We start from the raw sequence: 115343 nt of genomic DNA on the forward strand, positions 1-115343 counted from the left end.
TTTGTATCTGAAGCTTACCCATTTTTCCCGAACAGATATCAACAGCCACAAGCGCTGCATTAATTTAATTGGTCCAACAACGTTCCCGGTATTGCTTTGCATTCATCCAATCTATTTGGACGGTTGACTCTCAATCAATAGAAAGTGACCCGTCACGCCGGGGGTTTAGGTCCACTCTTATTATCATTGTCTGCTTTGTCATGATATCAAAGTCTCGTCTAACGACGAGGCTTTTTTTGTATCTGAAATTTACGTGTTATACCAATCTCATTAAATATCTGGTCAGTTCAGCGTCTCTCAGGTTTTTCAATTCAAGGCGCATTGATGTAGAAATGGTTGTTGCCTTTTTAATCGATGTAACACAGAAGTGGAATAACTGAGAGACTCCATTCTGGCGGGTTTCAAAGTCCTTTATGCTTTGTTAGATGTTTTCAAAATACGACGGCATGGTATATTTTTTTCCATAAAAAATAAGACATCCCCACCATCCATGGCGGTCAGATGCTGGAGGTAGAGTAACGCAGGAGCTTATTACCGAGAATCACTATTCGATTCAATAATCTGCCTTGCCTACAGCACTTTGAACTCCCGCTGAAAGATCACATATTTAATAGGATTGGTATTAACTCCAAATTGATATACATAGCTAAAAGCTGAGTGTTAGTTAAGTTAGATTAAAAGTTTATCGAGATTGTGTACCATTTATTATTGGGTGTGGATTATAGAGATAATAAAATAGTCTTTGTCGTATGGGCCGCTGGTTCATTGTTTATTGCTGTAGTTAGTTTTAGGGAATACTAATTGTTAACTAATTAAGCAGAGGAAAATGTTTGAATACAGACACTTGCTCGGTATTGGTACTGCAGATAACGAATATGATATTAATAGTTATCCGCAGTTATATACCATGCAGGTTACTTTTATCTGCATGGCATGAGTTTGTTAGTAATCGCTTAGACGTTCTACGATAAAGTCGACAAAACCCGTTCGGTTAATATTAAACAGTACTTTTGCATTGTGCGGTTTACCGGTTAATTGATAGCGATCAACCACTGTCATTCCCTGTGTATATTCCCCCTTAGTTTCAACACCTACCCAACAATCAACCGTAGTAAACAGTGATGGATTAAGTAACCATGCGATGGTGCAAGGGTCATGTAGTGGTGCCCCAGTGAATCCCCATTTAGGGTCGCGGTGATAAATCATAAAGAAGTCGAGTAGTTCCGCAACACATTGCGCGATAGGATTATTAATGGCTCTAATTCGCTCAATATCCTCATCCATAATCTGGGCTTGGTGGGTGACATCTAGTCCGCACATTACGATTGGCAAGCCAGATTTGAATACCATATCTGCAGCTTCAGGGTCGACAAAAATATTAAATTCAGCAGCTGGTGTCCAATTGCCCACACCTGCAGCGCCACCCATCAGAACGATACTATCTATGTTGTGATGTAACTCAGGATGAGCAGCTAGAAACAGCGCAATATTAGTTAACGGTCCAGTTGGAACAAGTGTGACGGGTTGCTTACTGTTACGCACTTTTTCGGCCATCAGTTCAATAGCCGTTTGTTCTACAGGTGCAAAGGCTGGATCGGGCAATTTGGGTCCATCCAGACCACTCTCGCCGTGAACATTATCTGCAATGATTAGATCACGAGCTAATGGCTTAGGGGCGCCACTTGCAACGGGTATATCATGACGACCCAATAGTGTTAGTACACGTAAAGCATTGTTTAAGGTTTTGTCTGGTGTTTGGTTGCCTGCACTGGTGGTGACAGCTAATACATCAAGCTTTGTAGAGCTAAGCGCTAAAATAAGTGAGATGGCATCGTCATGACCGGGATCACAGTCGAGAATTACAGGACGTTTCATGGGTAATTTCCTTATTCTATAAGAGGGTATAATGTACCACTATGACTGTTGTGTGCTTAATGCTTAAGAACTAAAAATGTGATCTAATATACAATGGCATAGTGGTTGAAGAAATGCTCGAGAGTAACTTGCCTTAGCTCGGCGACTATTTCAATTATTCTCGATACCAATAATGTAATTAAACATGTCGTTAAGAGTACATTCTTGTAAAATACAGTGCTTTTTATTTAGTGGGTAAAGTTATGGATTGTCGTTTGGGTTGTGGTGCCTGCTGCATTGCGCCTTCTATCACTAGTGCAATACCAGGCATGCCAATGGGGAAACCTGCTGGGGTGCGTTGTATTCAATTAAATGCCGATAATCTGTGTATGATTTTTGGTCAACCAGAACGTCCAGATGTTTGTGCTGAGTTTAGTGCAAGTATTGATGTGTGCGGCACCACAAATGAACAAGCTTTATGGTTGATCACTGATTTAGAGTCTTCAACATGCTAATCTGCGTTTATTACTTACCTTGGATATTTTAGATCATGCAATTAACCCGATATACAGATTTTGGTATTCGCATTTTGATGTATCTTGCGGTGCAATCTGAACGCGAAAGTTTGTTTCGAATAGCTGAAGTGACTAGTGTGTTTGACCTTTCTTCAAACCATGTAGCCAAGATTATCCATCAATTGGGAAAAAAGGGATATTTGCAGACGGTCAGAGGTAAAAGTGGTGGTTTTAGATTAGCAAAAGCTGCTGATGAGGTGTTAATTGGGCAATTGGTCCGTGATTTAGAGCATTCACTATCACCTATTGATTGTGACTCACCTTATTGCCGATTTACGCCAATATGTCAATTAAAAGGCGTGTTGGGTCAGGCTGTTACAGCTTATCTGGCGGTACTTGATCAATATACCTTAGCTGATATTGTATCCAATAAAACGGAAATTTTATCTACACTACCTGACTTATCTATTTCAGTGTTGCAGTTGGATTAGGCAGACTTGCTGTCGTGACATTCATATCATCAAATAATTGAGACGTTGGTACTAATGTGATGTCATTATCGTTCAAACGAGCTAAATTAGCGTTTAAAAATCGAATGGTCTCTGGGTAAGGATGTGCAATAACAACCAGCTTATCTTGCCGTTTGGATTGCGTAATCATCTGCTGAAACTGACGTTCAAGCGCACGTTCACTAATGTCGTTATCTAAAAATATGTGTCTTCTCAGTGATGGTACTCCAAGCTGCATCGCTTTGTTGCTGGCTTTGGTATATTTAGTGGTAAAACTATCGACAAAAAACAACTGCTGCTGTTTTAAACTCTGCATTACCCATAACATCGGTTCATCCATTTGAGTCAGTAAACTCCCCATATGATTATTAGCCCCTTTAGCAAACGGGATATTAGAGAACGCACTTTGTAACTGTTGTTTAATTTGTGTCTCATTCATATCATTGGTTAGCCCTCCAGGTCCTAAAGCTTTGCCATTTAAGGCTTGCATTGGTAGGTGTAACATTATTTCATGACCTTTATGATAACCATCTTGCGCAAGTTTTTGTCCTAGCGGAGTATGGGGCAACACCGATAAAGTGATCGAATTGGGTAATGACAATACTGCTTCGTCAGTTAGGCGATAACCAATATCGTCAATGATAATGGCTAATTTAGTCGCTGTAGCGGGCATGATGCTACATAAGCATAGTAGGAGTAATAGTAGGTTTCGCACGAATTTAGCTTATCTGGTTGTGTGAGTTTTATTGTTCAATGATATCTATATAACGGCGTGATTATAGACACAGTTATGCCCGTTGATATAGTGCTAATTAATCGGGCCGTTAACCGCTTTCTTTGGCAAGGCATAATGCTATACCTTGTAATACGTTGAACCATTGAATATTAGCAGTACGTGTTTTGCTATTAACGACAATAATAGGCTGGGTCGACAGCCTTACCTTTATTACGGATTTCGAAATATAACCCTGGTTCGCTTTGCCCACCTGAACGGCCAACAAGCGCAATAGACTCGCCAGTTTTCACCATATCTCCAGGTTGTCTTAATAGTGTTTGGGCGTGACCGTATAGGCTCATATAACCCTTACCATGATCAATAACTAACACCATACCAAAACCACGTAACCAGTCGGCATAAATAACTTTTCCTGATGCCACTGCATTGATATTTTGTCCTTCAGGTGCGGCAAGTACAGTCCCTTTCCAAACAATTTGTCCAGAACGGTTGCTACCAAATCGTTTACTCACTCTGCCGTTAGTTGGCCATTTTAATTTGGCTTTTTGACTGACTAATCCATCCATGGTTGGATTGGCTTTTGCGGCAAGCATTGCTTGTTGCACTATACGTTTTAAACTTGCCTCTTCTATTTGCAGTTGCTCTAATTCCGCACCTTTACTGGATAAGGTTCTTTGTAGTTGAGTCAATGTTTGTTGGCGTTGGCCTTGCTCTTTGGTTAATTGCAGCGCTTGTTGCTTTTGATCTATCACTAAAGCATTGAGTTTTTGCTTTGCTGTTACTTGCTGTTGCTTAACTTTATTAAGATCAATGCTAGTTTGCTTGAGTTGTTGAATAGCTTTTATGCGGGCATTGTTGAGAAATTGATAATACGCCAGCATGCGCTCAACTGTGGCCGGATTTTGCTGATTCAGCATCATCTTAGTGTAATCATGATTACCTGCCAAATAAGCGCTAGATAACTGTTTTGATAAGGTGTCTTGCTGACTTTTTTTAAGCTTGGCTAAATCTATCTGCTGTTTATCCAAGTTGCTAAGTTTGGCGTTAACTTCAGTCAATGAATTTTGTGATTGATTGACTTTTTTAGCTGCTTTTGCAATCGCTTGCTCGTCACTTTTTAGTAACGCAATAAGCTTCTCGCGTTGCCTTGAGGTGTCTTTGAGCGAATTTTGTTGTTGGTTTATTTGTGCTTGAATAGACTTCAAAGCCGACTGGCGTGAAGACAAATCAGCACTATTTGCCGTAAATGAAAAGATTAGAAAGCCAGCAACAATGCTGGCTTTAATAAATAAACGAGTTATCACGAGTTAATGTTTACTCTTTAAGGTCAATGATACAGCGTCCACTCATTTCTTTCGGGATGCTTTGGCCCATTAAGGTTAACATAGTTGGCGCAATATCGCTCAAGCGTCCACCATCTTTTATCACGGCATCACGACCGACATAAACGAACGGTACCAAGTTACTGGTGTGAGCTGTAAATGCTTGTCCGTTAGAAGGATCTTTCATTTTTTCGGCATTACCATGATCGGCAGTAATCAAGCATTCGCCATCAACTTTAGCTAACGCTTCGACGACACGACCAATACATGCATCAACCGCTTCACACGCTTTAACTGCGGCATCAAAGTTACCGCTATGGCCGACCATATCACCATTTGGATAGTTACAAATGATGACATCATATTTTGTAGATTCTATCGCGGCGACCAATTTATCGGTTAATTCTGTCGAGCTCATTTCAGGTTGCAGATCATACGTTGCGACCTTAGGTGACTGAATTAAAATACGATCTTCACCTTCGAATGGCTCTTCTTTACCACCATTGAAAAAGAAAGTCACATGAGCATATTTTTCAGTTTCCGAAATACGCAGCTGGGTCTTACCCTGGTTTTGCAGGGTTTCGCCTAAAGTATTCACTAAATCACTCGATGGATAGGCTACCGGAGCATTAATGTCTGCAGCGTAGTCAGTTAACATCACAAAGTTGATTTTTGGTGTTTTATTACGTTTAAACCCGTCAAAATCTGGATTCACGAAAGTGCGGGTGATTTGGCGAGCACGATCTGCACGGAAATTCATAAATATCAGTGAATCATTATCGCTTAATACGGCAGCTTCGCCTTGCGCATCAACAATGGCAGATGCAGCAACAAACTCATCGTTTTCATCACGAGCATATGCCGCTTCAAGCGCTTCTGGTGCCGAAGCATAAGCGAACTTACCTTTAGCTTCGGTGATTAATTCGTAGGCTTGCGATACGCGATCCCAACGATTATCACGATCCATAGCAAAATATCGACCAATAATTGAGGCTGTACGGCCATGACCTAATTCAGCAAATAGCTCATCAAAATGGACTAAGCTATTTTGAGCGCTACGAGGTGGCGTATCACGGCCATCTAAAAAGGCATGTAAGTACACTTTTGTTGCGCCGCGTTCAACAGCCATACGACACATCGCTTCAATGTGCTCTTCATGGCTGTGTACACCACCGGCAGACAATAGCCCCATAATGTGCACCGCACCATTTGCGGCAATGGCTTTGTCTACTGCATCGCAAAGTGCTGCGTTTTGTTCAAACTCATGGTCTACAATTGCTTTACTGATGCGGGTGAGTTCTTGATAAACAATTCGGCCAGAACCAATATTGATATGGCCAACTTCAGAGTTACCCATTTGACCATCGGGTAATCCGACGTCAATACCAGAACCTGAAATAAGACTGTGAGGGTATTGTGCATTGAGCTTATCTAAGACAGGAGTGTTTGCATGAAAAACCGCGTTATCTTGCGTGTCTTCACTGTAACCCCAACCATCAAGGATAAGTAATGCGAGTGGACGTTTTTTAGCCATTTGCAAGTACCTTATTAAGTTAAAATAGAAGTGTTATAAAATTTCAATTGTATGAATATTACTACTTATCGATAGTGTGCAAAAGGCATATAGGTTTGAAGATATAACTAAAGCAGCTGATAACGAGGGGCGAGTCACGAATAACTCAGCGTAAACCGTTTATTTTAGGTGTTTCTTTAATGAAAACTGCCGAGCAAAACGATATACTCGAGGCCATCTCATCTTAGTCATCGTCAGAGAAATCAGTAATTATGCAAGAATATATGGAATTTTTTAAAGCGAATCCAATGTTAAGCTTAGCGTGGGTCGGCTTGTTTGTAGCACTTGTTGTTAGTGTCATTAAATCTGGTACATCAAAAGTGAAAAATGTCAGTCATCAAGAGCTAACACTCATGGTGAATAAGCAAGATGCCAAACTCGTTGATGTGCGTGGCAAAGAAGAATTTAAGAAAGGCCATATTGTTGATTCACTCAATGTGACCTTATCAGAAATTAAAAATAATCAAGTCACTAGCCTTGAAAAGTTTAAAACTAGCCCCATTATATTAGTATGTAACTCAGGTATGACATCGTCACAAGCAGCTCAACTTCTTACTAAACAAGGATTTGAAAACGTGTTTAACCTTAAAGGTGGCATGGGCGAATGGCAAGGTGCTAATTTACCAGTAGTTAAAAGCAAGCGTTAATATGGTTGCTTAATGGTATTCGGTGTTAACGAATTTGGGTATGAGTTAACACGGTTTATTATCAAGATCTTGTTCGTTATCATTTATCGAGCTGGATCAACTTTACGGGATAGCACTAATGTTAGATTAATTCTTTATGCATTGAGTGTGAAAGCCCAACACAATTAGCTTCACAGAAAAGCTAAATAACATTGATAGGTAGGAAATTATGGCTGAAGTAGCAAACAACGAAGCACAAGCACCACAGTTCAACATTCAGCGTATTTATACAAAGGATTTGTCTTTTGAAACGCCAAACAGCCCTGCTGTTTTCCAGAAAGAATGGAACCCAGAAGTAAAATTAGATTTAGATACTCGCAGCAACAAATTGTCTGACGACACATACGAAGTAATTTTATCACTGACTGTTACCGCTAAAAATGGCGAAGACACCGCATTTTTATGTGAAGTTCAGCAAGCGGGTATTTTCTCGATTGTGGGTTTAACTGAGCAACAACTTGCCCATTCTTTAGGTGCATATTGCCCTAACGTATTGTTCCCATACGCACGTGAATTAGTTGGCAACTTAGTTGGCCGTGGTACTTTCCCACAACTAAACCTTGCTCCAGTGAATTTTGATGCTCTATTTGCTCAGTACGTTCAACAGCGTCAAGCTGCTGCAACTGAAGAAGCAACTGCGTAATTTATGAATAACGCTGCCGAAATTACGGTATTAGGGGCGGGGTCTTATGGCACCGCCCTTGCTATTTCTTTAGCCAGCAATGGCCATAAGACATTGCTTTGGGGTCACGATCCTAAAAGCATGCAAGTATTAGCGGAAGGCCGCAGTAATGAACGTTTTTTGCCTGGCATTCAGTTTCCTGATTGTTTATCCATCGAAGCTGATTTAGGCAAAGCCTTAGCCGCCAGCAAGAATATTTTGGTTGTTGTACCAAGCCATGTATTTGGTGACGTGCTTAAGCAAGCAAAACCATTATTGCGTGACGACGCACGTATTGTGTGGGCGACCAAGGGCTTAGAGCCTGAAACTGGCCGTTTATTACAAGATGTTGCTCGTGAGCAATTAGGTGAACATTATCCACTAGCTGTGTTATCTGGGCCTACCTTTGCCAAAGAATTAGCCGCTGGTTTACCTACCGCTATTTCGGTTGCGGGTACTTGCCCACAGTTTACCCATGACTTAGTCGAATTGCTTCATAGTCCAAAACGCTTGCGTGTATACGCAAATGACGATTTTATCGGCATACAATTAGGCGGAGCGGTTAAAAACGTGATTGCCATTGGTGCAGGTATGTCCGACGGTATTGGCTTTGGTGCAAATGCGCGTACCGCACTCATTACTCGTGGTTTAGTTGAACTGAGCCGTTTAGGTGAAGCTATCGGCGCCGATGCATCAACCTTCATGGGTATGGCGGGTTTAGGTGACTTAGTATTAACGTGTACCGATAATCAGTCGCGTAATCGTCGTTTTGGTTTGGCTTTAGGTCAAGGCAAAGACGTTATCACCGCGCAAGAAGAAATCGGTCAAGTAGTCGAAGGTTATCGAAATACTAAAGAAGTGTTTACCTTAGCCAAGCGCCTAGGGGTAGAAATGCCGATCACCGAGCAAATTTACCAAGTCTTATACCAAGGTAAAGCACCGGTTGAAGCAGCAAAAGAGTTACTTAGTCGAGACAAGAAATCTGAAACGCTGAAAAAATAGTGCAACAGAGCGGCTAAGTTAACCGTGAATAGATACTAAAAAGGATGCTAAAATAGCATCCTTTTTTGCATTTAATATTTATCAATTAAATACAAAACAACCCATTTAAAGTGTGGAGTAAAACGTGAAACATCATGACGTAATTATTATCGGCGCCGGCGCGGCAGGATTAATGTGTGCTGCTACTGCGGGCTATCGAGGTCGTGATGTATTGGTGCTAGACAATGCCAAACAAGCTGGTAAAAAAATTCTTATCAGTGGTGGCGGGCGTTGTAACTTTACCAACCAAAAAGTTGAGCCACATCAGTTTATTTGTGGCAACCCACACTTTGTCAAATCGGCATTAGCTCGCTATCGTTCAAGTGATTTTATTGAGTTGGTTGAGCGTCATGGTATTGAATACCATGAACGTGAGCATGGGCAGTTATTTTGTAATGACTCAGCCAAAGAGATCGTTACCATGTTAATGACTGAATGCGAGTGGGCCGGCGTTAAGGTAAAGCTGCGTACTGAAATGCTATCTGTTACTAAAACGGATACAGGATTTAATTTAACTACCTCAAATGGTGATTTTAGCTGCGAGTCATTAGTGATAGCGACTGGCGGTTTATCCATGCCCAAATTAGGTGCTACGCCTTATGGCTATAAGCTGGCAGAGCAATTTGGTTTAACGGTGTTATCAACCAGTGCTGGTTTAGTTCCATTTACGTGGCATGCCGAACAAAAAGTGCGCTTTGAGCCGTTATCGGGTATTGCCGTGCCAACAACCATTACCGCCCAAGACGGCACTCAATTTAGCGAGGCCTTGTTGTTTACTCATCGTGGTCTATCAGGCCCAGCAGTACTGCAAATTTCTAATTATTGGCAACCAGGTGAAGCTATTTCTATCAATTTATTACCGGGTGAAAACGCGTTAGATAAAATTGAATTTGCACTGAAACATCATCCAAAGCAAAGCCTACGCAATACCTTAAGCCAGTGGTTACCTAAACGCTTGGTTGAAACACTATTTGACGAGTCTCAACTGGATAAAGCATTAAACCAACTCGGCCACGGCGAGCGAGAAAAACTCGCTAACGACTTAAACGACTGGTCTATTACCATGAATGGCACCGAAGGTTACCGCACCGCAGAAGTCACTTTAGGTGGCGTTGACACCAATGAATTGTCATCTAAAACCATGCAAGCGAATAAGGTCTCTGGATTGTACTTTATTGGTGAAGTAATGGACGTAAGTGGTTGGTTAGGCGGGTTTAATTTTCAGTGGGCTTGGAGCTCAGGTGTTGCTGCAGGATTGGCAGTTTAATTGTGTAGAGACAATAAAGTTTGCCCGTAAGCACTAAAGTTTGCCCGTAAGTGCAAATGACCCGTAGTGGCCAACTCATTTTTTAATGATGCTACATGCTGAATTCAGGACGACGTTAAACGAAAAGCTGATTAAAGGGTTTCCTTATGGGTAAACTCTTTTGTCATTATTTCGATCACTAATATTTTTTATTGTTCTGCACAAGATCTACCGCTCAAAAATTACTTAATATCTTATCCTGTAACATACTTTTTCAACTTAATCGTGTAAGTTAATCGTGTAAATTAATTGTGAACTTTTTATTCTTTAGTCAGTAAACTCTCACAATTGTCGTTAGCTTAATAAGGGAATTGTTGAAAATGTTAAAGTTGAACCTTGTTTCTTATTCCGTGCTATTAGCCTTTTTGGCTAGTTACAGTGCAATTGCCAACGAATCAAACTCTCTCGATCTTAGTCTGCAAGAGTTACTGAATGTCGAAGTCACTTCGGTATCAAAACAAAAGCAGCCTTTATCGAATTCACCTGCTGCAATCTATGTCATCACAAGCGAACATATACGTAATTCTGGTGCTACTTCTATCCCGCAAGTACTTCGAGATGTGCCAGGGCTGCATGTAGGGCAGATTGACTCTCAAAAGTGGGCTATCAGCAGCCGTGGTTTTAATGGGCGCTACAACAACAAATTACTGGTATTGATGGATGGCCGAACCCTTTATTCTCCAATATTTTCAGGTGTCTACTGGGAGGTTCAGGATACGCTGATGGCCGATATTGAACGCATAGAAGTTATACGTGGGCCTAGCGCGGCAATGTGGGGCGCCAATGCAGTAAACGGTGTGATTAATATTATTACCAAACACAGTGCAGATACATCTGGTGGTTATGCAGAATTTGGGGCTGGCGATTATGAGCAAGGATTTGCAGGTTTTCGTTATGGTTCCACATTATCAGATAATGCAACATCAAGAGTGTATGTAAAAGGCCATAGCAGAGACTCGCTTGAGTATAATTCGCAAGATCTCGATAGCGGTCTTGCGGAGCAATTAGCCACTGTTGATAAAGACAACGATTGGATGCATCTTCAAGTGGGAGGCCGCGTTGATATGGAGCTTGATACGGGCACAAGCCTTATGTTGAGCAGTGATGTGTACCGCACTGAAATGCAGCAGACCTCTTATTACCCTTCATTAGTTGGTCCGTCATATCGTGATTTTAATAGTAATGACATCAGCAGCGATGGCTTTAATTTATTATCAAAACTCACCAAAGCGTTATCTCCAACCTCTCAATACAGCCTTCAAGCCTACTACGATTATGCAAAAAGAGATGATGATTGGTATGGTTTTAGTAGTGAAACGGTTGATGTTGATTTTCAGCATCAGCTACTTGTTGGACAAAATCATAATATTATCTGGGGACTCGGTTACCGCTTTATTCAAGATGATTTCGACCAAAGCACTATTATTGTAAGTAGCGAGTCAGAATCAACTCGAACCAATTTGTGGAGCGCATTTATTCGTGATGAAATTACGTTAGTTGATGATGAGTTGTGGTTGACGTTAGCATCACGTTTCGAACACTATGACTACACAGGCTTTGAGGTTCAACCGAATGCTCGCCTGATGTGGCAGTTGAATAAAAAAAATAATCTGTGGGCCTCTGTTGCACGCGCAATCAGAACTCCGTCGCGGATAGAAAATAATCTATCGGTGAACTCACAAATCATACCGCCTTCAGTTCAGTCACCATTGGTTAGTATATGGGTGGCTGGTAACGAGGATTATAAATCTGAAGTCATCATTTCGTATGAGGTAGGTTATCGATTTACGCCCGCTAAAAAATGGTCATTTGATTCAACAATTTTTTATAACGATTATGACCAATTGCGCAATGCTCCAGCCGGTGCAACAGATTTCAGCACATTTCCCAATTACATTTCGCAATACTTAACATTCAGTAATGATCTTGATGGATATAACTATGGATTCGAGCTCTCATCTCAGTGGGCTGCAACTGATACTATCCAATTCAAAGTAAATTATAGTTTTACTCAAAATGAATTTGGTGCCAGTCAAAGTCAAAATACTGATGCCCCAGAGCATATGATATCGACAATGATGGATTGGAGCATTAGCGATAATGTTGATTTTAATCTAGTTTGGCGTGTTATTGATGAAGCTTACGTATTGAATATCAATGACCTTAGTACTAAGGAAATTGATAGCTATAGCGGAGTTGATTTAGGACTGCACTGGAAGGTTAAGCCTGATGTCATGTTATCAGCATTCGGGAAAAATTTACTTCATCCTGCAAACCTTGAGTTTGAAGGAGAAAGTTACCAACTCCCTTATCGTGTGGGACCAAGTTATTATATTAAAGCTACTTTGACCTTTTAGGGTAGCAACATTGAAAAACTCAAATTTAAGTCGACAGTTACTGTATTCATTATTGGTCGTGGGAGCTATTTTGCTTCCGCGAGTCTCTATGGCGCAGAACGCATTCGAGTTAAAAGCGGCATTAACCTATAACTTTGCTAAGTTTACTCAGTGGCCTGAAGCGCGTCTTAATACCTCATCTGCATGGAAAATATGTTTTTTCGGAAATCAATATCACGACAGTTTCATGGGACTTTCCGATAAAACGCTGGGAACTCAGTCTGTGATGGCCATTGAGTTATCTGGAATAAGCCAAATCGATCAGTGCGATGTTGTATTTGTAGACACTAACTCTAGGGAGTTAACCCATAGATTGTTAGTGGCTGTCGATAATAAGGCTATTTTAACGGTTTCGGATATCACAGGTTTTGCAATGCAAGGCGGGATGATTGAAATCGTCGAGCAAGATAAGCGATTATATTTTAAAGTTAATATGCAAGTGGTAGCAAAATCTGGATTAACTATCAGCTCTCAAGTATTGAAATTGGCACTTGAGGTTAAGCGATGAAAGTAATGAATTTGTCATCGAAGTTTATCGTTTAACATAATGCTTAGCGATATTATCGCGAGCAATAATCTATCAGCAATTATGTTTAATCCTTTCGAGGTAGTCAAAAGAGGTTAACTTGCTAATGATATTACTGGATTGGCCGATAGTCATATTTATGTCATCAAAAATTAACAGAAGATTAAAATTGAGATGTTTGACGATTCATTCTTGGTAGGTTGTTGATAAAATGTTAATGGATTTACCGTTAAACATACTTTAAACTTAATCGAATAAGTTGTTTGTGTGATATAGATTTTTTGAAAAATAAATTGGCATTGCTATCTTTGGCTTGGTGAAGGAATTATTGAAAATGTTAAAGCTGAAAATGACTTTTTATTCTGCATTATTTGTTTTTTCTGCGAGTTCTACAGCTATAGCCGCTGATTCTGACTCTTTAGATCTCAGTCTACAAGAGTTAATGAATGTTGAAGTGACTTCTGTATCAAAACAAAAGCAGCCTCTATCCAATTCACCCGCTGCAATCTATGTCGTCACCAGCGAAAGTATTCGTCGCTCTGGGGCAACCTCAATCCCACAAGCACTTCGCGATGTGCCAGGGCTGCATGTTGCGCAGATTGATTCACAAAAATGGGCCATCGGTAGCCGTGGTTTTAACGGCCGCTACAATAACAAACTATTGGTATTGATGGATGGTAGAACCCTTTATTCTCCAGCTTTCTCCGGTGTTTATTGGGAAGTACAAGACACACTCATGGCAGATATTGAACGTATCGAAGTCATCCGTGGTCCAAGTGCTGCTTTGTGGGGCGCCAATGCGGTTAATGGTGTGATTAACATTATTACCAAACACAGTGCCGACACATTAGGAGGCTATGCAGAGCTAGGTGCCGGAGATTATGAACAAGGTTTTGCTGGTTTTCGTTATGGTTCGACATTGTCTGACAAGGTCACGTCGAGAGTATATTTAAAAGGCCATGAAAGAGATTCGTTTGAGCTTGACCCAAATGATCTTGAGAGTGATTTACTGGTACCATTTGCTGATGCTGGCAAAGATAATAGCTGGCAGCATCTGCAATTAGGTGGGCGCATTGATATTCAGCTTGAGACAGACACAAGCCTCACGTTAAGCAGCGACTTTTATACGTCGAAGATGCAGCAAGCACCTAATATTGCATCAACAGACGCGCCGCTATACCGAGAGTATTATACTGACGAAGTCAAAAGTGATGGCTTTAATCTGTTATCAAAGTACACCAAAGCATTATCGGCAACCTCTGAATATAGCGTACAAACCTATTACGATTATGCAAATAGAGATGAAAATTTATATGGTTTAAGCAGTGAAACATTTGATGTTGATTTTCAACATCAGTTAATTGTTGGACAAAATCATAATGTTGTTTGGGGATTAGGATATCGTTATATACAAGATGATCTCGGCTCCAGCCCTATTCTAGAAAGTAGTGAGGCTTTCTCGACAAATACTGATTTGTGGAGTGCATTCATCAGTGACGATATTATGTTAGTTAAAGACGAGTTGTGGCTTACTCTGGCTTCGCGCTTTGAACGTAATGATTACACTGGTTTTGAAGTTCAACCCAATATTCGTCTTAGATGGCAGTTAGATGCAAAAAACAGTGTATGGACTTCTATTGCTCGAGCAGTGCGAACCCCGTCAAGATTAGAAAATAATATATCTGTAAATGGCCTGAATATACCGCCTTCTGACGAGGCCCCACTGGTTAAGGTATGGGTGTCGGGTAACGACAACTTTGAATCCGAAGAAATTATCTCATACGAGATGGGGTATCGTTTTATTCCGGCAAGCCAATGGTCTTTTGATACTACCGTGTTTTATAACGATTATGACAAACTGCGCAGTACTTCAATAGCTGCAACAGATTTCAGTACATTTCCTAATTACATTTCGCAACATTACCTATTTGGAAATAGCTTGGACGGATATAACTATGGGGCTGAGTTATCTTCGTTATGGGCTGCAACGGATGCGCTTCAGTTTAGAGTCAATTACAGCTTTATCCAAAGCGAATTTGGTGACAGTTTAAATCAGAATACCGACGCACCAGAGCATATGTTGTCGACCATAATTGATTGGAATATTACCGATGATGTTGATGTTAACTTCGTATGGCGTTTTGTCGATAGCACTAACTTAATAAGCCAAAACGGCACAAGTATAAAGACAATTTCTAGCTATCATAGTGTTGATATTGGAGTGAGTTGGGACATCACGCCTGAGGCTACACTATCGGCCTACGGGAAAAATTTACTTCACCCAGCCCACCTTGAATATGAAGGAGAAAGCTTACAATTCCCTTATCGGGTAGGGCCAAGTTACTTTGTTAAAATGACTTTAACTTTTTAAGGTCGCGACAATGAAAAAAGCTAATTTGAGTCGACAGATATTGTATTCATTATTGATTGTATTTGTGCTGCTTCCGCGTTCATCAATAGCCCAGGACTCGTTTGATTTAAAAGCGGCGTTTACCTATAACTTTGCTAAATTTACTCAGTGGCCTGAATCGCGTCTCCATGAAAAATCGGCGTGGAAAATATGTTTTTTTGGTAATCAATATCGTGACAGTTTTATTGAATTGGCTAATAAAAAACTGGCCGGTCAATCCATTGCAGTCATTCAACTTTCAGAAACAAGTGCTATCGCACAATGTGATGTGGTCTTCATTGATACCAACTCAAGAGATTTAACCCGTCGTTTGTTTTTGGCTGTCGATAATAAACCTATTTTAACGGTTTCGGATATCTCGGGGTTTGCAGTGCAAGGAGGCATGATTGAAATCATCGAGCAGGATAAACGATTATATTTCAATATTAATAGTAAGGTGTTAGAGGCATCAGGCTTAAACATCAGTTCACAGGTATTGAAATTAGCACTTGAGGTAAAGCGATGAAAATAATAAATTTTGCATCAATCCGAACAAAGTTGATTTTTTCAATGCTAGCGATCGCTATTATTGTCATTGTTATTATTTCTTCATCATTAATCACTAAACAATATGCCGTGACAAAAGAGAAGGCCGAACAAGGCTTGGCGGTGTTAAGTGATATTGTTGCGAGCAATAGCCTGTCAGCGGTTATTTTTAATGACCCAACATCAGCAGAAAAAACCTTATCTGCACTTATTGCTCAACCAGATATTATGCATGCGGCAATATATAACCCTACTGGGAGTCTATTTGCTACTTATCAGGGCAATAAGGCTTATCAAAGTAGTATTGATCAGCAAACGTTATTAAATATTATTTCTTCCAAGAAAAAACTGACGCAGTTTAATCAAGATGGCGTGCATTCATATACCCCACTAGTATTTGAAGGTGAGGTGGTGGGATTACTGCATATTACCGATAATATGAACGAATTCACCAAGCAACTAGACGACTATTTAGTACTTGTTTTATCCACCAGCATTTTTGCCATTTTTGCCAGCTTGTTGGTGATGTTTTGGTTGCAATCGTTATTCACCAAGCCACTTAATACCCTGTTAGAAGTGATAGAACATATCTCAAATAATAAAGACTATACGCAACGCGTAAACCTCAAGTCTAATGATGAATTCTCTCAGTTGGCGCACAGCTTTAATGTGATGATCGGCGAGGTTGATGCCCGAGGTAGACAATTAGAAACCATTAACCATGAATTAGAAAATCGAGTATCAGAGCGCACGTTTGAATTACAACAAACCCTTGAGATTGCCAAAAAAGCCAGCCAGGCCAAATCTGAGTTTTTAGCGGTAATGAGCCATGAAATTAGAACGCCACTCAATGGCATTGTTGGTTTTTCAGATCTACTGACCTCTTTTAAATTAAATAAAAATGTGTCCAACACGGTTCAAATGATCAACGACTCAGCACAAACATTGCTGGTGCTGTTGAATGAAGTGCTCGATTTCTCGAAAGCAGACGCCAATAAAATGGATTTAGACATTAAAGAATTTAATTTGCCCGATCTTGTCACTTCTGCATGCCATTCTCATAAAGTGTCGGCAGAGAAAAAGGGCCTTAATTTTGACGTGTTCATATCGCCATTGATCCACGAAAACTATTTGGGTGACTCCGTCAGAGTGCGACAAATTATTAATAACTTTGTCTCAAACGCTATAAAGTTTACACACCAAGGCGCTATTTCGGTACAGATAAGCGAGCACATGGAGGCTTCAGATACCTTTATTACGTTTACAGTTAAAGATACCGGTATTGGCATTGCGACAGCTAAACTAGAGAGTATTTTTACCCCCTTTATGCAGGCTGATAACTCTATTACCCGCGAGTTTGGCGGAACCGGCCTTGGTTTAGCCATTTGCCAACAACTCGTCGTATTGATGAATGGCCGTTACGGTGTAGAAAGCACCTTAAATGAAGGCAGCAACTTCTGGTTTAGCATTCCACTTGTACCACAAGACAACTCATTCATCGCTTCTCCTGCAGTAGTTGAACCGGATAAGAGTGTTCAGGCAACGTATCGATCAACAACCGTGCTTGTTGCTGAAGATAATGTGGTCAATCAGCTGGTGGTAAAAAGTCTGCTAGCGTCTTTGGGGCATCAGTGTGAAATTGTTAATAATGGCCAAGAAGCCATTGTCCGAGCGAGCGAGAAAAAGTTTGATTTAATCTTTATGGATTACCATATGCCAATAGCTGATGGAATAGTTGCAACTAAAGCAATCACTGAGTTAGGTCAGAATTGTATTAATAATGAAACCCCTATCATCGCACTTACTGCAGATATCCAACCAAGTGTTAAAAGGCTATTCCGTAATGCTGGCGCTAAAGACACGTTGTTAAAACCTTTTACCCGCCAGAACCTATCTGAATGTATGAATAAATGGGTGTTTGAACCTGCGAGTCTTTCCGAGGTTGTCGAAGATACTCAGGACGAGGCGTCGTTAGTATTTGTTGATGGACCGCTTGATGACATTCAACAAATTTCGCCAGATGACTCGTACGATCTTGTTAACAGCATAGTGGATTTGTACTTACAAAATGCACCTGAGTTAATTAAAAATATTATAGAAGGCGTAGTCGACAATAATGCCGACCAAGTCTTTAAATCTGCACACTCTTTAAAGTCCAGTTCGGCCAATGTCGGGGCGATAAAAATTCAAATGTTAGCGAGCCAAATAGAGTTGTTTGCACGTTGTGGTGACTTGAGCGATGCCAATCATCTCGCAGACACATTATTGCCCGTGTTTGAACAAACGAAAGAGGCAATATTGCTAAAGTTAGCGAGGTTTGTTTAATGTTATTAAATACACTTCAAGATGTGGTGCTAATCGTTGATGATGACCCTGTCATTCGGATTCTGATGCGTCGAGCATTAAACCAGTCAGTGGGTAGTATTATTGAGGCGAGTAGTGGTGAAGAGGCGATACAGCTTTTTTCTGAGCACTCTCCAGATTTAATATTACTCGATGTGTCGATGGATAACATGGATGGTTTTGAATGCTGTTCAATGATCCGTTCATTACCTGAAGGGGATAATGTCGCCATTATTATGGTGACAGCACTGGATCAGCCGCAAGATATTCAAAAGGCCTTTGATGTAGGTGCAACAGACTTCATGACTAAACCGGTTAAGTGGCCGCTGCTGAGTCACCGCATTCACTATGTGCTGAAAGCTAATAAAACAATCAAAGAGTTAACTAAGAGTAAAAACAAACTCGCCAGAGCACAAAGTATTGCTCACTTGGGCTCGTGGGAATGGGACTTCAAATCCAGTAAGTTAGACTGCTCTGATGAGGTGTATCGCATGCTGGGTATGCAACCTCAAGAGATTGATATTACGTTCTCCAAATTGTTAGAAATCATCCACCCAGATGACCGAGAATTCTTAAAGCTAACCGTTAAAACAGCCTTAAAAACCAGGCAGTCGTATGATATTGAATATCGTGTGTTACATGGTAGTGGAGAGGTGATTACCCTGCATGATAGAACCGATATCACTTACGATTTTGGTGAACCACGGATTAATGGCACTTTGCATGATATTTCTAGTCGGAAAAAGTCAGAGCAAGAAATCGCGTATTATGCCTATTACGATACCTTAACGGACCTGCCGAACAGACGTAAGTTTTTGTTGCAGTTGGACTCTGCGATTGCTCTAGCTAAGCGTCACACAACCAAATTAGCATTGTTGTTTATTGATTTAGATCATTTCAAAAGAATAAACGATACGTTGGGGCATAAAGCGGGAGATGAATTGTTATGCGAAGCAGCCACACGTATTAAAAACTCGGTACGCATGTCAGATGAGCTCAGTGTGGGGAGTCGGGGAGATTATGAAAATGAACACCTTGCCCGTTTGGGCGGGGACGAATTCACCCTACTTTTATGTGAACTAGAAGTGTTCGATAATGTAGCGGTTATTGCTCAGCGAGTGCTAGATGCACTCTCTAAGCCCTATATTATTCAGGGACAGCAAACGTTTATTTCGGCCAGCATAGGTATTTCGTTTTATCCTGATGACGGCGCTACCGGCGATATTTTGTTGCAGCATGCAGACACAGCCATGTACGAAGTGAAAAATAACGGCAAAAACGGTTATCAATTGTTTTCTCATGATATGCATAAGTCGTTAATGGATCGGCTTCAAATAGAAGCTGAACTACGTGAAGCAGTAAGATTAGGCAATCAACTTATGTTGTATTATCAGCCACAAGTTGACTCTGTGAATGGCAATATTATTGGGTACGAAGCATTGCTACGTTGGAATCATCCAGCAAGAGGCTTGTTAGCGCCGATAGATTTTCTCGCGATTGCTGAAAGTAGCGGCTTGATTATCCCTATTGGAGAATGGGCTTTGCTTGAAGCTTGTAACAAAGCGAAGAAAATACACATTGCAGATGCGAATTTTCAGCGCATGGCTGTTAATCTATCGGCATTGCAATTCAACCATGCAAATATTTTTGACCACGTTAAAAGTGCACTTGTTGAAACCGGCTTACCACCAAGCTTACTCGAGCTTGAAATTACAGAATCAGCCATCATCAGTAACGTCGATGAGGCAATTGCTTTGCTGTTTATGTTAAAAAAACTAGGTGTGAAGTTAGCCATTGATGATTTTGGAACCGGCTACTCTTCATTAAATTACTTAAAGAGCTTTCCCATTGATACATTGAAAATAGATAAATCGTTTGTAGATGGCATTGTGAGTAATCAAAAAGATGCCGCTATTGCTCGCACAATTGTGCAGTTAGCACTTAATTTAGAGCTCAGTACGATAGCTGAAGGAGTCGAATTCATAGAGCAGCATGAGTTACTTAAGGCTATGGGGTGTACTAATTTACAAGGTTATTTGTATAGTAAACCCTTACCTTCGGAAATGGTTTGATTGTTATGTAATAGGCTCTCCAAATTGACCATTAACGTAAATTGGTGGCAGTAAAAAGGGCATATTTAAATGAGCGCGCCAAGACGCTTTTAATATCATTAATCCTTTAAGCCGATCAATTCATATTGAGTCGGTTTTTTTGTATCTCTACTTGTATATATAAATAATCATATATACACTTAGTCGTATGTTTCTACTTCTTGTTTATCCGTTATGAAAAAGAAAACTGTGTTGTTTCTATGTACTGGCAATTCGGCGCGTTCGCAAATGGCTGAGGCGTTGTTACGCAATAAAGCGGCTGATCAATTTGATGTGTTCAGTGCCGGGACATCGCCAGAGCAAGTCGATGTTCGAACTATTGAGGCTATTACTCGCTTTGGTATTGATGCGGGTGATTTAGTGCCTAAGCACTTGCAGACTTTTGCTGGCAAAGACTTCGATTATGTCATTACCCTTTGCGAAAAAGCTAATACTGAATGTCGTAGTTACCCTGGTGCAGGTAAACAATTGGCATGGGATTTCCCTGATCCTAAAACCCGTACAGGTAATCATCCATTTTCAAGCACCATGACCGAGCTTAACAATCGTTTGTCGATGTTTTTGCTGGTGGAAAATAAAGTTACTTCCAAGGCCTCGAATGAGATTGCCATAGAGACAAAAATCGAAGATCACAATCAATCTGTCCCAGAACGATTAACCGATTTCGATCCCATTACATTTTATAAATGCCTTACCGATGATATTCGCTTAAAAACCTTAATGTTGACCCATTATCATGGTGAGCTGTGTGTATGCGAGTTAATGGCAGCGCTCAGTGAAGATAGCCAGCCTAAGGTGTCGCGTAATTTAGCCCTGTTAAAAAAGGCTGCGATCATTACCGACAGAAAAAATGGCCAGTGGGTGTTTTATCGCATCAATCCTAACTTACCTTTATGGGTAAAATCAGTAATAGCAGAAACCACTGAAAACAACCTTGGGTTGATTATGTCGTCATTACAGCAATTAGACATTATGCAAAATAGGCCAAACAAGGTGAGCTTTTGTCGTTAGTTTGATGTTGTAAAAGTTTTCATTAATATTTTGAGTTTCCCCTGTTGTTTGGAGTCTTGCTATGGGAATGTTTGAACGATTTTTATCGGTATGGGTTGGCTTAAGTATGTTGGCCGGAGTGCTGTTAGGTTTATGGCAGCCCGAGGTCTTTCAGGTTATCGCTAACGTTGAAATCGCCCACGTTAACTTGGTTGTTGCGGTATTTATCTGGGTGATGATTTATCCCATGATGGTCCAAATTGATTTTTCGGCAATGAAAGATGTAGGTAAAAACCCTAAGGGATTACTGCTAACCATTGTCATCAATTGGTTAATTAAACCCTTTACCATGGCGGCATTAGGATGGCTGTTTTTTAAGGTTTTGTTTGCCGATTTGGTCGACCCTGCATCTGCACAAGAGTATATCGCAGGGATGATTTTATTAGGTGTTGCGCCATGTACTGCGATGGTTTTTGTGTGGTCACAACTAACCAAAGGAGATGCTAATTACACCTTGGTGCAAGTGTCGGTTAATGATGTGATTATGATTTTTGCCTTTGCGCCAATTACCGCATTATTACTGGGCGTGAGCGATATTCAGGTGCCATGGGAAACCTTGCTTATTTCGGTACTACTGTATGTGTTGTTACCGCTATTGGCCGGAGTGACAACACGTTACTTGCTTAATCGCCGCCATGGATTAGCCGCAGTTAACTCATTTTTGGCCACCTTAAAACCATGGTCGATTATCGGCTTACTGGCCACTGTGGTGTTGTTGTTTGGTTTTCAAGCTGAAGTCATTGTGTCTGATCCGCAAACCATTGGCTTGATAGCTGTGCCTTTGATTATTCAAACTTACGGTATTTTTATTATTGCGTATATAGCAGCTAAATGGCTGAAATTATCCCATAACATTGCCGCTCCAGCTTGTTTAATTGGCACCTCTAACTTTTTTGAACTGGCGGTGGCCGTGGCGATATCGCTATTTGGGCTGCACTCAGGAGCCGCGTTGGCTACAGTGGTTGGGGTATTAGTTGAAGTGCCGGTGATGTTATCGCTAGTAGCCATTATTAATCGAACTCAACATTGGTTTAATCACTGATTTAGTCGCTTTGTGAGTTCAGTTTTATGAGCCAATTTGTTGAAAGCGTTTTTTAAGTTACTTTTTGGAGTTAACCATGCAACCTCATCCTTATGATGTTTTAACGTTAGATAATGGCGCCAAACTGATTTTTACTCCGTGCCCTGGTACCAAAGATGAAGCTGTATCTGCGTCAGTTGCTACATTGAAGGCGGCAGGTACAAAAATGCTAGTCACCTTGATGTTCGATGATGAAATCGTACGCAATGCAGCAGAATATTTACCTGCAGAATGTACCAAACAAGCCATTACATGGGTGCAATTGCCCATTGCTGACGATGCCGCCCCAGGGCAAGAGTTTGAAACCCAGTGGTTAGCCCATAAAACCCAGATTATTGAATTGTTAAATAACCAAGGCATTATTGCAGTGCATTGCAAAGGCGGTTCGGGCCGCACTGGATTGGTGATTGGTCTGATATTAGTCAGCTTAGGCTGGCCTAAAGATAAAGTCATTAATGCAGTACAAGCATTGCGGCCCAAGGCGCTAGTTAATCCGGTTCAGCGTGAATATTTTGATGCATTTAATGGTTAGCATGTAGTGATTAACCTTTGAAACGATAACTTAACAATGAGAGCAAGCTTAGGACACCATTATGACGATAAAAATAGGTATTAACGGTTTTGGCCGTATGGGACGTTTATCAATGCGCGCGGCATATGATTGGGACGATGTTGAAATTGTGCATATTAACGATCCTGCTGGTGATGCAGCCACGCTGGCGCACTTAATGACCTTTGATTCAGTCCATGGTCGTTGGCATCATGAGGCGACCCATAATGGTGATGCCATTGTGATTAACGGTAAAGCCATTCCTTGCAGCCGTAATGTCGCTACCCAAGACACTGACTGGTCAAAATGTGATGTGGTGATTGAGGCCTCTGGCAAGATAAAAACCAAAGCCTTGCTACAAGCTTACTTAGATCAAGGTGTAAAACGGGTTGTGGTGACTGCGCCAGTAAAAGAAGACGGCGTGCTCAATATTGTGATGGGCGTTAACGATGATTTATACGACAAAGCCATCCATCCCATCGTTACGGCAGCATCGTGTACCACCAACTGTTTAGCGCCAGTGGTAAAAGTGATTCATGAAAAGATAGGTATTAAGCATGGCTCAATGACTACGATCCACGATATTACCAATACTCAAACTATTCTAGATGCCCCCCACAAAGACTTACGTCGTGCCCGTGCGTGTGGCATTAGTTTGATACCCACTACGACGGGTTCGGCTACCGCAATTACTCATATATTCCCAGAGCTAAAAGGTAAGTTAAATGGTCATGCGATACGGGTACCGTTAGCCAATGCGTCACTCACCGATTGCGTATTTGAAGTGACTCGTGGAACAACGGTTGAAGAAGTAAACCAACTATTGAAGCAAGCAGCTGATACTGAACTGCAGGGCATCATGGGTTATGAAGAACGCCCATTAGTGTCGGTAGATTATAAAACCGACCCACGCTCAAGCATTATCGATGCGTTGTCGACCATGGTGGTGAATGATACCCAAGTGAAACTGTATGTGTGGTACGACAACGAGTGGGGATACGCTAATCGTACCGCTGAGCTCGCCCGCAAAGTCGGCTTAGCAGACAAGGAATAAGCTTCATGGGGCTGGATACATTGCGTACCTTATCACCATCGATAAAACAGTACTTATTGATTACCGGTAATTACTGGGCATTTACCTTAACCGATGGCGCTTTGCGTATGCTGGTGGTGTTGTATTTCCACCAATTGGGTTACAGCCCGTTAAATATTGCGATGTTGTTTTTGTTTTATGAGATTTTTGGTGTCGTGACTAATCTTGTTGGTGGTTGGTTAGGCGCACGGCTTGGCCTAAATAACACTATGAATATTGGCTTAGGCCTACAAATAGTGGCACTAGTTATGCTAACTGTATCTGCTGACATGCTAACCGTCATGTACGTTATGGCTGCTCAGGCGCTGTCGGGCATCGCCAAAGATTTGAATAAAATGAGCGCCAAAAGCGCCATTAAAACCTTAGTGCCCGCAGATGCAGAAGGTAAGCTTTACCAATGGGTTGCGTTGTTAACGGGCTCTAAAAATGCCTTAAAAGGAGTGGGATTTTTTTTAGGTGGTGTGTTACTCACAAGCCTAGGGTTTAGAGGCGCCATTATTTTAATGGCCACGTTATTAGGCATTGTATGGTTATGTAGTTTAGTGACCTTAAAAGATGATTTAGGCAAAGCGAAAAACAAACCCAAATTCAAAGACATTTTTTCTAAAAGTCAGGCAATTAATTTATTGTCGGCGGCGCGGATGTTTTTGTTTGGCGCAAGAGATGTATGGTTTGTGGTGGCATTACCGGTATTTTTAGCCACAACTTTTGGCTGGGATCATTGGTGGGTTGGTAGCTTTATGGCTAGCTGGGTGATTGGTTATGGTGTGGTGCAATCCATTGCACCTTATTTCACCGGTAAACGACAGGGAAAAGTGCCGAGCGGCCGAGCTGCTTTTACATGGGCAACTTATTTACTACTCATTCCTGCCGCGATTGCAGTCGCACTACATGCCGATTTTTATGTGCTAGAAAGTGTCGTCATCGGTTTATTAATGTTTGGCGCGGTGTTTGCGATTAACTCATCACTGCATAGCTACTTAATTGTTAGCTATGCTGGCAGTGATGGCGTGTCACTGGATGTGGGCTTTTACTATATGGCCAATGCCATGGGAAGGTTGATTGGAACGATACTGTCAGGTTGGGTCTATCAAGCCTATGGCTTAGAAGCTTGTTTATGGATATCGAGTGGTTTTATAGCTCTTGCTGCCTTAATTTCACTTAAGTTGCCTCATAAAAGGTAAGCCATTACAGCCGCTAGATGCATTTTTGTTTACACATCGATATTTCGTTATCTAACCGTGATAGCCTGAAACTCTTACCGTATCATCGGTAAAAATTGCCTGCTCATCTATGGCTTTTTCATTACTGATTTTCTTGCTTTAAATTTTAAAATCATAAAAATCATAGTCTTATGGCTTTTTTTAAAAGTTGGCATGATGCTAGCTTTAACTAATACATAGTCGTGGTGTGAATCGTTAATTTTTACGATAGAGATAAGATATTTGTTTCAATCGTCAGCGTAAATTCAACGCACATCACAATGTAAACCGTACACCAAGGAGGTTTTTATGTTGGGCTGGACATTAATGTTTTTAGTGATAGCCGTTATAGCGGGTCTATTGGGGTTTACTGGTATTGCTGGTGCAGCAGCAGGTATCGCGAAAATTATTTTCTTTATTTTTATTGTGTTGCTAGTGATTTCGTTAGTAGCCAATGCGATTAGAGGCAAAGCTCCCCGAGGATAGTATTAACCCCTTACCTTAATCTAAGTTGAGGCTGCTTAAACAAGTTTATACGATTACAACCATCATCTAGGAGATGAATATGAATTTATTAAAACTACTGACAATGGCAAGTTTAATGGTGTTGTTAACGGCCGGTTTATCAGCATGTTCAGATAACAAAGCTGAAAATGCAGGTGAGAAAGTGGATGAAATGATCCAAGATGCCGGTAATGCAGTTGAAGATACATGTGAAGATGTTAAAGAAGGTATGAAAGCAGAAGATCCAGACTGCTAAGCATTATACCAATCACATTAACTATTTTATTTGTTTAAGTCGTTAAGTTTTACAACTCAAAATGCATTGTTCTAGGTAGAGTAACTCCATTTAAACCAATGTAAGTCGAAGTTGAATGTTTGACTGACGGCGACGTAATGACCAGATAGTTATTAAGATAAGTATTAGCCTAAGCAGCACACATGTGCTGCTTTTTTTACAACAGGAGGACCACAATGCTAACCCGTATTCATATTAAATATTACTATACTGTTGGCGCATTATTGGCTTTGTGCTTATGTGTGGCGCTTCCTTATGTGTTACTTAAGGTTATTTTTGCTTGGATTGCATTCTCTTTAGGGCTGGTGAGTTCAGCTTATTGGTTTAATAGCGCAGGCATTTTCCGAAAAAGCCAAGATGGCAGCATTCCTTGGTATATCAGTTGGAGTTTTGTTCCCTTTTTAATGGGGTGCCAGCTGTATAACGCCTGGGCAAGAAAGCACGACAAAGTGCCCGTAATCCAAAAAATAGATAAGCAGTTGTATTTAGCCTGCCGATTGTTTCCCAGTGATATTGACCGACTTAAGCATGAAAAAATTGATGCAATTTTGGATGTTACTGCCGAATTTGACGCATTAGAGTGGACCTTGTTTGATGAAAATATTGGCTATTTAAATATTCCCATATTAGATCACAGCGTACCGACTGTCGCGCAGTTAAATCAAGCCATTAATTGGTTACACACTCAAGTCAGTAATGGTAAAAATGTAGTAGTGCATTGCGCGCTAGGCCGGGGGCGTTCGGTGTTGGTATTAGCGGCTTATTTAGTCTGTCGTGAGAGAAATCGTAATGTTAATGATGTGCTTAAATCCATCAATAGTATCCGCCAAACGGCACGGTTAAATAAATGGCAGTTGGCCGCTATAGAAAAAATGCATAGTCGGCAACAAATTAATATTCACAAACGTGCTTGGTTGATTGTTAACCCAGTGTCTGGTGGTGGTAAATGGCATGATGAAGCAGACCATATTACCCAAACCTTGACGGATTACTTTCAGCTTGAAGTGCTGTATACCGCCAAAGATAAGTCTGCAGTGCAATTAGCCAAACAAGCTAAACAAAAGGGCGCAGATATTATAGTTGCCTGTGGTGGCGATGGTACGGTTAACGAGGTGGCATCAGTGATTGTTGATACCGATATTTTCTTAGGTATTATTCCGATGGGAACCACCAATGCACTAAGTCATACTTTGTTTGGCGCCGCCAGTAAATTGGTGCCGGTATCGCAAGCGCTTGATATTTTGATTCAAGGTTATTCACAACGTGTTGATACTGCTACATGTAATGATGAGTTGATGTTGTTGCTGGTGGGGCTAGGCTTTGAACAAAAAATGATAGCGAAGGCTGACCGTGACCAAAAAGATGCCCTAGGACAATTAGCCTACCTTAATGGTTTGTGGGAGGCGGTAGGCGAAAACCAGCCATTGTCGATAAGAGTGCAGATCGATGGTGGCGATATTAAAGTGATTAACACCACTAGCCTAGTGATAGCCAATGCTGCGCCATTTACTAGCTTGTTAGCGCTAGGTAATGGCGAGCCCAATATTACCGATGGCTTGTTAGATATTACCTGGATTGAATCGAGTGAGACATCGCCACAACAGTTATTGAGTATGACCGAGTTGCTATTTGCAGGCTTAACTGGAGAACGTGAAGATAATCAACAGAGTCAAATTCATCATGAGCAAGCAAAAAAAATCTACTTAAACACAGATTCGTCTTGCCAATATGTGATCGATGGTGAGTTATTTGAATCAGAAGATTTGTGTATTAAAGTCAAACCCAGGTCATTAAATGTGCTTGTGCCAGAAGCGAGCAAACACGTTTAATGAATGGGCGTTTAATGACGCTATGGTTCGTCTGAACCGGTTTGGTCTTCGTATTTACTGAGTTTGTTGTAAAGGGTTTTGACGCTAATACCTAGCTGTTTGGCAGTATCATTTTTATTGCCCAATGAGTTGTCGAGCGCTTGATAAATAGCTACTTTTTCAAGTTCATCTAAGCGCATACCAGCAGGTATTTGTACGTCGTCAGCTAAAGGCTCAGTTGATGGTTCCAGAGGTGTCACCGTGATATGACTCGGTAAAATAGTATCTTCTGCCAAAATATATGCACGTTCTATTGCGTGTTTTAGTTCGCGAACATTTCCGGGCCATTTTTGTTGTTGGATAAGTTTAATCGCATCATCTGAAAAGGTTTTAGTCAGTTTTTCAGCAGTATTTCGGTAGGCTAAAAAATGTTGTGCTAGGCCACTGATGTCATTGCTACGATCGCGTAATGGTGGCACTAGGATAGGGAAATGCGCTAAACGAAAATATAAATCTTCGCGGAAACGCCCAGCATCAATAGCGTCAGCTGGATCGCGATTGGTGGCAGCAACAATGCGAACATTGGCTTTTTTAAGCTGTTGTGAGCCGACAGAGCGATATTCATTGTTTTCGAGTACGCGTAACAATTTTACTTGATGTTCTAGCGGCATTTCGGTGACTTCATCAAGAAATAAGGTACCGCCTTCTGCTTGCTCGAATACACCACGGTGATCACGATGAGCACCGGTAAAAGCGCCTTTTACATGGCCAAACAGCTCACTGTCGACCAGTTCAGGGCTTAATGCACCACAGTTAATGGCGATAAATGGTTGGTTGATTCGGTGACTGGCCAGGTGAATGGTGTTGGCTACAAGCTCTTTACCCGCACCGCTTTCACCGACAATAAGTACGTTGCTTTCGGTTACGGCAACTTTACGAATAGTACGATACAACTTGTGCATTGCCCGCGATGAACCAACCAACAAACCGTATTGGTCTAGTTCACTAGAAAATGGCTGTTGTTGTTTTGTCGATTGTGACTGCAAGTCTTGGGCAAAGTCTTCTAAGGTGTCGTTGATTGCGTCGGCATCGTAAGGCTGACGAAAATGATAACCAGCGCTTTTTGACATTAAGTAATCTAAGTTAGGATTCGGTTTACCTTCGCTTAAGAAGATGAACTCAATATCAGACATTAACGCACTGTCAGTTAACTCTGCGTATTCTAGTTGGCTTAATTGCGATAATTCAATGATCGCAACATCTATCGAGTTACTGTGCAGTTGGTCTAACCAGGGCTGGTCAACTGAACTAGCAATCTTATTAAAGTGTTGGCAACTCGGTAAGGCAAGGAGTCGTGCTTCACCTTCTTGACGACGGTGTAGATGATAAAAAAGTGTTGGACGTGGCATACCGATTCACTCCCTGTGGTGTTAAGTCTAATGTTTACCAGTGATGTCGTGTTGACAATCACCAGTGATCATTCCGTGTAATTAGGTAATTAACTCAGACCCGGACAAATTATAATAACTTTAACTATTAGAAGGTTAATTAATTTTTGCCCATGTACATGGGGTGTTCATGGTTTAGTTTTTGCTTAATAAGGTGTGCTGTACCCGTATATGTTACACAACCCATCCAACAAAGTGCCAGTAAAATTATCGAATGCAGGAGGATTTACATTGAAATCATTTACTCGAGACGAACAGGCTGAGTCCGATGTATGGCTATTGCATGAGGCTATTGATTTATGCCAGGAAGGACAACAATTTTATGTCCAAGCCACATTGGGGACCGACGATTACAACATCAAACGAATTTTTATCCACATGGCCGACATTCGAAAATGCATGCTGGATCGTTTAACACCATTGTTTAGCGTGGTGCGTTCAAGCCAAGCAAGGCCAATAGACAGTCAAACTTACCATCAACAATCCTCACATCGACACTATGCTAAGGCTGAGCAGGTTATACAGCATAAGCCGTTACCCCAAGCGATAGCGGTATTGGTTGAAACCGAACAACAGGTCTTGGCTCATTTAAAGCAAACGGCTAGAAAAACTAAAAACCAGCGTGTTGCTAGCCAACTTGCCGAAGGTATTGCTTGGCTGCAAATGAGCTGTGACACCATGAAAAACCTCTCTTTTGCTCATACTTAGCCATCGGCGACACAGAAAGCGTGTTTTAATGGATGTTAATTTGTGGCTAGCGTGTGTTTACCTGACTGACAGCATAATAGTACGGCATTAGTCATCTGTTCATTCTCTGGAGGGGTCATTTAATGCTAGAGCAGGCTATTCCGCGAATGCAATTGAGAGTCATTAATTCTCATCGCAACGATGAAAAATTTACCTAGCGTCGGTAAAAAAGTCCGATATTGTCATCTATCAGTAAGATGAAAATAACCATGAATACTTGTTAATTCATTATTAACAGATACTTATAACAATTGGCATGGTTCACGCATTGTATTCCTTGAGATTAACAACGGAGGAAAACTTTATGAACAAGACCACATTATCTGTAGTAATGAGCATTATGTTAGGTTCAATGGCATTCGGTGCAAATGCAGCACAAGATTGGCAAGATGATGCAAAAGATGCGTGGATCGATGGTAAAGCTGAAACCACACTTTTGTTAAATGCAAATCTGAACTCATTTGATATTAATACCGACGTGCATGATGGCAACGTGACCCTAACAGGTAAAGTTAACAGCAGTGTTGATAAGTCACTTGCTGGAGAGTTAATTAGAAGCTTAGATGGCGTGAAAGACGTTAACAATGAGCTTTCGGTGATGAAGCAGTACAGTGATGAAGACAGCAAGGATTTAAGTGACTCACTCACAGATTCGAAAGTTGCTACTGTAGTGAAAACCCGATTATTATTCTCTGCTGACGTGTCAGGTTCCGATATTAACGTCGATGTCGCTAATGGCGTAGTGACATTAAAAGGCACAGTGTCGAGTGATGCAGAACGTGATTTAGCCTTAGCCATCGCTAGAAACACCGATGACGTAAAAGATGTAGTCGATGAGTTACGTGTAACAGGATAATCTATTCGGTTATACTCAAACCAGCCTTTGGGCTGGTTTTTTTATGCCTAAAAAGCATGTGTAGCACTTAATACCAATCTCATTAAATATCTGATCAGTTCAGAGTCTCTCAGGTTTTTTAATTCAAGGCGCATTGATGTAGAAATGGCTGTTCCCTTTTAAATCGATGCAACACAGAAGTGGAATACCTGAGAGACTCCATTCTGGCGGGTTTCAAAGTACTTTATGCTGCGTTAGATGTTTTCAAAATAGAATCACTATTCGCTTCAATCATCTGCCTTTCCTACAGTACTTTGAACTCCCGCTGAAAGATCACATATTTAATAGGATTGGTATAACTTATGGATGCATTTTTCTGTGACAAACCATGTGATAAAACCGCTGTTAAATGTCATGCCGTGGTTGGCTTTGGCTAGTGTTGTGTTACTGCTATCCGGCTGTGGTAATGTGTTGTGCCAAGCGCAAACCGATAAAGAAGTGGATCCCCTCAAGCAATATGAAGCCCAAAAGCGTTGTGAACAGTTGGTAGATAAGCATATGGACAATAGCTATCGTGATGGACGTGATGACAATATGCCGTTATTACAAGAGTCGATAGCCAATAATACCTATAGTGATTAATGCTGTTTCATTCAGAATGGTTCAAGCAATTTCTTACCTATCTATTGACGGTCTTATTCGTTCTACTTTGCGTAGGCTTTTTTCTTATCAGAAACCTGACTGATGTTAATTACCTTTATGTTGAACACCTCTGTAGAGAAAGCTGGGTTTAACGCAGTCGTATTAATAGATAATTGTTTGTTTCAAGGCCCGCTTACTGAGCTTAAGTCTTGTCGTAAACATGTTTAGGTTGTGTATATAGATGATGGGTTGATACGGAAATTGATCATTAAATAATTAATTTAGTAGAACAATTTATAGGTAAAAGCACATGTTTTTGTTTGTTCGCAACTAAAGTTAGCCGACTGGTCTATTCTTAGTTATCCTATCACTAAAAAGGGAGGCTAAATGAATAAAAGTGCAGCGAGTAGACAGTCAATATGCGTCGTAGGTGAAAAGCTTTTTGCGTTACACGGTTATAGTGCTGTGGGGATTAAATTGATTCTCGACGAAGTGGGTATTCCTAAAGGTTCTTTTTATCATTACTTTGCCAGTAAAGAAGCATTTGCCGCAGCCGTGGCCGAACATTATTTCCAGCAACGTATTCAACCTATCGCTATCGATTCAAGCGTAAACTTTAAAACCAATTTATCTACTGTGCTAAATGGATATCATCAACTCATTGACGAGCTGTTTAGTGGCAGTGAACCACGCGGCTGCTTGATGGGTAACTTGATGGTAGAGGTCAGTAGTCAGTCGCCGCAACTGCATCAAACCTTGAATCAGCTTTATGATCAATGGATCGGCCTATTGAGTGCACTTATTCAACAAGGGCAGCAACAAGGGCATATTCGTGCGGACTTACCGGCATCAACGTTAGCGAGTGTTTTTTGGTCAAATTGGCAAGGAACTATGCTACGCTGCCAAATTAAAATCGATAAAATGGCAGCTAAACGGGCTTTAGTGCATTGCATACAAATGATGACTCGTTAACGCTAAGCGGTGCGGCGGTTATTTTTATTGTGTATTGCGGCAAAAATATTTATATTTCGGATGATTTTTCGGGGTTTGGAGTGGGTTGAATTGGCTAAAAGATTATTGTTTAGTTGTTTAGTGCTGTTGTTATCTGCATGTGCGTCTTCGCCTGCTGTGGTTATCGCGTCTAAGCCCGTGGTGGTTCCTCCCATGCTTAAGCCAGAACCACCTAAGTGGAGTGAGTCAAACCTACTGAGTTTTCATAATCAATGGAAAGGCACTCCATATCGTTTAGGTGGCCTGAGTAGAAATGGCGTAGATTGTTCAGGGTTTGTGTATTTGGCCTACTTGAATATTGTTGGCGACAAGTTACCTCGTACCGTGAACTCGCAACGTATTTTAGGTAAAGAAATACCGCGTAATCAGTTAAAAACTGGCGATCTCGTTTTTTTCAAAACCACCCGAACCGTTCGTCATGTCGGTATTTACATGGGCAATGACCGTTTTTTACATGCCTCGACTAAAAAAGGGGTAAAAATTTCGAGTTTGAATAATATCTATTGGAAACCTCGTTTTTGGTTTGCAAAACGCTTAAAAAACCCAACTGTTGAGCAAAATATGTCGATCGCTAGTCTTGTTGATCATGTTCAGCAGCAAGACGATTTATAATTTGGCAGCAGTTTAACTAGCTGGTGCCGTTTTTCGCTTAAACGCTAGGCTTGTATCTGAAATGCAGATTTGATTTTCTACCGCCTAGCGTCAGTATATTCATGTTATTTATAGCTATTTTAGGCTAACGCCACGACATAAACGGACCCACTATGCCAGACTCCAAGCATTGGACCTTAAAAAGTATTGCCAAAGAATTAGGTGTGTCGAATGCGACGGTATCTAATGCGTTTAATCGTCCAGATCAGTTGTCGGAAAAACGTCGAATAGACATTCTAGCTGCCTGTAACGAGCTCGGATATTTTGGACCGAATAAAGCAGCGCAATCTTTAAGGCGTGGCAAATTTGATACGGTAGCATTAGTGTTGTCGGACAGTATTGAATACATGGTGTCTGATCCCGTGGCCAGTAAGTTTATGAAAGGCGTTGCGGCAGTTTTTGAGCAACATAAAATTAATTTACTGTTGTTTTCTGGCAGTTCTGACAATGTGAATGGCGTAAATGATTTTGTCGATGGTTTTATTTGTTATGGCCGTCCTCGCAACCGTTTATTGGCCGAGCAATTAAAAAAAATCCGTAAAAAAGTGGTGACGGTCGACTTTAATATTCATCGTAGTGCTTCGGTGAGTATCGATAATAAAGCCGGTGCCTATGAAGTGGCTAAATTGGCAATTCAATCTGAGCAAGATCAGGTCGCAATTCTTGGATTACGCTTGCTCGACACTCACTTAACCTGCCGCGTGTATGATATTCATTCTATGGAAATCGACACTTCAGTAGCACATCAGCGTTTGCAAGGCTATTTGGATGCCATTGGTGATACTGGGGTTAAGCTTGGTGATGATCGCATTTGGAATATTCCTGAAAGTAATGCCGACTTTGCTGCTATAGCAGCCAAAGAAGCGCTTAATTGTGTACCGCGTCCGAATGTATTTTTGTGCATGAGTGACCTAATAGCCTTGAGTTTAATGCGCGAGGCAATCCAACAAGGTTTGCGGATCCCTGAAGATATTCGTGTGGTGGGTTTTGATGGTATTGATGAAGGCTCACGAGCTATCCCGCCGCTGACAACCGTGTTCCAGCATTCAGAGCAAAAAGGCCGTAAAGCCGCAGAAATGTTTATTGCTGATGCCCATCATGCTGAAGTGTTAGGTTATGAACTTTCTCGTGGTGGCAGTTGTTGATGTAATATTGATGACCGGACGATTCTTGATACAAACAGTTTGATACAAATATATCGAGACAATCAGATCGAGACAATCAGATCGAGACAATCAGATCGATACCAACAAGGCGCCTAATTAGGCGCCTTGTTTACGTTTAAGCTTAAAACACACGTAGATTATCCGCGGTGTTTAACCAGTAAATCAGTCAGTACCATATGAGTCGATTGCAGGGCTTCAACGATGTTGATATGGGCTTCTTTGCTGGCAAAATTAACGCTTAACTTGGCTGAACTGTCGCCATGCACCCAACAAAGATCTAACTGATTAGCCTGGTTTGTCATGGTGAACTCACCATTAAAGGCATCGACGTTATTACGTAGAGTAATCAGCTCACATAGCGCTTTAACAACCGGTTTTTGCATGGCGGTTTGAATGTCGCTTACCTGTAGATAAGGGCGGTTAATGTCACGACCTACCTGAGTTTGATTCAGCAATTCCATGGCATTAGGCACAGCCAATAAACCGGTGTAATACACCTGCGGAATACCTGGAGCAAAAAATTGCACGCTTCGAGCGATTAAATAATCAATGTCATTTTGGCCAAGCGCATCGTAGTAGGTGCAATTAACTTGATATAGATCGACATTGCTGGCTGCCGCGCCCGTTGCTTGTAAGCTTTCACCTTTGCTATTGCTATGGATGCGGTTAACTAAGTTATCAATTTCTGCCGCTGTTAATAAACCTGCTTTATTGCCGACCGGGCCAGCGTCAATAATGCCAATGCCGTCATGAGTATCTAATACCGTGACACAGTTGCGTGGGGCAATGGATAGCCAATGGCTTAATGCACTGACATCTTGGCTAAATAAGCTGTGGAGAATCAATGGTGGCAGCGCAAAGTCGTACACCATGTCTACGCGCTTAGCGATATCGAGCTGGGTCATGTAATGCGAGTGAATTTCGGCAAGGGTGGTCATGCCTAGGCTGTTGGCTTTTTTGGCTAACTCATCGACAAATTCAAATGATTCTTCAATCATAAAACAGCTAGTGCCTGGTTTTTTAATGGCATAACCCGCAGCGTCAAGACGAATAAGATCGACTTTGCTTTCATGAAAACGCGTTAGCACCTTGTTTAAATGTGCCTGACCTGCAGCGGTATGCACATTAATATCAATTTGATTTGAGGTAAAGGTCGTCCAAAACTCGGCTTGTGTACCGTCGGCGAGTTTATAGGTGGTGAAACAACTCCCCGGACGTGGGCGATAAATTTTAGCTTGGTTTTCTGCGCTTAAACCGTCTGGAAATACACTATCTTTGGTTAAAAATAAATCCCAATAAACAGAGTTTTTGCCGTTGGCAAGCACGTCTTGAAACTCGGTAGACTCTGCTGACATGTGGTTAACGATTAAGTCGGCCATGATGTCGTATTGTTTGCCAATCTGCTTTACGTCATTCCAATCACCAAGACGTTCATCTACTTTTGCATGGTCTATAGGGTCAAAGCCAGCATCGCTGCCGTCAATCGGATAATAAAAAGGTAACAGATGTACGCCACCAAAGAGATCATGCAGTTCTGTGTCGAGAACCTGTTTGAGTCCTTTTAAGTCTGAGTGCGCTATACGATCTACGTAAGTGATCAGCTGAACATTATTTTTCATGTTGGTGACTCTTAAAGTAAGTATTTAAAAAAACTTAATCGATTAAGTTGTATATTTAACCAATATGAAACATTATTCAAGGGCTTTGTTTAAATATTGAATTCGTTTTCTGTGGGAGAAGACGAATGTGTCGCCATAAATAGACTGTGTGACCACAAAGAAAACATATAACAATAAGGTGGGAAGTATGGTTAACCATATGAAGGATAATGAGAATAGCGGTAATACTAGGATAAGAATACTCACGTATTTAATGTTTTTTATGTTCGCGATGACTTCTGATGCGGTGGGAGTGATTATTCCTGAGCTGATTAACACATTTGATTTATCGATGTCTCAAGCGAGCGCATTTCATTACATGCCAATGCTATTTATCGCATTAAGTGGGCTATTTTTGGGTTTTCTGGCGGATAAGTTAGGCCGAAAAATAACAATTTTAATTGGCTTACTGCTGTTTGCGCTAGCCAGTTTTATGTTCGCATTAGGTGAGTCATTTTATTATTTTCTGTGTTTGTTAGCGTTAGTGGGTATTGCTATTGGGGTGTTCAAAACGGGTGCGCTAGGATTAATTGGTGATATTTCAACAAACTCAAAACAACACTCAAGTACCATGAATACTGTCGAAGGCTTTTTCGGTGTGGGTGCCATGGTCGGCCCGGCGATTGTCAGCTATTTATTGATAACAGGGGTGTCGTGGAAGTATCTGTATTTTGGTGCAGGGGTGTTTTGTTTAATATTATGTTGGTTAGCTTATAAGGCTGAATACCCGCAACTTAAGCGCTCATCTACTCAAGATATTAATCTAGCCAGTACGTTTAGCATGATGAGAAACCCTTATGCATTGGGCTACTCTTTAGCGATTGGGCTTTATGTTGCTACTGAAGTGGCCATTTATGTATGGATGCCGACGCTATTACTCAACTATGAAGGTGAGTTGGCATTAATCGCGACGTATGCATTAACAATCTTTTTCACATTACGGGCACTGGGACGTTTCTTAGGTGGCTGGATCCTCAATCGATATAGTTGGCAGCAAGTGATGTTTTGGTTCAGCCTAGCAATTAGCCTATGTTATTTAGGTGCAATGATGTTTGGCATTTCTGCGGCGGTTATTTTATTGCCTTTATCAGGCTTGTTTATGTCAATGATGTATCCAACATTAAACTCTAAAGGGATCAGTTGTTTCCCTGTTGACCAGCACGGTTCGGTTGCTGGGGTTATTTTATTCTTTACTGCGCTTTCTGCTGCATTAGGTCCATTGTTGATGGGAGTGGTAGGCGACATATTTGGTCATGTTAAATACGGGTTTTATTTAGCAACTGGCTTTGCATTTATGTTGTGCTTATTAGCAGCCTACAATCTGCTTCGTGATCCGTCAGGGCATTTGTTGACCGCTGACGCTAAATAATGAACCTCTGCGATAATAAATATTTAATCTAATAAACATCTACTTAGGCAATTTTTTAATCCTGTTAACGATAATTGAACATAAATTGTACTTGCAATTTACCATTTAGTTGCTAACTTGTAACTTAATCGATTAAGTAGGGGGCTTGAATTTAACTTTAACCTTAACCTTTTGACTCGCTACTGAGCTAGTTTGGGGGCTTAGTTCGATTGATGAATATATTACTGATGTTGTTATGGGGAGATAAGACAACATCAATACACTCTATGTGGGGACATAAAAATGATAATAAGCACATCTAAAAAATTTGTATTGAGTACGCTAGCGGTGATGGTCAGTTCGAGCTTGTGGGCTGCTGAAGCAGATACTGCGGAAACCAAGAAAGACGCCATTGGCCTTGAGCGCATTGTGGTAACGGGTGTAGCCCGTGGTACACGTGTAATGGACTCGAGCGTGTCGGTGAGCAGTGTGTCGCCAGAAGATTTAGCGATTAGCTCACCTCGTTCATCAGCCGAAGCGTTCCGTATTATTCCGGGCATGAAGGTTGAATCGACTGGTGGTGAAGGTAACGCCAACATTGCGGTACGTGGTTTACCTGTTGCCTCTGGTGGAGCTAAATTCTTGCAAATTCAAGAAGATGGCTTACCTATTTTACAGTTTGGTGATATTGCATTTGGTAATGCGGATATTTTCTTACGTATTGATTCTACAACACAAACTATTGAATCAATCCGTGGCGGTTCAGCATCAACAGCTGCCAGTAATGCACCAGGCGGTATTATTAACGTCATCAGTAAAACCGGTACCAGTGATGCTGGCAGTATTTCATCTACTGTGGGTCTAGATTACGATACTTTGCGTACTGATTTTGAATACGGCACCAGCATTAATGACTCGATGCGTTTTCACATCGGTGGCTTTGTGCGCACCGGTGATGGTCCGCGTGACCCTGGTTACACCGCAAACAAGGGTGGCCAAATTAAAGCTAACTTAACCAAAGAGTTTGATTCTGGTTATGTGCGTTTATATGTAAAGCACTTAAATGATAAAAGCATTGGTTATTTGCCGATGCCAATGTATTCCGATGGCAGCTCAATACCTGGATTTGATGCTCAATCTGATACGGTTCATTCAGCTAACATGTTATCAACCCTACGCTTGGATGCTAACGGCAATATTAGCCGTGGTGATATGCGTGATGGTATGAATCCGATTGTTAACTCGGTGGGACTAGAAGCCTCATTTGATTTAGGTGACGATTGGTTAGTAGAAAACCGTTTCCGTATCTCTGATGTTAGCGGTAATTTTATGTCGTTAATGCCAGCAGAAGTGGACAACAGCTCAAGTATTGCTAGCAGTATTGGCGGCGCAGGTTCGACACTTATTTATGCTAACGGCGCTAAAGCAGGTCAAGCATTTGACAGTGATTTAGCCATGCGGGTGCACAGTTTTGATGTGACCATGAATGACTTTGGCTCTATCGTCAATGACATGAAATTAACCAAGACCTTTGACGATTCTAACGTCACTTTTGGTTTTTATACTGCCACTCAAAATATCAATATGACGTGGATGTGGAACTCTTACTTAATGGAAGTGCAAGGTGATAATGCCGCACTTTTAGATGTGGTTGCCGCAGATGGTACATCTTACTCTGATAATGGTTTATATGCTTATGGCGTGCCTTATTGGGGCAATTGTTGCCAACGTAATTACGATTCGGACTACACCATTAAAGCACCGTATATTGCTGCGTCATCTAAGTTTGGCGATTTATCGTTAGACGGTAGCGTGCGCTATGACTCTGGCGATGCCAGTGGTTACTATGCGGGTAATGTGCAATCACAAGTGGACATGAACCGTGATGGGGTGATTTCTCAGCCTGAGTTAAGTGTGTCGTCAATTGATAATGCTAACCCACAGTTAGTGAATTATGACTGGGGATACTTATCTTACTCATTAGGTGCTAACTACCAAGTGTCTGAAGATTTAGCTGCATTTGGTCGTATCAGTCATGGTGGCCGCGCTAATGCTGACCGTTTATTATTTGGTAAGGTGAGTCCTGATGGTTCAGTTTCTGACGAAGACTCAGTGGATGAAGTAGACCAGTACGAAGTGGGTGTGAAGTATCGTTACGATAATATGTCGGTATTTGCGACAGCATTTTACTCTGAAACCGAAGAGCAAAACTTTGAAGCCACGAGCCAAATATTCTTTGACCGTAAATATGAAGCCAAAGGGATTGAGCTAGAAGGTGCTTACTACGTTGGCGATTTCGACTTCCGCGGTAACGTAACCTGGACCGATGCTGAAATTGTTAAAGATGCCCTTAACCCAGGCGTAATCGGCAACACACCACGTCGCCAAGCAGATTTTATTTACTCTCTAATGGGCCGTTATAACTTTGATAAAGGCTCTGTTGGGGTCAATTTGATTGGTACCACTGAGTCTTATGCTCAAGATAACAATGACCTAAGTTTTGATGGTTACACTCAAGTCAATGCGTTTGCGTCGTACCAGCTAACCGATATGTTATCGGTCGCGCTTAACGTCAATAACTTGTTTGATACTGTTGGTATTACCGAAGCAGAAGAAGGTTCGGTACCCGACAACAATATTATTCGTGCCAGAACCATTAACGGTCGTACAACCAGCGCCACGGTTAAGTACGAGTTTTAATCGTTTATTGTCATTGCCTTAGTTGTAATCAGCTAGTTTTAGTCAGCTAGTTGTAGTCATCTTATTTGCAATGGTATTAGTTGCATTAGTTTTAGAAATCCCTGTTAACAAGCCCATGCAAATGGGCTTTTTTTTGGACGTTTTATATGAGTACATTATTGAGTTTTGGTGAAGTATTAATTGATTTACTGCCAGTGGGCCATTCTGGTTTGGTTCACGAGCCTATCCCTGGCGGCGCGCCAGCCAATGTGGCCGTGGGGTACGCAAAATTAGGCGGTAAGAGCCATTTTGCTGGTGGCATTAGTGCTGACCATTATGGCGTGATGTTGCAAGATGCCTTGGCAGCACAAGGTGTGGATGTCAGTTGTTTAACAGTAGTGCCAGATGCTGCTACTGCCACCGTGTTAGTCAGTTTAGATGCTCAAGGGGAACGGTCGTTTAGCTTTAATCGGCAAAACACTGCCGACATGCTATACCGTGAAGCTGATTTTGATGCTATCGATTGGTCTCAAATTGATATTTTTCATCTTTGTTCAAATACATTTACTGAAAAGGCCATTTTCACTGCGAGTCTCTATGGTGCTAAAAAAGCGCATAAAGAACAAACGTTAGTCAGTTTTGATGTCAATTTGCGCTTGTCACTATGGCAAGACACTCGGCTGCTATCAGCTCGAGTGGAGCAATGTTTTGGTTACACACACCTGTTGAAAATGAGTAAAGAAGAAGCACTCTATTTGGCTCTGGAGCGTGGGGTATCATTTGACGATTATTTAGCATTCTGTATTGCGCAAGGGGTGAGGTTAATTTTGGTCACCAATGGTGCTGAGTCCGTTTTATGCCACAGTGCCGAGTTTTCCTTTGAGTTGCCGGTGCCTAAAATTGTGGCCATAGATACTACTGCCGCCGGAGATAGCTTTGTTGCGGGGTTCTTATTTGAACTCGGCCGTGATGAAGGATATTTTACTCCTGGGCCTTTAGTACAAAAATTGCTTAATCGAGTGAACGTTCAAACTGCTGCCGAGTTTGCGATTAAGTGTGGTGCGATAACGTGTACGACAAAAGGCGCTTTTCCTGCGCTGCCCGTTTTGGAACAAGTGCAATCGTGAATCAAATTTGTGTAAATGAGTTATTTCGCAATAAAAAAGAGGTCACCTTAGGTGACCTCTTTTTTTGTTATCACTGAATCAATAACGTGGTTAATCGTGCGTTATGGCCGATTCGGCGAGCTCGGTTTTATTTTTCCCACGTTTTGCTAGGGCATAATAAAACAGTGGCGTTAAGATAAGGCCAAAAATAGTCACCCCAATCATGCCTGAGAATACTGCAACACCCATTGCTTGACGCATTTCTGAACCAGGTCCGCTAGAAAACACCATCGGTACCACACCCATAATGAAGGCTATCGAGGTCATTAAAATAGGCCGTAAACGTAAGCGACCGGCTTCAAGTATGGCCTCTAATGGTTCCATGCCATCATCTTGTAACTCTTTAGCAAACTCAACAATTAGAATGGCATTTTTGGTTGCCAGCCCCACCAGTACAATTAACCCAATCTGGGTAAAGATATTGTTATCTCCACCGTAAATTAGTACCCCTGTTAATGCCGATAACAGCGTCATTGGGATAATCAGAATAATGGCTATTGGTAAGCTTAAACTTTCATATTGCGCGGCTAATACCATAAACACTAACAAGATAATTAATGGGTAAATATAGGCGCCCGCATTGCCTGCCAAAATTTGTTGGTAGGTGATCTCAGTCCACTCGTAGGTCATACCGTTAGGTAAGGTTTCAGCTAAAATCTTTTCAATTGCAGCTTGCGCCTCACCGCTACTAAATCCAGGTGCAGCACCACCATTTAATTCCGCAGTGGTAAAACCGTTGTAATGCATGACTCGGTCTGGACCAGATGAATTGGTGACATTAATAAATGAACCAATAGGCACCATTTCACCTTGGTTGTTACGTACTTTTAGTTGGGCGATTTGTTCAGGGGTTTGTCTAAACTGCTCATCTGCTTGTACGTTCACTTGATAAGTTCGGCCAAACTGGTTGAAGTCGTTGGCGTAAACCGAACCCATATAACCCTGCAGGGTGGAGAACAATTCGTCTAACGACACCGATTGCTGCTTGGCTTTAGTACGATCGATGTTTACTTCAAGTTGTGGCACATTGACTTGATAACTCGAGAATACTCCCGCTAGCTCTGGCGTTGCCCATGCTTTTTGCATCACTTGCATGGTCACTTTATACAACTCTTCGTAACCGTAGTTAGCACGATCTTGAATTTGTAGTCTAAAGCCACCAATGGTGCCTAAGCCTTGCACTGGCGGTGGCGGGAAAATCGCAATAAATGCGCCATTAATCGAGGCGAATTTTTGATTTAACGCGGCAGCAATAGCACCTGCTGATAATGATGGATCTTTGCGATCGGCAAAGTCATCCAGCGGGGTAAACAAAATGGCGCTGTTAGTACTATTGGTAAAGCCATTAATGCTTAAACCTGGGAAGGCTACAGCATGGGCGACACCAGGTTGCTCAAGTGCAATACGTGACATTTCTTTCACGATAGCTTCAGTGCGATCTAATGATGCAGCATCAGGTAGTTGGGCAAAGGCAATAAGATATTGTTTATCTTGGCCAGGCACATAACCTGTTGGGGTATTGGCAAACTGTAAGCCTGTTAGGCCGACTAAACCGATATACAAAATACCAATGACAGCACCAAAACGAATGATTTTCTTCACTAACCAGCCGTAACCGTTAGACATACGCGCAAACATGCGGTTAAACGGATTAAATAACCAGCCTCCGAGCAGTTTATCCATACCACGGGTCAGCATATCTTTTTTCTCGTGATGACCTTTAAGCAATAATGCCGATAAAGCAGGGCTAAGGGTTAACGAGTTAATTGCCGAAATAAAAGTGGAGATGGTAATGGTTAGCGCGAACTGCTTATAAAATTGCCCGGTTAAGCCAGACATAAATGCCGTTGGAATAAATACCGCCGCCAGTACCAAGGTGGTGGCAATAATCGGACCGGTCACTTCTTTCATTGCCTTTTGAGTGGCAGCAACGGGCGATAATCCGTCTGAGATATTTCGCTCAACGTTTTCAACCACAACAATCGCATCATCGACCACGATACCAATCGCGAGCACTAAGCCAAACAGTGATAAGGCATTCAGCGAAAAGCCCATTAGGTGCATAAAGGCGAATGTACCCACAAGTGATACTGGAACCGCCACTAATGGAATAATGGATGCGCGCCACGTTTGTAAAAACAGCACTACCACTAATACAACCAGCAATAATGCTTCAACCAGTGTTTGTACCACAGCTTTAATTGAGCCACGCACGAACACGGTTGGATCGTAGACGATGTCGTAGGTTAAGCCTTCTGGAAATGACTTAGACAACTCAGCCATTTTAGAACGGACATCATCAGATATTTGAATCGCGTTAGAGCCCGAGGCCTGGAACACAGGTAATGCAGCCGCGTCTTTATTGTCTAACATTGAGCGTAGGGCGTAAGTCGATGCACCTAATTCAACCCGGGCAACATCTTTTAAACGAGTGATCTGACCTTGATCACCCACTTTAACAATAATGTCTTCGAACTCTTCAACGTTGGATAAACGGCCTTTAACGTTAATCAGTAATTGGAAATCACTGTCGCCGCTAGGCTGCGCGCCTAAACTGCCGGCTGCGGCTTGTTGGTTTTGCTCACGAATAGCGGCAACAATATTGCTCGGTGATAATCCGATTGCCGCTACTTTGTTAGGGTCTAGCCACACACGCATGCTGTAGTCGCCAGCGCCAAACACACGTACAGCACCCACACCGGTAATACGGGCTAATTCATCTTTTACTTTTAATACAGCATAGTTAGACAGATACAACATGTCATAACGATCGTCGGGCGAGGTTAAATGAACCACCATGGTTAAGCTAGGTGATGACTTTTCGGTGACTATGCCTAAGCGTTGTACTTCTTCTGGTAAACGAGGTTTTGCTCGTTCGACCCGGCTTTGGACTTGGGTTTGAGCTAAATCAACATCAGTACCAATCGCAAAGGTGATGGTTAGCGTCATGCGCCCATCAGACGTGGCTTGCGAAGACATGTACAACATGTTTTCTACGCCGTTAATCTCTTGCTCTAGCGGTGATGCAACGGTTTCAGCAATGATTTTAGGGTTAGCACCTGGGTAGTTTGCCGTAACAACTACCGTTGGCGGCACCACTTCAGGGTATTCGGTAATGGGTAATTGCCATACTGCTAGCGCGCCTGAAATAAAGAACAGCAGCGACAGAACAGCGGCAAAAATTGGTCTTTTAATAAAGAATTGAGACAACATTATGTGGTTTCCTTAACCCTGACTTGCGTCATCAGCAACACTTGCTGTTAATGGCTGGTTATCGAGGAGGCGTTGTGCTTGATGTAATGCTTCTAATTTGTCGCTATCGGCCATGTCGGTGAGATTTGGCTCAATAGTGACGTTAGGGCGTACTTTCTGCAGACTGTTTACCACGATGGTATCGTTAGGGGATAAACCGGCAGTAATAATACGTAAACCGTGAAGCTTCTCACCTAGGCTAACGCTACGATACTCAAGGATGTTTTTGTCATTTACTACCAGAACAAACTTGTTATTTAAGTCAGTAAAAATGGCTTTGTCGTCAATTAAAATGCTGTCGTATGACTCGCTACCCGCAATGCTGATGCGGGCAAATAAGCCGGGTAATAATTGATTATCTTGGTTGGCAAAGTTTGCTCGAACGCGGATAGTACCTGTTTGTTGATCAACCGAATTATCGACAAAGTCGATCACACCCTGGTGGTTAAAACTGGTTTCATTTGCCAGAGCCATCACCACAGCATTGTTGCCCAAACGTGGATTTTGACGTTTGTTCTCGAACGATAACGCGGAATATTTTAAATACGTTTGCTCATCGATATCAAAATAAGCGTACATATGCGACGTAGAGACTAAGCTGGTGAGATGCGTTTGTCCTGCGGTGACATAATTACCTGCCGTTTCGTTGGCATACGACACTCGACCAGTGATTGGGGCGGTAACATGGGTATATTCAACGTTAAGTTGGGCGCTAGTTAATGCTGCTTTAACTGATGCTACAGCAGCGGCAGTTTGATGCATATTAGAGCGACGAGTATCAATGAGCTCTTCTGAAACCGCTTTTTGATGGAACAGCTTATTGGCTCGTTCATAGTCATTTTCAGCAAGTTGGTTAGCTGATATCGCACTGGTTAATTCTGCTTTAAGGCGTTCATATTCAGCCGTAAATACACTCGAGTCGATGGTAAATAACACATCGCCTTTTTGCACTAGCGCGCCTTCTTTAAAGTTAATCGATTCAATATAACCTGACACGCGAGGTACCAAAGTAACCTTTTCTGGTGCTTGTAAGCGTCCAGTAAATTGATCCCATTCAGTAATGCGTTCATAAAGTACGTTGGCAACATCCACCTTAGGCGCTGCGGGTGTATTCGCTTGTTGTGCTGGTTGCTTTCCGCACGCCACTAATAGCAATGCCGTTAGGCTTACTAACAAAGTGATTTTAATTGATTTTAACGTCTTCATGGTGCTGTCCTCTAATCCATAGCATTTACGTTATTTAACAAGCTATTGGGTGCGTTACTTTTGTCTTTGGCTATGTTTTTATACCAATCGGTACAAATTGTTCTGTACCGCATGGTAATATATAGATTAAAATACAACTGTCAATTAGTTTTGTACCGATTGGTATTAAATTATTATGACAAGGTGATTAATAATCAGCATGATGAAATAGCTTCACGGCATATAACGTGGAGAGTGACGATGAAATAGCGTTAATCAATACTTGAAAAAGATGAAAAAAAGCGCTTAATCTGCTTATTATTAACCCTTTCTATGATTTAGCGTTGTGCTAAGATGTACGAATTATCTATCGTAAATTAGTCAGTTAACGTGATGATAAATAATGATTCGTTAATATAAGAGGTACTATTGATGACAATAACTAAAGCAGCTTGCGTCGGCCGCCCTCGTGGGTTTGATATCGACTTTGCATTAGAGCAAGCGCTACATGTTTTTTGGCGTAATGGCTATGAAGGTACCTCTATAAGCGAATTAACTGAGGTGATGGGAATTAAAAAACCCAGCCTATATGCTGCATTTGGTAATAAAGAGCAGTTGTTCTTAAAAGCCATTGAACTTTATGAAAATCGCCCAGATTCACTATTTAATACCGCCTTTAAACATGAGCATATTGCCGATGTTATTCGAGCTTTATTAGTGGGCGCAGCAGCGCAGTTCACCGATTGTAGCCACCCGCAAGGTTGTGCGCTAATCAATAGTGCGTTGTCATGCAATGAAGCAAGCGAAGGGATTAAAGAAGCGGTTCATCTGCTGCAAACTAAACATCAATCTGAATTAATTGATCAGTTTGCTGAGGCTAAACAAAGAGGCGAATTAGCTGATGATTGTCAGCCGAAAGTGTTAGCAACCTTGATCGTGACATTGTTTAAAGGCATGTCTATCCAAGCTGCTGATGGCGCGACACATGATGATTTACGCCATGTTGCTGAAATGGCAGTTACGGGAATTTTAGCCCAACATGTCATAGGGTATTCAGCCGTGAAATAAGCGTCTTTAAAAGACGCTGTCTGACAGTGTTTTTATAACAGGAAGCGTCATCTTTTTTTATTGATGTTAGCGGCCAAGTTCAAACCAAACCAATTTATGTCTAGCTTATACAATTAACAGCCTGTGGTGGTTAGGGCATAAACTATTGGATCGGCCGGCTTAGTGCCATCGACAAAGTAACGCAAGCTGCAGTTGCCATTAATGTCATATCCCTTAGGGAAAATATACACGTTACCTCCTGACACATCAAAGAGTCCCCAGTCAGCGGTAATAGTATCATTTGCATTCGTCATCACTTCAAAAGAACCGTCAATCGACACCGCGACATTTGCACTCAGAGAGGTTATGTACCCCACAGTAGTACTAATCGTTGTGCCGTTGACCGTCACTGAACCGGGGTCTAGCTTTTCTTGACCCGACAATACCGCTTTTGAATAAACCAAGGTATTGGCTGACTTTAATGCCCCCTGGAATCCCTTCAAACTGGCAATAAGCGCATCACTTTTCAGATTAATAAACTTAGGCGCTGCAACTACGGCTAAAATGCCTAAAATAATAATGACTACCACCAATTCAATAAGGGTGAAACCCGCGCTGTTTGCTTGTATGCATAGAACTCACTCACTTTATGTTGTTACGCTATACCGATTGTTATTAGGTAATACATTATGACGAATCTAATGGTATTCATCGCTTATCGCTGGGCATATTAAATAGCTGCCAAACCAAAACATTAACCCGTATTACTCAGTTCAATTATTTCAGTATGAATACCCCACAGACAGAAGTCATTGTTTGCCTTGGTCAATGGAATCCTAAATCGGTGATCTATCTATCAGTTTAACATTTTGTGAATGTCGATTTTTTTGGTAGATTGTCGGCATATATTTGCATTACTGCTTTTACCCCACATAAGGGAAAGATAACCATGAGCAAAGCTAAAATAGGCATCGTTACCGTTAGCGATCGTGCCAGTGCTGGCATATATGAAGATCTGTCTGGTAAGGCGATTATTGATGTATTGAATGAGTATTTAACCTCTGAATGGGAACCTGTTTATAAGGTGATCCCCGATGAGCGTGACGTTATTGAAGCCACATTGATTGATTTAGCTGATAATCAAGACTGCTGTTTAATCGTGACCACTGGTGGCACGGGGCCGGCCAAACGCGACGTAACGCCAGAAGCTACCGAAGCAGTGTGCGATAGAATGATGCCTGGTTTTGGTGAACTAATGCGCGCCGAATCATTAAAGTTTGTACCAACCGCTATTTTGTCTCGTCAAACAGCGGGTCTTCGTGCCGACTCGTTGATTGTTAACCTACCCGGTAAACCTAAGTCTATCCGTGAATGTTTAGACGCTGTATTCCCTGCAATTCCTTATTGCATCGATTTAATGGACGGACCGTTTTTAGTCTGTGATGAAGCGGTGATAAAGCCGTTTAGACCTAAAGCGAAGTAACTGTGACTGAGCAGTTGCTAGAGAATAAATAACTGCAAAGTCAGTATTTAATAAATAATGCCGTCCAGCTGTGACGGCATTTTTATGATTCCATATCGACGAAAATTTATAGCGGCCCCCATAACAGATTCGGTGTTACAAATGTTTAAACTGCTGCTTTAAATCAAAATCACTGTCAGTTACTAACTTCTCTAATACTTGTATCCGTTCAATCAATGCTTGGTTTTGGGCCTGTAGATCGCTAACACAGCCCGTGTCAGTTTGCTGCTTATGCTTCATATAATACTTAAACATTTCAGATGCAGTGGTGCCAACCACAATAATGAAGACCAACGCGATAATGGCGATATCATTTTCCATAATGACTCCTTATTAATGCTCTTTTGTTAATAGATTTTTGACTTTCTTATCTGACTTACTCTTATTAAAAGCGCTAGCTAATCTCTCTTGCTAATTACCTCAGCCTTATCTCTACTCGTTAAGGCTGAGGCTCGTCGTTATAAGCTAACGGTTATAAACCAAAGACGACTTTTTCACTTTTAAGCGACTTTTCTAAGCCCGCGGCTAATGCAATGGCAATGATCAGTGTGGTCACAGATGAAATAATTAATTGCATCATTGGAATCTCACGACCTTTAATAAAGTCCATTAATGCTTGTTGCTGGCCAGATACGGGTAACCACTGCAATACGTCTGGGGCGATGTTGTAACTGGCCGCCATTGACAGTGCTAGTGGTACAAATAACACCATGGTTAAGTATGATTGCGCCTCTTTAAAGGTTTTAGCCATAAACGATACATACAGTTGTAAGGTTGCGGCCATCAAGGCGACTGGAATGCCCACAAGGAACATTAAGCCCATAAAGTCTGGAGTGATATTGACGGTAAAGCCAATTTCTTGCCACGGTACAAAGGGGTAAGCCACTTTTGATACCAGTAAAATCAAGATTAAGCCGAGCAAAGCAAAACAGGTTACGGCAATAATTTTACCGATGACTAATTCGCGGGTGCTCATTGGGTGGCTTAACAATAGTGCTAGTGAGTTACGCTCACGCTCACCCGCACTGGTGTCGATCGCGAGGTTCATACCGGAAATAAATACCGAGTACATCATGGTGAAAATAGCGATACCTAAAATCATCCCACCTTTAGAGTCTGGTGTGGCTTTGTCTTCGATATTGACCTTTAATGGCTGAGTTATCCGGGGATTAATACCGCGGGCAATTAAGCGAATGCTGCCCATTTCTGCACTATATGCTTGCAGTTGACGCTCTAGTCGACGAATTGATTTTTGCAGCTTCTCATCTGAATTGTCGGCTATTAATATCACTTCAGCTTGTTTAGCTTTGGCCATATTGGCGGCGTAATCGTCACTAATGGTTAAGATGATTTTATTCGCTTGTTCATCTTCACCGTGGTTAATGCCGTTATTACTTAAGTAGCGCACTAAATCTGGAGCGTTATCGGCATTGTTGATATTGATGTTTAAATCTTCTGGACTAGACAGCTGGCCAATTAACACCATAAACATGCCGCACATAATCAGCGGCGTACCAATGGCATAATATAAACCTGCCATAACCGATCGTTTATCTCGTGCGGCGTCGATGAGTTCTTTGCGCACCATTGCGAGTATCATTTTCATTATGCTGCAATCCCTTCGTCGGTACCGATAAGTTCGATAAATGCATCTTCTAGTGAGTCTTTACCTGTTTGCTGACACAGTTCGTCAGGGCTACCGATGGCAACCACTTTTCCATTAGCCATCACGATAACGCGATCACACAAGGCGGCGACTTCTTGCATCACGTGGCTTGAAAACAGCACGCAATGACCTTGGTCTTTGAGCTGCAATAAAATATCGCGCAACAAACGGGTACTCATTACATCAAGCCCGCGAGTAGGTTCGTCTAAAATGATGTTACTTGGCTTATGAACAATGGCTTGTGCTAATGCCGTTTTCATCCGCTGACCTTGAGAAAAACCTTTGCAGCGACGGTCACAAATGTCTTCCAGCTTGAGTTGTGCAATCACATCAGCGGTGGCTTTTTTAGCTTGTTTGCGCGACATACCGCTGAGTTCGGCAAAGAAGCTAATGTATTCACGCGGACTAAGGCGTTCATATAAACCAAAAGGGTCGGGGAATAAGCCTAACTGCTTTTTGGCGCCAATTGGATCAACTGCAACATCTATGTTATCAACGGTAGCTGTGCCTGAGTCTGGCTTAAGTAAACCAAATAAGGTGCGTAAACAGGTGGTTTTACCGGCACCATTTGGGCCAAGTAAACCGGTAATTTGGCCATTCTCAGCGCTAAAGCTTAAGTTATCTAAGGCCTGCACATCGCCAATTTTTTTGGTTAAGTTTGCAACAGTAATCATGACTATTCCTTATCCGCAGCGGTATTCGCTGGCGCTGTTGTTTCTATGTCAGTGGGCGTGTCGATAACCGGTAGCGCTTCAACGGTATTGGCATTAAGGTAAAAGCTACGACGGACATCTTTTTGTAAGCATTCACCGTTGATGTCTTTTACTGAACCTTGGTCAACTAACTGGGCGACGAGGTCATTGCCACAGCTTTGGCCTGCCACGCCATGGGTTGCGTAAGGTGCAATGAAGTGCTTTGATTTTGTCAGTTTTTCTTGTGCCATTGCGCCCCAGTTTGGCGGTGTTGCCGGGTCGAGTTCGCCAGATAACAGTAAGGTGGGTATATCACTGAGAATTGGCTCACTAAAGTTGTCATCTACTTGTGGTATCGGCCAGGCTTGGCAGGTTTTTTCTAATCCTTCTAACATATTACCGCTGATGTACGACTCTTTTGCATCTTTACGCATTTGATCAGTAATGCGGTGAATGTCTTCGCCACACACCACGGATGCATGCATGCCCATGGCAATACCTGTGCTGTCAGCTGTTAAAGCGTAAATACCTAATATTGGTTGGTAATTACCTTGTGACGCTTGATGAATAGCATGCGGGATAAGTGCACGGATGTTTGCCATGTACATCGCCATTCTAATAGCGCCGCTAAACTTGCCGCGGGTGAGTAAAAACTCGCTGAGTTCATCTGTTTGTGGGTCACGTACTTGTTGGCTTATCGGAGCGGTGGCGAGCAGTTGGTCGACTTTATTGTATTCGTCAGCCAAGTCAGGAAATTGTTGCTGGCAAGCAGGAGTACTTATACAGTCGCGCCATAATACATTTAAACCACGTTCTATTGAGTCACCAATCGCCACGACACTTTGTTGCATTGGCACCACGCCATCCAGTGTCACGGTTAATAAGGCTTCTGGGTAATGGCGCATATAAAGCTGTGCCATACGTGTTCCGTAGGAAATACCGTATAAATGCAGTTTTTGGTAATCCAAATATTCGCGTACTGCTTCGAAGTCTGTTAACGCGGTATTACTACCGTATTGGCTTACATCGGCATCAATTTGACCTAGGCATTTTTCTGTCATGGCAATGATATCAAGATCGTCATCATTCATACTGAGTAATTCAGTGGTGTCATCGTCGCAAGATAAAATGTTCGATTTACCGGTACCACGCTGATCAATCAGTAAAATATCGCGTTGCTGACGAACTTTGGTCAACATGCGATTAAAGAAAGCGGCATTTTCAATGGCTGACTGGCCTGGTCCGCCTGCGATTGCCAGTAATGCTTCATTTGGGTGAGTGTTTTTAATTGCTGGCAAAATAGCAAAATGAATGTCGATTTGCTTACCGTCAGGTAGTTGAGGGTTTTCTGAGACAGTTATTTTACCGCACTGTAATTGCTCGTCTAAACCGTCTAAGTAACAAGCACTGGTTTTAGCGGGTACAGCCACATTGGTTTGCGATGAGTCAGCATGACTATTGTTGGCGAGTAAAATAGCAATAGCGACCGCGAGCCATCGGCTAGTACGTGTTGCCGATTGGCATAACCCAGAGCGGGTTGACCGCTTGGCTAAGACTGTGTTGATAAACTTCCTGTTGATCATCGGAACGTTTCCTTTTTGCATTTCATGACGATTATGATACCTTAGCACTTAGTGTATGAGTGTATCAATGTATTAATACAGTTGTTAAAGGCTAATGTTAGAATTAATAAATGTCAACCCCAGCAGTGGTGAACCCATCTATCGACAGTTGCACGATCAAATCGTGCGCTTAATTGTCGGCGGGCAATTGCACCCTGAAGATGTTCTGCCTTCGGTGCGCCAACTTGCCGAGCATTTAGCGGTAAACCCGATGACGGTATCACGTGCTATGCAGCAACTTGTCGACCAAGGTTGGGTTGAGCGCCGTCGTGGTCAGCCGTCACGCGTAGCTGCTAGAACTGCGGCCAATAATGATTCAGGCAGCAGTTTGTTGGCACCACAATTAACTGCATTAGTTGAGCAGGCACGGCAGCTAGGGGTCGATTATGACCAGTTACAAGTATTGTTGGAACAATTTTGGAATAAAGAATAGCCACAGTTGAGCTAATTTTTAAGGACATTATCTAGGAAGTCGAAAATGGAATCCGAACAACAGCCCGTTTTACGCTTTAATCATGTGAGCAAAACCTTTGCTGCAAAACACAAGTCTGCAGCAGGTCATGCGGTGTTGGTCGATCTATCGATGACACTCTATCCAGGTATGGTGGTCGGGTTATTAGGCCAAAATGGTGCGGGTAAATCGACGTTAATGCGTTGTGCATTAGGCATTGTGGGCATCGAACAAGGTGATATTTCAACCCTTGGCGAACCGCCTAGCGCTTTATCTATTCAAGCAAAAGAACGTATTGGTTACGTACCCCAGCAGCCTTTTGGTTATGAAGGCTTTACCATTGATAAAGCATTGGAGTTGCACCGTAGCTTCTATCCAAACTGGGATATGACACTCGAGCAAGATTGGCTTAAACGTTTTGATTTAGATGTTACGCAAGCGGTGCAAAAATTATCAGTGGGCCAGCGTCAATCATTAGCATTGATAATGGCTATGGCGTATCGGCCAACCTTATTATTACTCGACGAACCCGTTGCCAGCTTAGATCCCATTGCCAGGCGTCAGTTTATGAGCGACTTGTTCGATCTCGCGCTCGATTCAGGTTCTGCAGTGTTATTTTCATCGCATATCACCTCAGATTTAGAACGCGTTGCCAGCCATGTTGCCCTGATTAAAAAAGGCCAACTGATACTGTTTAAAGAAATCGACGCCTTGCGTGAAGAGGTTAAATTACTCAACTTAGCTGACAATGTGCAGTTACCGTCACATTATAAAATACTGAGCCAAACCGGACAAAGTGTGCTGGTGGATACTCAAGGTAACCCATCGAATATTGCGGGTGTGCAGAGTGAAAAATCACTCAACCTAGAACAGTTATTTATGGAGCTGCATCGATGAATCAGTCGCTGCAAAACAGTCAACTTTCAGCATGGCGTAAACCTTACCGTGGCATGCTGCGGTTGTGGTTGTTTGACTTAGGCAGTGTCAGTTTTATTGGTACCGCAGGATTAGGCCTAGTGTTAGGGCTGCTGTGTTTTATCAGCGGTAAAACCGAGGTTGTTAGCCTCGTTTTTTCCATGGCAACACTGTCTACTGCTGCGGCAATTGCTTGGCAGTTAAATCGCTTAGCAGCAGCTGAGATGACCGGTCTAATACCTCGTTATCAAAAGCACGTGCTCATACAGGCGGCGACCATCGCAGTCGGTATGTTATTGATACAACTATTCGCCTGTATTGGTTTTGCTGCTTACGATGTCATCCCCAGACTACTGCTAGCCATTGTGGTCAGTTTGCTATTTGTATGGGCCTGTTTATGGCGCAGTAACAGTTTTCATTTATCGTTTTTATTATTCATAACAGTGCCATTTTTAGATAAATTAGCGCTCACGATACCGACGTGGATGATGCTAATACTGATTGCTGGGCTATTGTCTTGGGTGATCCATTTATGTCGCCAACTTAGCTGGAATAACGAGGCGCGTGTGGTGTACCTCAACGCCGTGCAAATGGGCTGGATGTGGCTGCCGAGCATAAAAGGATTCACCTGGATTACTCGTGTTGAGCGGTTGTTTCATCCGATGAACTTTTTTATCGGCCCAGTGCTAACGATGATGCTGCTTTGTTTACCGTTGATCACCCTTGGTTTAATACTGCTGTCGTGGCTATTTGATATTGATGTACCAGTATTATTTTTATTGGTGCAATTTACCGTGATCAGTTGTGCCATTGTTCATTGGAGCCGAATTCAGCGTTGGCGCGCGGCAGAAACGCTGTTTTTATTGCCTTGTTATAGCGGCTTGAGTGGATTGCGCGATGCATTTTACCGCAGCCAGTATCGTTTCATCGCTGTGCTAGTGGCTATGGTCAGCGTGCTAGGTTTTACCAATAGCTTGATTGATCCTCAATACGGTGGGCTTTTTGTACTGCATTTAGGCCTAAGTACTTTTTGGGGCTGTGCAATTATGCTGGGAATGGGTGCGGCAAGCCGTAATAGCCTGCAAGCCACAGCCGCAATGCTAATAGTGTTACTCCATTCGATATTGGTGTCGTTGAGCTTTGCAGCAGTGCGTGACGGTGACAGCTTATGGGTATGGTTGCTTATTGATGTACCGCTAATTATTGTTGGTGTTGGCGCATTAATTTGGGGTAAAAAACGTTTGTGGCAACATGGCGTTTTGGCCCCGTAAATCATCGAGCATAACTGACAAACGTGACCGTAAGCTCAAAAATAGAGCAAAAGCTCTTATGGTTTTTAGCGACTTCAGGTAGAATGCAAAAAGCGGAACACTTGTAAGCTAAAAGGCCACTATCATATGTCATTAGATCAATACCACGTAGTTCGACTCCTGCAACAGCAAGGTCAGTCATTAGGCAATAACATTGCCCTTGAAGGCTTTGACATGCCAGCTCCTTGGCATACCGTGACATGGGGCGCATTTGATACGGTTACAGACTCAGTCGCACAGTTGTTAATTGAGTTTGGCTTACAAGTGCAAGACAAAGTGGTGATTTTAGCGCAAAACTGTCCACAGTGGACCTGTGCAGATATTGGCGCCCTTAAGGCTCGTAATGTTGTGGTACCGGTATATCCAACCAGCACCATAGAGCAAGCGGTATTCATTGTTAACGACTCTCAAGCTAAATTAATTTTTGCGGGTAACCAACAGCAATACGACATGGCTTGCACAGTGGCAGCCCAAGCTGAGTGCGTGCAACACATTGTAGTCTTTGATGCTAACGTTACCCTTAATGCCGATAATCATGTGTATTTTGATCAGATATTAGCGGCGCAATTTAATCCGCTGATTACCAATGAGCTCAATACTAGACTCGCCAATAGCAACCTAGACGACTTATTCACGCTTATTTATACCTCTGGCACCACCGGCAATCCTAAAGGTGTAATGCTCGACTACCGTAATTTTGCCTCGATGATTAACCAGCATGACAGTGAGTTGCCATTTACTGCGGGTGATGTGTCGTTGGCATTTTTACCGCTGAGCCATGTGTTCGAGCGTGGTTGGAGTATGTATGTATTATGTCGTGGCGGCCACAATGTGTATTTAAACGACACTAATCGCATTAAAGAAGCCCTTATTGCGGTTAAACCACATACCTTGTGTGCCGTGCCGCGATTTTTAGAAAAAATTTACAGCGCAGTGCACGATAAAGTCGGCCAAGCGCCTAAAGCGAGACAAACATTATTTGCTTGGGCGATGCGAGTAGGTAAACGCCAATTTGAAGTTAGCCAAGGTCGTACTTCAGGAAGTTTGTGGTTAAGTGCACAGTGGAGGCTGGCTAACAAGCTGGTTTACAGCAAGTTACAGCAAGTGTTGGGTGGCCGGTTAAAGTTCATGCCCGTGGGCGGTGCCGCGCTCGATATTAATGTGGCCAGCTTTTTTCACAGTATAGGTGTACCGGTATTGTGTGGTTATGGCATGACAGAAACCTGCGCTACGGTAACCTGTAATACTTTAGATAATCGTGTACCAGGTTCAAACGGTAAGCCGCTAGAGGCTATGCAAATCAAGCTTGGCAACGACGATGAAATCTTAGTGCGTGGCGACACTGTGATGCGCGGTTATTACAACCGCCCACAAGATACCGCAGACGCCTTTGAAGACGGTTGGTTAAAAACGGGTGATGCAGGACGTATCGATGAGCAAGGTAACTTGTATATTACCGATCGCATTAAAGAGTTAATGAAAACTTCAAACGGTAAATACATTGCACCACAGCGGGTTGAAGGTAAGGTAGCTTGTTGCCCGTTTATCGAACAAGTCGCCATAGTTGCCGATGCACGCAATTATGTATCAGCCCTAATCGTGCCAGCATTTGAAGCATTAAATACTTGGGCTAAAGCGCAAGGTATTCATGTTGAAAACCCAATTGAGTTGTTACGTCACTCACAAGTGGTGGCTCATTTCGAGCAGCGATTAATCGAGTTGCAACATGAGTTAGCTGGGTTTGAAAAAATCAAAAAATTCACCTTATTACATGAAGCATTTTCGATGGAATCTGGACTCATTACGCCGACATTAAAGCTACGTCGTAAAATGATTTACAGCAAATATCACAGTGAAATTAATGCCATGTATGGCAAGTAATTAACCATCAATCTTTATACCAAAGGACGCATTAGCGTCCTTTTTCGTAATACTTAGTGATAATTGCCTGTATTTTCAGTAGCGGTACAATACTCCATTTTAAAATTAGGCAACATAGAGGGAACTATGGAAATTATCACGGTAAATGGAAAGCCTGTTTTTAGATCTAGCACTCAGTCGTTTTATGACAATCAATTTAGCCAAAAAGTGCTAGCTAGTGGTATTTTTGAAGGGATGAGTGGTAAATGATCAACAATCCACAGAGTGAAGATGTTGCTGTTGGGATATTTCCGCCCTTGTTGTCATTTATAACCTTTTTAATTGCTTCTGTGCTGATGACTATATCATTCGGAGTCGGGGCATCTGTTACATTGAATTTTTATTTTGACCCTTCACCAGAAGCGATTTTAGGCGTGTTAGCCGTTTTATCTATCATTTTTTTCTTGGTGAATTACCAAGTTATTCTAGGTTCATTTTTTGCCGTCAAGGTTCTAAAGCTATTCCAATATGCTCTCTTAGTTTTACTGATCCCTATTGTGATAATAGAAGACTTTTCCGTGGAATTATTTATTGTTAAATTGGTTTCAGCAGTTTTAGCGATGAGCTCAATTTTTATTTTAGACAGTAAAAAATATCGAATTTTTGTTCAACATCGATTAAATAGTGTTAAAGACTATAAATCTGTTCTTGCGGAGATAGCTGCTGAAGAAGGCGCTAAATATTAAAACCGCTCTTCGTTGATTAAACTCACTTGTAGATCTGTTTTATTGGTCAAAAAGTGTAATCAGTCCTTGGTCATTACCCGTCTTAATTTACCTGGTGCTTCAGGTAAATTAATAAAATCTATGGCTCGAAAAGGCAACATAAAAAAATATACAGGTAAACAAATTACCCATGCATTTCGTTTACATTTAATGGATGCCGTTGGAGCTTCAATGAGCGTTTCTGGTAGCGCATTCAATGGAACAATTGGAACAATTGCTATTGGTATATATGAGGAGCTCGCTGATTAATGAAAAGACAAACTAAACTGAAAAGTGATGACGATATTGTCGGATTATTTCCACCTATGAAGTCTATAGCGGCTTTTTTAGCTGCGACACTATTCATGATGCTTGCCATATCGCTTTTAAATTTTCTCATTTTAGAGTTTTATTTTGGTATAGTTGATATAGGGAGCGAACTTCTGTTTTTATATTTTGCGGCATTAGTAATTATTTTCAGTGGCTTCAATTATGCAATTGTTAGAGGATCTTTCTTTGCTGTAAAAGTCTTAAAATGGTATTTCTGTATTTTATTTATTATATTTTTGCCGACAGTGTTTTTAATAGCAGAACAGGCAACATTTATTTATGCATATCTGTTAGCCGTTATTGTTTTGTTCATGTCACTTTACCTGTTACAGAGTAAATATTATCAAATTTTTGTTGAGTATCAATTTGATGCCTTAGAAGATATCAAAGAGGTTCGTGCTGAAATAGCGGCTGAAGTTGCTGCAGACAAAGCTAAACATGGAAATAAGTTCTAGTTGTTTGGCTTCAGAGTGACAATATTTTAAGCCGAGATTTGATGACATTTGTGCCTGTTTAGTTGATTTTGGCCATCATAGATGAGTACGATACCCAACCGAAAAAATAATTTTATTTAATTTTTTAGATGGTTACTGTTTGCTCCTCTAACATACCCCCATAATTCCTTCGCAATACAGACTTTTTTAATGACCTCGAGTGAGATGTGTCGTTAGAATGGGCTAATGACATTTGTTCATCGAGCAAAACGTCAATGGACTCAAAATAATAATAAAGGATTCTTTGTGACAGATACTCAATTTAGCATGACCCTCAAACCGCGCTTTTGTGAAACCGATGCGTTAGGACACATTAATAACACGGTTATCCCAGTGTGGTTTGAAGCGGCTCGTGAGCCAATTTTTGAAATCGTAAATCCAGGGCAAGATTTAACCAAGTGGAACATGATCATTGCTGGTTTTACTATCGCCTTTACTGCACCAACGTATTATGGCGAAGAAGTTATCGTTAAAACGCACATTAGTCGTTTAGGCAATAGCAGCTTTGATATATTACAAAGCTGTTGGCAGCACGGTAAAAAAACCGCTGAAGCGACCACCACTATGGTGCATTACAATTACCAAACTGAAAAAAGCGAGCCACTTGCAGATTTTGTACGTCAGCAATTGGCTGCATTAACTGGCACAGCTTAGGACTAACACAAAAGAAGCGATTAACGTAAAAACTTGGCTACGTAACTGCAACTGGCGCTGATGTTAAGTTTTTCTGCTTTCGCCCAAGCCAGTCCTGTACGAACCAATTTTTCGGCAATCCCTTGGCCGCGTAAAGCGGGTGGTACAAAGGTGCGACTAAAATCAATATTTTGACCCTCTAAGTGATATTCAAGTACTGCCTCAACACCTTGAGTGATAACCACAAAACGATGTTGGCTAGCTTGGTGTTGCACGGTTACTGCGTTTTGATTGCCCATCGTGTGTTGTCCTATTACTTGTAATGCCGCTTGTTGATGTGGCTATTGATGTTATGGCTGATGCTGTTACTCATGTTCCAACAAGGCGCTGAGTAATTCTGGTGTGAGTTTGGCTTTTTTGCCGGTTTTAAAGTTAAACATCACCACTTTTGCCCAGCCGATAGTCGTCACTGCTTGCTGTGCTTTACTGAACACGGTGTAATGCATCACAAAGCGATCTTCATTGATATCGCTGATCTTTACCCCTACAACAATTGAGTCAGGGAAGGTTACTGGGCGCTTAAAGCGGGCATTGGTTTCACTTAGTACTGGGCCGACACCCGTAGTTTTTAGATCGTCGAGTAGGTTAATTTGGTTAAAGAAATCGAGACGAGCAGTTTCAAAATACTTAAAATACACCGAATTATTCACATGTTGCAGTGCATCCATTTCACCCCATGCTACTTGAATGTCTGTACTGATAGAATGTTGAGCTAAAAAGTCATTCATGGCGGTTCTCTGTTATGAATTAATAAATTAAACGCTTGTTTAAATTCCATCTGTTAATTTAACAGTCTGGACGATGAACAACAAGGGACAGTGGCTATTACAGTGAGTATATCCAGTGAACTTATAAGGATCTTCACCTTGCGAAAAGAGACTTTTATAACAACATCAAATTTATGGATATCGTCATGTTGGACGGTGTTTAGTAGCCGATTTACTGAATTACAAACCAAACTGAGTTTGCCGCAGAAATTGTATTTGGTGGCGATAGTCTTACTGTTTGCCACAGACTCGGTGGCGTGGGTGGCCATTATCAGCGTGATGGCGATGTCGATTGAGTTCTGGCATTTATTTGAACGTATGTGGCACAGCTTGGCTGGCAAAGCGGTGTTGTTACTGTTTTATGCGATAGTGGCCAATTTTGCCCTGGCTAGCTCAAGTTCAGTGGTTAACGATGTGGTTGGCGTCGCAGCCAGTAGCTTTAATTACACCCATAACTTCGCCATTTTGCTCTACATTCCGGCATGGAGTGTGGTGATGAGCTGTATTGTGCTGTTATTACTACAGCTTATTTTTCCGCTAATGTTTGGTGTGTCTTTTATACTCCGCCCCTTTGGTGTGACCAACTTTCGCTTGATTAATCATGTGCATTTTCATCGTACAACCTTTTGGGTGCGAGTGATTCTTGCTGCAGTGGTGTTGTATCACCTCGCCATGCTGATGGACCTTTATGGTCAGGTTGAAAAAGCGTTGGATGATCCACAAGTGGTGCAACTAGTTGAAGCAGAAACCGAAGAGGAAATACTTGCTGATGATGGCTTGTCGATCATTGTTAAAACAGACCCTGCTAAGAAAGAACCACCCAAGTCTGAACCCAAAACAGCGAAACAAGTTGAACGCGAGCAAGAACTGGACGCCATTGATGAAATCGCCAAGCAGCCTTACAGTCATTTACGTAGCCAGTATTTTACCAGTGTGCGTAAAGCAATTGCGTTGTTTGCGTTTCAGTTGGAGGCGAATGCCAAATCCCGCTGTCAAAAACTACCGTTGTCGCATGTGGTCGAGCTTAATGATTATGAGATCCTTGAGATAACCCCCGATATCAATGCGGAATATGGTTATCATTTTGAAGTGAAAAAATGTATTTCACCTGCATTCCCCAGTTAACAGGCACTTTGCAGACATAAAAAAACGACCTAGATGGTCGTTTTTTTATGTCTAATCAGTCAGTGTTAATCGAACGCTAACTCACTAAAGCTGCTTATTTTTTTGCACGTAGCTTGGCGTTGGTCAGCAAAGCGGATCATTTGGCAAGTTGTCATGCCTGCGGCTTCTGCGGCTTTGAGCTCTTCTGCTACGTCCGATACAAATAAAATCTGTTTTGGTTTCAAGCTAATGGTGTTGCAAATATTACAGTAGGCTTGTTTGTCTAACTTATTGCCCGTGCGGGTATCAAAGTGACCATTGAACGAACCGGTTAAATCACCTGCTTCGGTGTGGCTAAATAACAGCTTTTGCGCTTCGACAGAACCAGAAGAGAAGCTGTAAATACGAATGCCTTTCTCTTTAATGCGCTCAATGTTATCAATAAAGTCGGGGTAAATATGGCCAGTAAACTCTACGCGGTTATAACCTTGTTTCCAGATTAGCCCTTGTAGGGTTTTAAGTGGCGTTAGTTTACGGTCTTCGTCTATCCATTGCTGTAAAATCTCAGTGACTCGCTCGAGTGTCGCATCTGGTTCTAAGGCAATATCTTTAACATCGCTGATGCAATAATCAACCACAACATTATGCTGGTTTTGCTCAAGAAATTCCGCCATCGCTTTTCTTGAGTAAGGAAATAACACATCCTGAATAAAGTTAAGATCGGTAGTGGTACCGGCGGTATCAACGATAATAGCTCTAATACTCATAAGATTTGTTACTCCAAAACAATAAATTAACGTAATGATGATCCTAAGCTTTATTGGCGATTAAGGCTAGTGCTATTCGTGATATTGCACCCTCGTTAGATGACTTTGAATGCAAGATGTGAGCTAAGTTTAGATATTGCTAAATTGCCTTGTGTGATGTGGTCTGGTAGCTTCGGGTTAACTTAACTGTCACGTTTCACCAGGAAGGTACCATGCTTACAATAGGGAAAAAACGTTATTTCAAATGGCCGAGCTTATGGGCTAAAAGCCTGTCTATATGCGCATTATTACTGAGCTTTTTTCATGCTAGTGTGGTGTTTGCTACTGAAATGTTGCCGCCAACGACCGAAACCTTGAGTGTGAAGTCTGCTTTATTTAGCGAGCAAGCCGACTTTTTGGTGACCTTACCAAACAGTTATACCAAGCAAACCGATAAGCGCTACGTGGTGTTATTTGACTTACATCCTCGTAGTCATTTGTATTTAGCGGGTATGCATGACTGGATGAGTCATAACGGTGGCTGGCCGTGGTTAGAAACCATTATTGTTACTGCACCCGATGGCCATCAAGGCTTGGGGAAATTAAAACAGCGTGCGATAGAGCAGCAAGGCGATCAAGCGCTATTGGACTTTTTTGAGCACGATTTACTGCCCGCAATTGATAAACGCTATCGCACCAATGGCTTTCGTATTTTTAACGGCTTTACTGGCAATGCAGGTTTAGTGCTATACAGCTTAATTAATCGCCCTAGCTTATTTAATGCCTATATTGCTGCCAGCCCAGTGTTATCAACAGACTTTGCTTATGTGCTCAATGATGCGCCTAAAAAACTCAAAAACATGCAAGGCAAACCAAGATTTCTATTTGTTAGCACCAGTGATAGCGACTTTGAGCAAAGGCAGCTGGATTCGTTTGCTAGGCTTGAAGATATTATTCAAACTAATGCCAATGCTAAATTGAACTATCAAATAAAGCGTTTTGATGGCAGCTATTATATGACTCAGCCTATCTTGGCGACGGCATTAGGTATCGAGAAGATATTTAACGATGTTCACACTGTTCTAGCAGCGGATTCAGAAGTATCGCAACAAGGGACTAAAGCGATTCTAGCCTATTATAAGCGACTGTCTGATGAGGTTTATGGCTTTGATGTGCCAGCAATTGATTCGCTGTTAGCCTTGGGTAATAGCTTAGTTAAAGCAGCACCACAGCAAGCGATTGGGGTTTACCAAGATACGCTGAAAGCCTATCCTAAAGCGCATTCGGCCTACCATGAGTTAGCCAGTGTTTATGGAGCAACAGGTAAAATGACTCAGGCTATTGAAGCTGAACAACAAGCGTTAGCGAGTACCGACCATCCGTTTTATCAAAACAAATACACTAAGCAATTAGCCGCGTTTCAAAACCAAGCTAAATAAAACTGATCTAAGTTAAACCAAGCTGCAAAACGATAAATGACAATAAAGCCACAGCACGAGTATTCGCCCTGTGGCTTTATTGTGTAACCTGCTCAAACAATATTATTCTGAGCTTTAGTATTCCGAATTAAAGTTGATTACGCAGCCGTTTCGCTGGCTAACCACTGATTAATTTTTTGCTCCATTAAATCTAAAGGCAATGCGCCATTTTCTAATAAGCGATCGTGGAATACTTTAATATCAAACTTGTCACCTAAGACTTGCTTGGCTTTGGTACGTAGTTCGATAATTTTCAGCTCACCCAACTTATAGCCAAGTGCTTGGCCTGGCCAAACGGCATAGCGTTCAATTTCGCCGGTGGCTTCCGACAAATGAATCCCTTCAGTTGCCACCGCGTAGTCAATGGCTTGTTCACGGCTCCAGCCTTTGGCGTGCATGCCTGTATCAACCACCAGGCGAACTGCACGATGTAACTCTGACTGCAAACGGCCAATGTTGTCGATAGGGTCATTAGCATAAATGCCCATTTCGGCCGCTAAACGCTCGGCATATAAAGCCCAACCTTCGCCAGCCGCATTGGAGTAAAACACTGTACTTAGCAGCGGTAATTCATCAGATAAGCCAATAATGGTTTGTAAATGATGACCTGGATTAGTCTCGTGGTAGGTCAAGGTTTGTAATGAATAAGATGGCAGTGATGCAGTGTCATACAAGCTTATCCAGAAGGTGCCTTTACGCGAACCATCTTGCGAAGGGGCATCGTAAAATGCGCCGCTAGTAGAAGCTGCACGGCTGTCTGGTACCGCTTCAATAGCCACATCTTGATTAGGCAAGCGACCAAACCACTGTGGTAATTTTGCATCAACCAAGGCTAAGTCGGCATCAATATCGGCCATTAGCTGTTGCTTACCTTCTGGGGTATTAGGGTAAAGATATTGTGGGTCGTTGAGTAACACCTGCATGCGCTCGCCGACGGTGCCATCAACATAACCGACTTCTTTGAGTAGCCCGTCCATCTCGGCAGTAATCCGGGCGACTTCAGCTAAACCGAGTTGATGAATTTCATCAGCAGTTTTGGTCGAATTGCCTAAATGCTGGATCAGCGTTTGATATAACTTCGCCCCTTGGGGTAAACGCCCAATGCCTGCTTCATGAGTTGCTTTTGGACGTACCGCTTCTAAAGCTGCAATCAATTGGCGGGTGGCGGCATAGTATTTAGTGTCAACTAACTCAACTGCAGACTTTACCAATGTATCGCTATCGGCCACTTTGGTTGCGTTAAGTTTAGCGTTAAAGCTGGTTACTAAAGGATGGCTGTTTGCAGCGCCGCTGATTTGGGCCTGTAACCCACGCAGAGTGTTATCAATGACAAAGTCCGGTGGAATGACGCCTATGTCGGCATCATGGTTAAGCTTATCGATAAGCGTCCCCATCGCTGCAGGGTATATGCTTAAACGGTTTAAATAAGCGTTCGCTTCATCGGTATTGGTAACGGAAAATTTGTCTTCCATGTAACCGGGGAATTCAATTTGCAAACCCGATAAATGGTTTACGGCATAGGGTAAAAACCACACGCCATACTCGCCTAATACCGTGCCATAATTCACTGTTTGAGCAGGTAATAAAGCGCCTTTCACTTCAGACTTTATCGCGTTTAAGCTGATTGTTTCTGAGGGAGTTAAGCTTGTTGCATCAATATCGTTGAGTTGACTCAGTATTGCCTTAAGCCCTTTGCGACGATGGGTTTCACCCGATGGGCTGTAGTCGGTGAGTTTAGACATCACTTTGGCATTGATGCTTGCGTCGCTCACGCCATAATAAGTGGCAATTTCAGGTCTGAGTACAAAATAGTCTTTAGTGATCGACTCTACTTGCTGCTTAAGACTGAGCTTAGTAGCAGACTTTCCCGCTGTTGCGGTGATAGAGTTGGAATTATTTTCAGGTGTTGCTGGATCTGAACATGCGCTGACGAGCAGACTGATGATTAAGACATTGAGAAGTTTTTTCATTGATTACTCATTAAGTTAATAGCGGTATTCAAGTACGAATATAAGCATATCCTAACAGTTATAGCGGTTAAGCTGTTGCAGTTTTTATATGCTTGTTATTGAAAAACATGAGAGTAAGTTTGACGATAAGGTGTAAATATGGTCTAACATTATTAGACATTGACATGAAAAGGAGAGAAGTATGTTAGGTGAAAGCCATGCGTTATTAGTTGATTTCCCTGAGTATCAAGACAAGATTTCATTGTTAACCGCCAATGATACTGAGTTTGCTGAAGATGCGAAGCTGTATCATAAATTAGATACTGAAATTCGTAAGCTGGAGTTACGCAATACTCCAACAAGTGATGACTTTATTGAGCAAGCAAAGCTTGACCGTTTGGTATTAAAAGATAAGTTGTATCAGTTGTTTACCCAAGCTTAATTCGTTTATTCCGCGTTTGTTTTGGCTATGTCAGCATTTAGGTTGTGATGACATGGTCAATTTCTTGCTGCAATCTCAGTAATTCTTATTTGTTTTTATTATCTTTGATTTATGGCCTACGGCCACTAAGGTCGTGGCGCTTCGCCCACACCAGACCAAGAGGAAACCAACGGCTGTTCCCTCTTGGAACTCCCAGCCGCCACATCAAAATTATCTGAAAAGCGATAATTTCGCGACGTGGTTGAATCCAGCTTTTGACTTCGTTTTGGTGTTCTTCGGCCTTATTCGAAAATGCTAACGCTTTCGGTGGTACATCCTGTACCTCGAAAGCTAGCCAGACATCCATGTCTGGACTCACGCTATTTTCTTCAACGCCCTCAATGTAGTGGCAACATGAAGAAATTTAATTGCTTTACACCAAAGAGATAGCAAATGTAGGATGAAATTAATTAATCTGCTGTAAAATAACTCATGGAGTATTGCGTTGAATCGGAATCAAAGAGTAGATCTAGCATTTGAATTTATGCTAGCTAAGGAGAAAGCTGGAGAAGCTTTCACAATGACTGAATTGGCAGAAGCATCAGGCTGGGCAATAAGTAGTTGTCAAACTTATCCAACTAAAAGATGGCACCAATTCGTTCAAAGAGATGGTAGCCAATATACTTCTACGGGGCTCAGCTATTTAAGCAAGGCTGAATTTAGTCTTATACATTCACAAAAACTGCAAGATCCAAACAACCTTTCGCCAAAAAGTATTTTGCTTCACAAAGCTAGAGAGTTCGCTTTACTGGCTGTATCGACGTACAACAATCCTTATACGGAATTTAAAACATATGGCTTTATAGTTAATATCGTCATTGCTTACACAGCTTTGTTTCATGCTATTTTTGAGAAAAAAGAACAAAATTATTTTCATCTTGATGAAGAAGGAAATCCAATAATAATTGATGGTGAAGAAAAAGCATGGGAGTTGTATCGTTGCTGTAACGAATATTGGCGTGGCGAGGATAACCCTGAAACCAAAAATTTAAATTTTCTTATTGGACTCAGAAATAAGATTGAACATAGAAGTTTACCAGCAGTTGATCTCGCAACTAGCGGTGAATGCCAATCTGCACTTAATAATTTTGAGAATCTTCTAGTTGAAGAGTTTGGTGATAGTCATGCATTAATGGCTAGGTTAGCGATTGCTATGCAATTAACCCGAACTTCAGAACAAGCTCAACTCGATGCTTTAAAACAATTTCAAACCGAAAATTACCGTGTTGTGCGTGAGTACATGGAAACATATAAAAACGATTTATCTGATGACGTATTGGAAAGCCAGAAATATAGAATAAGGGCTTTTTTAGTCCCCAAGCTCGGAAATCATGCAAAATCTGCTGACTTAGCTATTGAGTTTATTAACGTTAATAAACTCAATGATAATGAAATGGAAAACTATGAGCGAGGCGTAGCTTTTATTAAAGGTATAGAGTCTCCATTTAAGTTAAAACCAGGCAAAGTTGTTACTATCGTTAAAGAGAAAATAAAAGACTTTAATCCTACGTTACATACTAAATGTTGGAAGTATTATAATGCTAGACCTCGTGAAATGGTAATCACCTTCAAAGGAGAATATGCAGCTTATTCTGAAGGTTTTGATGGTTACTTATATTCACGTCGATGGGCAGAATTTCTTATTAGACAACTAAGAAATAAAGATGAGATGGCAAGGGTGCGCAGGCAAGCTATTTAACACATATGAGCCACCTGCCAGTAAAATGTGAGCTTCGTTTTAACGTTAGACAACCATGAAGTTAAATCGAAGAAAGTAGAATCGCAGGTGCTGATGAGTCAGCGAGTATCCAAAACATGGATGTTTTGGCTAAGCCCACTTGGATGTGCTTGTGGCGTCTCGCTTAATCATCTGCACTGGGTCTGCGGCAGGCAATTAGTAACATCGAAGTTAGGATTCGAATTGAACGAAACCAATACTAAGTAAATTGGATTAAGGAAGTGCATCAAAGGCTTTTTGTTAATTAACTTAAACTTGCTCTTACATCTGCAATGGTGATGAACAGTTTGTTTTCTGCGTCTTGAAAAGCCTGAAATCCATAGCGTTCGTAGAAGTGTGTTGCGCCATCTTTTGCGTCAACAATGACGACGGGGAATGCTACGCTATCACTTGCCGCTAACAGTTTTCGTAGTGCATCAATAAGTAACCATTCGCCAAAGCCTTGGCCTTTATAGCGGTCATCGATTGCTAAGCGGGCTATAAGGCCGCCAGACGTTGATGACTGGTACTTTTTCTGTAGCTTATCCGGCAGAGTCTTTAGGTCAATTGGTGTCATTGTTAAGGTATAAAAGCCGATAATATGCGAGTTATCGTTTTCATCTTCTAAAATGAAAGTTCTGCTATTGTCTTTCTTCGCTTGCTGACTCGCCATGACTTTTAGGTAGTTATTAAGAGCGTCAACACCACAGTTGAATCGGTTTCTATCGTGTTTAGCTTTATCTAAAAGTACCGTATTCATTATTGGATTTTGCTTTCGTAACGTTCCGAAGCCGTTTTGAGTTTTGAGTTTGGTGTTGCTGGACTGTCTAGTGCTTCCATAAGCAACATCGCATCTGTTTGACTTAGTTTTAGTACTTGTTCACGCTCAATGATTTGTTTGGCTTTTTCGATTGCTGCACTGAGTACAAATGAGTTAATGCTCGACATACCAGCGATTGCTGCTGCCTTTGTCAGTAAATCTTGGGTGTCGACATCAACTCTAGCGGTGATGCGAGGTAAAGTAGTCGCCATAATATAATCTCCAATTGTGCCAAAGTGTCACATGGCTATTATGGTGTTAAAACGTACAACAAGCAATGCCTGTGTCACTTTGGCACACAGGCTGAAACGTTATTAAAACCAATTCTACTTATCTTACTTATCAATAAACCATACTCAATGCAGTTTACTCTTGTGCAAATACCTTGCGGCCGTTGACCCAGGTGGCGATGACTTTGTTTTGCCAGATCTGTTGTGGGTCGATTGTAAAATAGTCATCTTCGACTAGGATAAAGTCTGCTTTTTTACCGGGTTCTAATGAGCCTAAAAGCTGCTCTTGATGGCCTGCGTAGGCGGCGTCGATGGTGAAGCTTTTGAGTGCTTCGATACGTGAGAGTTTTTCAGTGGCGAGCCAGCCGTCTAGTGGTTGGTTAACATGGTCTTGGCGGGTTACGGATGAGTGCAATCCAAAAAATGGGTTGGGCGATTCAATAGGGAAGTCTGAACCATTGGCGATGACGGCATTAGCGTTTAACAGCTTGCGCCACGCATAAGCACCGGCCAAGCGGGCTTTACCTAAACGGTTTTCGGCCATGTTTTTGTCGCTGGTGGCGTGGGTTGCTTGAATCGATGCGATAACCCCAAGTTGGGCAAAACGCGGTATGTCGGCTAAATCGAGAATTTGTGCATGTTCAATGCGATGGCGTAATGCTTTTGAGTCGGTTGCTGCAATGGCGGTTTGGTATTTATCGAGTACCACTTGATTGGCGTTGTCGCCAATGGCGTGGGTATTAACCTGAAAGCCTGCTTTCATCGACTGTAAAATCAGTTTGCCGAGTTGATCGTCTGAATACAGCATTAAGCCTTTATGGCCGGGTTGGTCTGAATATTCTTTGATTAATGCCGCACCACGGCTGCCTAGTGCGCCATCTGCCGATATTTTTACACTGTCGACTTTAAACATGTCATTAGCAGTGGTGATATGGCCTTGCTTTAAGATGGTGGTAAAGCGAGGGTCTTCAACCGATAGCATGCCATTAACCCGCACGCTCATGGCATTGTTCGTTGCTAATTGTTGGTATGCCTTGATGTTGTCGATGTTGATGCCGGCATCGTGCACACTGGTTAGCCCGTATGACGCTAGGCTATCCATCGCTAGGGTTAAGGTTGATTGTAATTGCTGCTGATTGAGATCGGGGACTATGTTAAACACTAAGTTCATCGCATTATCGATTAATACACCAGTAGGATTACCTTGCTCGTCTTTGACAATTTCACCGCCTTCTGGTGCCACTGTGGTTGACGAAATTCCCGCGAGTGCTAACGCTTTGCTGTTAACCCAAATGGCATGACCGTCAACTCGGCCAAATGACACTGGATTAGCTTTAAAGGCTTTATCTAGACTTTCTTTAGTCGGAAATTGTTTGCTGTCCCATAATTCTTGGTTCCAACCGCGGCCCATTAGCCATCCGTCAGTTGGGTTGTTTTTACTAAATGCTTGCGCGCGTTCAACGGCTTGTTGTTCGCTACTGGTGTTGGTCAAGTCTGCGGTTAATAAACTCAAACCATACCCTAGCACATGACCGTGGGCGTCGATTAATCCAGGTAATAAGGTTTTACCTTTGCCATCAATTGAGGTGATATCAGTTGCACTAGGTAAGGCTTGGTTTAAGGTAAATAGTCGATCAATTTTGTCGTCAGTAAATTGGATAGCATTGAAGGTTTGCAGTTTTCCGTCGACGAGCGTGTAGCCATTAACATGATGCATCAGTGTGGTTTGTGCCATGGTGTTTGCGCTTAAACTAGCCAAACATAATGCTACTGATAGCGCTAAATATTCCTTTCTCATCTGTTTTCCCTTTTTATGACGACGATTAATCAGCATTCATTAAATGTTAATTAATGGTTAATGGCAAGGGGCAGTGCAAGTCGTCTTAAGGGGGGGGGAGATTGATGGGGCTATATAGAGGAAATACTCATTGCTGTGTAAATTTATCGCCCAGCTAATACTGGGCGATAATCGTTAAGGCTAGTTGAACTTAGCTAGGGTGCTGGCTAATTCTTTTACATCCAGTACGTTGTAGTCTGGTTGTGCTGCTAGCGGGAACAACACTTTACCTTGGCGACGAATAAAGGCGGTTTGTAAGCCTGCTTTATCTGCACCGGCAATATCCCAGCCGTGCGCGGCAACCATTAACGCTTCATTTGCATTAACACCTAAATCTTTAATGGCCCATTGGTACGTTTTTAAATGCGGCTTAAATACTCCAACAGACTCTATGCTTAAGTTGGCATCAAAATACTGGCTTAAATTAGCATTTTTAAGCTGTAAGGTTACGCCTTCCAATGATGAATTGGTTAAGGTGACTAGTTTGTAGCCTTGGGCCTTCAATTTAGCTAAACCTTCCGCAACATCTGGGTGAGCGGGTAATGAACGAAGTGGCGTTAAAATGGCGGTTTTAGCTTGTTCTGGTGTAATGGCAATGCCGTTGATTTCGGCTACCATTTGCAGTGACGCAACGCCAATGCTACCAAACGTTTGGTAATCACCTGTAGCTGAAACTACTAAAGAATGATGCAGCATGGTTGAGAACCATAATGGCAGTAAATCTTCACGGCCATTAAGCGCTTTACCCACAGAGGCGCGCATATTTTCAAGATCTAACAAGGTTTCATTCACATCAAAAATAATCACTTTAGGCTTAACTAATGGTGCTTGCACCGCAGTATCTGCTAGATCTTTAGCAAAAGCGCTACTGGTATTAAGCATAAAAAAAGCTGTCGCAAGCGATATTAAAACACGGATTTTCATAAAACCTCTGGCAATGTGATGTTGGTTGAAAAGAACTTATCGAGTATTCATCTCACTATTGTTGTCTGTGATACTGACTATAACAAGTTGAACGATTGTTCATTAATATAGTCAGCCTAAATGAAACTGACCTTAAAATCACGGTTTTATTGCCCAATAGTTTAATAAATCTGAACTCGGGATTTGAGGTGACGTACATAGCAGCGCCACTGGAGATAGACATTATCGCCAGTGGTACTGCTATTAGTAGTGAGTTTTAGTTGACGTTGTGGCTATTTGATTGAAAAAAGTTGAGCCCAATTGTTTAACGGTTTAACTGTTTAATTGGGTAGCGCAACTACCTGACCATTTTTGACAACGGTTTTACACAGGTTCACTCCGTAAGCATAAGCTAATTGTGCTGGAGTGGTGATATCCCACAAACAAAAATCAGCTTGTTTACCTACGGTAATACTGCCCACCTTATTGTCGATACCCAGTGCTTTTGCAGCATTAATGGTTACACCTTGTAAGGCTTCTTCTGGGGTGAGTTTGAATAAGGAGCAAGCCATATTGAGCATCAATAAAGTGGAGCAAATAGGCGATGACCCCGGATTAAAATCGCTGCCAATAACCATTGGCACCTTGTATTGACGCAGTAAGTCGATTGGCGGTAATTGGGTTTCGCGTAAAAAATAAAATGCGCCGGGTAACAAGGTTGCACAGGTACCACTTTCGCTTATGGCTTTAATACCTGCTTCATCTAGAAACTCAATATGATCGACCGATTTAGCCCCAAGCTTGGCTGCTAAGGCGCTACCGCCCATATTGGTTAATTGCTCAGCATGCAGTTTAACCTGCAGACCTGCCTGTTTAGCCGCAGTTAATACTCGCTCAGTTTGCTCAAGATTAAAGGCGATATTTTCACAAAATACATCGACGGCATCAGCAAGGTTTTCGGCGATTACCGCGGGGAGCATGTCATTAATGACGAGGTCGATATAGGCATCTGCATTGTCTTTATATTCTGGCGGAATAGCATGGGCGCCCAAGAAGGTGGTGCTTACATCAATGTGATGATGTTCGCCTAGCTCACGCGCAACGCGCAATAATTTAAGTTCTGTTTCGGTGTTCAAGCCGTAACCAGATTTAATTTCAACCGTGGTGACGCCTTCTCTGGCTAGGGCGTTTAAGCGTTGTCGACCCAGTTCAAATAACTCAGCTTCATCAGCTTCACGACAGGCGTTAACGGTTGAGATTATACCGCCGCCAGCCCGAGCGATATCTTGGTAACTCGCACCTTGTAAGCGTTGTTCAAACTCATTGGCGCGATTACCTGCAAAGACTAAGTGGGTGTGTGCATCGATAAGCCCTGGTGTTATCCAGCCGCCTTTGCCTCTGTAAACTGGGGTTGCCAGTACATCAAATTCAGGTAGTTCACTGCGCGGGCCAACCCAAGCAATTTTGCCATCTTTTATTGCAATAGCCGCTAGAGGTATTACGCCGTAAGCCCCTTGGATATGGGTATCCATGGTGGCCACGTTTACATCAATCCACACTTGATCCCACGACATGAACCCCCCTAAAAATGCATTAATTACTGATTGCTAAACAATACTTGTTTTAACTTGTATATACAAGGTAGGATGAATGATGTGTTTTTAAACAGCAATGACATTATTGTCTAAAAAACCGAGAGCTGCTGATATGGCCCAAGCAAAGTTTGCCCAGATAAAACAATTCATTTTGAGCCGTATTGAAACGGGCGAATGGCAAGAAAACGACCGAGTGCCGTCTGAAAATCAGCTAACTGAATTGTTCGCCTGTAGCCGTATGACAGCAAGGCGGGCGTTAACTGAGCTGGTGGACTCGGGCGTATTAGAGCGCACTCAAGGGGTAGGCACCTTTGTGGCAGGTTTAAAGTCGCAATCGTCATTACTGGCTATTCGTAATATTGCCGACGAAATAAAAGATCGTGGCCATGGCTACAGTGTTAACCAGCTTGAATTGAGACAAATCGAGGCCAGCACAACAGTGGCTAATGCACTGGGGTTGGAATTGGGCAGCCCTGTATTTTATTCGGTGTTGGTGCATTGCGAACAAGGCTTGCCATTACAAGTTGAAGAGCGTTATGTAAACCCACAGCTGGTGCCTGATTACCTACAACAAGATTTTAGCTCACATACTCCCCATGAATATTTGTCGGCAGTAGCGCCACTGACAGAGGCCAAGCATACCGTTGAAGCCATTATGGCTAACGAGCTGTTACAACAAAGGTTGTCGATTGCTGCAACGGAACCTTGCTTACAAATTTTACGTCGTACCTGGTCGCGCCAAGGTGTGGTCAGTTTTGCTCGTTTAGTTCATCCGGGCAGCAAATTCAAACTAGGCGGCCATTTAACCTTTGCGCGTTAAAAGGTGGTATCGAAAATGAAAACCGTAAGACATTAAAAATACACAATAAGACCAATAAAAAACCAAACTGAATAAACTCGGTTGAAGAGGATAATATGGATAAACGACACGACCCAAGCCGTCGCATTATTGCGCCACACGGTACCCAATTACAGTGTAAAAGTTGGCTAACCGAAGCCGCGATGCGCATGTTAATGAACAACTTACACCCTGATGTTGCCGAACGCCCAGAAGACTTAGTGGTGTACGGCGGCATTGGCCGCGCCGCGCGCGATTGGCAAAGTTACGACAAAATTATTGAGGTGCTTAAACGCCTTGAAGACGATCAAACCTTATTAGTGCAGTCTGGTAAACCTGTTGGGGTGTTTACTACTCATAGCAATGCGCCACGGGTCATTATTGCTAATTCAAACCTAGTGCCACATTGGGCGAATTGGGAACACTTTAACGAGCTGGATAAAAAAGGTTTGGCGATGTATGGCCAAATGACTGCGGGTTCGTGGATTTATATTGGTTCGCAAGGCATTGTTCAAGGCACTTACGAAACGTTTGTCGCCATGGCTAAACAGCACTTTAATGGCTCGTCAGCGGGTAAGTGGATTTTAACTGGCGGTTTAGGCGGCATGGGTGGTGCACAACCACTGGCTGGTACTATGGCGGGCTATTCGGTATTAACCTGTGAAGTAGATGAAACCCGTATCGATTTTCGCATGCGCACTGGTTACGTCGACAAAAAAGCCACTTCATTAGATCAAGCATTAGCGATGATTTATGAAGCAAACCAAAGCGGCAAGCCGGTTTCGGTCGGTTTATTAGCGAATGCCGCCGATGTGTTTACAGAGCTAGTGACCCGCGGCATTGTGCCTGATGTGGTGACAGACCAAACCTCCGCGCACGACCCATTAAACGGTTATTTACCTCAAGGCTGGACTTTAGAATACGCCGCTCAAATGCGTAAAACTAACGAAGCGGCAGTCGTTAAAGCGGCGAAGCAGTCAATGGCAGTGCAAGTTAGAGCAATGTTGGCATTACAGGCAGCCGGTGCAGCAACCACAGATTATGGTAACAATATTCGCCAAATGGCCTTTGAAGAAGGCGTCACGAATGCGTTCGACTTCCCTGGGTTTGTACCAGCATATGTGCGGCCATTATTTTGTGAAGGTATTGGACCATTCCGTTGGGTAGCCTTGTCTGGCGATCCGGAAGATATCTACAAAACAGATGCCAAAGTCAAAGAGCTTATTCCAGATAATCCGCAGTTACACAATTGGCTCGACATGGCGCGTGAGCGTATTGCGTTTCAAGGCTTACCTGCACGCATTTGCTGGGTAGGGCTTAAAGATCGTGCCCGCTTAGCGTTAGCTTTTAATGAAATGGTCAAAAACGGTGAGTTATCGGCACCAATTGTTATCGGTCGTGATCACTTAGATTCTGGCTCAGTTGCCAGCCCAAATCGCGAAACAGAAGCCATGTTAGACGGCTCCGATGCGGTGTCAGATTGGCCATTAATGAATGCCTTACTCAATACGGCTAGTGGTGCAACTTGGGTGTCATTGCATCATGGTGGCGGCGTTGGTATGGGCTTTAGTCAACATTCTGGAGTGGTGATAGTGGCCGACGGAACCGATGAGGCTGCGGTACGTTTAGGCCGAGTATTGTGGAACGACCCCGCTACTGGGGTAATGCGCCATGCAGATGCTGGCTATGACATTGCAAAAAATTGTGCCAAAGAGCAAGGCTTAGACCTGCCAATGTTAGGAGCTTAATCCATGTCGACTTATTCATTTGAACTTATTCCAGGTACGTTAACATTAGCGCAGACTCGTGCGATCAGTCGTAATAGTGTCAAGCTGACCCTTGCGAAAGAAGCGATTAAAGACATTAATCAAAGTGCTGAAATCGTCCAACAAGTATTACGTGAAGGCCGTACTGTTTACGGTATCAATACTGGCTTTGGCTTGTTAGCCAACACTAAAATTGTTCCAGAAGATCTGCAATTATTGCAACGCTCTATTGTATTGTCCCACGCCGCTGGCATAGGAAAATACATGCAAGATGCTACCGTGCGCTTAATGATGGTGTTAAAAATTAACTCATTAAGCCGCGGTTTTTCAGGTATTCGTTTAGAGGTTATCGAGTTTCTCATCCAGCTAGTGAATGCTGGTGTGTATCCGTGTGTGCCAGAAAAAGGCTCAGTCGGAGCATCGGGTGACTTAGCGCCATTAGCTCATATGTGTTTACCTTTGTTAGGTGAAGGTGAAATGAGCTATCAGGGGCTGATTATCTCAGCAGCGGAAGGGCTTGAGATTGCTGGGCTAAAACCTATTGAATTAGCAGCCAAAGAAGGCTTAGCGTTACTGAATGGTACCCAGGCATCAACAGCCTTAGCGCTTGAAGGTTTGTTTAATGCAGAAGACTTGTTTGCCGCCAGTTCAATCATTGGCGCCATGAGTGTTGAAGCCGCTATGGGCAGTCGTAGTCCGTTTGATGCGCGCATTCATGCTGCGCGCGGGCAAAAAGGTCAAATCGATTCGGCAGCTATTTTCCGTCATTTGCTCACTAATGAATCGGAAATTAGCTTAAGTCACACTAATTGTGAAAAAGTGCAGGATCCCTATTCACTGCGCTGTCAACCACAGGTCTTAGGTGCGTGCTTAACCCAAATCCGTCAAGCAGCAGAAGTGCTTGGCGCTGAGGCAAACGGTGTTACTGATAATCCATTGGTGTTCCAAGATACGGGCGATATTATTTCGGGCGGTAATTTCCATGCCGAACCCGTTGCGATGGCGGCTGATAACCTCGCGATTGCGATTGCTGAAATGGGCTCTATTTCGGAGCGTAGAATGGCGTTGTTGATTGATTCTAGCTTGTCTAAGTTACCGCCATTTTTAGTGGATAACGGTGGGGTGAATTCTGGCTTTATGATTGCTCAGGTAACCGCTGCAGCATTAGCCTCTGAAAACAAGACCTATGCGCATCCGGCCTCGGTAGACAGTTTACCGACATCGGCAAACCAAGAAGATCACGTGTCGATGGCGACATTTGCTGCACGACGTTTACGCTACATGAGCGAAAATACCCGTGGCGTGTTGGCGATTGAGTTGTTAGCTGCTGCGCAAGGGTTAGATTTTAGAAAGCCGTTGCAACCAAGCGCAGCTGTGGCGCTGGCCAAAGCTGAACTGCGTGAAATAGTGACATTTTATGATAAAGACCGTTACTTTTCACCTGATATCGAGAACTCGGTCGACTTGTTGTATGGCGCCAGTTTTAACCGATTGCTACCGCAGGGCATGTTACCGAGTTTTTAATTGAGCGAAACTACATGTCATGAACAGGATATGTTTAGAGTAATTTGACAAAGGACCGCAAGGTCCTTTTTTATTACCTTTTATTGCACCCGCGTCAAAGCTAATTTTTGTTTAATCTTGTTTGGGTATACTCACATTCATTGCAACTGTTAACATAATCGTGAAAATAGTAACTTGTATTAAATTTATCATCTTGACCGATAGAGTCGATGTTTCGGTAACGTTATACATCAACACCATGCATAATGAGCACACTGATAAGCCTGTGAATGTTTGCTTGCATTTATGCGGTTTAATTTACGTCTTTTGATTGAGTAAAGGGCAAACGTGGCTAAGGATTTGTTTGTGAATACAGAAGTGCGGATTGAAATTGCGGCTTGGTTAACCCGTTTGGGTATTAATAGCCAACCATCGGATGGTGTCGCAACATCGATATTAATTTTGGCTTGTGTGGTTGTAGCAGGTTTAAGTTATTACATTACCCATCGATTTGTAGTTCACGGTGTGAATGCAGTGATCCGCCGATCCTCGGTGACTTGGGACGATATTTTCATGCGCTTTAATGTGTTTGAACGTCTCGCTATTTTGATCCCCATTTTAATCCTCGATTTATTGATCCCTATTGTGCTCACCGAGCATGAATTGATTAGCGCTTTTATTGACCGTTTCCTTAGCGCGTTGTTAGTGTTTTTTATGATTCGAGCTGTGTATAGCGGGTTGAATGCGATTGATGAAATTGCTGATATTAATCATGTTAATCGCCGTTTACCGGTAAAAAGTTTTGTGCAGCTGACTAAGTTATTCCTATTTTTTATTGGGTTAATTGTTGTCTTTGCTATTTTAGCCGACCAGTCGCCTATTTATTTCTTTAGTGGTTTAGGTGTGGCTACCGGTTTGGTTATGTTGGTGTTCCGAGACACCATTTTGGGCTTCGTTGCTGGGATTCAACTTGCTGCTAACCGCATGGTGAGTAAAGGCGATTGGATCCAAATGGATAAATACGCTGCAGACGGCGCCGTTGAAGATGTAACCTTAACCACAGTTAAAGTACGAAACTGGGACAATACCATTACCATGATCCCAGCCTATGCATTAGTGTCTGATGCATTTAAGAACTGGCGCGGCATGTCCGAGTCGGGCGGTCGACGAATTAAGCGCTCAATCAATATCGACGTCAATAGCATTCAGTTTTTGACCGATGAAGAACGTATTCGCTTAGGGAAAGTCAATTATTTGAAAGAGTATTTACCGCAAGTATTCAGTGAAATCAGTGTTGCTAATGCCAACATAAGTGATATTGAGATGAAGGTGAATGGCCGTCATTTAACCAATATCGGAACATTTAGAGCATACTTACAAGAGTATTTACGTCGTCATGACAAAGTACATAAAGACATGACATTGATGGTAAGGCAGCTTGCTCCAACCACTGAGGGCTTGCCGATAGAATTATATATTTTTACCAATGATATTCGTTGGACCTATTATGAAGCGATTCAGGCAGACATTTTTGATCACATTTTTGCCGTGTTACCTGAGTTTGGTTTACGTGCGTTTCAAAGCCCAACAGGTACTGACATTCGCAGCATAAAGCAATGTACCGAACAGCATTGATAAGCCGCCAGATAAGCGATATTTGCAGTGGTTAAATTCCTGGTATTAATATCATTGCTGTTGCTGTGGTGGGCGATGCCCGTGCAAGCTAATTGGTTTAATGATATCAATAGGCAAGTTCGCTCGATAGACGTTGAAAAATCACTGACTGCCGAGCCGTTAACCGCCGCAGAGCTAGCTGATTACCCAACAAACTATCAATTTGAACGAGTAATAGTACCAAGCCATCAAACTCCGCTGTTTGTGTTACAAGCAGGGCTTGAGCACCGTGACACTGTGGTGCTTATTCACGGTTTAGGTGAGTTAGCCTCTAAAGACTGGTTAACGGTGATTCCCGCGTTAGCAAAGCAGTATCATGTAGTTGCTATCGATTTACCTGGTTTTGGTCTATCGCAAGGTGCTGTATTTACCTATTCACCTAAAGAATATGCCAAGGTGATCGATTGGGTTATTAGCCATTATCGCCATCCCAATGCTCAGGTACATCTTGTGGGACACTCGATGGGGGCAGCGATTAGCTTATACTATGCTAGTCAGTACCCCAGCAAAATTGAGCAACTCGTACTGGTCGATGCCGCCGGCATTTTGGACCGGACTGCGTATCTAAAACAGATTTCTAAACGAGGTATGGCTAGTAGCGAATTACCACAAGGCTTACGCCGAGTGTTAGCCCAGGTTGATAACTTTGCCGATAAGATACTAGAGAAAACTGGAACCGGGTTAGATCCAACGAAATGGTTAAGTCACAATGAGTCTATTCGTAATATGACCATTGGCGAACAAACCAACACTAATGCGGCATTAGCATTAATGGAACAAAACTTCTCTGTGCTTAATTACCAACAGATGCCTGCGACGCAGTTAATTTGGGGCGCCGATGATCAAGTTGCGCCACTACGGACCGCTCAAGCACTGCTACATGTATTACCTACAGCACAACTGCAGGTTATTGCTGGTGCAGGGCATGTACCGATGAAATCACATCCACACACCTTTAATCAAATGTTATTAACGGGCCTTGCATCGACTTCTACTTTTCCTTCTAATGCTAATGTTTTGGCTCGTGAGCAACATTCAGAAAATAGCAGTAAGCGTATTGGCAAATGCTATCAAGAAAGCCAACAATATTTTTCTGGGCATTATGATCAGCTCATTATTGAAGACTGTAAATTGGTGTTCATTGACAATGTTGATGTAAACCAGCTCACGATGAGTGACTCGATTGTAACCATCAAGTCTAGTCGCATAGGTATGCAGCAGAAAAAGATGAAGATCGCCCGCAGTACTATTAGTGCCACAGACACTCACTTTTTGGGTGAGATTAACAGTACTCGCAGTCGGTTTGATTTAGCTGGGGTAACCTTTTGGGGTGAGTCTCCGGTGTTCATCTCGCAAGAGTCGACTCGGCTAGTGTTATCTTTAGTGCGGATCCATACGCCAACGCACGTTATACGTTTAGGCGGCAGCTATGTGCTAGCCGCTGAGAGTTTAGAAAGCGTGTTATAAAAACCGCTGAATGCTGTGTAAGACACTTCTTGTATATCCAACACTGTCGCACTTCTGATTAATCAATATAAGCTAATTGAGCGTTAATTATTGCAGTACTATTTCTGCTGATAATCAGGAACCATTTTTGGATGATAACCTTTGATTGAACGGTAAAAATCCATTAACTGATTTATTTCGCGTTCAATATCTCCCGTCGGTCTTAACGGTTTGGCAATCACAACCGCTTTGCGGCCAAAATCTAATCCGATTGGCACTATATCAACATCCGCTTTGGCTGCAATATGGTAAAAACCACTTTTCCAACGAGTTACAGGGCTACGTGTGCCTTCAGGTGCTAAGGCCAGTTTATAAAGTGGATCTTGTTGGAATAACAGCACCACGCCATCAACTAAATTATTGTATTTACGTCTATCGACAGGGCTACCGCCCATGGCGCGAAATAGCCATCCCCAGGGCGGAATAAACAGCTGATGCTTGCCTAAAAAATGAATTTTGGTGCCTAAGGCGCTGCGGGCGATAATGCCAATGATGAAATCCCAATTACTGGTATGCGGGCCAACAATAATGACGCATGGCTTAGTATTATCGAGTTGGCCATCAAATTCCCAACCCAGTATTTTGAGTAATCCTAAGCAAAGTGAACTGAACATAGTGTGACCCCAATCATTGAGCTTTATTAAGCTTCTTGTTATTTCAATTTGTCAGCCAAACTGGTGTGGTTAATTGACGTTAATTTGTTGCTGGCATCTGCTGATGCTTACTTTAGCTGATGTGTTATCAGCATAGCCTGCAATCGTACTCATTTCATGCTTAACCTCAATTCAGCTAAGGCATGAGATAAATGTGATTAGTTAAGTTGCTGCAAACTTGTCATTGGCTAGCCTATTGACGCGTTATTTCATCTTGTTAGCAGAATAAATAACAAGTTTGATAGCGATAGTGACTAAGATTGTGTTTTTTATTATGACCTCCTGAACTCTTATCTCGAGTTCAGGTTAACTAATATGTTGCGCTAATGAGTGGTTGGCTTATCAAACTCGGCTATGTGTTTTGCTTCGTCTAGAATAACCTGTTCTAACTCTGCTTCTGATTTCATCCGCTCAAAATCAAACTTCATCCGTTGTTGTTTTGGTAGCTCATTACGCGCTTCCATGATGGGATGGTTTCTAATCAGCTCATAATGGGTAAACAGGTTAGGGAAGTCTGCCACAACTTGTTCTGACAAGGATAATGCATCAAATAATTTACCTATGCGCATAACGCCTTCAGACAGTTCACAACGATCTTCTAGCATTGCTGCGGCAATGTAACGGATATCAGTCAGTATTTGTTGTCTACGTTCTTCAGCTTTAGCCTTACGTTCAGAAAGTGCTTGTTGATTAGCTTGTGTTGTACGTTTAAGCGTTAACAGTAAGTGTGTTGCGTAGGTAGCAAGGGCTACAATGATGAGTAGAGCAATTACGATGGCGGTTGTAGACACAATTTATCCTTTTTTGAATACAAAACTGGCGCGATTTGCGCCAGTTTTTTGATATCAAACCAAGAAATAGCTTGGTATTACTTTCATCGAACAGATTAATCTTTCTGCTGATAATCTTTAAGCATATCGGCACCTGATTCAAAACGATTTAATAGTTCATCGTCACTCAGTTGCTTTTTAGGACTTTGTGTTGGCGTATCATCGCCTTCAGTTAGGCCTAAGCTCAACATCAGTTGCTCAATTTTGTCTAATTGAATATTCAACCACTTTTGATCAGTGTCAGATAAATCACGACCTTCTTCAAGTTGGTCAAGTAACTGATTTAGTCTTGGATCATCTTCAAGTTTCAGTAACTTCTGTTCGTCAGTCAGTTTAGGCTGTTTAGGCTTAACCACTAATGGCGCGGTAACAGACGTAGGTAAAGTAAGTGCTACCGGCTTTTTGCTGCCATGACGGACATCTTTACTCTTAACCGAAGTGTTACCTGATGCTTGTTTAAGCAACGTTTCATTGTGACGGCTGCCTGATTTACGGCCGGTTTCAGATTTTTTACCATCGACCGCGTTGCGATCAACTTTTTTTACTCTAGGTGCAAACTTAGCGCCGTTTTCGCCGCCTTTGCGAGTTTTTTTACTGCGAGCCATGATGTTCTCGTTAGGTTTTCTAAACACGTCCTTGCAGAGCAATTTCTACAAGGCACTAAATAAGGATGCGCTTTATATCAGATTTTGATGATTTTTGCATCAAAACCAGATCTTTCGATGCAAATAATAGCTCAAAATCACTATTTAATGCTAAATATTCGAATGTCTGCTGCTGGTAAAAGCTTACATGAGTTGGATTGTTTTTGTAATGCCATTTGGCAAAATGGTCTTGATCGGTCAATAAAGGCGTGCCTATTGCTAACCAGCCATTGGGTTTAACCAGTTGATTGAGTAATTTCCATTCACGGTGTGGATGACGAAAGTGTTCGAATACCCGGTAACAACATACAAAATCATAGCTATGTTGCAGTACCGACTGATCTGCAGCAAAGAATGGGTCGTACTGATTAACAAGATGACCAGCATCAACAATGGATTGTCTGCTCTGTTCGTCAAGTAAGCGGCCAAAATTAAGACCAGTTAACGCACCGCTCTGTTGCTGAGATATTTGGGCTAATAGTGGCAGAATAAATTGCGATAATGGTTTCTGATTCGATGACTTTTGCGATCGACCGTAACGCTGACGCTCAACATCTGGCATAAGATGTGATTTTGGGTTAGCAAAGACTAAGCCACACCGTTCGCAGATGTAGAAAGCTCTTTTTTTGTCTTGAACAAAAAAATCAGCACTATGATTACAAAGCGGACATACGTTCATCAAATACAGCATTACCTAAGTATTGACTTAATAAACGATTATATAGCGAATGCGGTTAATTTAAAGTAAGTATTTGAAATGAAGTTGATATTGATGCTATTTGGGCATAAAAAAAAGCGGCAGTATAAACTGCCGCCTCGTAAAATAGTGCCTAACGCACTTTATTCTGATTCCAAGTATCCGTACTTGCTATGTGACTATCCCGGTCAGATCTTTATTTCTTCTGCTTTCCATGCCGTTTTTAATTGTTATTGGTCATCAATGACGCTTTTTTATATTCTGTTGCCGTCCTGACTACAGCTTCCGTAGATGGTCTTCAATGACGCATCATTATCCTAATTGTCTTCAATGACATTAGTTAACCATCCTTGTTACTTTATACCTTCGAGCGATAAAGCTTCCAGCGGGTGCATCCTCAGCAATAAGCTTTGTTTGCCATTATTTGAATCCTTCAAATAATACTCTGGGTTATCAGTCACTCTGTTGTGTAAGGCAGTGCTAAATAGCATGTCGACCAATCGGTCTATTCCTTACAAATTCTGCGACCAGTATTTCAAAATGAAATCTCGACTCATATTATTATTATTAGTGAGTGGTCTTAAATTATTATTATTATGAATTATCTTTATTCTTATATCTTAAATGTATCAGTCCGAAACCTGCTTGATGTTATTAGATTTATGTTACAAACAGTTGGGTTTACCTCGGTACGGGGTGTATTTAACGCTAAAAGTGTGAACACTGTCAAGTAATAATCGATGAAGCTTACGTCAACGTCAACTTGGTGGCATAAAAAAAGGGCTAGAAAGCCCATTTTTTTATTAGTAAATATTCAAGGGTATTAGTGCTTAATACTTGAAATATATTTAGATAATGCTTCGATATCAGCATCAGATAATTTTTTAGCTACATCTTGCATCATGCCATTTAAATCGTTGTGACGAACTCCATCACGAAATTGTGTTAGCTGAATTTTGATATAGTTAGCATGCTGACCACCCACGACAGGGAAGCCTGCAGCAGCTGCGCCTTGGCCTTCAGGACCATGACAGGCAACACATGCTGTAATACCACGAGCGGCGTCACCGCCTTTATACAGTTTTTCACCTGCTGTGGGTACGTCGGCAACATCGGCGACAACTTGTACTTGGCTTGCAAAGAATGCTGAAACATCAGCGATGTCTTCATCACTGAGCCCCATTGCAAAACCGATCATAATTGGGTTCATGCGACCTTCAGCACCACCGGTTTTAGCAGCAAGACGAAATTCTGTTAATTGTTTTTCAAGATAGGCAGGGTGTTGTCCTGCTAATTTAGGATACATATCAATCATGCTATTGCCGTCAGCACCGTGACAGGCAGAACATACGATTGCTTTAGTTTTGCCTGCTTCAGCATTACCTTCAGCCATAACTGATGATGACATAGCGGCGACTACAGACAGCGCAAGAGCTAACTTTTTCATGGCGTTCCAACTTCTAGTTAATTTATTGTCCTGAGCTTACTAGGAAGACCCGCAAGCGTGGTAAAATGTTTTTTCCAAGCGCTCTGATGTAGTTTACGATGCTCGTGAAGAGCTAGATCATTTATGACTACATCACACATATCAGCGTTGCTTGGGTATATAATGTGATCAGGCTAATATTTTACACGAAAATGTGCAAAAGTAAGCAATTGTTAAAAATTTATGGTAATGCGTTTACTAGAAGTAATTTAATTGGAGTTAAGAGTGACAGAATCTCGTATCGATTTCCGTAGGGCTAAGTTTTTAATCAGTGCGCCGGATATTGCGCATTTAGATCAGTATCTTCCTGGGGATATCGGGGTGGAGATTGCGTTCGCTGGGCGCTCTAATGCCGGTAAGTCCAGTGCGCTAAATGCGCTTACTGAACAAAAAAGTTTAGCTCGAACCAGTAAAACGCCAGGTCGAACCCAATTGATCAACGTGTTTCAGCTAGATGATGATCGTCGTTTAGTCGATTTACCTGGCTATGGTTTTGCGCAAGTTCCTTTAGCATTAAAACATAAATGGCAAGAAGCGCTTGGCGAATATCTACAAAAGCGTGCTTGTTTAAGTGGTGTGGTGGTATTGATGGATATCCGTCATCCATTGAAAGATCTCGATATGCAAATGATTGAGTGGGCAGTATTAAGCAACATTCCTGTATTAGCATTGCTAACAAAATCGGATAAATTGACTCAAAGCGTCAAAATGAAAACCGTTAATGATGTGCGTGCAGCCTTAAAAGATTTTGGTGATAAAGTGCAAGTTGAGACACTATCGTCGCTAAAAGGCACCGGTAAGCCCAAAGTGTTGAGCATCTTAAATGATTGGTGTCATCCAGAATGGTTAGCTGAGCAGAAGGCAGAGCAAGCGTCGGAGTCGGAGTTAGCACCAGAGTAGCGGTCGAGTGATATAAAAGATTAGCAAAATTAAGAACCGGCAAATATGTCGGTTTTTTTTCGTCTGAGTTTTCTACGTTGTAACAATGGCGATTTTTAAGCAAAAAAAAACCGATAACCAAACGGCCATCGGTACAAATAAATTAGCTCTTTTGGGGAGAAGCTAAATTCAACAAGACTCAAGTGCCATCAACTCAATTTGATGACTCTCAATAACCGTATAATAACTGTTTTTTAACCAACATTAAAGTATTTACTCTAAATATTTTTAATGATGAAAAAAAATCAAAAAAAAAGCCCCAGCAACCTAAGTTGCTGGGGCGCCGAATTTGGCTAGTCACTATCGCTAGTGAAATAAAGGTTTGAAAGATTGAACATCTTAACCTCTGTACCCTACAACGAATATAATAGCTTATTCGCCTTAAAATGAAAAACTGTTTTTCATAAAAAGATATAATAACTGTGACTGCAAACTCAAAATAGTCTTTATTTGCCGCTTAGAACGATGAACTAGTCGGTTATATATCATTAAATTGGTCATTGAGGCATAGGTTGAGTAATAGAGGATGCATAGGTGGTGAGGATATTTATTGCGCTAAGCGTTCAGTTCAGTTCATTTCATTTCAGTTTAGCCATAGTTACAATGTCCAAATAAAAATACCGCATTCTAATGAATACGGTATTTTTGTTTTAGCTACAGACGTTTATTTTGCAAACATAACCTAAGCCAATGACTAGTGGGCTTCATTCCAGTTGTCGCCAATGCCAGCCTCGGCTAATAATGTCACGTCTAATGACGCTGCTTGCGCCATTAAATCGCACACTTTGGTTTTGAGGGTTTTAGCCTGGGCCTCATCCACTTCAAATACTAATTCATCGTGTACTTGCATTATCAGGGTAATTTCACCTTGAGTGTCTTGGTTAATCCACTGGTGAATGGCTATCATGGCTTTTTTGATGATGTCTGCTGCTGTTCCTTGCATCGGAGCGTTAATCGCTGCACGTTCAGCTGCCTGACGACGCATTGCATTACGGTCGTTGATTTCAGGCAAGTATAAACGACGTCCGAATAATGTAGATACGTAACCTAGCTCAGCGGCGATGGCTCGGGTTTCTTCCATGTATTTGAGTACACCGGGATAGCGAGCAAAATACGTGTCGATATACTTTTGTGCTTCATTGCGTGGAATATCGAGCTGTTTGGCTAAACCAAACGCAGACATTCCATAAATTAAGCCAAAGTTAACCGCTTTAGCGCGGCGACGTTGCTCAGTGGTGACTTCTTCAAAGTGCACTCCAAAGACTTCCGCTGCGGTAGCTTTATGAATGTCTTTGCCTTCTGCGAATGCGGTTAGCAAGCCTGCATCTTGAGATAAATGAGCCATGATCCGCAGTTCTATTTGCGAATAATCGGCAGCTAAAATTTTACGACCTGCGGGGGCAATAAAGGCTTGGCGAATACGACGGCCTTCTTCAGTACGGATCGGAATATTCTGTAAGTTTGGCTCACTTGATGACAAACGACCGGTTGCAGCATTAGCTTGGTGGTAACTAGTATGCACTCTGCCAGTCGTGGCATTAACCATAAGCGGCAGTTTGTCGGTATAAGTGCTCTTTAATTTGGCTAGGCTACGATGTTCAAGAATAACTTTAGGTAAAGGGTAGTCAAGTGCCAGCTCCACTAATACATCTTCTGCTGTTGATGGCGCACCTTTAGGGGTTTTCTTCTTTATTGGATAACCTAGTTTTTCAAAAAATAGCGTTTGTAGTTGCTTTGGTGAAGCGAGGTTAAATTTTTCTTCGGCAATTTCGTAGGCTTTATTTTCCAAATCATCAAGCTTTTTGGCTAACTCACCACTTTGTTGACTAAGTAGCATTGAATCAATCAATACACCTTGGCGCTCTACATCAGACAATACTTGTATTAATGGTAATTCTAGCTCATTAAATACACTGGCCAGTTCTGGTTCTTTTTCAAGCCTTGGCCATAGATGTTGATGTAAACGCAGAGTGATATCGGCATCTTCAGCGGCGTATGGCCCAGCAATATCCAAATGAACTTGATTAAACGTCAGCTGCTTTGCGCCTTTGCCAGCGACTTCTTCAAAACTAATATTTTTATGGCCAAGGTATTTTAACGCTAAACCGTCCATGTCGTGACGCGATGCGATTGAATTAAACACATAGGATTCGAGCATAGTATCGAAGCGTATACCTTTGAGGGTAATACCTGCGTTGGCTAAAATACTCATATCGTACTTCAGATTTTGACCCACTTTTTGTGGTTTTTCGCCTTCAAGGATCGGACGCAACTTTTCAAGCGCTATGGTTTTATCAATTTGCTGCGGCGCATCAAGGTAATCATGTGCTAACGGTAAATAGGCTGCTTTACCTGCTTCGGTAGCAAATGATAAACCGACAAGTTCCGCTTCCATGTAGTTGAGACTTGTGGTTTCGGTATCAATCGCTATCAGTTCGGCGCTATTAAGTTTTTCAATCCATTTATCAAGCGCTTCTATGGTCAGAATCGTTTCATACTCAGCTTCAATGGTTGGCGATACGGTGATTTCTTCTTCGCTATCTTGGCTGATGGTACCGCGGGGTTGCTTATTATCGAGTACTTCCGCTAACCAACGCTTGAATTCCATTTCACCGAAGCATTTAATGAGTTCATCACGGTCTTGAGGCTTAACCGTCATTTGATGCCAGTCTTGTGCTAACTCGACATCGGTTTTAATGGTCGCCAGTTCATATGACAACTTTAACATGTCGGCATTTTCGATGATTTTAGCCGGCATGGTTTTCGAGCCTCTAAAGCCAACTTCAACGACGCTTTGTGGATCGGCTAAAATATTTTCTACACTTCCTACACCAAGCAGCATCGCCAGCGCGGTTTTCTCACCGACGCCAGGTAAACCTGGAATGTTATCGGACTTGTCGCCCATGAGTGCTAAGAAGTCGATTATTCTATCGGGACTGACACCATATTTCGTTTTGACCTCTTCAGGGCCCATAATGGTATCTGTCATGGTATTGATTAACGTGACATGCTCATTCACTAGCTGTGCCATGTCTTTATCGCCGGTACTGATTAATGTCGCCCGGCCTTCTTTACTCGCTTGAAGGGCGATGGTACCGATCACATCGTCGGCTTCCACACCAGAAATGCTGATCAAAGGTAAACCCATTGCGTGAATGATTCTATGTAATGGTTCTATTTGATTACGCAGATCATCGGGCATAGGTGGGCGCTGGGCTTTGTATTCACTGTACATATCGTTGCGGAAAGTTTTGCCTTTAGCATCGAAAACAACAGCGATATGACTAGGACTGTAACGGCTTAATAAACTACGAAGCATGTTAACAACACCGTAAACCGCGCCTGTTGCTTCACCTTTTGAATTGGTTAAATGAGGCGGCGCATAATAAGCGCGATAAAGATAAGATGAGCCATCAACTAAGATGAGCGGGTTATTGGGAATTGTTGGCATAATTAATATTCGTGTTCAGTATTTTGCGAGACTAATAGGATGACATTATACCCATAGCACCTCAAGATGCTTGTGCGATTGTCAGTTATTTACCCAAGATAGTGTCAATAATCGTAACGTTTGACTCGTTGTGTATCCAGTGAGGTTTTTTGGGCAATTTTATAGAGAAAAGCCAACAATCAGCCACGCCAAAAGACTCTCAGCCTGTGGATAAGTCTGTGAGTGAATTAATCAACGTTGCTGGATAGATTTTCTTACGGCTTGAAATGAAATCAGTAACTAGTTGAGTTATATGTTCTTTTTTATTTTTTGTGAGCTAAATATTATTTCTAATAAATATTACTAATTTGTGGACTTTTTTATTGATGTCAGTTAAGTCACAATCGAATTCAGTGATGTTTTATGACTAAAAAAAAGGCATCTAGCAAATTCGACGTTCTAAGTTAGCACGATTTTTAATCAGATCAATCGTTTTGTTGGTTTTTTGTTGTAAATTTTACATTATCAATTAAAAGTTGAAGGAAGATGTCATGAAAAAGATTGCTGTTTTACTGAGTGGCTGTGGTGTATTTGATGGGACTGAAATTCACGAGGCTGTATTAACCCTACTGGCGATTACGCGAGCGGGTGCTCAATATCAATGCTTTGCTCCAGATATTACCCAAATGCATGTGGTGAATCATTTAACCGGTGAGGTCAACACCGACGAAACCCGTAATGTATTAGTTGAGTCTGCACGGATCGCTCGTGGGGAAGTGCTTAATGCCAGTACATTAGAGGTAAGTCAATTTGATGGTTTGGTGATCCCTGGTGGTTTTGGTGCGGCTAAAAACTTATCCAATTTTGCAACCACAGGCAGTAATTGCCATATTCAGCCAATTGTAGAAAACTTTATTCGTGAGTTTGCGTTAGCGCATAAACCTGTCGGTTTTGTGTGTATTTCACCGGTGATGATCCCTCATATTTACGGCGCAGGTGCTATAGGCACAATTGGAACTGATTCTGAGACGGCTCATGCATTTACTGAAATGGGCGGTAAGCATAAAAATGTGCAAGTTGAAGATATTGTCGTTGATGAAGTCAATAAAATCGTCAGTACACCTGCGTATATGCTAGCAACGTCGATTTTAGAGGCACATATTGGCATTGAGAAGTTGGTTAATAAAGTACTCGAAATGGCTTAGTGATTTGGGCTGAGATGCATTGTGAATATGAGCGGATTAATGATAAAAAGAGTGCCACCTAAAGTGGCATTTTTATTTATAGTTAGCTGGTTTTAGTGGTAGGTGAGGTTCTACTATCAAATAATGCTTGGGCTAACCCAACACAAAGCCCTGCAATGTGGGCGCCATTCGCAATTGGCATGCCTAACACATCAGTAAAGCCGAGAACCAACCAAACGAGCATAAATCCCATATAAGATTGCGGCAAACTAATACCGCAGCTAGGTTTACGAATACCCATTAGCCAAGTGTAACCTACCACAGCGTATACGACGCCAGACAAGCCACCAAAATTAGGCCCTGTCATGTAAAACTGCACAATATTAGGCAAAGTGCCCGCGACAACTAATAAAAAAAGTAACGGTCGAGTACCCAAATTGGTTTCAATTTTACCGCCTAAGTACCACCACCACAGCAAATTAAAGATAATATGCATAGCAGAAAAGTGCATTAAGCTTGGGGTGAATACCCGCCACACTTGGTTTACATCACTGTCCGCAACGGCACTAAAAAAAGATAACTTAGTGAAGATGGCATCGGCAAAACCAAGGTTCATGCCCGCGAAAACGGCAACACAAGCAAAAAAGCACACTAATGTCAGTGGGCCTGCACCTGTCATAAACTGTTGAATTAAGCCTTTAGTTCCTGGGCCATAGTCAAATTTGGTATCCGTTGCACCGTTGTCCCAAGAGGCTTGCAAGTATTTACTATCGTATGGGTTTTTAGCAAACTCAATTAACTCGGCGCGAGCTTGGTTTTCATCGGCGGGGTTAGTGATTATTAGGCCAACACCTTGAGAATGAGTCACGGCATGGCATTGAATATTTAACCCTTTGAGGTGGTCAATAAATGCTTGTGCTGCACGTGCATTAGGTAGTTGGCCGATTTCTATCATGCGTGAGCCAAGCTCCAGGCACTATAACCACCATCTAAACTGTAGATGTCGTCAAAACCTTGTTCGTTTAAATAACTGGCTGCGCTTTGGCTGCTCATTCCATGGTAGCAGACAACAACGACAGGCTTGTCCATATCAGCACCGCCAATGAAGTCAGCTAGGTTTTCGTTGCTTAAATGGGTCGCACCTTCAATATGGCCAGCGGCAAAACTCGCTGCGTCGCGAATATCAACAACTTGTATGTCGTTAGATTCAGTCGACATATGGATAAGCTCATTAATAGACAAATGTTTAAAACCAGACATGATATTACCTATAAAAATATACAAATAGCGATGTGCTTAGCGTCAGTTTGCAACAAGGGGTTGTATTAATACAACCCCTTGTTGGTGTACTGACTCATTAAGCCACAATACTGAGACAGTAAAGCTTAATCCCAGTTCAATATAACTTTACCTGACTGGCCTGAGCGCATTGCATCGAAGCCTTTCTGGAAATCATCAATACTAAAGTGATGAGTAATGATAGGTGACAAGTCTAAGCCTGATTGGATTAAGCTTGCCATTTTGTACCAAGTTTCGAACATTTCACGGCCATAAATGCCTTTGATGATCAACCCTTTAAAAATGATTTTGCTCCAGTCGATGGCCATCTCGCCGCCAGGAATACCTAGCATGGCAATTTTACCGCCGTGGTTCATGGTGTCTAACATCGCGTGGAATGCCGATGGTACGCCTGACATTTCTAAACCGACGTCGAAGCCTTCTGTCATGCCAAGTTCTTTCATAACATCTTTAAGGTTTTCTGTTGCGACGTTAACCGCGCGAGTCGCACCCATTTTTCGGGCAAGATCAAGTCGGTATTCATTTACATCAGTAATCACAACATGACGAGCGCCGACGTGTTTACAAACCGCTGCAGCCATAATACCAATAGGACCCGCACCGGTAATCAACACATCTTCGCCGACTAAATCAAACGATAATGCAGTATGTACCGCATTACCGAATGGATCGAATATAGCCGCTAAATCATCTGGAATATCCGCAGGAATTTTGAAGGCGTTAAACGCTGGTAACACTAAATATTCGGCAAACGCACCATCACGATTCACACCAACGCCTGAAGTATTACGGCATAAGTGGGTACGACCAGCACGACAGTTACGACAATAACCACAAGTGATGTGACCTTCTCCAGATACACGATCGCCAATACTAAACCCACGTACTTCCTGGCCAACATCGACCACTTCGCCGACATATTCATGGCCGGCAATCATCGGAACTGGAATGGTTTTTTGTGACCATTCATCCCAGTTGTAGATATGCACGTCAGTACCACAAATCGCTGTTTTACGAATTTTAATTAGCAGGTCGTTGTGACCCATTTCTGGTTTTGGTGCATCGACCATCCAGATGCCTTCTTCAGGCTTTAACTTACTTAATGCTTTCATGTTGATGACCTATTTTTAGTCTGAGCTATCGTTAACCACTGTTACGCGATGCTGTTATTAATCTATGCTTCTATTAACCTATGCTTTTATTAGTCAAGTTAGCTTAGATAATGCCCATATCTTTACCAATACGGGTAAAGGCACCGATAGCATGATCAAGTTGCTCGCGAGTGTGCGCAGCAGACATTTGGGTACGAATACGCGCTTGGCCTTTTGGTACCACTGGGAATGAAAAGCCAACTACGTAAATATGCTCTTGTAATAAACGGTTAGCAAAGTCGCCGGCCAATTTAGCATCGCCAATCATGACTGGAATAATGGCATGGTCTGCACCACCTAAGGTGAACCCAACCGCAGACATTTGCTCACGGAAATAACGACTGTTTTCCCATACTGCTTCACGCAAGTCTTGACCTGTTTTTAGCATTTCAAGCACCCGGATAGACGCACTAACAATAGAAGGCGCTAATGAGTTTGAAAATAGGTAAGGGCGAGAGCGTTGACGTAACCACTCAACGACTTCTTTTTTCGCTGCAGTAAAACCACCCGATGCGCCGCCTAATGCTTTACCTAAGGTACCGGTAATAATGTCGACACGATCCATGACATTACAGTATTCATGGGTTCCACGACCATTTTGACCGATAAAGCCTACTGCATGAGAGTCATCGACCATCACCAATGCGCCGTACTTATCTGCTAGATCACATACACCTTGAAGGTTAGCGATTACGCCGTCCATTGAGAACACACCGTCAGTGGCGATCAAAATGTTGCGTGCACCAGCAGCTTGAGCTGCAATGAGCTGAGTTTCTAAGTCGGCCATGTCATTGTTGGCATAACGGAAACGCTTAGCTTTACATAAACGCACACCATCAATAATTGAAGCATGGTTTAGCGCGTCGGACACAATAGCGTCCTCGGCATCTAATAAGGTTTCAAAAAGACCCGCATTAGCGTCGAAGCAAGACGAGTACAAAATGGTGTCTTCCATACCTAAAAAAGCACTTAGGCTAGCTTCTAATTGCTTATGAATGTCTTGAGTACCACAAATGAATCGTACCGATGCCATACCAAAACCGTGACTGTCTAAACCGGCTTTTGCGGCTTTGATAAGTTCAGGATGATTGGCTAAACCTAAATAGTTATTGGCGCAGAAGTTAATCACTTCTTCACTGTTAACTTGAATAGCTGTTTGCTGAGCGGAAGCAATGACGCGCTCACTTTTGTATAAACCATCGGCTTTTACATCGACAATTTGCTGATTAATTCGGTCGTAAAAAGAGGTAGATGCCACCTGTGTTCTCCTAAATATGGTTATTATGCTTATCCAAATCACGCAGTAAAACACCGCGATAAATGACAGGGTGTTTTGGAGTTATTGGCATTCTAACCTTTATTTTTGCCGCTCTACAGCGTTTTTTTTAGTCGTCAGACCAACATGAGTTAGATTAGGGGTATCGACATATTCACATTAAAAAAACTAATCATTAACATGGTTGGTGACTGGATATGAAAGGCGGGTGATAACCCTAAGTTAATCCGCTAATAACTGATTCAATTGTAGTTGGTTATTGGCGGATTGGAAATTCTGTAATCGATGCGAGGTAAACGAAATACTTAGCTTATGTTTGCGCGACGCTATGGCGTTCTTGGCTGGCTATGTCTAAGTAGTGTTGCTCTAAACGACAAAATGTTGCGCTTGAAGTGGGAGTAGAGTAAGCCTGAAAAATCATCAAGACTCTTAATAGTCCATCGTATAGCGTGGCTTTAGTGATGGTTGATGTACTCGATTGAGTTAATTGGTAGCTAATCCAGAAACTGACCATCATTTTAATGGTGTCGGCAAGCGCGGTTACTTTATTATCATCGACGTCTAGGAAACCGTCTTTTTTGAGTTTGCGCAGTACATCACTTGAGCGAGTCAGTACTTGTTGTTGAGCATGTAAGTAGCGTTTCTTTAGCGCATCATCACGGCTTAAAATATCGGCTAAGTTGGCATACATAAACCTAAACTGCCATAAGGTATAGAACATGGCATCAAAATAACCCATTAATAATTCAATCGTAATAGGCACATCATCATAAGGCTTAAAGCCTGACTCTAAATGACTTTCATATAGACTGAAAATTGAATTAATAATGTCTTCCTTATTGCGAAAGTGGTAGTACAAATTGCCCGGACTAATGCCTAAATGGGCTGCAATATGGTTGGTGGTAATACTACGCTCACCGTGTTCATTGAATAGTTCTAAGCTGGTAAAAATGATTTTATCGCGGGTTTTCATGTGATTTCCATATTCATTATTGACTTATTGTCGCTCAAATAATTCGTTAAGCCGACTTAATATGAGTATGTTAACATTGTGCTTATCTGACAAGCAAAAATCGATGACCCATCTTACATGAACCGTATTGTTTATTCTTTGTTCCTATATTTGTTGTTTCCGCTGGTGATTCTTTATTTAGCATTTCGTGCCATAAAAAGTGTCGACTATCGTAGCCGTTGGTCTGAACGTTTCGGTTTTGCTAAGTTAACCAAAACGGATGTGTTGATCCACAGTGTGTCGATGGGAGAAACGTTAGCGGCGATTCCGTTGATTAAGCAGCTGATGACTGCGCACCCAGATTATGCTTTTACCGTTACTACAACCAGCCCAACAGGGTCTGCTGAAGTGACTAAAGCATTTGGCGATACAGTCCAGCATTGCTATTTACCGTTTGATTTTTCATATGCAATTAAACATTTTTTACGCCAATTACAGCCCAAAGTGTGCATTATCATGGAGACCGAGTTGTGGCCAAACTTAGTCCACTTTGCAGAGCAGCAACAAGTGACTCTGATTTTAGCCAATGCACGCTTATCGCAAAAGTCCGCTGATAAATACGCTAAAAAGCGTCGTTTGGCTGTGCCAATGTTAAACAAACTCAACTTGATTACCGTACAAACTAAAGCTGAAGCCGAACGGTTTATTACCCTGGGAGTGACTCGTCAGCGCATACATGTGTGTGGCAGTTTAAAGTTTGATCTCACTATTGATCCCATCAAAAAACAGCAAGCCAACACGCTTCGAGCCAAGTGGGATCGGGTTAATTCACCTATTTGGGTTGCAGGGAGTGTTCACCCCGGCGAGTTTGAGGCCATTTTGAGCGCCCATAAACAGCTACTAGCTTGTTTCCCGAATGCATTATTGATTATGGCGCCCCGACATCCTGAGCAATTTAATTTAGCGGCTATTACCATTACCCAATCTGGATTGACGTTAGCTAGACGCAGTATGAATGATGAAGTTAACAGCCAGACTCAAGTGTTACTTGGTGACACTATGGGGGAGCTAGTGATGCTATACGGTACAGCGGATCAGGCATTTGTTGGCGGGACACTGATTAATAATGGTGGTCATAACCCGCTTGAACCTGCTGCCATGGGGCTACCTGTATATGTCGGCCCCAACCATTGGGATTTTGCTGAAATCACCCAGTTACTTGCCGATGCTGGTGCATTAATCTGTATTAGCTCTGCAGATGAATTGGCGCAAGAATTACAAAATAAGTTTACCAATAGCCATATGTATCAATCCGCGTCCTTTGCTGGATTAGCAGTCGTTGAGCAAAATCGGGGCGCGCTTTTAAAGCAGTTTACCCTCATTAACGAGCTCATCGTGTAACATTTTTCTGTCAGTCATTTGAACATAAACGTATAAAAATAGACGCTCATTAGCGTCTATTTTTATCACCACCCCATACCAGAGTTAGCTTTAGATTGGGTTGATTCTTTGATAACCGGCAAGTAATTGCTGCCAATGCAGTTGACTAAATTGCAGCGTAGTCAGTTTAGCGTGCTCTTTGTTAAAAGAACGTAGCAAGCGGTCTAAATTGGCCTGTTGCCATGTAGGCTGTGGTGTGCGTAATTCACCTCTATCAAAGTCAATTAAATAGAATTTTCCGTGTGCCAGTAAGATGTTTTTGGCATTTAAATCGGCGTGATATACCCCACGTTGATGAAATTTGGCAATGGTTTCGCCTAATAAATACCATTGCGATTCTGTCATTGGGTTATGGCTTAAGTAAGCCACTAAATCATTTGCACCAGCAACATGTTCAATAATAATATCGGCTCGATACCATAAACCAAAACGTTCAACATTCGCCGCAATAGGGCGTGGAACCGTAAATCCTTCTTGATACAAAACTTCAAGAATCGCTAACTCTGCCACAGCACGGGTTCGTTGTAGGCCGGTATAGAAGTAGGCATCTCGGCTGAATTTTTCCATCATTCCACCGCGCCAATAATGGCGTAACACCCATGTTTGCGGGCTGTCCGAGTTTTCGGTTTTGACAAACCATGTGGTGTAACGGCCTTTGGACTGACCCACCACTGCATTTTTTTCTCGCCAACCATCAACCGCGAAGTCTTGCGGTGCTAAGTGTTGGGCAGTGGTTTCACACCATGCAATATGGCCAAGTTGGGTGTTTTTTATTTGCATCTAATTATCAATAGCATTGGTTAGATTGTGGATCGAAATAACATTATACCTTAAGATCACTAACTTGCCTTCACCGCCTTAATTCTTCACTCAAGCATATTGGATAATCAATGAAAGCTGACTTTAGTGCGATACGTTCATTATGTTTACTGCGTTTGTCTGCCATTGGTGATGTTTGCCACGCAGTAGCAATGGTGCAGGCTATTCAAAAACAGTATCCAGACCTGAGTATTACGTGGATTATTGGTAAGGTTGAATATCAATTACTTAAGCATTTGCCTGGGATCCAGTTTGTTATTTTCGACAAGTCCAAGGGCTGGCGTAGCTATGTTCAGTTACGTCGTGATTTACAAGGCCAACGTTTTGATGTGCTGCTGCATATGCAAGTTGCACTTCGTGCGACCATAGCCTCATTAATGATCAAGGCGCGGGTTCGGGTCGGGTTTGATAAGGCCAGAGCCAAAGAAGGTCAGTGGTTGGTGACCAATCACGCCGTTGACCCCTTGGCGACACCGCATGTGTTAGACGGTTTTATGGGCTTTGCTAAAGCCATTGGTGTAGAAGACTTAACGCCAAGTTGGAATATTCCTGTACCACAAGCCGACACCGACTTTGCCAAACAACTGGTGGGCGATGATAAAGTCATGGTGATTTGCGCAGCTGCCAGTAAGGCCGAACGCAACTGGCTGCCAGAGCGTTACGCTGCCGTTGCTGATTATGCTATTACGCAGGGATTCAGAGTAATGTTGTGCGGCGGCCCAACAGCGTTAGAAAAAAATCTAGCGGATGCGATTCAATCGCATAGCCAACAGCCATTGGACAACCAAGTAGGCAAGACATCTTTGACTCAGCTGCTTGCAGTGTTAAAACAAGCCAAGTTAGTGCTGGCACCTGATACTGGACCCTTGCATATGGCTGTCACTCAGGGAACACCAGTTATTGGTTTGTATGCTCATTCAAATCCAGGACGAACAGGACCTTATCTGTATCGCCAGTACACTGTCAGTGTTTACCCGCAAGTGATAGCCAAGCAATTTGATGCTCCAGTGAAATGGGGCACGCGTGCTAAAGGTGAGCATTTAATGGTGATGATAGAAGTTGATCAGGTAAAGGCTCAGTTTGATCAATTCATTAAGCAGTAAAAAGCTCGTCTTGAAGCGAGCTGTCATTATCTGAATTAGGATTTAATATTTATACTTGCCACGGAATAAACCAAATATCGCACTCAAAAGTGCTACAGGTAACTTTGTTTTTCGATGTTGTTTGAGTATGTACCAATTCCAAGCTTGTTTTTTATACTCAAGAATTTGTTCATTTGTTAATGTATCGTTGAACATATCGCAGAAATCGATGATGTATTTCAATTCTCTCATCGGGATATCTTGGCGATAACCTCTACCTGAATAATGAATGAAATCTGCTTTTTGATAATCATCATGCCCTAAAAGTTGCATACGATTAAAGTTAGCTTCTACACCTATGCTTTTTATATTATCTCTCCTGATGAGATAGTTAATATAGGTTTGATCGTAAAATTTAACGTTGTTACAAATAGCCTGCATTTCTTCAATATTGGCTTTATCAAATAGGCCGGTTTCTTTAGATAGCAAAAACATCCCAGAGTTGTAATAAACTATTTTATTGTCTTCTTTTGGCCAGTCGACCTCGCCTAAGATATTATTAATTTGCACCGCTTGCTCACCGCGATCGCGATGAGCCCCTTCATTGAACATATAAACCGTATCAAGGTCAGAATATAGTTCAAATATATCTCGTGCCCATGGTGTCACGATAATATCTGCGTCTAGATACAGTACTCGATCATATTCTTTGAGTATCTCTGAAATATATAGCTTTTCAGACCATGCCGGGCTGGAGTCAAATTTAGGGTTACTGACATGAATTTTATAATGCAGTTGATCTGAAACGATGACATCAGCCCCAATTCTTTTACCATAAGCTTTAAAGCTGGCAATGGCAGCGCGATACATTGGGTTATCGCCAATAGCGAGTGTAAAAATAGCCTTCTTCATCCGTTCACCTTGCGTATATTTATATATTGGGTGTTAAGTCTTTAACCGAGAGAGTTCATTTTTTTATATTGTTGGAATACTCGGTCAACGCTGATGTCTTCAATGTGGCCCCTACCTTCTGTTGCATACATGACATGCGATACCTCACTTTCTGGTGGTGCCCAATAAGGCTTTTTCTCACGCATCATCGCTAATAAAGGACGTTGAGCAGCAAAAGCAAAGTGCAATATTGCCGTATCGACTGTTATCACAAAATCGGAGTGTGCAATGAGTGATGGTAGTTCAAAAAAATGTTCGTTAACGGTGAAAACAGCCGTTTGCGTATTTGTTCGAACCGTAAATTTTTCAGTTTCAATACTAACAGAGTCAAAGTTTTCTTGAGTGACATTAATAATGAAACGTTGACTAGAATCAATTGCCGATATTTTTTCAATGAGGGAGAATAATTGTGATAATTTCCAATCTTTTTTCTCATTGGTTGATAAGTGATTTAAAAATATGAGTTTCCCTTGTTTTTCTGGGTCACTAAATTTGGAGTTTAACCACGACTGAGTAATGGGTTCAATTGCGTCCGGGGTCTTTAACGTCGGCATTAATTGCTCGGAAGTTAAGGTAAGTCCCAAAACTTCACTAAATATCATATTGTATCTGTCAGTAATGTGGTGCGACTTAGGTAAGTTACTCTCATCTAAAATAAAAGTATGGCCTGAATGGCGAAAAAATATCTTGTTTAACCATCCAAATGAAGCACTTTTAGGGATGCTCGACACGATAAACGCTTTGTCGTTTATGCTGCGAGCGATTTGTGAATATTGTCGACTTTTACTGACAGAATGACAAAAAATAATGTCATACTTACGCAGTTTGGCTTGCTCCACATGGCTTTGCATTGCTAATTTTGAATCAGTGCAGCCGTAAGTGAGCTTAAAGGCACCCTCTGTATCCATCCATTGTTGCAAAATTTTGCTTCTAGATAAGCGCCAGCTATCACTATTACAGCGAATATCATCTAACCATATGTCGATTTCAATATGAGCATATTGCTTTTTTAAAGCGATAAGAAAGGTTTTTAAGTAAAGGAAGTCACCTAACGCAACTGGCGAAATAAACAGTAAGCGTTGACATGTTTGCAATTGCTTTGTAGACACTATTGGCATATGAATAGACAGCTTTGTTGATCGTTATACTTGAAATAATACCTTGAAAAGAGGGCTTTTTGAATCAATACCTTGAGAAAAGCTAATAGATGTATTGATTTCATTTGATATCAGATTGGTCGGTTGAGAGGATTAGATGTAAATTGAGGCGTGTTATCATTTATACTAGTGCTCTTTGCAAATTCTGATGCGGAATTATTAATAGGAATTGACTTGCGATGATTTGTTTTGATGTTTTACATCCCTATTATTTACCACAATACTTTCCTGTCGCTGAAGAGCTACAGAAGCGTTCGGTTCCTGTGACATATGTTATCTACAAGAGTGTTGATCAGCAGTCGGTATTGGAAGCGCTTGTAAGTAAGCATCAGCTAAATGTTGTCTGGGTTAATGATGAATCAGAAGCGCTTGAATTTTATTTGTTGAACAAGCCTCAATGGGTTGTGTTCGGTAATGCATTTGCTTCAGCGTCACGATTAAAAGGGATCAGTCAGACTGCTTTGATGCAGCATGGTGTCGGGCCAAAGTCGGTATATTATACTGTTTCAAAAGGCGATATTGAAGTTCGCTTTGTGGAAGGGCAATATCGTTTAAAGCGATTACAGGAGATGTTTCCTGAAAAAGTGTTCATTGATACTGGTTATGCCAAGCTAGATCCAATTATCCAAGGAGATGAACAGGGTTTAGACTTAGCTTCTTTAGGATTAGATACTAATAAAAAAACCTTGTTATATGCGCCGACATTTTACCCAAGCAGCATTGAAGAAATGGCTAAAAATTGGCCATCTCAATTTTCTGAATATAATATATTGCTCAAACCACATTATTTTTCATTGAGTAAATCAAATTATAAAAAACAAAAAGCGCTGCTAACTCACTGGGCTAGTTTCGACAATGTCTATTTAGCGCCTGCTGAAGAAGCAAATTTATTACCTTTCATGGTCTCTGCCGATGTATTAATTAGCGATGCTTCATCTGCCTTATTTGAATTTGCCGCATTAAATAAACCTGTTGTATGGTGTGATTTTTATCACTTACGTTGGTCTTATCGTGGGATTTTTAAATTCAGGTTTAAGAATCGTGTCGATCAAGATTTATACCGCTACGCAGACATTGCTGCGCACGCCAGAACATATAAAGAATTGAAGCAAGTTGTTGATCAACAGATAGCACATCCAGAGTTGTTTGCGCCTCAGCGGACGCAATATACGGCAGAGCTAGTGGGTGTTGTTGATGGCCTTTGTAGCCAACGAATTACTGACTATTTATTAGAATAAGGATTTAGATGAACATTATTACATTCGGTACTTTTGACATGTTTCATATTGGTCATTTAAATATTTTAGAAAGAGCGAAAGAGTTAGGCGGTAAGTTGGTTGTTGGGGTGTCATCTGATGCTCTTAATTTTAGTAAAAAACAACGAAACCCGATTTGCGATGAAATCGATCGAATGAGAATTGTCGCGGCTCTATCCTGTGTAGATCAAGTTTTTCTTGAAGAGTCATTAGAGCTTAAAGCCGAGTACATTCAAAAGTATCAAGCTGATTACTTAGTGATGGGGGATGATTGGGAGGGACGTTTTGATCATCTATCTCATCTATGTAAAGTGGTGTATTTACCAAGAACCCCTGCGATTTCAACAACAATGTTAATTGAGATCGTTAAAGAAATTAGATAGTGAGTTAATCATTTCTATGAAACAGAAACATGCTATGGATAAAAAACGCCATAGCATGTTGCTGTTAAGCTAGTTTTCGCTTCGTAAGAGCTATAAACCGTTATTGACCAATAAAATGTTGGGTTTTAAGCCAATCTAAATATTCAGGTACAGCTTGCTCAACCGTTTTAAACTCAGCTTGATAACCAGCCGATCTTAATTGAGTTAAATCTGCTTGGGTATAACTTTGATAAGCGCCTTTCAATTTGTCTGGGAAAGGAATGTATTCAATGTGCCCTTTACCATGATAAGCAATCACAGCATTGGCAACATCATTAAAGCTTTGCGCTTGGCCTGTTCCGCAGTTATATATGCCCGATACTGATGGATTCTGCCATAGCCATAAATTGACGTTAACCACATCTTCGACAAACACAAAGTCACGAAGTTGCTGACCATTTTCATAACCATCAACACCTTCAAACAAACGACACACACCATTAGCGTTAATTTGGTTGTTAAAGTGGAACGCCACACTGGCCATGCCACCTTTGTGTTGTTCACGTGGACCATAGACGTTGAAATAACGTAATCCTGCCACTTGGCCAGTGAGCTTTTGCTGTCTTACATATTGATCAAATAAGAACTTAGAGTAAGCGTAGACATTGAGCGGTTTTTCGAGTTCGCGTTGCTCAATAAACTTTTCGCTGCCACCATAGACAGATGCAGAAGAAGCATAAATAAATTGGCAGTTATTAGCTTGGCTGTAATGCAATAATGTTTTTGAATACTCGTAGTTATTGGTCATCATAAACTTGCCATCCCACTCGGTGGTCGATGAGCAAGCGCCTTGATGGAAAATGACTTCAAGTTTGTTATCAAAATCGCCCGCTTTGATTTGCTTGATGAAATCATCTTTATCAAGATAATCAGCAATTTCACAATCGGCTAAATTGAACATCTGGGTGCCGTCAGTTAAGTCGTCTACCGCAATAATGTCATTTCGGCCCATGGCATTAAGTTGTTTTACTAAATTACTACCAATAAACCCGGCTGCGCCTGTCACAACTATCATATTCGTATTTCCATTATTGTTGCTCGCGATGAGCTAATTTAACACACTGCGACAATCTAAGATTGTTTGTTCAAAAAGTCGGCTATTTCATTCGATACCTGATCAAAATTGATTAATGCCATATTACGACCCGTTCTTTTTCCTACGGGAGGCGTATAAGCAAATCGTTTGCTTGGTTCAGATAATGTTCCCCATCTAATATGAGGTGTTGAGCGTCTTCCTGCGTAAAATCCAACAGTAGGCACATTATGTAAGCCCGCGATATGCAGAGGCCCTGTTGAGCCGGCAATAAACATGTCTGCAGCTACCAATGATTCGGAAAAATCAATCAAACGGTCTAACGGCTTAGCCAGCGATATTTTAATTGAGGTATTGGCCAGTAACGTTTGAATTTCTTTTGCTAGCTCCAGTTCACTTCCGTTAAATGTTAAAATAAAATGGCATGCTGATTGAGTTTGTTGATCAACATTTATCATTAACTGAACTAGCTTTTCTACAGGTACGCAACCAGAAGAGCCACCGGTACCTGGATGAATAAAAATTAGCTTTTCGTTGGTTAACTTTTGGTAGTGTTGTTGCCAATATTCTTTGCGATCACTCATATCCCAAAATCTATCAGGTAGTTTAGGAATGGCATAACCGTGGTGAGTTAAGAAGTGCTCTACAAGCATACACGCACCTCGCCAGCAGCCTTCACTGTTTAAGTATTCATTGCTTGCTCGATGTTTATATAAATATTGATACCAATTATGTTTAGGTACTAATTTATATGGAATATTGCTTTTGCTAAGGATTTTATAAATTCGAAATTCTGACAACAGAATGATTACAGCATCGTAATGTTGCTTCGCAATTTGCTCAGCAATGTCTGTATCATCTTTTGAGTCGATAATAGTGTTGTCTACATATGGACAGGCTTCAGCAAAGGACTTAACAACCGGTGCGACAAATACATCAATAGTCGCTTCGGGCATTGCTTTTCTGAGTAAATAAAGTGCTGGCCATGTCAGTACAAAATCGCCAATTTTATCGTGTTTGATGACTAAGATTTTTTTCATATGACTGTCTGAAAGATAAAATATTAACTTAATTCCATCAGATGATGGGGCTTATTGTATTGTGACTTTTAACGATTCTCTCAACGGCCATGATGATTGGCGCAAGAGCTGTCACAGAGTATATCAACTCAAGACCGTTTGTTCATCGTTTGCATGCGGAATTGTATCAAGGGTTAACAAATATCGGTTGCTATTGTTAACTAATCTAGCCATTGTGATGAATTTTTTGACAACAAGCTAAAGCCAGAATATTAATGATATACTCCCAAACCTCTCACTGTAAAAATGGTGAAATGCATGTGAGTGCAAGGACGCAAAACAACCACGGTTTTCTTAAGGGTTGTTTTCAATTTATTCAATGGATTAAATCAAATGTCACTAGTAAAAGTAACCTAACGGTAGCATCAACCATTTTATTCAGCAGATGTCGCCATTACTGAATATTCTAGGGTTAAATATCAGTAGTTGAACATGATTAAATTGGGTGTTTGGGTTAGTAATATATGAAATGTAAAGTTTTTCTCATTAATTTAGATAACAGTACTGAACGATTTACGTTCATGGATGAGCAGCTAAAACAATTAGGTATCGAATACCAACGTATTTCCGCCGTATACGGTAAGGATTTGCACGATATCGATATTGCGAAAGTGTATGATCCGCAAACAAACCTTCAAAAATACGACAAAAAGCTTAATTTGGGTGAAATTGGCTGCTACCTAAGCCATGTCCAATGTTGGCAAATGATTATTGAACAACAGTTAGATTACGCTTTAATTCTTGAGGATGACTCTATCCTAGATCCTGCGTTAATGACGGTGATACAACACATTAATAATCTTTCTGCTGATTGGGATTACATTAAATTGTGTCACGGGCGTAAGCCCAAAGGTATTGTAAAATCGATTGTGCTTGATGATCGCTTTAGTTTATCCACATGTTTAAAGTTACCAGCTTCAACCCGCGGCCAATGCGTGTCATTTGCTGGAGCACAAAAATTATTAGCAACGGCATACCCTATTGCCCGTCCTGTTGATATTGATATTCAATTTTGGTTCGAAAAACAATTACGTTGCTTTGTTGTAAGACCTTTTCCTGTGATTGGAACCGATTTAGACAGTGATATTAATCGACAAGGTAGACGTACTCATGTTGAACGTCATCATTTATTGCGTATTTGGCAAAAAGTGAAGTTCGAGCTGAAATTGTTGAAACATAAACAACATCTGCCATCACTTCCTAGATTCAACAGCAATAAACCATAGTGATTTTACAAGGTAAGTAATCTGAACTTTAGATAATTTACCACCATAATTGTGTTTTATACCGCTAGCCTAGTTGGTTCCATTTAATAGTAATTGATTCACTTCTGAGGAGGATGAATTAATTTGCTTTGTTATCAAGGTTTGGACTCACATGCAGGTTTTTCTGGAATACTGAATTTGAAAAAATGCTTAATTTTTTCTTCATTTCTTATTCTGAGTTCTGGTGAAAGAAGGGTAGTGATTGCTTTTTGTATTTTAATGGGGACGATGTGAAGTTATTCATATCGCCCCTCATTGGCATTTATTTTGTTGTAGAAGGCTTATTTAGCCAAGGTGCTCGGGCATCAGTACCGCCATATAATTCAAATTTACGTCCTAACTTTTGGCCACCATCACGAGTTAATGGCTGCCAAGCAAGATTTCCGCGATTAGTTACTGGCGTAGGTAATATGGCATCAAACGGGATCGAGATATAAAATCCTTTGGTGAAACTACCTTCGCCGAATTGATCAGCAGACAAGTTTGTCTTAGAGGCGAATGCACCCACAATTACCCCACTATCAAATTGCTTAGAAAAATCTACAGTAACACCGCGATCTTCTGCTAAGTACTGACCATAGCTAACCTTAAGTAGTACATCATCGAACCAGCTTGGTTGATAATATACGCTAGCATGACCAGTGAATGTACCTGTTTGGGCACGGTAAAAACGTCCTGAGTCAGGATCAAAGTTTATTTCTTGATCAAAGAACCCGAAAAGATTATCTGGGTCGCGTTGTTTCACGTAGTTTACATCTACCCCAAATGCCCATTCACTGTTCATCGGTCTGTATAGTACTTCGCCACCAACACCACCAAACATCATTTCTAGATAGCCTACATACGCTTGGGCATAGATATTTTCACTGAGTTTATCTAACCAAGTTAGTTGTAGATTATCAACACGAACTGGATTATCTGATACGTATTGTCGGACCAAAGTTCTGACACGTTTTAAGTCAGTACCATCTGGTGGTGTTTCATATTTAAATTGGTCGTAGTTATCAAACAAGTTGATATAAATAGAGCTACTTACTTCTAAATTGTCTGTTAACCAACGGCCTGCAGATCCGTTGATACCTAAGTTAAAGAGGTAAAAATTTTCTGAACCACCAAAAGATTGAGCTAGTTTTGGCGCAAAGCCATAGTTCCATTGGTCAGGCGTTTCCCAATCGGGTTTTTCAGTAGGTAGAGTGGGTTCGATTACTTTAGTGCTATCTTCAATATTTGCATTAATGTAGTTATACTGAACAGCATCTTTAAATTTCTGAGCATCAATATCTGTTTCAGTTGTAGGTAAATGTGCAGTATTTTCAATAATTTTGAAGGTCTTGGCGCTAGGAAACTGATTCACTAAAATACGTCCAGCCTGATTGTGTGCGTATTTTCTGTCACGATATTTTGTTTGAGTTGCTACTACGGTGACTTCATCATTTTTGATGTAAATCTTGGCGCCTTTGTATCCTGCATCATAAGCCAGTCGTTTATTTAATTCTGGTAAATCAACTTTGCGATCGGCTATATCAGGTTTATCTTTAATAGCTTGCTTTGGTGTGTCACGCCAGTTCGATTTTAAGGTATTAAAATTAGTCGCTAAACTAAAGCCTAATGTCCAGGTGTTACCGCGTTCATAACTCAACTTAAAGTCGCCCCAGTTACTCACTTTATACAATAAACCATAGTTTATTGGGCTACTTTGTTTAAGTTCATTACCAGTACGTAAAGCGGCAAAGTCAGACTTATAATCATTACCATCGTACTCAACCTTTATACGTAAAGGATCCCAAGGCGTTTGATATTCTATACCAGCGAAAACTGCACTACAGCCTTTAAACCAACGTTCAAAGTCAACATTGCCGCCTTTGCCTTTGTAGCCGGTATTTCGATTGCAATCGACAGATGACGATTTGTTAGCGTTGGTTAAATTACCGCGGTTACCTATATAACCCCAACCCATACCAATAGTTGCATCGAACGGACCAAATCCTTTGGTCATAGCAATATATTCGCTATCGAATAAGCCGGTACCGCCGATATCTCGTACGCCGATAGACGTTTCAGGTACCCAATAGCTTTCTTCTAGTAAGCGCAGTTTTACGTCGATACCTTTGTCGGTGTAATAAGTATCACCACTAAATTCAGGGTCATTACTGTAAAGCACATCAGGAACTTGAGTGTAACGAATAGTGGTTTCTAACCAAGGGAAAAGTTGGATTGATAATGCACCGTGATAATAATCTTCGTTAAAAGTGGCGTTAACACTAAACTCACCTTCAGCGGCCATTCTACCTGTAGGCATTTGAATCAGACCTACACCGCCAAAGTCATATTGTGAAGGAGTAACTTTCTGTTTAGATAACTCATCACCTAGCGCTTTTTCGGATACAAGTACACTGCTAAACATAAAAGGAATGGCGAAAAGGTAACTAACATTCTGCTTGACATTGCTCATGGTTAACGTATCCAATATTTTAATAATTCAATCACTTGTTGATTTAATACTTGTTCATTTTCTTGAGCACCTTGAAATTCAAGGTAAATAATTGCCCCCGGCGCAATATCAATATGGTGATTATTCCAATAGGCTATTGGGTAATGTTCAACTTTTCCATCAGGTTGAATTAACCATGCAAAACTGTTGTTTGAATCATCTATTGGTAAAGCCCAATCGAGGTATTTCGTTGCATTTTGCCTGACTCGAAACGGTTGTTTGCCATTTTTCTCTACTGCACCTAATACCATTACATATCCAGGTTTGGTTGGTAATGAGAATAAATAGTGTCCTGAAATAAGTGGATTTAGTTCTTCTTTAAGTCTTGCTGAGTCAAAGTCCAAAATAATTGCTTCACGTTTTGCGAATTCATTAACCGTTATCCAATCTGATAATGCTTTTATTGCTTGAATATTTTTTGGCTTATTTTTATTGGAATCTTGGTTACTCAGTAAATGTAAAACTTGTTGTTGCTGGTTTTCTACTGCCGTGGCGGCGGATAGGTCATAAAGTCCGGCAGATGACCAATAGATAGGTTGTGGCTGGATGTCATTTTGAGAAACTAATTTACTAATGTTTGCCAAACTGTCTTCAACAACTTGCACCAATCGTACAGGTTGTGAATATTCAAGCGTTAATGTTCTTGTTGCTGTTGCTGATTGTGTGACGGTAATTGTTGTTTCAGCGCTGACACTCCGAGCAAGAAAAATTAATAAAAACGGTAGTAATCTAATAAACAGCGTCATTTTATATCCTCAAATGTATAAGGCTTTAACAGCGTGATATCAATATAAGGGAGATTGGGAGCAATTTTTTGGTTGCTTTTAAAGACCACTCCAGAAGTGGCATCAATCCAAAACTGGTTGTTGTATTCGATACCTAATTTGGGAATAAATACATGTTCATCAAACCTTTTCAATAGCATGGGACTCTCATTGATGATTACGGTCTCATCAGCAATAAAGGTAAAGGTTGATTGCTGCTTGTAACTAAAATGGTAACCGGGTTGCCAATCAATGGTACTTTGCCATTGCATTGGTGTGCTGGTTAAATGAAGTCCTAATGAAATTGGATCGATTTGTTCGCTGCTAAGGGCGATAAGGTTGCCATCAAACAAATTAACTGTTTTCAGTAAGCGACCGTTGCGAGTAACGAGCATCGCAGCATCAGATGATACCCACTTTAATTCAGCATTTTTTTTTGAAAATGGCGTAGCAGGGATTGTCTGTGGTGCTTCAGCAAAAGCAAGTAATACATAGGCTTGAGAAGACTTATTTACTCTGACGTAGATACTGGCATATGGACTACTTTCAATTTTGCTTGCTGAAATGACCGAGTCAGGCGGTCCGATAATACTTTCTTTAACCATATCAGCAATTTGGGATGAAGTGTTACTGCAACCAGATAAGGTGATCAAAGAGATAACAAATAGAGTTTTGCTATTTAAAATAAAAGGCATACTAGCTCAATTCCTTAAGCTTTATAATATTTATGGAAAATAAAAAAAGCACATTAAAAATGTGCTTTTTTATTTTACTAACGACTTTAGTTTGTAACTGAAGTTGTAGTAGTGCCTGTACCAGTGCTCGTTGTTGTTGTACCAGTGCCAGTACCAGTACCTGTGCCATTCTCAGAATTACTATCATTCACAGACACAGCAACTACGCTAACAATAACTCCAGTAGCAACAGCAATACCACCTACAGCTACAGCACCTAAGCCACCAGCACCAGCACCAGCACCAGCACCAGTACCAGTACCTGCAGTTTCTTCAGCCGCTTGAGCTGAACTAACCATTAATAAAGCAGTTGTTAACGCTATAGCTAATTTTTTCATATTCAAAGTATTCCCGTAAAATATCCAAACAAACCTATGATAGATTAGCATACAATCAATTCACTTCCATATTAAATTCGATATTATTGGTTAATAAATATTCAATGATGTTGAGATAGTAATTTATTGGATTTCAATTTTTTTACAAAAAATGTTTAATTAATTGTTGATGACAAGTGTGTTGAGACATAATAAGCAGATAAAATCACTGAACACTAATCAAAATGGCATTATTATGCACAGAAGAGCTATTTATCCTGGTACGTTTGACCCAGTGACCAATGGTCATGCCGATTTAATTGAACGTGCAGCACGCTTATTCAAGCACGTGATTATCGGTATAGCGTCAAATCCTTCTAAGCAACCTCGTTTTTCTCTTGAAGAGCGTGTCGCTCAAGTCAATTTAGTGACAGCACATTTAGATAATGTTGAAGTTGTTGGCTTTACTGGTCTATTAGTTGATTTTGCTAAAGAGCAACATGCTAGTGTCTTGGTGCGTGGATTGCGAGCGGTATCTGATTTCGAATACGAGTTTCAGTTGGCAAATATGAATCGCCGTTTGAGCCCTGATCTTGAAAGTGTGTTTTTAACCCCAGCGGAAGAAAATTCATTTATTTCGTCAACGTTAGTCAAGGAGGTCGCATTACATGGGGGGGATGTAAGTCAATTCGTTCATCCACAGATCGCAGCTGCATTGAAACAGAAAGTGGCACAAATTCAAGCCGAAAATAAAGGTAAGTAATCGTATGATAAAGGGATTTAGTTTGATCAAGGTTGCCGTCACGCTTGGCTTAAGTACTATGATTATCACAGCGGATAGTGCTCAAGCCGCACCATGGGTAGATACCTCCGATATCTATTTGCGTGCAGATATTCAAGCGTTAGCTGATGCCGGAGTGATTAGTGCACCTATTAATACATTCCCATTAATGTGGTCTGGTATTGGGACTGATTTGGCTCAAACTGAACCTGCTTTGTTAACGCCTGATTTAGTTGATGCTTTTGCACGAGTTAATTTTTACTACCAAAATGCTGTTGGTAATCGTGGTAACACCAGTATAAAAGTGGCTGCCGCATCTGATGAGGCACGCTTTCAACATTTTGGCTCAGATTATCGTGAAAAGGGCCAGTTACAAGGCTCACATGAATACACTGGAGAGCGATTTTCTTATAAGATTTCTGCATCGGCTAATTATAACCCTGCGGACGACGAGGAAATCCGTTTAGATGATTCTTATATTGCGGTAGTGCTAGGCAATTGGATTGTCACAGCCGGTAGCGTCGGCCAATGGTGGGGGCCTGGATTTGATTCCTCACTCCATAAATCAAATAATGCTCGCCCAATGCCATCTTTAATGGTCAGTCGTAATAATTCACAAGCATTTGAAACGCCTTGGCTGTCATGGATAGGCGATTGGAGTTTAACGGGCGGTGTGAGTATGACCGAGGAAGATCGTTATGCTTCGCATACCCTATTATGGAATCTTCGTGGGGCAATTAAGCCACTTAAGCAGTTAGAAATTGGCTTATCTTGGACTACTCAGTTTTGTGGTGAAGGTCAGGAGTGTAGTTTTAATAGTGCAGTTAAATCTATTACCGGGCAAAGAGATTGCCGAATTGATACTGAGTTATATGAAGGTTGTTCGAATTATGGTAATCAAATGGCGGGTTTTGATATTCGTTATGCAGACGAGTGGTTTAATGTTCCAGTAGGACTTTATTTTGAAAGAACCTGCGAAGATTCAACTGGCCAGCCATGGGAAATCGCTGATTGCGCTAAAATGGTTGGTGTTGACACAAGGATTAACTTTAATAGTCAGCAGTATAAATTATTCTTAGAATATACCAATACTTTGGTGTATTGCTTTGAAAATGAAACGGATGCAAATTCAAACTGTTTTTACGAACATTCAACCTACCTCAGTGGCTCACGTTATTATGGTCGTGCTTTTGGAAGCACCTACGACAGTGACGCTAATGTGTATGTTTTAGGGTTAATAGGCCAATTTGATAATAGTCATGGGTTTACTACGTTACTACGATATGCTCAGCTTAATAAAGACGGTGAAAACTTTGATAGTGTTTGGGCTCCACAGCCATTGAAAGAAGATATCATGATGCTGGAATTGTCATATCGTTTGCCTATGTTTAACGGCATGTTGACCTTAGGTGGCAGTGTGGCTAATTCGGAGTTTGAAGTGCAAGACGATGACACTCAAGGTACGGTTTTTTCGACTTACGAATATAAGTTTTAAGCGTTAATGGTTGATTAACCCGAGTTGAGGTTGATGATATGAGGGAGCCCAATGGCTCCCTTTTTTATGCGTAAATTGACATGCGATTTAGGCGTTATTTATCCGACTAACGCTGTTGGCATAAACCACAGAAAACCGTGGTACGTTGGCCCAGTTTTATCTCACTTAATAAATTGCCACAGGCTGTACAGGTTTCGCCGCCACGACCATAAACATGCAGTTTTTGGGCAAAATAACCTGGCTTACCATCGGCATTAGTAAAATCTTTTAATGTTGTTCCACCTTGTTCAATGGCGTGAGCCAAAATTTGCTTAACCTCGCTGACTAGAATCGTTAACCGTTCTAAATCAATGCTTCCTGCCGCGGCTTCGGGGTGGATCCCGGCAGCAAATAAAGCTTCGTTGGCGTAAATATTACCGGCTCCAACCACGATGTGATTATCCATTAAGCACAGCTTAATCGCCTTTTTCTTGCCAGCAAGTGCTGCTTGTAATTGTAATGGCGTGAAATGAGGACTTAGTGGTTCTGGGCCAAGCTTTGATAGCAGTGGATGGGCTTCTTCTGGTAATTCATACCACAACCAAGCACCAAAGCGACGTGGATCGTTAAATCGCAACATGCGGCCATTTTCGAGTACTAAATCAATATGGTCATGTTTTTCGATTGGGGTATTGCGCGGTAAAATACGTAAGCTGCCTGACATGCCTAAATGCACTATTGTCATTCCTGCATTGGTATCAATGAGTAAGTATTTCGCTCGTCTGCGGACATTGGTAATACGCTGACCAACAATGTTTTGAGCAATAGCCGGCACAGGCCAACGAAGCGAGGCATTGCGCACAATCAATTCACTTACCGTTTGTTCAATAAGGTATGGACTGATCCCTAGGCGGGTTACTTCAACTTCTGGTAATTCAGGCATAATGACTCATTATTTTGGTTGAGGAGGTATGGCTAATATAGGTTGTAACCCGGCCCGTAAACTCGGCGGTACTAGATACCAATTTTGACTGGACGATTGTAACAAGCCTTCATTTGGAAAGTAGCGCCATAATTGTGTTGTTTGCATATTATCGATAGCAATAGACAGTGTTTGCTCTTTAAGGCTATGTTCAGGCTGATTTTTTAATGGTGATACACTAATATTTTGCCATGATAAAGCCCATTGCTGACAATTGAGCACCTGCGAATGACACTGCCACTGTCCGTCTTGTTGACTTAACCAAATACCATCAAGTTGTAATTGTTTCAACGGCAGCTGCAGATCAAATAAAGGCACGGTATCATCCGGGACATTGGCGGTTTTGTCATTGATAAAAGACAACACCGCAATCATAAATACACTGGCACCAATAATAATATAGTTCCAACTTTTACGTGACAGAGCCATAAATCACCTTAATGTGGATTAAAACTATCTCAAACTGGTAATGTAACGCGCAAGTTTGAAGCGGAAAATCATGGCATAAGTGTACCATTGACGATAGCAAAAACAATTAACCGCCAGTGGCATTCATAAAGCGTAGTATTTGTGGCGCAGCGTTGAGGTTAAAGTGGTGAGATTGCGGCTTGTATTGCATTCCATCGGTAATGGCTTGTTTAAGGCGTTCAATATCGGCGGGGAATTGTCGCACAATTGATTTTAAATCAATGGCATTGTCATTACCTAAGCACAAGAGTAATTGCCCTTCAACAGTCACTCTTACGCGATTACATTGATGACAAAAGTCATTGCTGTGTGGCGATATAAATCCGATCCGAATCGTGCTGTCGGCCATCTTTACATATCGAGAGGGGCCGCCTGTGCGTTTAGATGAAGCGATTAAGGGATAGCGCGTTTCTATAATGTTTCGGACTTCGTCACTTGAACAATGACGGTGACGATGGCGATCATCCATGAGTCCAATTGGCATTTCTTCAATAAAAGCAATATCGAGTTGGCGTTGGCGACAGAACTCAACTAAATCTAATACTTCATGATCGTTTTGCCCGCGTAGAATGACCGCATTAATTTTGATGTTACGAAAGCCAGCCGCTATTGCGGCATCAATGCCAGCGATGACACGCTCCAGTTTACCGTTACGTGTTAGCTGCGTAAACACATCGGGGTTTAAGGTATCAAGGCTGATATTCAATCGGCTAAGACCATTATCAAACAGTGGCTGCGCCAACTTAGATAACCGAGACCCATTAGTGGTCATTGAGAGTTCTTCAAGACCAGGCAATTGCTTTAACAATTTGACCAGTTTGTCACAGTCGGTGCGCACTAATGGTTCACCGCCAGTTAAGCGTATTTTTTTTACCCCAAGCTCTGTAAAAGCTTGGGCTATCCACGATAATTCTTCCAAACTAAGAACATGTGATTTAGGTAAAAAAGTCGGATCTTCACTCATGCAATATACACAGCGAAAATCGCAACGATCGGTTACCGATAAGCGTAAATAATCTACTTTTCGCTGAAAGCTGTCGATAAGTTGGCTCATATCAGCACTTACAGTAAATCAGCAAAGGGTTGAATAAACACAGACTCGCCAGCAGGTATGCTGGCAGTATCATCACCAATAACAATTAAACAATTAGCGCTGACCATTGAGCTGAGCATGCCAGACCCTTGCGCACCCGTGGTACTTACCTTGATTCTGCCATCTGACCCAATAGCATAAATACCGCGTAAAAATTCAGTACGCCCCGTTTTACTGCGTAATGCATGCTGTGCAATGGCAGGAATAAACTGAGGTTGCCAGTGAAGTTCGCCAGCTAATTTACGGATAGCAGGTTGCACAAACTGTAAAAATGCCACCATAACCGCCACAGGGTTTCCCGGTAAGCCAAAAAATAGGCTTTGGTCAATATTCCCTACCGCGAGAGGGCGACCTGGTCGCATGTTAATTCGCCAAAATTGAGTGTTGCCCACATTGGCGAGTGCCGTTTTAATGTAATCGGCATTACCCACAGATACGCCGCCAGAGCTGATGACGATATCTGCTTGCTCTGCCGCAATGCGTAACGTCGCGGTGAGTATGTGTTCATCATCTTCAATAATGCCTAAATCGATAACCTGACAACCGAGCTTTTTAGCCATCGATAATACGGTATAGCGATTTGAGTCATAGATGCAGTTTGGTTTGAGTGTTTGTCCTGGTTGGCTGACTTCATCGCCAGTTGAAAATACCGCGACGGTAGGGCGTTTAAATAAAGGTAGTCGATCAAATCCAAGTGATGCTAGTAGGCCTAGTTCAGCGGCACCTAAGCGTTTTCCTGCCGCTAAAGCGACGTCACCGCTAGCAATATCTTCACCTGCTAGACGTACATGCTGACCTTTAATAATGTGTTCATGTTCAAAAAGGGTTAACAGGTTATCTTGTTCGTTTGCTAGCTCTCGTGGCTGAATGGTGTCAGCGCCTTTTGGCACTGTTGCTCCGGTCATAATGCGCACGGCTTCGCCGTCTTGCAGCATATTGGAGTAATGATGTCCTGCTAATACTTCTGCCACGATTTTAAGAGGTTTATTAGATAAGTTACTAAACGCAAAGGCATAACCGTCCATTGCT

At 41.7% G+C, this 115343-nt stretch carries 103 protein-coding genes (1 of these 103 running past the window's edge); 57 read left to right on the plus strand and 46 right to left on the minus strand.

Going from position 1 to position 115343, the window contains the following annotated elements; all coding sequences use genetic code 11:
• Positions 1-942: 942 nt before the first annotated feature.
• Positions 943-1875, minus strand: a complete 933-nt coding sequence (gene rihA / locus AAEY94_RS07375; RefSeq protein WP_101088682.1) for a pyrimidine-specific ribonucleoside hydrolase RihA — start codon at positions 1873-1875, stop codon at positions 943-945.
• 242 nt (positions 1876-2117) lie between these two features.
• Between rihA and AAEY94_RS07380 the strand changes: the two genes are divergently transcribed.
• A complete protein-coding gene (locus tag AAEY94_RS07380; RefSeq protein WP_011639430.1) occupies positions 2118-2369 on the plus strand; it encodes a YkgJ family cysteine cluster protein in 252 nt (83 codons plus the stop codon).
• A 35-nt stretch (positions 2370-2404) separates the two neighbouring features.
• Positions 2405-2860, plus strand: coding sequence for an Rrf2 family transcriptional regulator (locus tag AAEY94_RS07385; protein WP_101088681.1), 456 nt, complete (start codon positions 2405-2407; stop codon positions 2858-2860).
• Here the strand turns inward: AAEY94_RS07385 and AAEY94_RS07390 are convergent.
• From AAEY94_RS07390 to gpmM, 3 genes are all read right to left on the minus strand, one after another.
• Complete coding sequence (locus AAEY94_RS07390; RefSeq protein WP_502959387.1) at positions 2835-3593, minus strand: divergent polysaccharide deacetylase family protein; 759 nt, start codon at positions 3591-3593, stop codon at positions 2835-2837. The two genes, AAEY94_RS07385 and AAEY94_RS07390, sit on opposite strands and share 26 nt — an antisense overlap.
• Before the next feature lie 191 nt (positions 3594-3784).
• On the minus strand, positions 3785-4918 hold the full coding sequence (locus AAEY94_RS07395; RefSeq protein ID WP_101088679.1) for a murein hydrolase activator EnvC family protein: 1134 nt from the start codon (positions 4916-4918) through the stop codon (positions 3785-3787).
• A 10-nt stretch (positions 4919-4928) separates the two neighbouring features.
• Entirely contained in the window at positions 4929-6470 is a 1542-nt protein-coding gene (gene gpmM, locus AAEY94_RS07400; protein ID WP_101088678.1) for a 2,3-bisphosphoglycerate-independent phosphoglycerate mutase, read from the minus strand.
• A gap of 251 nt (positions 6471-6721) precedes the next feature.
• On the opposite strand from gpmM, the gene AAEY94_RS07405 reads away from it, so the two are divergent.
• The 18 genes from AAEY94_RS07405 to AAEY94_RS07490 all read left to right on the plus strand — a co-directional run bounded on the left by AAEY94_RS07405 (position 6722) and on the right by AAEY94_RS07490 (position 28118).
• Positions 6722-7156 (plus strand): rhodanese-like domain-containing protein, encoded by a 435-nt coding sequence (locus AAEY94_RS07405; protein WP_101088677.1) that lies wholly within the window; start codon positions 6722-6724, stop codon positions 7154-7156.
• A gap of 208 nt (positions 7157-7364) precedes the next feature.
• Positions 7365-7838: a protein-export chaperone SecB gene (secB, locus tag AAEY94_RS07410; RefSeq protein WP_011639424.1), complete on the plus strand. Its 474-nt coding sequence runs from the start codon at positions 7365-7367 to the stop codon at positions 7836-7838.
• A 3-nt stretch (positions 7839-7841) separates the two neighbouring features.
• Positions 7842-8858 carry an NAD(P)H-dependent glycerol-3-phosphate dehydrogenase gene (gene gpsA, locus AAEY94_RS07415; RefSeq protein WP_101088676.1) on the plus strand — a complete coding sequence of 339 codons (1017 nt, stop codon included), beginning with the start codon at positions 7842-7844 and terminating at the stop codon, positions 8856-8858.
• 124 nt (positions 8859-8982) lie between these two features.
• The gene (locus AAEY94_RS07420) at positions 8983-10164 is read left to right on the plus strand and encodes an aminoacetone oxidase family FAD-binding enzyme (protein WP_192116250.1); all 1182 of its coding nucleotides are present in this window, start codon (positions 8983-8985) and stop codon (positions 10162-10164) included.
• Positions 10165-10523: 359 nt separating this feature from the next.
• Complete coding sequence (locus AAEY94_RS07425; RefSeq protein ID WP_101088674.1) at positions 10524-12560, plus strand: TonB-dependent receptor plug domain-containing protein; 2037 nt, start codon at positions 10524-10526, stop codon at positions 12558-12560.
• 10 nt (positions 12561-12570) lie between these two features.
• Positions 12571-13107 (plus strand): YfiR family protein, encoded by a 537-nt coding sequence (locus AAEY94_RS07430; RefSeq protein ID WP_011639416.1) that lies wholly within the window; start codon positions 12571-12573, stop codon positions 13105-13107.
• 352 nt (positions 13108-13459) lie between these two features.
• On the plus strand, positions 13460-15496 hold the full coding sequence (locus AAEY94_RS07435; RefSeq protein ID WP_101088673.1) for a TonB-dependent receptor plug domain-containing protein: 2037 nt from the start codon (positions 13460-13462) through the stop codon (positions 15494-15496).
• Between the two features lie 10 nt (positions 15497-15506).
• Positions 15507-16040, plus strand: coding sequence for a YfiR family protein (locus tag AAEY94_RS07440; RefSeq protein WP_101088672.1), 534 nt, complete (start codon positions 15507-15509; stop codon positions 16038-16040).
• A complete protein-coding gene (locus AAEY94_RS07445) occupies positions 16037-18385 on the plus strand; it encodes an ATP-binding protein (RefSeq protein WP_101088671.1) in 2349 nt (782 codons plus the stop codon). The genes AAEY94_RS07440 and AAEY94_RS07445 overlap by 4 nt, the downstream gene beginning before the upstream one ends.
• The gene (locus AAEY94_RS07450; RefSeq protein WP_350978193.1) at positions 18385-20475 is read left to right on the plus strand and encodes a two-component system response regulator; all 2091 of its coding nucleotides are present in this window, start codon (positions 18385-18387) and stop codon (positions 20473-20475) included. Before AAEY94_RS07445 ends, AAEY94_RS07450 begins: the two co-directional genes overlap by 1 nt.
• Before the next feature lie 213 nt (positions 20476-20688).
• On the plus strand, positions 20689-21525 hold the full coding sequence (locus tag AAEY94_RS07455; RefSeq protein WP_350978195.1) for a metalloregulator ArsR/SmtB family transcription factor: 837 nt from the start codon (positions 20689-20691) through the stop codon (positions 21523-21525).
• Positions 21526-21586: 61 nt separating this feature from the next.
• Positions 21587-22606, plus strand: a complete 1020-nt coding sequence (gene arsB / locus AAEY94_RS07460) for an ACR3 family arsenite efflux transporter (protein ID WP_350978197.1) — start codon at positions 21587-21589, stop codon at positions 22604-22606.
• 76 nt (positions 22607-22682) lie between these two features.
• A complete protein-coding gene (locus AAEY94_RS07465; protein ID WP_350978199.1) occupies positions 22683-23177 on the plus strand; it encodes a phosphatase domain-containing putative toxin in 495 nt (164 codons plus the stop codon).
• A 61-nt stretch (positions 23178-23238) separates the two neighbouring features.
• Entirely contained in the window at positions 23239-24249 is a 1011-nt protein-coding gene (locus AAEY94_RS07470) for an ArsJ-associated glyceraldehyde-3-phosphate dehydrogenase (protein WP_350978201.1), read from the plus strand.
• A gap of 5 nt (positions 24250-24254) precedes the next feature.
• Positions 24255-25472 (plus strand): organoarsenical effux MFS transporter ArsJ, encoded by a 1218-nt coding sequence (gene arsJ, locus AAEY94_RS07475; protein WP_350978203.1) that lies wholly within the window; start codon positions 24255-24257, stop codon positions 25470-25472.
• Between the two features lie 327 nt (positions 25473-25799).
• A complete protein-coding gene (locus AAEY94_RS07480; protein WP_101088664.1) occupies positions 25800-25976 on the plus strand; it encodes a DUF1328 family protein in 177 nt (58 codons plus the stop codon).
• 79 nt (positions 25977-26055) lie between these two features.
• Positions 26056-26250 (plus strand): hypothetical protein, encoded by a 195-nt coding sequence (locus AAEY94_RS07485; protein WP_101088663.1) that lies wholly within the window; start codon positions 26056-26058, stop codon positions 26248-26250.
• Between the two features lie 215 nt (positions 26251-26465).
• Positions 26466-28118 (plus strand): diacylglycerol kinase family protein, encoded by a 1653-nt coding sequence (locus AAEY94_RS07490; protein WP_350978205.1) that lies wholly within the window; start codon positions 26466-26468, stop codon positions 28116-28118.
• Positions 28119-28138: 20 nt separating this feature from the next.
• On the opposite strand, the gene AAEY94_RS07495 is transcribed toward AAEY94_RS07490, so the two are convergent.
• Positions 28139-29506 carry a sigma-54 interaction domain-containing protein gene (locus AAEY94_RS07495; protein ID WP_101088661.1) on the minus strand — a complete coding sequence of 456 codons (1368 nt, stop codon included), beginning with the start codon at positions 29504-29506 and terminating at the stop codon, positions 28139-28141.
• 270 nt (positions 29507-29776) lie between these two features.
• Here AAEY94_RS07495 and AAEY94_RS07500 point away from each other — a divergent pair, with 270 nt between their 5' ends.
• From AAEY94_RS07500 to AAEY94_RS07525, 6 genes are all read left to right on the plus strand, one after another.
• Positions 29777-30253, plus strand: a complete 477-nt coding sequence (locus tag AAEY94_RS07500; protein ID WP_350978207.1) for a glutamyl-tRNA reductase — start codon at positions 29777-29779, stop codon at positions 30251-30253.
• Positions 30254-30596: 343 nt separating this feature from the next.
• On the plus strand, positions 30597-31148 hold the full coding sequence (locus tag AAEY94_RS07505) for a BON domain-containing protein (protein WP_350978209.1): 552 nt from the start codon (positions 30597-30599) through the stop codon (positions 31146-31148).
• Positions 31149-31505: 357 nt separating this feature from the next.
• A complete protein-coding gene (locus AAEY94_RS07510; protein ID WP_350978211.1) occupies positions 31506-31769 on the plus strand; it encodes a hypothetical protein in 264 nt (87 codons plus the stop codon).
• A gap of 387 nt (positions 31770-32156) precedes the next feature.
• The gene (locus AAEY94_RS07515; protein WP_350978213.1) at positions 32157-32741 is read left to right on the plus strand and encodes a TetR/AcrR family transcriptional regulator; all 585 of its coding nucleotides are present in this window, start codon (positions 32157-32159) and stop codon (positions 32739-32741) included.
• 60 nt (positions 32742-32801) lie between these two features.
• Positions 32802-33392: a C40 family peptidase gene (locus AAEY94_RS07520; RefSeq protein ID WP_101088656.1), complete on the plus strand. Its 591-nt coding sequence runs from the start codon at positions 32802-32804 to the stop codon at positions 33390-33392.
• A 152-nt stretch (positions 33393-33544) separates the two neighbouring features.
• Complete coding sequence (locus AAEY94_RS07525) at positions 33545-34576, plus strand: LacI family DNA-binding transcriptional regulator (RefSeq protein ID WP_101088655.1); 1032 nt, start codon at positions 33545-33547, stop codon at positions 34574-34576.
• Positions 34577-34734: 158 nt separating this feature from the next.
• Here the strand turns inward: AAEY94_RS07525 and gtfA are convergent, their stop codons facing one another.
• Entirely contained in the window at positions 34735-36216 is a 1482-nt protein-coding gene (gene gtfA / locus AAEY94_RS07530) for a sucrose phosphorylase (protein ID WP_350978215.1), read from the minus strand.
• 187 nt (positions 36217-36403) lie between these two features.
• Between gtfA and AAEY94_RS07535 the strand changes: the two genes are divergently transcribed.
• The 3 genes from AAEY94_RS07535 to AAEY94_RS07545 all read left to right on the plus strand — a co-directional run bounded on the left by AAEY94_RS07535 (position 36404) and on the right by AAEY94_RS07545 (position 41409).
• A complete protein-coding gene (locus AAEY94_RS07535) occupies positions 36404-37624 on the plus strand; it encodes an MFS transporter (RefSeq protein ID WP_350978217.1) in 1221 nt (406 codons plus the stop codon).
• A gap of 282 nt (positions 37625-37906) precedes the next feature.
• Positions 37907-40303 (plus strand): TonB-dependent siderophore receptor, encoded by a 2397-nt coding sequence (locus AAEY94_RS07540; protein ID WP_350978218.1) that lies wholly within the window; start codon positions 37907-37909, stop codon positions 40301-40303.
• A gap of 146 nt (positions 40304-40449) precedes the next feature.
• The gene (locus AAEY94_RS07545; protein WP_350978219.1) at positions 40450-41409 is read left to right on the plus strand and encodes a carbohydrate kinase family protein; all 960 of its coding nucleotides are present in this window, start codon (positions 40450-40452) and stop codon (positions 41407-41409) included.
• Positions 41410-41499: 90 nt separating this feature from the next.
• On the opposite strand, the gene AAEY94_RS07550 is transcribed toward AAEY94_RS07545, so the two are convergent.
• Together AAEY94_RS07550 and AAEY94_RS07555 are read right to left on the minus strand one after the other, a co-directional pair.
• Positions 41500-44664, minus strand: a complete 3165-nt coding sequence (locus AAEY94_RS07550) for an efflux RND transporter permease subunit (protein WP_409085828.1) — start codon at positions 44662-44664, stop codon at positions 41500-41502.
• Positions 44665-44673: 9 nt separating this feature from the next.
• Complete coding sequence (locus AAEY94_RS07555; protein ID WP_350978220.1) at positions 44674-45906, minus strand: efflux RND transporter periplasmic adaptor subunit; 1233 nt, start codon at positions 45904-45906, stop codon at positions 44674-44676.
• A 411-nt stretch (positions 45907-46317) separates the two neighbouring features.
• On the opposite strand from AAEY94_RS07555, the gene AAEY94_RS07560 reads away from it, so the two are divergent.
• On the plus strand, positions 46318-46953 hold the full coding sequence (locus tag AAEY94_RS07560) for a TetR/AcrR family transcriptional regulator (protein WP_101088648.1): 636 nt from the start codon (positions 46318-46320) through the stop codon (positions 46951-46953).
• 113 nt (positions 46954-47066) lie between these two features.
• On the opposite strand, the gene AAEY94_RS07565 is transcribed toward AAEY94_RS07560, so the two are convergent.
• Entirely contained in the window at positions 47067-47522 is a 456-nt protein-coding gene (locus AAEY94_RS07565; RefSeq protein WP_350978222.1) for a type II secretion system protein, read from the minus strand.
• 359 nt (positions 47523-47881) lie between these two features.
• Here AAEY94_RS07565 and mog point away from each other — a divergent pair, with 359 nt between their 5' ends.
• Positions 47882-48415, plus strand: a complete 534-nt coding sequence (gene mog, locus AAEY94_RS07570; RefSeq protein WP_011639389.1) for a molybdopterin adenylyltransferase — start codon at positions 47882-47884, stop codon at positions 48413-48415.
• 135 nt (positions 48416-48550) lie between these two features.
• On the opposite strand, the gene AAEY94_RS07575 is transcribed toward mog, so the two are convergent.
• The 4 genes from AAEY94_RS07575 to AAEY94_RS07590 all read right to left on the minus strand — a co-directional run bounded on the left by AAEY94_RS07575 (position 48551) and on the right by AAEY94_RS07590 (position 52395).
• Complete coding sequence (locus AAEY94_RS07575) at positions 48551-48775, minus strand: hypothetical protein (RefSeq protein ID WP_350978224.1); 225 nt, start codon at positions 48773-48775, stop codon at positions 48551-48553.
• Positions 48776-48926: 151 nt separating this feature from the next.
• The gene (locus tag AAEY94_RS07580; protein ID WP_101088643.1) at positions 48927-50060 is read right to left on the minus strand and encodes an ABC transporter permease; all 1134 of its coding nucleotides are present in this window, start codon (positions 50058-50060) and stop codon (positions 48927-48929) included.
• Entirely contained in the window at positions 50060-50794 is a 735-nt protein-coding gene (locus tag AAEY94_RS07585; protein ID WP_101088642.1) for an ABC transporter ATP-binding protein, read from the minus strand. Before AAEY94_RS07585 ends, AAEY94_RS07580 begins: the two co-directional genes overlap by 1 nt.
• A gap of 2 nt (positions 50795-50796) precedes the next feature.
• Positions 50797-52395 carry an alpha/beta hydrolase gene (locus AAEY94_RS07590; protein WP_350978226.1) on the minus strand — a complete coding sequence of 533 codons (1599 nt, stop codon included), beginning with the start codon at positions 52393-52395 and terminating at the stop codon, positions 50797-50799.
• Positions 52396-52489: 94 nt separating this feature from the next.
• On the opposite strand from AAEY94_RS07590, the gene AAEY94_RS07595 reads away from it, so the two are divergent.
• From AAEY94_RS07595 to AAEY94_RS07630, 8 genes are all read left to right on the plus strand, one after another.
• The gene (locus tag AAEY94_RS07595; RefSeq protein ID WP_011639383.1) at positions 52490-52867 is read left to right on the plus strand and encodes a GntR family transcriptional regulator; all 378 of its coding nucleotides are present in this window, start codon (positions 52490-52492) and stop codon (positions 52865-52867) included.
• 45 nt (positions 52868-52912) lie between these two features.
• The gene (locus AAEY94_RS07600; RefSeq protein WP_350978228.1) at positions 52913-53782 is read left to right on the plus strand and encodes an ABC transporter ATP-binding protein; all 870 of its coding nucleotides are present in this window, start codon (positions 52913-52915) and stop codon (positions 53780-53782) included.
• Positions 53779-55071, plus strand: a complete 1293-nt coding sequence (locus tag AAEY94_RS07605) for an ABC transporter permease (RefSeq protein ID WP_350978230.1) — start codon at positions 53779-53781, stop codon at positions 55069-55071. The genes AAEY94_RS07600 and AAEY94_RS07605 overlap by 4 nt, the downstream gene beginning before the upstream one ends.
• Before the next feature lie 126 nt (positions 55072-55197).
• The gene (locus AAEY94_RS07610; RefSeq protein WP_350978232.1) at positions 55198-56991 is read left to right on the plus strand and encodes an AMP-dependent synthetase/ligase; all 1794 of its coding nucleotides are present in this window, start codon (positions 55198-55200) and stop codon (positions 56989-56991) included.
• Positions 56992-57236: 245 nt separating this feature from the next.
• A complete protein-coding gene (locus tag AAEY94_RS07615) occupies positions 57237-57716 on the plus strand; it encodes a hypothetical protein (protein WP_101088637.1) in 480 nt (159 codons plus the stop codon).
• Positions 57717-57782: 66 nt separating this feature from the next.
• A complete protein-coding gene (locus AAEY94_RS07620; protein ID WP_350978234.1) occupies positions 57783-58004 on the plus strand; it encodes a hypothetical protein in 222 nt (73 codons plus the stop codon).
• The gene (locus tag AAEY94_RS07625) at positions 58004-58519 is read left to right on the plus strand and encodes a hypothetical protein (RefSeq protein WP_011639378.1); all 516 of its coding nucleotides are present in this window, start codon (positions 58004-58006) and stop codon (positions 58517-58519) included. The genes AAEY94_RS07620 and AAEY94_RS07625 overlap by 1 nt, the downstream gene beginning before the upstream one ends.
• A gap of 306 nt (positions 58520-58825) precedes the next feature.
• Positions 58826-59212: an acyl-CoA thioesterase gene (locus AAEY94_RS07630; RefSeq protein WP_392343375.1), complete on the plus strand. Its 387-nt coding sequence runs from the start codon at positions 58826-58828 to the stop codon at positions 59210-59212.
• Positions 59213-59232: 20 nt separating this feature from the next.
• On the opposite strand, the gene AAEY94_RS07635 is transcribed toward AAEY94_RS07630, so the two are convergent.
• Together AAEY94_RS07635 and AAEY94_RS07640 are read right to left on the minus strand one after the other, a co-directional pair.
• A complete protein-coding gene (locus AAEY94_RS07635; protein WP_350978237.1) occupies positions 59233-59490 on the minus strand; it encodes a GNAT family N-acetyltransferase in 258 nt (85 codons plus the stop codon).
• 66 nt (positions 59491-59556) lie between these two features.
• Positions 59557-59979: an acyl-CoA thioesterase gene (locus AAEY94_RS07640; RefSeq protein ID WP_011639375.1), complete on the minus strand. Its 423-nt coding sequence runs from the start codon at positions 59977-59979 to the stop codon at positions 59557-59559.
• 138 nt (positions 59980-60117) lie between these two features.
• On the opposite strand from AAEY94_RS07640, the gene AAEY94_RS07645 reads away from it, so the two are divergent.
• Positions 60118-61143 carry a hypothetical protein gene (locus AAEY94_RS07645; protein WP_182744658.1) on the plus strand — a complete coding sequence of 342 codons (1026 nt, stop codon included), beginning with the start codon at positions 60118-60120 and terminating at the stop codon, positions 61141-61143.
• Positions 61144-61208: 65 nt separating this feature from the next.
• On the opposite strand, the gene mtnC is transcribed toward AAEY94_RS07645, so the two are convergent.
• A complete protein-coding gene (gene mtnC / locus AAEY94_RS07650) occupies positions 61209-61889 on the minus strand; it encodes an acireductone synthase (RefSeq protein ID WP_101088632.1) in 681 nt (226 codons plus the stop codon).
• Positions 61890-62101: 212 nt separating this feature from the next.
• Between mtnC and AAEY94_RS07655 the strand changes: the two genes are divergently transcribed.
• Positions 62102-63307 carry an alpha/beta hydrolase-fold protein gene (locus AAEY94_RS07655; RefSeq protein WP_350978240.1) on the plus strand — a complete coding sequence of 402 codons (1206 nt, stop codon included), beginning with the start codon at positions 62102-62104 and terminating at the stop codon, positions 63305-63307.
• Between the two features lie 137 nt (positions 63308-63444).
• On the opposite strand, the gene AAEY94_RS07660 is transcribed toward AAEY94_RS07655, so the two are convergent.
• A complete protein-coding gene (locus tag AAEY94_RS07660) occupies positions 63445-65316 on the minus strand; it encodes a DUF885 domain-containing protein (RefSeq protein WP_350978242.1) in 1872 nt (623 codons plus the stop codon).
• 181 nt (positions 65317-65497) lie between these two features.
• On the opposite strand from AAEY94_RS07660, the gene AAEY94_RS07665 reads away from it, so the two are divergent.
• Positions 65498-65737 carry an HP1242/YdcH family protein gene (locus AAEY94_RS07665; protein ID WP_101088629.1) on the plus strand — a complete coding sequence of 80 codons (240 nt, stop codon included), beginning with the start codon at positions 65498-65500 and terminating at the stop codon, positions 65735-65737.
• Between the two features lie 484 nt (positions 65738-66221).
• A complete protein-coding gene (locus tag AAEY94_RS07670) occupies positions 66222-67475 on the plus strand; it encodes a DUF3644 domain-containing protein (protein ID WP_350978244.1) in 1254 nt (417 codons plus the stop codon).
• Between the two features lie 283 nt (positions 67476-67758).
• Here AAEY94_RS07670 and AAEY94_RS07675 read toward each other — a convergent pair whose 3' ends face one another.
• The 5 genes from AAEY94_RS07675 to hutI all read right to left on the minus strand — a co-directional run bounded on the left by AAEY94_RS07675 (position 67759) and on the right by hutI (position 72857).
• A complete protein-coding gene (locus AAEY94_RS07675; protein ID WP_350978405.1) occupies positions 67759-68256 on the minus strand; it encodes a GNAT family N-acetyltransferase in 498 nt (165 codons plus the stop codon).
• Entirely contained in the window at positions 68253-68525 is a 273-nt protein-coding gene (locus AAEY94_RS07680) for a type II toxin-antitoxin system TacA family antitoxin (RefSeq protein WP_192116220.1), read from the minus strand. Before AAEY94_RS07680 ends, AAEY94_RS07675 begins: the two co-directional genes overlap by 4 nt.
• A gap of 154 nt (positions 68526-68679) precedes the next feature.
• A complete protein-coding gene (locus AAEY94_RS07685; RefSeq protein ID WP_350978246.1) occupies positions 68680-70341 on the minus strand; it encodes an amidohydrolase in 1662 nt (553 codons plus the stop codon).
• Between the two features lie 180 nt (positions 70342-70521).
• On the minus strand, positions 70522-71298 hold the full coding sequence (locus tag AAEY94_RS07690; protein ID WP_502959389.1) for a haloacid dehalogenase type II: 777 nt from the start codon (positions 71296-71298) through the stop codon (positions 70522-70524).
• 326 nt (positions 71299-71624) lie between these two features.
• Positions 71625-72857 carry an imidazolonepropionase gene (gene hutI, locus AAEY94_RS07695; RefSeq protein ID WP_350978248.1) on the minus strand — a complete coding sequence of 411 codons (1233 nt, stop codon included), beginning with the start codon at positions 72855-72857 and terminating at the stop codon, positions 71625-71627.
• A gap of 133 nt (positions 72858-72990) precedes the next feature.
• Here hutI and hutC point away from each other — a divergent pair, with 133 nt between their 5' ends.
• The 5 genes from hutC to AAEY94_RS07720 all read left to right on the plus strand — a co-directional run bounded on the left by hutC (position 72991) and on the right by AAEY94_RS07720 (position 80126).
• A complete protein-coding gene (hutC, locus tag AAEY94_RS07700) occupies positions 72991-73698 on the plus strand; it encodes a histidine utilization transcriptional repressor HutC (RefSeq protein WP_101088691.1) in 708 nt (235 codons plus the stop codon).
• A 95-nt stretch (positions 73699-73793) separates the two neighbouring features.
• Positions 73794-75464 carry a urocanate hydratase gene (gene hutU / locus AAEY94_RS07705; RefSeq protein WP_162024174.1) on the plus strand — a complete coding sequence of 557 codons (1671 nt, stop codon included), beginning with the start codon at positions 73794-73796 and terminating at the stop codon, positions 75462-75464.
• Between the two features lie 3 nt (positions 75465-75467).
• Positions 75468-77006, plus strand: a complete 1539-nt coding sequence (gene hutH / locus AAEY94_RS07710; RefSeq protein ID WP_101088622.1) for a histidine ammonia-lyase — start codon at positions 75468-75470, stop codon at positions 77004-77006.
• A 345-nt stretch (positions 77007-77351) separates the two neighbouring features.
• The gene (locus AAEY94_RS07715) at positions 77352-78620 is read left to right on the plus strand and encodes a mechanosensitive ion channel family protein (protein WP_101088621.1); all 1269 of its coding nucleotides are present in this window, start codon (positions 77352-77354) and stop codon (positions 78618-78620) included.
• A gap of 81 nt (positions 78621-78701) precedes the next feature.
• A complete protein-coding gene (locus AAEY94_RS07720; protein ID WP_350978251.1) occupies positions 78702-80126 on the plus strand; it encodes an alpha/beta fold hydrolase in 1425 nt (474 codons plus the stop codon).
• Positions 80127-80224: 98 nt separating this feature from the next.
• Here AAEY94_RS07720 and AAEY94_RS07725 read toward each other — a convergent pair whose 3' ends face one another.
• The 5 genes from AAEY94_RS07725 to AAEY94_RS07745 form a co-directional block, all read right to left on the minus strand.
• Positions 80225-80779, minus strand: a complete 555-nt coding sequence (locus AAEY94_RS07725; protein WP_101088619.1) for a lysophospholipid acyltransferase family protein — start codon at positions 80777-80779, stop codon at positions 80225-80227.
• Positions 80780-81141: 362 nt separating this feature from the next.
• On the minus strand, positions 81142-81609 hold the full coding sequence (locus tag AAEY94_RS07730; RefSeq protein ID WP_101088618.1) for a DUF2489 domain-containing protein: 468 nt from the start codon (positions 81607-81609) through the stop codon (positions 81142-81144).
• A 95-nt stretch (positions 81610-81704) separates the two neighbouring features.
• A complete protein-coding gene (gene yihI / locus AAEY94_RS07735; protein ID WP_101088617.1) occupies positions 81705-82253 on the minus strand; it encodes a Der GTPase-activating protein YihI in 549 nt (182 codons plus the stop codon).
• A 55-nt stretch (positions 82254-82308) separates the two neighbouring features.
• Positions 82309-82971 carry a methyltransferase domain-containing protein gene (locus AAEY94_RS07740; protein ID WP_350978254.1) on the minus strand — a complete coding sequence of 221 codons (663 nt, stop codon included), beginning with the start codon at positions 82969-82971 and terminating at the stop codon, positions 82309-82311.
• A gap of 841 nt (positions 82972-83812) precedes the next feature.
• Positions 83813-84436, minus strand: coding sequence for a c-type cytochrome (locus AAEY94_RS07745; RefSeq protein WP_101088615.1), 624 nt, complete (start codon positions 84434-84436; stop codon positions 83813-83815).
• A 264-nt stretch (positions 84437-84700) separates the two neighbouring features.
• Between AAEY94_RS07745 and yihA the strand changes: the two genes are divergently transcribed.
• A complete protein-coding gene (gene yihA / locus AAEY94_RS07750) occupies positions 84701-85375 on the plus strand; it encodes a ribosome biogenesis GTP-binding protein YihA/YsxC (protein WP_101088614.1) in 675 nt (224 codons plus the stop codon).
• A 733-nt stretch (positions 85376-86108) separates the two neighbouring features.
• Here the strand turns inward: yihA and polA are convergent.
• Positions 86109-88865: a DNA polymerase I gene (gene polA, locus AAEY94_RS07755; RefSeq protein WP_101088613.1), complete on the minus strand. Its 2757-nt coding sequence runs from the start codon at positions 88863-88865 to the stop codon at positions 86109-86111.
• Between the two features lie 530 nt (positions 88866-89395).
• On the opposite strand from polA, the gene elbB reads away from it, so the two are divergent.
• Positions 89396-90049 (plus strand): isoprenoid biosynthesis glyoxalase ElbB, encoded by a 654-nt coding sequence (gene elbB / locus AAEY94_RS07760; protein ID WP_101088612.1) that lies wholly within the window; start codon positions 89396-89398, stop codon positions 90047-90049.
• A gap of 82 nt (positions 90050-90131) precedes the next feature.
• Here elbB and glpG read toward each other — a convergent pair whose 3' ends face one another.
• The 5 genes from glpG to AAEY94_RS07785 all read right to left on the minus strand — a co-directional run bounded on the left by glpG (position 90132) and on the right by AAEY94_RS07785 (position 94727).
• The gene (gene glpG / locus AAEY94_RS07765; protein ID WP_350978256.1) at positions 90132-90983 is read right to left on the minus strand and encodes a rhomboid family intramembrane serine protease GlpG; all 852 of its coding nucleotides are present in this window, start codon (positions 90981-90983) and stop codon (positions 90132-90134) included.
• Entirely contained in the window at positions 90980-91288 is a 309-nt protein-coding gene (glpE, locus tag AAEY94_RS07770) for a thiosulfate sulfurtransferase GlpE (protein ID WP_101088610.1), read from the minus strand. Before glpE ends, glpG begins: the two co-directional genes overlap by 4 nt.
• 125 nt (positions 91289-91413) lie before the next feature.
• Positions 91414-92439 carry an L-threonine 3-dehydrogenase gene (tdh, locus tag AAEY94_RS07775; protein ID WP_101088609.1) on the minus strand — a complete coding sequence of 342 codons (1026 nt, stop codon included), beginning with the start codon at positions 92437-92439 and terminating at the stop codon, positions 91414-91416.
• Positions 92440-92542: 103 nt separating this feature from the next.
• Positions 92543-93736, minus strand: a complete 1194-nt coding sequence (locus AAEY94_RS07780; RefSeq protein WP_101088608.1) for a glycine C-acetyltransferase — start codon at positions 93734-93736, stop codon at positions 92543-92545.
• 328 nt (positions 93737-94064) lie between these two features.
• On the minus strand, positions 94065-94727 hold the full coding sequence (locus AAEY94_RS07785; RefSeq protein ID WP_350978258.1) for a TetR/AcrR family transcriptional regulator: 663 nt from the start codon (positions 94725-94727) through the stop codon (positions 94065-94067).
• Between the two features lie 117 nt (positions 94728-94844).
• Between AAEY94_RS07785 and waaA the strand changes: the two genes are divergently transcribed.
• Positions 94845-96107, plus strand: a complete 1263-nt coding sequence (gene waaA, locus AAEY94_RS07790; protein ID WP_162024166.1) for a lipid IV(A) 3-deoxy-D-manno-octulosonic acid transferase — start codon at positions 94845-94847, stop codon at positions 96105-96107.
• Positions 96108-96197: 90 nt separating this feature from the next.
• Here the strand turns inward: waaA and AAEY94_RS07795 are convergent, their stop codons facing one another.
• Positions 96198-96926 carry a 3-deoxy-D-manno-octulosonic acid kinase gene (locus AAEY94_RS07795; protein ID WP_350978260.1) on the minus strand — a complete coding sequence of 243 codons (729 nt, stop codon included), beginning with the start codon at positions 96924-96926 and terminating at the stop codon, positions 96198-96200.
• Positions 96927-97036: 110 nt separating this feature from the next.
• On the opposite strand from AAEY94_RS07795, the gene AAEY94_RS07800 reads away from it, so the two are divergent.
• Positions 97037-98068, plus strand: coding sequence for a glycosyltransferase family 9 protein (locus tag AAEY94_RS07800; protein ID WP_350978262.1), 1032 nt, complete (start codon positions 97037-97039; stop codon positions 98066-98068).
• A 42-nt stretch (positions 98069-98110) separates the two neighbouring features.
• Here the strand turns inward: AAEY94_RS07800 and AAEY94_RS07805 are convergent, their stop codons facing one another.
• Positions 98111-98959: a glycosyltransferase gene (locus AAEY94_RS07805; RefSeq protein WP_350978263.1), complete on the minus strand. Its 849-nt coding sequence runs from the start codon at positions 98957-98959 to the stop codon at positions 98111-98113.
• 41 nt (positions 98960-99000) lie between these two features.
• Complete coding sequence (locus AAEY94_RS07810; protein ID WP_350978265.1) at positions 99001-100116, minus strand: glycosyltransferase family 9 protein; 1116 nt, start codon at positions 100114-100116, stop codon at positions 99001-99003.
• Positions 100117-100334: 218 nt separating this feature from the next.
• Here AAEY94_RS07810 and AAEY94_RS07815 point away from each other — a divergent pair, with 218 nt between their 5' ends.
• Positions 100335-101393 carry a CDP-glycerol glycerophosphotransferase family protein gene (locus AAEY94_RS07815; protein WP_350978266.1) on the plus strand — a complete coding sequence of 353 codons (1059 nt, stop codon included), beginning with the start codon at positions 100335-100337 and terminating at the stop codon, positions 101391-101393.
• Between the two features lie 8 nt (positions 101394-101401).
• Positions 101402-101794: an FAD synthase family protein gene (locus tag AAEY94_RS07820; RefSeq protein ID WP_011639339.1), complete on the plus strand. Its 393-nt coding sequence runs from the start codon at positions 101402-101404 to the stop codon at positions 101792-101794.
• A 100-nt stretch (positions 101795-101894) separates the two neighbouring features.
• On the opposite strand, the gene rfaD is transcribed toward AAEY94_RS07820, so the two are convergent.
• Both rfaD and AAEY94_RS07830 read right to left on the minus strand, forming a co-directional pair.
• Entirely contained in the window at positions 101895-102848 is a 954-nt protein-coding gene (gene rfaD / locus AAEY94_RS07825; protein WP_350978268.1) for an ADP-glyceromanno-heptose 6-epimerase, read from the minus strand.
• Between the two features lie 56 nt (positions 102849-102904).
• The gene (locus tag AAEY94_RS07830) at positions 102905-103906 is read right to left on the minus strand and encodes a glycosyltransferase family 9 protein (protein ID WP_182745106.1); all 1002 of its coding nucleotides are present in this window, start codon (positions 103904-103906) and stop codon (positions 102905-102907) included.
• Between the two features lie 503 nt (positions 103907-104409).
• Here AAEY94_RS07830 and AAEY94_RS07835 point away from each other — a divergent pair.
• Positions 104410-105171 (plus strand): glycosyltransferase family 25 protein, encoded by a 762-nt coding sequence (locus AAEY94_RS07835; protein ID WP_350978270.1) that lies wholly within the window; start codon positions 104410-104412, stop codon positions 105169-105171.
• A 301-nt stretch (positions 105172-105472) separates the two neighbouring features.
• Here the strand turns inward: AAEY94_RS07835 and AAEY94_RS07840 are convergent, their stop codons facing one another.
• The 4 genes from AAEY94_RS07840 to AAEY94_RS07855 all read right to left on the minus strand — a co-directional run bounded on the left by AAEY94_RS07840 (position 105473) and on the right by AAEY94_RS07855 (position 109537).
• On the minus strand, positions 105473-107662 hold the full coding sequence (locus AAEY94_RS07840) for a YjbH domain-containing protein (protein ID WP_182745105.1): 2190 nt from the start codon (positions 107660-107662) through the stop codon (positions 105473-105475).
• A 2-nt stretch (positions 107663-107664) separates the two neighbouring features.
• Positions 107665-108447 carry a capsule biosynthesis GfcC family protein gene (locus tag AAEY94_RS07845; RefSeq protein ID WP_101088599.1) on the minus strand — a complete coding sequence of 261 codons (783 nt, stop codon included), beginning with the start codon at positions 108445-108447 and terminating at the stop codon, positions 107665-107667.
• On the minus strand, positions 108444-109160 hold the full coding sequence (locus AAEY94_RS07850) for a YjbF family lipoprotein (RefSeq protein WP_350978272.1): 717 nt from the start codon (positions 109158-109160) through the stop codon (positions 108444-108446). The genes AAEY94_RS07845 and AAEY94_RS07850 overlap by 4 nt, the downstream gene beginning before the upstream one ends.
• Positions 109161-109246: 86 nt before the next feature.
• A complete protein-coding gene (locus AAEY94_RS07855; protein WP_162024155.1) occupies positions 109247-109537 on the minus strand; it encodes a hypothetical protein in 291 nt (96 codons plus the stop codon).
• A gap of 235 nt (positions 109538-109772) precedes the next feature.
• On the opposite strand from AAEY94_RS07855, the gene coaD reads away from it, so the two are divergent.
• Together coaD and AAEY94_RS07865 are read left to right on the plus strand one after the other, a co-directional pair.
• Positions 109773-110279 (plus strand): pantetheine-phosphate adenylyltransferase, encoded by a 507-nt coding sequence (gene coaD / locus AAEY94_RS07860; RefSeq protein ID WP_101088596.1) that lies wholly within the window; start codon positions 109773-109775, stop codon positions 110277-110279.
• Positions 110280-110283: 4 nt separating this feature from the next.
• Entirely contained in the window at positions 110284-111792 is a 1509-nt protein-coding gene (locus AAEY94_RS07865) for a capsule assembly Wzi family protein (protein ID WP_101088595.1), read from the plus strand.
• A 106-nt stretch (positions 111793-111898) separates the two neighbouring features.
• Here the strand turns inward: AAEY94_RS07865 and mutM are convergent, their stop codons facing one another.
• The 4 genes from mutM to AAEY94_RS07885 all read right to left on the minus strand — a co-directional run.
• Positions 111899-112714 carry a bifunctional DNA-formamidopyrimidine glycosylase/DNA-(apurinic or apyrimidinic site) lyase gene (gene mutM, locus AAEY94_RS07870; RefSeq protein WP_350978274.1) on the minus strand — a complete coding sequence of 272 codons (816 nt, stop codon included), beginning with the start codon at positions 112712-112714 and terminating at the stop codon, positions 111899-111901.
• A 9-nt stretch (positions 112715-112723) separates the two neighbouring features.
• Positions 112724-113182, minus strand: a complete 459-nt coding sequence (locus AAEY94_RS07875) for a hypothetical protein (protein WP_101088593.1) — start codon at positions 113180-113182, stop codon at positions 112724-112726.
• Between the two features lie 106 nt (positions 113183-113288).
• A complete protein-coding gene (moaA, locus tag AAEY94_RS07880) occupies positions 113289-114275 on the minus strand; it encodes a GTP 3',8-cyclase MoaA (RefSeq protein WP_350978276.1) in 987 nt (328 codons plus the stop codon).
• Between the two features lie 8 nt (positions 114276-114283).
• Positions 114284-115343, minus strand: partial view of a bifunctional molybdopterin-guanine dinucleotide biosynthesis adaptor protein MobB/molybdopterin molybdotransferase MoeA gene (locus AAEY94_RS07885; RefSeq protein ID WP_350978278.1) — the 3' portion only. 758 nt of this gene lie beyond the right edge of the window; 1060 of the gene's 1818 nt are visible here — the last part of the coding sequence; its start codon lies off the right edge, out of view; it ends in the stop codon at positions 114284-114286.

The sequence above is a fragment of the Shewanella sp. AC34-MNA-CIBAN-0136 genome (assembly GCF_040309945.1).
Classification (GTDB): domain Bacteria; phylum Pseudomonadota; class Gammaproteobacteria; order Enterobacterales; family Shewanellaceae; genus Shewanella.

Bases quoted from the DNA above. Each gene is read 5' to 3' on its own strand.
- rihA (WP_101088682.1), bottom strand. From the start codon at position 1,875: ATGAAACGTCCTGTAATTCTCGACTGTGATCCCGGTCATGACGATGCC.
- AAEY94_RS07380 (WP_011639430.1), top strand. From the start codon at position 2,118: ATGGATTGTCGTTTGGGTTGTGGTGCCTGCTGCATTGCGCCTTCTATC.
- AAEY94_RS07385 (WP_101088681.1), top strand. From the start codon at position 2,405: ATGCAATTAACCCGATATACAGATTTTGGTATTCGCATTTTGATGTAT.
- gpmM (WP_101088678.1), bottom strand. From the start codon at position 6,470: ATGGCTAAAAAACGTCCACTCGCATTACTTATCCTTGATGGTTGGGGT.
- AAEY94_RS07405 (WP_101088677.1), top strand. From the start codon at position 6,722: ATGCAAGAATATATGGAATTTTTTAAAGCGAATCCAATGTTAAGCTTA.
- secB (WP_011639424.1), top strand. From the start codon at position 7,365: ATGGCTGAAGTAGCAAACAACGAAGCACAAGCACCACAGTTCAACATT.
- gpsA (WP_101088676.1), top strand. From the start codon at position 7,842: ATGAATAACGCTGCCGAAATTACGGTATTAGGGGCGGGGTCTTATGGC.
- AAEY94_RS07425 (WP_101088674.1), top strand. From the start codon at position 10,524: ATGTTAAAGTTGAACCTTGTTTCTTATTCCGTGCTATTAGCCTTTTTG.
- AAEY94_RS07435 (WP_101088673.1), top strand. From the start codon at position 13,460: ATGTTAAAGCTGAAAATGACTTTTTATTCTGCATTATTTGTTTTTTCT.
- AAEY94_RS07440 (WP_101088672.1), top strand. From the start codon at position 15,507: ATGAAAAAAGCTAATTTGAGTCGACAGATATTGTATTCATTATTGATT.
- AAEY94_RS07445 (WP_101088671.1), top strand. From the start codon at position 16,037: ATGAAAATAATAAATTTTGCATCAATCCGAACAAAGTTGATTTTTTCA.
- AAEY94_RS07450 (WP_350978193.1), top strand. From the start codon at position 18,385: ATGTTATTAAATACACTTCAAGATGTGGTGCTAATCGTTGATGATGAC.
- AAEY94_RS07455 (WP_350978195.1), top strand. From the start codon at position 20,689: ATGAAAAAGAAAACTGTGTTGTTTCTATGTACTGGCAATTCGGCGCGT.
- arsB (WP_350978197.1), top strand. From the start codon at position 21,587: ATGGGAATGTTTGAACGATTTTTATCGGTATGGGTTGGCTTAAGTATG.
- AAEY94_RS07465 (WP_350978199.1), top strand. From the start codon at position 22,683: ATGCAACCTCATCCTTATGATGTTTTAACGTTAGATAATGGCGCCAAA.
- AAEY94_RS07470 (WP_350978201.1), top strand. From the start codon at position 23,239: ATGACGATAAAAATAGGTATTAACGGTTTTGGCCGTATGGGACGTTTA.
- arsJ (WP_350978203.1), top strand. From the start codon at position 24,255: ATGGGGCTGGATACATTGCGTACCTTATCACCATCGATAAAACAGTAC.
- AAEY94_RS07480 (WP_101088664.1), top strand. From the start codon at position 25,800: ATGTTGGGCTGGACATTAATGTTTTTAGTGATAGCCGTTATAGCGGGT.
- AAEY94_RS07485 (WP_101088663.1), top strand. From the start codon at position 26,056: ATGAATTTATTAAAACTACTGACAATGGCAAGTTTAATGGTGTTGTTA.
- AAEY94_RS07490 (WP_350978205.1), top strand. From the start codon at position 26,466: ATGCTAACCCGTATTCATATTAAATATTACTATACTGTTGGCGCATTA.
- AAEY94_RS07495 (WP_101088661.1), bottom strand. From the start codon at position 29,506: ATGCCACGTCCAACACTTTTTTATCATCTACACCGTCGTCAAGAAGGT.
- AAEY94_RS07505 (WP_350978209.1), top strand. From the start codon at position 30,597: ATGAACAAGACCACATTATCTGTAGTAATGAGCATTATGTTAGGTTCA.
- AAEY94_RS07515 (WP_350978213.1), top strand. From the start codon at position 32,157: ATGAATAAAAGTGCAGCGAGTAGACAGTCAATATGCGTCGTAGGTGAA.
- AAEY94_RS07520 (WP_101088656.1), top strand. From the start codon at position 32,802: ATGATTTTTCGGGGTTTGGAGTGGGTTGAATTGGCTAAAAGATTATTG.
- AAEY94_RS07525 (WP_101088655.1), top strand. From the start codon at position 33,545: ATGCCAGACTCCAAGCATTGGACCTTAAAAAGTATTGCCAAAGAATTA.
- gtfA (WP_350978215.1), bottom strand. From the start codon at position 36,216: ATGAAAAATAATGTTCAGCTGATCACTTACGTAGATCGTATAGCGCAC.
- AAEY94_RS07535 (WP_350978217.1), top strand. From the start codon at position 36,404: ATGGTTAACCATATGAAGGATAATGAGAATAGCGGTAATACTAGGATA.
- AAEY94_RS07540 (WP_350978218.1), top strand. From the start codon at position 37,907: ATGATAATAAGCACATCTAAAAAATTTGTATTGAGTACGCTAGCGGTG.
- AAEY94_RS07545 (WP_350978219.1), top strand. From the start codon at position 40,450: ATGAGTACATTATTGAGTTTTGGTGAAGTATTAATTGATTTACTGCCA.
- AAEY94_RS07555 (WP_350978220.1), bottom strand. From the start codon at position 45,906: ATGAAGACGTTAAAATCAATTAAAATCACTTTGTTAGTAAGCCTAACG.
- AAEY94_RS07560 (WP_101088648.1), top strand. From the start codon at position 46,318: ATGACAATAACTAAAGCAGCTTGCGTCGGCCGCCCTCGTGGGTTTGAT.
- mog (WP_011639389.1), top strand. From the start codon at position 47,882: ATGAGCAAAGCTAAAATAGGCATCGTTACCGTTAGCGATCGTGCCAGT.
- AAEY94_RS07575 (WP_350978224.1), bottom strand. From the start codon at position 48,775: ATGGAAAATGATATCGCCATTATCGCGTTGGTCTTCATTATTGTGGTT.
- AAEY94_RS07580 (WP_101088643.1), bottom strand. From the start codon at position 50,060: ATGAAAATGATACTCGCAATGGTGCGCAAAGAACTCATCGACGCCGCA.
- AAEY94_RS07585 (WP_101088642.1), bottom strand. From the start codon at position 50,794: ATGATTACTGTTGCAAACTTAACCAAAAAAATTGGCGATGTGCAGGCC.
- AAEY94_RS07590 (WP_350978226.1), bottom strand. From the start codon at position 52,395: ATGATCAACAGGAAGTTTATCAACACAGTCTTAGCCAAGCGGTCAACC.
- AAEY94_RS07595 (WP_011639383.1), top strand. From the start codon at position 52,490: ATGTTAGAATTAATAAATGTCAACCCCAGCAGTGGTGAACCCATCTAT.
- AAEY94_RS07600 (WP_350978228.1), top strand. From the start codon at position 52,913: ATGGAATCCGAACAACAGCCCGTTTTACGCTTTAATCATGTGAGCAAA.
- AAEY94_RS07605 (WP_350978230.1), top strand. From the start codon at position 53,779: ATGAATCAGTCGCTGCAAAACAGTCAACTTTCAGCATGGCGTAAACCT.
- AAEY94_RS07610 (WP_350978232.1), top strand. From the start codon at position 55,198: ATGTCATTAGATCAATACCACGTAGTTCGACTCCTGCAACAGCAAGGT.
- AAEY94_RS07615 (WP_101088637.1), top strand. From the start codon at position 57,237: ATGATCAACAATCCACAGAGTGAAGATGTTGCTGTTGGGATATTTCCG.
- AAEY94_RS07625 (WP_011639378.1), top strand. From the start codon at position 58,004: ATGAAAAGACAAACTAAACTGAAAAGTGATGACGATATTGTCGGATTA.
- AAEY94_RS07630 (WP_392343375.1), top strand. From the start codon at position 58,826: ATGACCCTCAAACCGCGCTTTTGTGAAACCGATGCGTTAGGACACATT.
- AAEY94_RS07635 (WP_350978237.1), bottom strand. From the start codon at position 59,490: ATGGGCAATCAAAACGCAGTAACCGTGCAACACCAAGCTAGCCAACAT.
- AAEY94_RS07640 (WP_011639375.1), bottom strand. From the start codon at position 59,979: ATGAATGACTTTTTAGCTCAACATTCTATCAGTACAGACATTCAAGTA.
- mtnC (WP_101088632.1), bottom strand. From the start codon at position 61,889: ATGAGTATTAGAGCTATTATCGTTGATACCGCCGGTACCACTACCGAT.
- AAEY94_RS07655 (WP_350978240.1), top strand. From the start codon at position 62,102: ATGCTTACAATAGGGAAAAAACGTTATTTCAAATGGCCGAGCTTATGG.
- AAEY94_RS07660 (WP_350978242.1), bottom strand. From the start codon at position 65,316: ATGAAAAAACTTCTCAATGTCTTAATCATCAGTCTGCTCGTCAGCGCA.
- AAEY94_RS07665 (WP_101088629.1), top strand. From the start codon at position 65,498: ATGTTAGGTGAAAGCCATGCGTTATTAGTTGATTTCCCTGAGTATCAA.
- AAEY94_RS07680 (WP_192116220.1), bottom strand. From the start codon at position 68,525: ATGGCGACTACTTTACCTCGCATCACCGCTAGAGTTGATGTCGACACC.
- AAEY94_RS07685 (WP_350978246.1), bottom strand. From the start codon at position 70,341: ATGAGAAAGGAATATTTAGCGCTATCAGTAGCATTATGTTTGGCTAGT.
- hutI (WP_350978248.1), bottom strand. From the start codon at position 72,857: ATGTCGTGGGATCAAGTGTGGATTGATGTAAACGTGGCCACCATGGAT.
- hutC (WP_101088691.1), top strand. From the start codon at position 72,991: ATGGCCCAAGCAAAGTTTGCCCAGATAAAACAATTCATTTTGAGCCGT.
- hutU (WP_162024174.1), top strand. From the start codon at position 73,794: ATGGATAAACGACACGACCCAAGCCGTCGCATTATTGCGCCACACGGT.
- hutH (WP_101088622.1), top strand. From the start codon at position 75,468: ATGTCGACTTATTCATTTGAACTTATTCCAGGTACGTTAACATTAGCG.
- AAEY94_RS07725 (WP_101088619.1), bottom strand. From the start codon at position 80,779: ATGTTCAGTTCACTTTGCTTAGGATTACTCAAAATACTGGGTTGGGAA.
- yihI (WP_101088617.1), bottom strand. From the start codon at position 82,253: ATGGCTCGCAGTAAAAAAACTCGCAAAGGCGGCGAAAACGGCGCTAAG.
- AAEY94_RS07740 (WP_350978254.1), bottom strand. From the start codon at position 82,971: ATGAACGTATGTCCGCTTTGTAATCATAGTGCTGATTTTTTTGTTCAA.
- AAEY94_RS07745 (WP_101088615.1), bottom strand. From the start codon at position 84,436: ATGAAAAAGTTAGCTCTTGCGCTGTCTGTAGTCGCCGCTATGTCATCA.
- polA (WP_101088613.1), bottom strand. From the start codon at position 88,865: ATGCCAACAATTCCCAATAACCCGCTCATCTTAGTTGATGGCTCATCT.
- elbB (WP_101088612.1), top strand. From the start codon at position 89,396: ATGAAAAAGATTGCTGTTTTACTGAGTGGCTGTGGTGTATTTGATGGG.
- glpG (WP_350978256.1), bottom strand. From the start codon at position 90,983: ATGATAGAAATCGGCCAACTACCTAATGCACGTGCAGCACAAGCATTT.
- glpE (WP_101088610.1), bottom strand. From the start codon at position 91,288: ATGTCTGGTTTTAAACATTTGTCTATTAATGAGCTTATCCATATGTCG.
- tdh (WP_101088609.1), bottom strand. From the start codon at position 92,439: ATGAAAGCATTAAGTAAGTTAAAGCCTGAAGAAGGCATCTGGATGGTC.
- AAEY94_RS07785 (WP_350978258.1), bottom strand. From the start codon at position 94,727: ATGAAAACCCGCGATAAAATCATTTTTACCAGCTTAGAACTATTCAAT.
- waaA (WP_162024166.1), top strand. From the start codon at position 94,845: ATGAACCGTATTGTTTATTCTTTGTTCCTATATTTGTTGTTTCCGCTG.
- AAEY94_RS07795 (WP_350978260.1), bottom strand. From the start codon at position 96,926: ATGCAAATAAAAAACACCCAACTTGGCCATATTGCATGGTGTGAAACC.
- AAEY94_RS07800 (WP_350978262.1), top strand. From the start codon at position 97,037: ATGAAAGCTGACTTTAGTGCGATACGTTCATTATGTTTACTGCGTTTG.
- AAEY94_RS07805 (WP_350978263.1), bottom strand. From the start codon at position 98,959: ATGAAGAAGGCTATTTTTACACTCGCTATTGGCGATAACCCAATGTAT.
- AAEY94_RS07810 (WP_350978265.1), bottom strand. From the start codon at position 100,116: ATGCCAATAGTGTCTACAAAGCAATTGCAAACATGTCAACGCTTACTG.
- AAEY94_RS07815 (WP_350978266.1), top strand. From the start codon at position 100,335: ATGATTTGTTTTGATGTTTTACATCCCTATTATTTACCACAATACTTT.
- AAEY94_RS07820 (WP_011639339.1), top strand. From the start codon at position 101,402: ATGAACATTATTACATTCGGTACTTTTGACATGTTTCATATTGGTCAT.
- rfaD (WP_350978268.1), bottom strand. From the start codon at position 102,848: ATGATAGTTGTGACAGGCGCAGCCGGGTTTATTGGTAGTAATTTAGTA.
- AAEY94_RS07830 (WP_182745106.1), bottom strand. From the start codon at position 103,906: ATGAAAAAAATCTTAGTCATCAAACACGATAAAATTGGCGATTTTGTA.
- AAEY94_RS07835 (WP_350978270.1), top strand. From the start codon at position 104,410: ATGAAATGTAAAGTTTTTCTCATTAATTTAGATAACAGTACTGAACGA.
- AAEY94_RS07840 (WP_182745105.1), bottom strand. From the start codon at position 107,662: ATGAGCAATGTCAAGCAGAATGTTAGTTACCTTTTCGCCATTCCTTTT.
- AAEY94_RS07845 (WP_101088599.1), bottom strand. From the start codon at position 108,447: ATGACGCTGTTTATTAGATTACTACCGTTTTTATTAATTTTTCTTGCT.
- AAEY94_RS07850 (WP_350978272.1), bottom strand. From the start codon at position 109,160: ATGCCTTTTATTTTAAATAGCAAAACTCTATTTGTTATCTCTTTGATC.
- AAEY94_RS07855 (WP_162024155.1), bottom strand. From the start codon at position 109,537: ATGAAAAAATTAGCTATAGCGTTAACAACTGCTTTATTAATGGTTAGT.
- coaD (WP_101088596.1), top strand. From the start codon at position 109,773: ATGCACAGAAGAGCTATTTATCCTGGTACGTTTGACCCAGTGACCAAT.
- AAEY94_RS07865 (WP_101088595.1), top strand. From the start codon at position 110,284: ATGATAAAGGGATTTAGTTTGATCAAGGTTGCCGTCACGCTTGGCTTA.
- mutM (WP_350978274.1), bottom strand. From the start codon at position 112,714: ATGCCTGAATTACCAGAAGTTGAAGTAACCCGCCTAGGGATCAGTCCA.
- AAEY94_RS07875 (WP_101088593.1), bottom strand. From the start codon at position 113,182: ATGGCTCTGTCACGTAAAAGTTGGAACTATATTATTATTGGTGCCAGT.
- moaA (WP_350978276.1), bottom strand. From the start codon at position 114,275: ATGAGCCAACTTATCGACAGCTTTCAGCGAAAAGTAGATTATTTACGC.